Consider the following 112,701-nt stretch of genomic DNA (forward strand, 5'->3'; position numbering starts at 1 on the left):
GCTTATATTAAGGAATTTCCTCTGACTATATCTCTCTAAAGTCTGTCACGCCCTTCTTAAAGAAGCAGTTTCCCAATTGAGCGCGTGATCGCTACGGAAGGGATCGCGGAAGAAATTAGCCCTAAGGCAGCCGCACTACGAGAGTTGCGGCCGCTCGCATTCGTCGACGACTACTTGCCTTATTTACGCGGCTTGCCGGCCGACATCCATGCGGCCCTGGTGCTCCGAGAACTCAACGGGAGTCCTAATACAGGAGATGAGGTGGCATTATCCCACTCCCAACACCTGAATCTGGCAGAGTTCGCATCCTGGTGGTTGAGCAAAGACCGCTAAAAAGAGAGTCAAATTCGAGGGCATACACGCCCACATCTGATCGGATTGGGGATGGTCGCGGATTCGAGAGAGGAATTTTATGTTGAAATTCCGTGTCTAGATAGCGAATGCAGCGATTTTGTGCGAGGGGCGGTTGGCTTTGCGGCATTGCGGGCTAACATTGCGGCCAACGCAATTGTGGAAAAAAAACGGTGAATGCTTAACCTTCGATGCCGCCGCTCAGCGGCGTTTCCGGCTATACAAGCGATAGTGACTATTCAACCAGGACCGTCCATGGACCGACTTAGTGTGATGAGATTGTTTGTCGATGCTTCGACGCTAGGTAGTTTTTCCGCCGCCGGGCGCAAGCACGGCTTGTCGCCGGCCGCCTCCAGCGCCGCCATCCAGCGCCTTGAAACGACATTGCGGGTCAAGCTGTTCGAACGCACCACGCGCCGCCTGCGGCTGACCGAGGAAGGCCAGCTTTATAAGGAATACAGCCAGCAGGCGCTGGAGCTGATGGACCAGGCCGAGCAGATGCTGCAGGCGGGCAAGAGCCTGGTGCAGGGCACAGTCAGGATTTCAGCGCCATCGGACCTGGGGCGCAATCTCCTGCTCAGCTATCTCGACGAATTCCAGCGCCGGTATCCGCAGGTGCAGTTCGCCTTGTCGCTGACCGACTCCACCGCTAACCTGGTGCAAGACGATATCGACCTGGCGATCCGCTACGGCATGCCGCCCGACAGCGCCATGGTGGCGCGGCCGCTGTTGCCGAACCGGCGCGTGGTCTGCGTCGCGCCGGAATGCGCGGCGCGCGTCGGCGTGCCGCAGACGCCGGAGCAGCTGGCCAGCCTGCCGACGCTGGTGCTGTTCAACGCCGCCGGGCCGATGAACGAATGGCGCTACCGCGCCGGCGGCAAGCCGAAAGCGGTGCGGGTCAGCCACTATCAGCAGAGCAACGACGGCGAAATCATCCGCAAATGGGCTTTGCTCGGCTACGGTTATGCCTACAAGTCCCTGCTCGATATCAGCGCCGATTTGCGGGCTGGCCGGCTAATCACGGTGCTGGACGAATTTTTCACTGAAAGCGCGCCGCTCAACGTGCTGTATCACCGCAGCAGCTTCCAGCCGCCGCGAGTCAAGCTGCTGATCGAGTTTTTGCAGGAGCGCTTCGCCGCCGGCTCGGCTCAGGCAGAAGCCGGCGGATAGTCGGTATACCCGGCGCGCTCGCCGCCGAACAAGGTGGCGCCATCGTGGCCAGCCAGCGGCAGCTTCTTTGCCAGCCGCCGCGGCAGGTCGGGATTGGCGACAAACGGCCGGCCGAACGCCACCAGGTCCGCCAAGCCCTGTTCCAAGATCTGGGCGGCACGGTCGCTGTCATAACGGCCGGCGACGATCAGGCTGCCGCTGAACACTGCGCTCAGGTCGTGGCGGAACTGGTCGGGAATGGTGGGCGCATCGTCCCAGTCGGCTTCCGAAAGATGGATATAGGCGATGCCGAGGCGGTCCAGGCCGGCGGCGGCGTGCAGGATGGCCGGCACGATTTCCGGATCGGCCATGTCCTTGAAGGTGATGTAGGGCGCAAGCCTGATGCCGAGCCGATCCGCACCGATTTCGTCGGCCACGGCAGCCGCCAGTTCCAGCAGGAAGCGGGTGCGGTTTTCGATGGCTCCGCCGTACTGGTCGTCGCGCTGGTTCGATACTGTGCGCAAGAACTGGTCGACCAGGTAACCGTTGCCGCCATGGATTTCAACGCCGTCGAAACCGGCGGCGACGGCGTTTGCCGCACCTTGCCGGAAATCGGCGATCACATCCTGGATTTCAGCCACCGACAGCGCGCGCGGCACCGGGCAATCGACCATGCGGCCGATGCCGTCGTCGCCGACGATCCAGACCTGGGTGCCGCGCGGCTGTATCGCCGAAGGCGCCACCGGCGCGCCGCCGTCCTGGAATATGCCATGCGAGACACGGCCGACATGCCACAGCTGCAGGAATATCTTGCCGCCGACGGCATGCACGGCATCGGTGACCAGCCGCCAGCCGGCCACCTGCGCTACATCATAAATGCCTGGCGTGAAGGAATAACCCTGGCCCTGGCGCGAAATCTGGGTCGCTTCGCTGACAATCAGGCCGGCGCTGGCGCGCTGCGCATAATATTCCGCCATCATGGCATTCGGGATATCGCCCGGTTGCGAACTGCGGGCGCGTGTCATGGGCGCCATCACGATGCGGTTGGAGAGTTGCAGGTTACCCAGTCGCACCGGGTCGAACAGAGTGTTTGCTGATGACATGATTAAGTTTCCTAAAAGAAGGAAGATCAAGGCTGCGGAATCAAGGCCGTATTGCGCCGAATTGCTGCATCAGGCTCAGGTTGTCTTCCAGATGCCAGTTTTCGGCGATGCGGCCGTCGGCGATCCGGTACAGGTCGAAAGCTTGGAAGTCGATTGCCTGGCCCTTGCCCTTGAGCTTCCCGAACTGGCCGCTGAAGTGACCGCGGAAGTGGAGATGGAGCGAGACGCGGTCGTCGGCGACCACCATGTCGTTGATCTCTACGGTCAGGTCCGGCACCGCGCCGCGAAAACCTTGTGATGCCTGCAGCGGACCGGCTACGCCTTGAAGGCGTCCGGCCGGCAAAGTGCGGTCAATGAAATCCGGCGACAGCGCTTGCCGCGCGTATTGTTCGTCGCCGGTGTTCCAGAATGCGGCATAGCGGCGAGCTGCCAGGACCATCGGGGCCGCATCGGCAGGGTTGCCGGCAATTGCTGCGTGATGTGGTTCAGGCAGTTTGCTGTCATCGGCTTGCGCCGCCTTGCTGCATAGGGCCAGGCCCAGGACTGATGCAGCCGCAGCCGCCGATAGCTGGCGCCGAGTGGAAAAAAGTGCTGATGTCATGAAAAAAATCCTCGCTGTTGATTGAATGGTGTACCAATGGAGGCATTTTCCGTTCAAGCGAGGATTTTGATAATTAGGCCCGATATTGAATCATTTGCTTGTTCTTGTTGAATATAACCAGTCGGGCGTCGAAGTTTCCAACTGAGCTAAGTGATCAATGATTGGTTGATCAATCCGCAGACTTGCATCCTCAAAGTCCCGCTATTATTTTCCGCGTTGCAAAGCCCACGCCAACATTCCGTTGAGCGCCAGGCATAGTGCCAGTCCCCATTCAGTTATCCCGTTTTCCACCTTCGGCGGCAGCGCCTAGCGGTGTTGCGGGAGATACGGTGTCCAATCAATTTTTGATGGTTCGAAGTCCAACCCACGTTCTGGCTTACCGGTCGTTGCCAACCTTACGCGATTAGGCTGACGGGATTTCAATCGTTCCTTCTAGATACTGAACCGCAGCCCCTGAAACATAAACACGATTATCTTCAACACGGCATCTCAGTAATCCCGTACGGCGTGATACTTGCAGTGCTACAAGATTATTTTTCCCTAGCCTACTAGCCCAAAACGGAGCAAGACCGGCGTGTATTGAGCCTGTCACCGGATCTTCTTCCCCGCCATTGGCCGGCCAAAAATAACGTGAGACAAAATCATGATATTTCCCTGGAGCTGTAACTACCACATCCAATGGGCCAAGTTCAATGAGCTTTCGCAGATCAGGCACAACATTCTTTACTTCCTGTTCATTTTCATAAATTGCGAAGTAAGCCTGTTGGCTTTTCAAAACCTCTTTCGGTCTGATGGATAGTCCCTCGATCAAGCTTGAAGGTATCCGACCGAAGACACGAAAGCCTTTCTGGACGGCCATCTTGCCGCCTTCGCGTTTCTCGGTGGCGTGCCGCAATCGATTCTGTACGACAACACCAGGATTGTGGTCGCCAAGATATTGGGCGATGGCCAGTGTCGACGGACCCAGGCCTTTGCCGAGTTGCAGAGCTATTACCTGTTTGAAGACAAATTCGGACACCCCGCCAAGGGCAACGACAAGGGCAAGGTGGAAGGGCTGGTGAGCATTTTCGCATTACGTTTCTGTCGTGATTTCTGAACGTAGAAAAATGTGATATCCAATAAATCTATAAGAAATACGGCCGCATGCGCGCCGTCCTTGCCGCTATCGTAACTCCCTATTGGCCGCGCAGCGTGCCGCAGGACGACCTCGTAGAGAGATGGCTGACGCAGTTTGTTCGCGGCGAGTGACGCCAATACATTGGACAGCAAGGTAGATCGGCAGATGAAACTGCATTGGCGATACTTGAGTAGCTCGAAGGTTGCTGAAATCTACTCGAAGCGTTCAACCAGAAAGTCGATTAAGGCTCGCACCTTCGTCGGCAGGAATCTTCTGCTTGAGTAGACAGCGTATATGGCATGCGCTCCCGCGTCCCAAGCCGGGAGCACTGGAACAAGCAATTTTCGATCTATCGCGTCACTAACGAGATAGTCCGGCTGGCGTATGATGCCGAGCCCTGCAATCGCTGCATTCGCCAATACGGTGCCGTTGTTCGCCCGAAACGTGCCAGAAACCCGTACCTTCTCTTCTGTACCATCACGCATGAATGGCCAGTCTGCTTCCTGAGATGAATACGAGTAGGTAAGACAATTGTGGCTGGCTAGATCTTGCGGTATTTGCGGAACGCCTTGTTTTTTGAGATAAGACTTCGACGCGCACACGACGATGCGGACATCAGCGATCTTACGCGCCACCAGCCCTAGATCAACGCGAGGTCCCATTCGAATCGCGATATCGAACCCCTCTTCGACCAGGTCCACGACTCGGTCGTTGAGAACGAGGTCCACCTTGAGCCCAGGGTGCTTGCCCAAAAACTCAGTTATCAGCTGCCCCATGTCAAGCACACCCAGGCCGACCGATGTAGTCACTCGCAAGGTTCCTCTGGGAACCGAGGCTCGCTGAGCCGCGGAGGATTCAGCCTCTTCGATCATTGCAAGAATCTGTGATGACTGCTCAAGGTAATCGGCGCCGGCCTCTGTCAAGGATAGTTTTCGCGTCGTACGATTGAGCAGGCGCAAACCGAGGTGAGCCTCGAGCTGCGCGACATAGCGGGTCGCCATGCCATTCGATAGGCCCAGTTTCTCCGCAGCGCTCACGAAGCTACCTGCATTCACAACAGCGCTGAAGACACGCATACCAGTTAGAACGTCCATGCGCACAATTATTGCATATTGGTAAGCAATATATTTAATATTTGCAAGTTTATCTACTTGCTATCACATGATGTAATGTCCCCTCACGTTAAATGGAATGCGCGCCCGACAAGTCGGGACGCGCAATGTCTAGGAACAATCGGCTGCTCCGCAGCCTAGTGGATTCAATACTAAGGAATCGATATGACTAATCTTATTGGTAAGGTCGCCGTTGTTACAGGCGCTTCAAAGGGCATTGGCGCAGGAATTGCAAAAGGACTTGCAGCAGCCGGTGCCACAATTGTGGTCAATTACTTGTCCGACCAGGAGGCGGCAGGCCGCGTCGTCGATGAAATCACTAGAAGTGGCGCCAAAGCCATCGCGGTTCAGGGTGACGTCTCGAAGACGGCTGACGTGAAGCGGCTCTTCGACAAGACTTTGGAGTCATTTGGCCGGCTCGACGTCCTGGTCAACAATGCCGGCATTTACAGGTTCGGGGCCATTGATGCATTCTGCGAGGAAGACTTCCACGACCAGTTCAATGGAAACGTGTTGTCGGTCTTCCTGGCAACCCAAGAGGCGGTAAAGCACTTTGGCCCCGAGGGCGGCAGCATCATCAACATCGTGACCGCCGGAGTTTCGCTCAACGGGCCCTATTCGTCAGTCTACGCCGCTACGAAGAGTGCGGTGGTAACGATTACGCGCGTCCTGGCAAAGGAGCTTGGTAGTCGGAAGATTCGCGTCAACGCCATTGCCCCAGGCAGCACCGAGACCGAAGGTGCGCAACAAGCGGGCTTCCTCGGTTCTGAGATGGAAACGCAAATGATTGCGGCAACACCGCTGGGTCGCCTTGGCAAGCCGAGTGACATTGCTCCCGTCGCTGTATTTCTGGCTTCCGACGAGTCAGGCTGGATCAGCGGCGACACGATCTTCGTGTCCGGAGGCTTGAAGTAGATATTGTGAGGTCCGGTCCCTTGGCTGGTCATTTTTAAGCGAAGCATTCAGCCTTAAAGGGCGGCGCATTTTCTTGCGCCGTCCCGCCCTAGGGGAGAGTTAGAGATCACACTTCGATTTGATATGTAACAAGTATCCGACACCCAGTTTATAGATCATCATTCCCTTTCTTTTTTTCCTGAACGCTATGCATAGGTATTGCGCCTCATCTACGCTGGAATGCATCTTCGCCCGCCAGCGTTGCGATAGATTCGTAGTAATCCCATTCGCTACTCGACTGCGCCGGCGCTTTAACGCGAAGGAGATGCATGTCGTGCAGCAAGACTCCATCTTCGCGTAGTCGGCCTTTCTTAATATACATATCGTCAAATGACACGCGCCGCAGATGTGTAAGCACGTTACCAAGATCGGTCGTACCAGTCGCAGCGACCGCTTTCAGGTATTGGAGCGCTGCCGAGTAGTCGGCAGCATGGAGCGAAGAAGGCATCCGTTGCCGACGAGCGAAGAATCGCTCGGCCCAGCGACGTGTATCTGCATCGCGAGTCCAGAACCAGCTGTCCGCAAGGTACAGTCCTTGTGCCTTCGCCAATCCCATGTGGTGGATGTCGTCGATGAAGGTGAGGAGACCAACGAGTTTCATCCTCTGCGCCAGCCCCAGCGTATCGACCGCCGCCATCGCTTTTAGCAACTCTGCATGGCCATTCGCGAGTCCTATTACTTGGGCATCGCTATCGAGCGCTAATTTCAGGTAGGGAACGAAGTCATCCGCATCGTGCGGGTTGATGGCCGTGCCAACGACTATGCCACCAGCAGCCCTGACCGCAGCGCTTCCGTGCTCCTGGAGTTCCCTCCCGAACGGATAGTCGGCGGTGACATAGAACCACCGCCGTAGTCCTTGGTGCGTCAACAGCACGCCAGGCACAGTGGCAAGCGCGCCGGTATCATAGGCGTATTGAATGATCGCGGGGTTGGCACGCTCACGCGTCTGCACAGAGGTGCCCGCCCCCACGACAAAAACCAGTTTGCCATGCTCCGCAGCAATCGCAGTCATCGCCAGACTCGTATCTGAGTTGACGCCGCTGATCAACATGTCCACGCCGTCGTGCGCGCACCACTGACGCGCGATCGCGGCAGCGCGCTGTGGGTCGTTCTGGTGATCGCCAAGAACAAGTTCTACGCGTCGGCCGGCAACAGTTTCGCCCATGTCTTCGATCGCCATGCGGATAGCTTCAGCGCCAGCGGGACCGTCCACCTCCTGATACGGACCAGAAAGATCGGTGCAAAAACCGATACGGATCGGATTGCCAGCCGCGGGCGAAGCCCGTTGCGCCCACGAGAGCTGTGGCAGTATTCCGGCAACCATTGCAGCAGAGCCTATCTTGATGGCTTGGCGTCGGCCCATCATTGTTTTCTTGTTACGGTTTTTCATGTTATTACTCCCAATGTCATTGATAGAATACGCATTTGATACATTCGATATTGCGTAGTCTAAAGCCCGAGGGAAAATAGATAAATCCACGTACAATGAATTCATTAAACGTAATAATCGAATAATCAATGGATCGCTTCCTTACCATGCAGTTGTTCGTCCAGGTGGCCGAGCTGGAAAGCTTCAGGAAGGCTGCGGACCGCCTCGGTATGCCTCCATCAAGCGCCAGTACGGCTATCCAGGCTCTCGAGCGGCAGGTCGGCGTACGATTATTTCAGCGGACGACCCGACGAGTGAAGCTGACGGCGGAAGGCTCGCAGTACCTCGAAGCCTGTACCCGGGTGCTTGCCGATCTGAATGACACGGACGCCCTGTTCACAGGTCCAAAAAATAATCCTCGTGGAGTTGTCCGGGTTGACCTGCCGGAGCGACTTGCGCGTTTGGTCATCATTCCTGCCCTGCCTGCGTTCGTCAGGCGTTATCCGGATATTCAGATCCGGCTGGCCACGCGTGGCCAGCTGGTCAACCTAGTGGGTGAAGGCGTCGATTGCGCAGTACGTGTCGGCTATTTGGCGGATTCGGCGTTGGTAGCAAGGGGCATTGGCATGCTCGAGCAGATCAACTGTGCGGCGCCCTCCTATCTGGAGCGTCAAGGCACACCGCACACGCTGGCCGACTTGCAGCATCACCTTACAGTGAACTATTTTTCCGATCGTACTGGCAGCAACCTGCCGTGGGAATATGTCGAACACGGCCAGACAAAAACGGTAAGGACGCGCGCCGCCATTTCAGTCAGCAGCAGCGAAGCTTACGTTGCGTGTTGCCTCGCTGGCCTTGGTCTCGCCCAGTTACCTCGCCGTACGATAGAAGACCATCTCGCAAATGGCCAACTCGCTGAAGTGATGCCGGATTATCGAGCCGCACCTTTACCGGTGTCGGTTGTTTATCCGCACCAGCGTCAGCTGGCTCCGCGTGTGCGCGCGTTCGTCGACTGGGTTGCCGAGGTCATGGCGTCATCCTGAACCTATGGATGTTCGCCAGTTTGTTTGCGCGCGCCTCCGGAATCAATTCTGGTAATTGGGCGCGATTGATCAACAAGGTAGTTTCAGACCGCCACAATCCCAATCACGACTGCGCGGATTTAATGGCAATAATTGGGAACCGGGAAGCTCTTTTTATTTCTGAAAAGTCTGATCGTCGAGCCCAATCCGCAAATGAAGTTAACAGGTAATTCTCGTTGCGTAATCTGCAAATGATTGAATGTTTTTTATGCAACGAGAGCGGCTCGTGAATTGGCCTCCGTAGAAACCACGGATTTGTGAAGCCACCTGTATCCGTCAGCCTAGTGAGTACGTTCGAGATTACCGCCGGCGCTGATGCCTGCTTACTTCTCACGGTAAAAAATCATTCCGCCATGATGGAGTTCGTCGTTGCTGACAAAGGCGCCGTCTGCCGTGAATCCTGTGTCGTCCCAGTAGTCAACATGGTTGCCTTTTACTTCATATCGGCCTTGATACATACTCTTTTTGGCGCCCCGCGCCTCGTCATAGCGTCCGTTTGATAGCAGTTCCTGGCGTATTTTGCCGTCTTTGGTGACCCACATGCCGACGTAAGAATGTTTCTTCATAGTAGTTTCGTAATCTGTTTTGTTTGTGGTCTATCTGTTAGTGACCGACGCCGCCGTACGCACGTATGTGCTGCAGGCTGCGCCGATCAGGGGGGCTGATTAGTCAGGCAGATGCGCTGCGAACCACGCTTCAGTTCCTGCCGGCCAGCCTGGCGCTACCGAAGATCAGCTGCTGCGCCATCGGGCGTCCGACAAAGCACTCGGGGAAGATTGGTGCCGGCGCACTAGCTTCATTCAGGCGAGCCAATTGATCCTCATTCAGAGCCACTTCCAATGCGCCCAGATTGTCTTCCGCCTGTCTTAACGTACGCGCTCCGATGATGGGAGAGACGACGCCCGGATTGGTTAGCGTCCAGGCGATTGCGACTTGCGAACGAGATACGCCCAGTTCCTCTGCGATTACACCGACCACATCGGCAATATCCAGGGAGCGCTGGTTGAGATGTCCCGACGATGCGATTACACCTTTGCGGCTGGTGGCAATATCCGCCCCGTTTTCATCGGAGAGATCGGCACGGCTATACTTGCCGGTCAGAATGCCGCCGCCAAGCGGTGACCAAGGTAGCACGCCAAGTCCAAGGGCTTTTGCCATGGGCAGAAGCTCATGTTCCACGGTTCTTTCCACCAGGCTGTACTCGATCTGCAGCGCAACCAGTGGCGACCAGCCCCGAAGATCGGCCAAAGTTTGCAGTTCCGCCACGCGCCAGGCCGGTGTATTGCAGATACCCAAATAGAGGATCTTTCCCATACGTACCAGATCGTCCAGCGCACGCATTACTTCATCGGGCCTGGTCGTGAAGTCCCAAGCATGAACGTACATCAGATCAATACGATCCGTGTCCAGTTGGCGCAGACTGGTTTCGACCGATCGCACGAGATTGAAACGGTGGTTGCCGCCAGAGTTGATATTGGCCATATCACGGGCCATCGTGAACTTAGTGCCAAGTACGATCTGGTCGCGCTTGCCTTTCATAAAGCTGCCTAGAATTCGCTCGGAGGCCCCGTTCGTATAGTTGACGGAAGTATCGATGAAGTTGCCGCCGCGATCCACGTAGGTATCAAAGATGCGCCTTGCCTCTGCGTCATCGGCGCCCCAGCCCCAATCGGAGCCGAAGGTCATCGTGCCAAGCGACAGCGGCGAAACACGAAGGCCGGAGCGCCCGAGAAGGCGGTAATGGTTAAGCGAGGTCGGTGTGGTCATGATCGTTCTCTCTGTATGGATGTGATTGATTTGAGGAGCTTTCTGCGTGGCACTGCTGTTCAGCCAGGCCCTTGGCAAGGACCACGGGGCCGGGTTGAAAAGCATTCTTCGCTTGGGTCTATTCTCTTGATTTCAGGGGGAACACCGGTAGACGGAATTTCCGGTAAACTTGCACGATCGTCCGAAGCCGATCAAAAAACAGACCTTCGGATACTAGAAATTTGTGGAATAAAGCCCTATGTCTCAAATTGATCTGTTCAGGAATGTAATCGCCCGGCATGCGCTAGCGGACGGCACTTTTGAATGCGCCCTGCCCGGAGTGAAGCTAATCCGCTATTCGGCGCCGACGATGCCGATGCCGGTTATTTACGAGCCGACGGTATGTTTCGTTGCACAGGGATGCAAGCGTGCCTCGCTGGGCACCAGTGTCTTTCACTATGATCCGGCCAGCTATCTGGTGGCATCGGTCGGGCTTCCTGTTGTGGGCACCGTTGTCGAGGCGACTTCGGAGCATCCCTACCTGTGCCTGCAACTTGACCTCAACTCCCCGGAGCTCGCGGAGCTGGCGTTGAAGCACCCTCGTCAGGGAGGGGGCGCCGTCCCGGCGGGGCTTACCCTCAATGAAATGACTTCAGGCCTTCTCGATGCCGTCATACGCCTCGTCACGCTACTGGACACGCCTGATGATCTTGAGGCGCTGGGGCCGCTGGCGGTGCGCGAGGTCTTCTATCGGCTGCTTTCCGGGCCGAGCGGCGACGTCATTTACGCGATCACGCAATCCGATAGCCGGCATGGGCAGATCGCGCGGACGATCCTCTGGATCAGGGCGCATTTCAAGGAGGTTTTTCGTATTGACGACATCGCCAAGATTGCCGGGATGAGTCGTTCGACGTTTCATGACCACTTCAAGGCCATTACGGCAATGAGTCCACTGGAATTCAGAAATCAGTTGAGAATGCAGGAGGCGCGCCGCCTGATGGTTAGTGACGGCCTCGATGCGGCGAGCGCGGGCTATCAGGTGGGCTACGATAGTCCCTCCCAGTTTAGCCGCGACTATTCACGCATCTTTGGTGCGGCACCCGCAAAGGACGCCAGCCGGTTTCGACTAGCAACCAAATGAGTTTCTCGTCAGCCTTTGAACTCACCAGCCGCGACTGTTAGGTAGGGGCAATTTCGCAAGCAAAGGCACAGCCATACGTGATAGACAGCTTGCGACCCTACCTTATCGTTCGAATCTGGCTCAGGAGGATTGCTCTCAACGGCAAGCGATTACTTTAGATTTTGCCGCATGCTGCTTGATAAAGGAATGTCTGGTGAGAAATGATCCTAAAAACATCGTCGGTTGAAGCGATGACTTGCGATCAGCTCACAACTGCTCAGAAGCTGGGAGCAGATTTATTTTTTGCAGGTCACAGCAGTTGGGGCTTCGGAATGGCTGTAAACACTCACCATGACAAACCGTGGAACGTGCCCGGGGCGTTTTGGTTGGGACGCTGGTTTCGGTACTTCTGCTTACTCAGATCCGAAAAACGATTTTATCGGAATCCTATTAACTCAAAAACTAGTAGATTCGCCCGAATCTACGGCGGTCTCAACCGATTTCTGGAGTCACGCGTACGAGTCAATTCGGCATGCAAACCAACAGTAAGACGTTGTAGTTTTGACAGCATCAGCATGCATCCAACTGGTGTTATTCATTGCCTTCATGCTGCCGATGGATATGAATGTTGATGTTCCGCTGCAGTTAGCATCTTTGTTCTACGAATCGGCGCGCAGTTGGCAACTTTATTGGCCAGTTAGCATCTTTGTTCTGAAGGACCAGTTACGACGCACACAACGAAACGAATGACGACAGAAACTAAGCATAAAGCCAGTGTTGCCTTGAGTCTGGTGGCATCGAATTGCCAGCCGATGGCATCACACCGCTGATAAGCGGCGTGTTTTTTCATGCCGGGGAAAGCTGCGCGACACGGTTTCAGGGCAGGAAGTCGTCGACTCGATTGGCGGGATGATCAGTAATGTTGGCGAGCACATGACGCAGAGAAGCCTCGGGGGCGACCCGTTTTGGTGGGCTAAGCGAATTTCTGGAAAACTGAATTATTCACGGCCGACTAATAATTTTCAATTAAAGCCGTCGCCCTAGTTAGCATCTTTGTTCTGAAGGACCACCAGCTTTTTCACCATGGGCAATAGTTTCGGATACAGCGCGTCAATATTGGTTTTTCAGCTTATTTAGGCCATGTGTACCCGAAACTATTTGGCCATGTGTATCCGAAACTAATTGATGTTCCCACGCTCGCATTCGTCGACGGCTACCCTACTCGACAGTCACGGACTTAGCCAAATTCCGAGGCTTATCCACATCCGTCCCTCGCGCCAGCGCCGTGTGATACGCCAGCAGCTGCAGCGGCACCACATGCAGGATGGGCGACAGCAAGCCATAGTTTTCCGGCAAGCGGATCACATGTACGCCATCGCTAGACTTGATGTGCGAATCGGCGTCGGCAAAAACATAAAGCTGGCCGCCGCGCGCGCGCACTTCCTGCATGTTCGATTTCAGCTTCTCGATCAGCGTATCGTTGGGCGCTACGGTCACCACCGGCATTTCTTCAGTCACCAGCGCCAGCGGGCCGTGCTTGAGTTCGCCGGCAGCGTAGGCTTCGGCGTGGATGTAGGTGATTTCCTTGAGCTTCAATGCGCCTTCCAGCGCGATCGGGTAGTGGATGCCGCGGCCCAGGAACAGGGCGTTTTCCTTGCGTGCGAAGGCTTCGGCCCAGGCTACGATGTGCGGCTCCAGCGCCAGCACGCTTTGCAGCGCGGCAGGCAGGTGGCGCATGGCTTTCAGGTGAGCGGTTTCTTCTTCTTCGCTGAGGCGGCCTTTGCTTTGCGCCAGCGCCAGGGTCAGCAGGAACAGCGCCGCCAGCTGGGTGGTGAAGGCCTTGGTCGAAGCGACGCCGACTTCGACGCCGGCGCGGGTGATATAAGCCAGCGCGCATTCGCGCACCATGGCGCTGGTGGCGACGTTGCAGATGGTCAGCGTGTGCAGCATGCCGAGTGAACGCGCGTGTTTGAGTGCGGCCAGAGTGTCGGCGGTTTCACCGCTTTGGGTGATGGTGACCACCAGCGAATTTGGATTCGGTACGCTGTCGCGGTAGCGGTATTCGCTGGCGATTTCGACGTTGACCGGGATCTTGGCGACCGATTCGATCCAGTATTTTGCAGTCAGGCCGGCATAGTAGCTGGTGCCGCACGCCAGGATCAGGACTGAATCGATCTGCTTGAACACATTGAAGGCGCCGTCGCCGAACAGTTCCGGCATGATGCCGGTGACGCCTTCGAGGGTGTCGGCAATTGCCCGCGGCTGTTCGAAAATTTCTTTCTGCATGTAGTGCTGGTAAGGTCCCAGCTCAACCGCGCTGCTGTAGGCAAGCACGGTCTTGACTTCGCGTTCGACCGCTTTGCCGGCGGCGTCGACGATCCAGACGCGCTGCAGTTGCAGGTCGACCACGTCGCCCTCTTCCAGGTAAATGATCTGGTCGGTGGTGCCGGCCAGCGCCATGGCGTCGGAGGCGACGAAGTTCTGGCCTTTGCCGACGCCGACGATCAGTGGCGAACCCTGGCGCGCGGCGACCACGCGATGCGGCTCGTCGACGCAGAACACGGCGATGGCGTAGGCGCCGGTCAGGCGCTTCACGGCCTGCTGCACGGTGGCGAACAGGTCGCCGCTATACATGTGGTCGACCAGGTGGGCGATGACCTCGGTGTCGGTCTGGCTTTCGAAGTGATAACCGGCGGCTTGCAGTTCGGCGCGCAGTTCGTCATGGTTTTCGATGATGCCATTGTGGACCAGGGCGATGCGGTCGCGCGAGAAATGCGGATGGGCGTTGTGGGTTGCCGGTGCGCCGTGGGTGGCCCAGCGCGTGTGGGCGATTCCGGTGAAACCTGAGAGGCTGGCTTTCTCGACCTGGATTTCCAGGTCGGCCACGCGCGAAGTGCTGCGCGAGCGCTGCAATTTGCCGTCTATATGCAGGGCGACGCCGCAAGAGTCGTAACCGCGGTATTCGAGCCGCTTCAATCCTTCCAGCAGGATGGGCGTGACATTAATCTGGGCAACTGCTGCGACGATACCGCACATGGCTTTCCTCATTGATCAAGTGAATGAGGCGTATCTTAGGCCAGCGCTTATGAAATAAGATTACTAAATTTGCATATATTTGATTGAATATTTCATGATATAAATCGTATGAAATATTATTCCATTTATATTTGATTTTATCTCATAAATTACACATTCCATCATGGATATCGTTCTGGACGAACTGGATAAGCGGATTTTGAATGCCTTGCAGGCCGATGCCGCCCAAACCAACCATCAGCTGGCGCAGCTGGTGCATGCCTCGCCGCCGACCTGTTTGCGGCGCGTCAAGCGCCTGACCGACGCCGGCATCATCCTGCGCCAGGTGGCGATTGTGGCGCCGGACAAGGTCGGCGCCGGCCTGACCGCGATTGTCGAAGTCACGCTCGACAACCAGGCGGCGGAGCGTTTGCAGGAGTTTGAGGTTGTGGTGGCGGATGAGCCTGCGTTATTGCAATGCTACCGGGTGTCGCCCGGGCCGGACTTCGTGCTGGTGCTGCAAGTGGCGGACATGGCGGCTTACCATGCGCTGGCGCACCAGCTGTTTGCCGCGCAAAAGAATGTGCGCAATGTGCGCACTTATTTTTCGATCCATCGCAGCAAGTTCGAGACCCGGCTAGCAGTATAAAAATTGTAGGGTGGGCAGATTTTCTGCCCACCCTGCAGGCGATTCTGGCATAAGCGACGGTCTGCGTGGGCACAAGCGCCCACCCTGCCAGTTCATTTACTTCTTGATCTTGACCGGCCGCTGCCAGCCGTCGATGGTGACCTGGCGCGCGCGCGAGACGGTCAGCTTGCCTTCCGGCGCATCCTTGGTCAGCGTGGTGCCGGCTCCCAGAGTCGCCCCTTTGCCGACCCGCACCGGCGCCACCAGCTGGCTATCGCTGCCGATGAAGGCGTCGTCTTCGATAATGGTGCGGAATTTGTTGGCGCCGTCGTAGTTGCAGGTAATGGTGCCGGCGCCGATGTTGACGCGCGATCCCACCGTGGCGTCGCCGACGTAGGCCAGGTGGTTGGCTTTGCTGTGTGCGGCAATCTGGCTGTTCTTGACCTCGACGAAATTGCCGATATGGACGTCTTCGCCAAGCTCGGTGCCGGGACGCAGGCGCGCATACGGTCCGATCTGGGAAGCGGCGCCGACCACGGCATCTTCGATATGACAGAACGGTTTGATGTTGGCGCCGCGGCCGATGCGGGCATTCTTGATGACGCAGTTGGCGCCGATGATGACGCCGTCTTCGATGCTGACTTCGCCCTCGAAGATGCAGCCGATATCGATGCTGACATCGCGGCCGCAGCTCAGCGCGCCGCGCACGTCCAGGCGCGCCGGGTCGAGCAGGGTCACGCCCTGTTCCAGCAAACGTTCGGCGATGCTGCGCTGGTAGATGCGTTCCAGCTCGGCCAGCTGCACCTTGCTATTGACGCCCAGGGTTTCCCATACGGCGCCGGGTTGCGCCGACACTACCGGCGTGCCGTCGGCGACGGCGCTGGCGACGATATCGGTCAGATAATATTCGCCCTGGGCATTGTTGTTGGACAAGCCGGCCAGCCATTTCTTGAGCTGCGCGGTGGGCGCTACCATGATGCCGGTATTGCATTCGCGGATCGTGCGCTGTTCCGGCGTCGCGTCTTTTTGCTCGACGATGCTGACGATCCTGCCTTCACCATTGTGCTCGCGGACGATGCGGCCGTAACCGGTCGGGTCCGGCAGGTCCACCGTCAGGACCGCCAGCTTGTCTGTGCCGGCGCTATCGATCAGCCGTTGCAGCGTGCTGCTGGCGATCAGCGGCACGTCGCCGTACAGCACCAGGGTCGGCACCGTGTCGTCCAGCTGCGGCGCGGCCTGGGCCACCGCATGGCCGGTGCCGAGTTGCGGTTCCTGCCTGGCAAACGTCAGGTCGGCGGCATGGAACTGTTTCAATACGGCGTCGCCGCCATGGCCATAAATGATGCAAATGCTGCTTGGCGACAAGCTGCGCGCCGTATCGACAACATGTCCCAGCAAAGATTTTCCAGCCAGCGGATGTAGCACTTTCGGCAGCGCCGATTGCATGCGTTTGCCCATGCCAGCGGCGAGGATGACGACGTTCATAGAGACACTTTGCTAATAAGAAATAGGGAAGGCTTAGGCAAACCGCCAGGCCGGCGCATGAAGCGGATTTGGGCAAAACCTTAGGGAGGAAATTCTAGCATGGCCCCGTATGCCGATGAATTATTGTTATTTATTTGATATCATACCCATTGATTTTTTGATAAAAATAATTCAATTGCCGACAATAGGAGACTGGTATGGCTATCGCTTTTCCCATTTGTTTTTCTCGCAGACGATTATTTCGAGCGGCGGTATCGGCCAGCGTCGTCGTCGTGTTGGCGGCGGCAGTGCAATGCCGTCCTGCCAGTGCGCAGTATGATCCGGCCAAGGCGCTGGTCGAAATCGATGCTATTGCCAGTCAGTATCCCGACCCGGAAGTCACGATAGATTCGCCGGCGTTTGCCGCCGGAAAAACTGGTTTCACATCGCAGCAGGAGATGCTGGTTTATATCCGGGGGCTGGCTGCGCAATCGCCGTCGATGCGCGTACGGCAACTGGGGCCGTCGCAACAGGGGCGGGCGATTCCGCTGCTGGTGTTTGCCGAGCCGGCCGTATCCAGCGGCGCCGAGCTGTCGAAAAACGGCAAGCCGACGGTGCTGCTGATCGGCGCCCAGCACGGCAATGAGCCGGCGGGCGGCGAAGCGGCGCTGGCGTTCGCCGGCATGTTGGCCAACGGCAAGCTTGACGACATCCTCGAACGCGTAAATATCCTGATCGTGCCGCGCGCCAATCCAGACGGCAGCGCTGCATTCCTGCGCGGCCTGGCGGATGGACAAGACGTCAATCGCGATCACTTGACGCTGGCGACGCCGGAAGGGCAGGCGCTGGCTCACGTGTTCAATGACTATCAGCCGGAAGTGGTGCTGGACAGTCATGAATTCAGCGTTGGCGGCCGCTGGGTGGAAAAATTCGGCGCGCTGCAAAAATACGATGGCCTGGTCCAGCTAGCGACCGTGGCGAATCTGCCGCAGGCGCAGGCGGCCGCCGCCGAAACTCTGTTCCGTCAGCCGCTGCTGCAGGCGTTCGACCGCCGTGCGCTGAGCCATTCCTGGTATTACACAACCAGCTGGAACAAGGACGACAGGACGGTGGCGATGGGCGGCGTCGGTCCGGATACGGGCCGCAACATCGCCGGCCTGCGCAATGCGATCTCGTTTTTGCTGGAAACACGTGGCGTCGGTATCGGCAAGGCGCATTTCAAACGACGCGTGTACACCCATTTGACGGCGATCGAATCGGTGGTCAATGCCACTGCCGGCAATGCGTCGCAGGTACTGGCCCTGAACCGGCAGTTTCGGCGAGAGGTAGCTGCCAAGGCGGGACGGGGCGTACTGAACGTAATTGGCGCGGCGACGCCGGGCCGTCACACGCTGGCCATGCTGGATGCCCGCAGCGGGCAGGCAAGGGCGATTGAGGTCGACTGGATGTCGGCGCTCGAGATCCAGCCAAAGCTGCAACGCCCGCGCCCTTTTGCCTATCTCCTGCCTGCCTCGGAAACGCGCGCAGCCGAGCGGCTGCAGGCACTCGGCGTAAATGTTTATCAAGTCACGGCAAAGCTGCAACTGGGGCTGGAGCAAGGCGCGCAAAGTTATCGCCTGACTTCCCGGACACAAGGGCGCAAGCAAGACGTGACCGGTTCGGCGGGCGCCGCCAGCGATGTCGTGCGCGTTACTACCGAACTGGAGGCGCTGCCATTGGCGATCGCTGCGGGCTGGTATTACGTGCCGCTGGACCAGCCTCTGGCCAACCTTGCCGCTGCCGCGCTGGAGCCGGAATCGCAGAGCAGCTATGTATCGAACGGTCTGCTGCCGGCGCCCACGGCGGACGGCGACGGGCCGGCCTACCTGCCTTTGTACCGTTTGGCGAAACGGCCGCAGCTTGCGGTTGAAGCGCTGGTTGCCGCACGGGGTTTGTAAATGACGGCGCAGTGGTTTCGGCATTGAGCTGCGTCGATAAAATATGGAGACAAGACAATGAATAAGATGTTGTTGACAGGAGTGCTGGCGAGCGTTGCTGGCGGCGCGATGGCGCCCGTTTTTGCCGAACCGGCGGAGCGCGTCGAGATATACGGCCGCGTGGATCTGAGCATGGACGAGGTCCGTGGAAATGGCGGCAGGATGTTGAAGCAAACGGATAACGCCTCGCGTTTCGGCGTGCGCGGCAGCGAAGATCTGGGCGCCGGCTGGCGTGTCTTGTTTGGCATTGAAGCCGGCTTCAATGCCGATACCGGCCTAGCAACCGATCCGATGTTGCGCAACGCCTACGCCGGCGTGCGCGGCGGCTTCGGCACAGTGGCTGTGGGGCGCCTTGATTCGTCGCAGGCAACCGGTTCGCCCCTGTATTCGCAAGTCACCAGGAATATCACCTTTGTGGGGCATGACGCCGGGGCGACGGCGATTGGTACGCGCTGGCTGAATGCGCGCAACCGCACCAGCAATGCGGTCGGCTACATGAGCCCGGTATTCCACGGTTTCAGTGTGCGAGCGCGCTATCACCAGCCCGATCCTGGCGATGCTGCAGCCAAGGTGAGGCAGGAAGGCGACGTGAAGGCTACCGATATCGGCCTCAATTACGAATCCGGCGCGCTGTCTGCGGGCATCGGTTATGGCCAGAATAAACGCCGCGGAACGCCGGTCGACAATGACTTTCGTCGCAAATGGCAACTGCTCGGTTCTTACAGTTTTGGCGCAACCAAGATTTCAGCCCTGTATGGCAGGGATCATTACAACGGTACGGTGGGCGCGCGGTCCAGGGTTAACTACTGGCTGCTTGGTTTTTCGCTGCCGTTTGGCGCCGGCCTGCATCAAATCGCGGCGAACTATATGAAACGTGATGCCCAAGGCGATATACAGGGCAAAGGCTCAAATTTCCAGGCCGGATATATTTTTCATATGAGCAAACGTACCAAGCTGTACGCGTCATATGATCGTGAAAACCTGAACGCGAACAAGGGCGGCAACTTGCTCAATACAATAAGCAGCGGTATTCAACACCGGTTTTAATGCTGCAATGAATGCCGTTCTCGCCAGGAAGTTACGTGGCGAGAACGGCAGGTTCAATGCGTGTCGGGGTGCTATCAGTAGCGTTGCCAGAAACCGCCCGAGAAGGCCCAGCCGTTGCCGTTGCGGACCCAATGTCCCGGGGCCCAGAAATAACCGTCGCGGCGCGCTTCCCAATGACCGTTGACCCAGTCGTGGCGGCCGTTGTTCCAGCGCCAGTAACCCCCGATCCAGACATGGTTGGGGCTGGGCGCCGGCGTCATGACTTCGATCTGCGGCGGCGGCGGGGCGACGTTGATCACCACCGGCGGCGCGCTGTAGGTATTGTTGATCGGCACCCAGCGGCCGCCATGGAATACCCACTGGCCGCCTTCGTTGGCCCAGTAGGCATGCTGGTAAACCATATTCTGGCGCGATTGTTCCCAATGGCCGTTACTCCAGACGTAGCGGTTGTTTTCCCACTTCCAGTGGCCGGCGATCCAGTAGGAGTCGGGATAGGGCGCCGGCGGCGCCACTTCCACCAGCGGCGCCGGCGGTGCTTGCACGACCCGGACTTCACGGTATTCGACGCGGGTGCGCGGCGGTTCGACCACGCAGCCCGCCAGCGACAGGGAAGCCGCTGCTACGGCCGACAAGGCAAGGTAACGCTGAAAACGACGACGGTTCATTCATATCTCCAGAAAAAAGGTCCTGGGTATTAAACGATTTGCCGTACGGAATGAATACAGGGCTTACAAATACTTGCAATTCACCTGTGTCGCCGTGTTTCCCGATGCTTTGGCCGAACGCTCAGGCTTCATCCTTGACATCGGTGCTGGGGCCGTTTTTCTTGACGGCGTCGATGCCGGCGTCGCGTGCGCTGGTGGTGCTGTACATCTGGCTGCTGCCGATGACCTGGTGATTGGCAGCCTTCAGGTTGAAATAGAACTTGCCGTTGGAAGCCTGGTTGCGGCTATAGCGATCGTCTTGTGCGCTGTTGCTCTGGACCGAGGCGATGCCGTTTTCGGCGGAAGCCTTGGCGACATACATTTCGCTGTTCAGCACCACTTCGCCGTTGCCAGAGTAGAGCAGGAAATAGAACTGTCCATCCACCGACTTCTTGAGTACATAGGACCCTGCCATTGCGCGTCTCCTGATAGGTTGCCGGCCAGGCGGCGCAGTGTCGCTGTATCTGTTCAGCTGGTTGCACTGGTTGCCGCTGGTCCGCTTCGATTATATAGCCGGGCGGGGAAATCGATGGATTAGTCTGCCGGCCGCAGCGGAATGATGCTGGCAACGCTTGCCGGCGTCGAGCATGGATCATCGTCAAACGCAATATCGCCGTTGGGATCGGCAATGCCGCTGGCCTTCAGGTCGGCGAAACCAAACAGGTTGCGGTCCATCAGGTGCGACGGCGCTACCGTCGACAGCGACGAGAAAATGTTTTCCACCCGGCCCGGGAATTTCTTTTCCCATTCGCGCAGCATGCCCTTGATCTGCTTGCGCTGCAGGTTTTCCTGGCTGCCGCACAGGTCGCAAGGGATGATGGGGAACTGCTTGACCTCGGCATAGCGGCTGAGGTCGGCTTCCTTGACGTAGGCCAGCGGCCGGATCACGATCTGCTTGCCGTCGTCCGATTGCAGCTTGGCCGGCATGCTCTTGAGCTTGCCACCGAAAAACATGTTGAGGAAGAAGGTTTCCATGATGTCGTCGCGATGGTGGCCGAGGGCGACCTTGGTCGCGCCCAGCTCGGTGGCGACCCGGTACAGGATGCCGCGCCGCAGGCGCGAGCATAGCGAGCAGGTGGTCTTGCCTTCCGGGATCAGGCGCTTGACGATGCTGTAGGTATCCTGGTTTTCGATGTGGTAGGCGACGCCCAATTTCTCCAGGTAGGCCGGCAGGATGTGGTCCGGGAAATTCGGCTGCTTCTGGTCCAGGTTGACCGCGACGATCTCGAAATTGATCGGCGCCCGTTCGCGCAGGGTCATCAGGATATCCAGCAGGGCGTAGCTGTCCTTGCCGCCCGACAGGCAGACCATCACCTTGTCGCCGTCTTCGATCATGTTGAAATCGCCGATCGCCTGGCCGACCTGGCGGCACAGGCGCTTGTGCAGCTTGTTGTTTTCGTGGGCGATCTTTTCCACGCTTTTCTGGCTTGGGGAGTTGGCGGCGTCGCCGCCGGCTGCTTGCACTAGTAATTGGTCTTGCATCGGGGTTTCCTGCTTCAATTGTTCATTCATGGCGATTCGGCCTCAGGCTTTCGGTTTGATCCGAAACACTTCGACGCCGACCGAGCGGCAATCGGGATAGGCGTCGGGTTTTTCGGTGGACACCCTTACCGCGCGTACCCGCGGATGCAGCAGCAGGGCATTGGCGAGGTCGTCGCACAGGGTTTCCTGCAAATGGATATGCCCTTGCGCCATGCGCTTTGCGACGGTATTGCGCATGAAATTGTAATCCAGCACGTCATCCACATGATCTTTGGTAGGCGTTGACAAAGCCAGCGGCACAAACAGGTCGACATTGATCAGCGCACGTTGCGTGCCTTGTTTTTCAGATTCGTAGACGCCGATATTGATCTGCACTTCGTAGTCGCGCAGGAAAAGGCGGCGGCAATCGCTAAGGTCGGGATGGATGAGTGCGGAGAGCATGGTGTTTTCAGTGAGGATGGGACGGCTGGGCGGGAACGGCAGCCGGGTCCCGTGGGTGAGGATACAAGTGTTGGCCGCCATCGACCAGCAGCGTGCTGCCGGTAATGGCGGAGGAGGAGGCGACAAAACAGACGGTCGCCGCGATATCTTCCAAAGTCGCCGGCTGCTTCGACTGGGCGCCGCCGGTTGCATTCAATGACGACGCAAGCGAGGGCGCAATCGCGACCACCCGCAACTGCGGCGCATAAGCCTGCGCCAGCAAGGCGGTGGCGCTGTGCAATGCAGCCTTTGACAGCGTATAGGACAGGAAATCGGGATGCGGGTTGAACAGTTTCTGGTCCAGCAGGTTGACGACCACCGCATGCGCGCCTTCCGTCTTGAGCGTCGCCGCATGCAGCGCCTGCGCCAGCAGCAGGGGAGCCGCCAGGTTGTTTTGCATGTGACGTCCCAGGCTGGCCGCGGACAGGGTGGCAGCGTTGTCGTATTCGACGTGGCTGGCGTTGTTGACGATGCAGCCGACGGCGCCGAGCTCTTGCGCCACGCGCGGCAGCAGCGCCTGGATCTCGGCTTCCTGGGTCAAATCGCACGGGATCGCGACAGCCCGGACTCCCAGCGCCTGGCATTCCTGCAACAGCGCCGCCGGCGCCGGGCCTTGCTGGTAATGCAGCGCCAGGTCCCAGCCCTGCCGCGCCAGCGCCAGCGCAACGGCGCGGCCGACCGTACTGGCGGCATCGGTGACAAGGGCAACGGTGGGGACTGGCGTGGTCATCATGGTTTATTCATCATAAGCGCTGTGCAGGATTCCCGGGGGTGACGCGGCAGGCGGCATTTACACTGTTTCATCGGCGACGCGCATTGACGACTCTTGCTTGTGCGCCGGCGTTATCTTCTACAATAGCGCCATGCAACTGCAATTACCCGAAGCTTCGGTCGAAGCACAGCGCGCATCGCGCCTGTTACACAATCTGATCGCCACTGAAATCCGCCGGCAGCATGGCTGGATTTCATTCGCGCGTTATATGGAACTGCTGTTGTACGCGCCGGACCTCGGTTATTACAGCGGCGGCGCGGCAAAATTGGGCAAAGACGGTGATTTTACAACCGCGCCCGAGATTACGCCGCTTTTTGGCGCGACTTTGGCCCATTTGACAACAGAATTGCTGGTTTCTTCGCCTGCGCTGCAGCCGCGGATACTGGAATTCGGCGCCGGCAGCGGCCAGCTGGCCCATGACATCCTGACTGAATTGGCCACCAGCGTGGCTGCCGGCGACAACGGCGCCGGCTTGCCGCAAGCGTATTACATCGTTGAACTGTCAGCCGAACTGCGGGCGCGCCAGCAGCTGAAACTGCAGGCATTTCCGCAGGTGCAGTGGCTGGATCGCTTGCCCGAGGCGTTTTCCGGGGTAGTGATCGGCAACGAGGTGCTCGATGCGATGCCGGTCGAACTGGTGTTGCGTGGCGAGCAAGGCTGGCTGCAGCGCGGGGTCGGCCTGGCCGAAACCGGCGTCGAGGGCGAAGATGGACAATTTGTCTACATTGATCGCCCGGCCGAGCCGACGCTTATCGCACAGATACCTGATGCCGAGTCGCTGACGGTCGGCCACCTGACTGAAGTGCATCCGGTGGCGATCGGTTTCATGCATTCGCTGGGCGGCATGTTGAAAGCCGGGCAGGGCGCAGTCGCGCTGTTCTTCGATTATGGTTTCCCGGCTGCGGAATATTATTTGCAGCAGCGCGACCAGGGTACCTTGATGTGCCATTACCGGCATCATGCCCATCCCGATCCGTTTTACCTGCCGGGTTTGCAGGATGTCACCGCCCACGTCGATTTCACTGCAATGGCCGCCGCCGCCCTCGATAGCGGGCTGGACCTGCTGGGCTACAGCAGCCAGGCGGCTTTCCTGCTGGAAGCCGGGATCGGCAAGCTGTTGCTGCGCACGCCGCCGGAGAACGCCCTGGCTTACCTGCCGCAAGCCAATGCCTTGCAAAAGCTAGTGTCGCCGGCTGAGATGGGGGAGTTGTTCAAGGTGCTGGCGGTTGGCGTCCATGCCGAGCTGCCGGCGCGCTTCGCCAACCACGACCGCAGTCATCGTCTATGACCATCATCCTGTCCGAAAGCGCCGCATGATCCGCTGGATGCTGGTGATTTTTGTCGCCGTCATCGTGTTTTCCAGCGCCTTGCCCTGGCTGGAGAAGCTCGGGCTCGGCCGCTTGCCGGGCGACCTGCGGTTTACCCTGTTCGGCAGGAAATTCTCCCTGCCGTTTGCCTCCACCATCCTGTTGTCGACGGTGCTGTTCCTGCTGGTGCGGTTGCTCTAGGTGTCCATCAAGTCGTTGAACAGCTGCGGCGGCCGCGCGATCACCGAGCGCTCCTGGTAAGTCACGACCGGCCGTTGCAGCAGTTTCGGATGGGCGGCGAGCGCTTGCAGCAATGTGGCGTCGTCGGCCTGGGCCAGGTTGAGCTCGGCGTATTCCGCTTCGTTGTCGCGCACCATGGCGCTGACCGGGCCGCCCAGCTGCTTGTGCAGGGTTTTCAACTGCGCCAGGGTCAGCGGCGTTTTTTGATAATCGACGACTTCCAGCTTGAGCTGGTGCTCGCTGCTGTATTGCTCGGCGAGCGCCAGCGCCTCGCGCGATTTCGAACAGCGCGGGTTGTGATAGATGGTGATCATGTCGGCTCCTGTGTAGTTTCATCCAGCGGCAATACTTCGTCATCCCAGCCGCTGGCGGGCATGTCTTCGCGCAAGATGCGGTCGTGCGCAAACATCTCCTCCAGTTCCTCGCGCGCTTTCTTGGCGATCGAGACGATTTCCTGCTGGTTTTTCTGGTGCGGATACATATCGTGCAGGGTTTGCAGGTTGTGGGCGCGGAATTTCATCGCTGCCTGGCGCGCCCGGTAGGCGCCGAAACCCATCGTGCGCAGCGCCTGGCGTCCGAGCTGCAGGGCAGATTCGAACGTTTCGCGTTCGATCACGGTCACGCCCAGGTCCATCAAGTCGAAATAGTGGGTAACGTTGCGCGCCCGGGCGATGATCGGCAGGTCGGGAAACACGTGGCGCACTGCCGCCACCAGTTTCAGGCTGCCTTCGATGTCGTCCAGCGCCACCACCAGCAAGCGCGCCTTGGCGATGCCGGCGGCGTGCATCAGGTCCATGCGGGTGGCGTCGCCGTAGAACACCTTGAAGCCGAATTTGCGCAGCAGCTCGATCTGGTCGGGATCGTGGTCGAGCACGGTCAGGCCGATCTTGTTGGCGTGCAGCAGGCGGCCGATGATCTGGCCGAAGCGGCCGAAGCCGGCGATGATGACCGGGTTTTCATTGTCGTCGATTTCATCGTCGGGACGTTTCTGCGTGTTCAGGAAATATGGCGCGATGACTTTGTCGTACACCACCAGCAGCAGCGGCGTGGTCACCATCGACAGCGCCACCACCACTACCAGGATAGACGAGGTTTCCTGGGAAAACACGCGGGCGGTGGCGGCGGCGCCGAACACCACGAAGGCGAATTCGCCGCCCTGCGACAGCAAGGCCGCAAACAGGAATTGCTGGGCGCGGGCGATCTGGAATACTTTGCTGAGCAGGTACAGTACGGTCAGCTTGATCGCCAGGAAACCGGCCACCAGGCCGAGAATCAGCCACGGCTGGCTGAGCAGCAGGCCAAAGTCGACCGACATGCCGACGGCGATGAAGAACAGTCCGAGCAGCAAGCCCTTGAACGGCTCCAGGTCGGTTTCCAGCGCATGCCGGTATTCCGAATCGGCCAGCAGCACGCCGGCCAGGAAGCTGCCCAATGCCATCGACATGCCTACCGATTCCATCAGCAGGCCGATGGCGATCACCAGCAGCAGCGCAAAGGCAGTGAAGATTTCACGCAGTCCGGTGCGGGCGATCATGCGCATCAACGGCCGCACCAGGTAACGGCCGCCGACGATCAGGGTGGCGATCACCGCCACCACCTTCAGGCCGCCGATCCAGCCTTCGCCGCTGCCGTGGGCGGCGGCGACGCCGAGCAAGGGCACGATCGCGATCATGGGAATGGCGGCGATGTCCTGGAACAGCAGGATGGCAAAACCGGCGCGACCGGCAGGCGTGCTGTTGATCTTGCGTTCGTTGATGGTGGCCAGGGCGATCGCGGTGGACGACAGCGACATGCCGAGCGCGGCGATCAGCGCGGTTTTCCAGTCGACCCCGGCAGCCACGGCGGCGCCGAACAGCGCCAGCGAAACCGTCGCCACCTGCGCCGTGCCCCAGCCGAAAATCGAGCGCCGCAGCGACCACAGGCGCTTCGGTTCGAGTTCGAGGCCGATCATGAACAGCAGCAGCACCACCCCGAACTCGGAGAAATGCAGGATGTCTTCGACATTGTCGATCAGGCGCAAGCCCCAGGGACCGATCGCCATGCCGGCCAGCAGGTAGCCCAGCACCGCGCCCAGGCCCAGGCGCTTGGCGATCGGCACTGCGGCTACTGCCGCCGCCAGGTAAATCAAACCGTTGAATAAGAGATTCTGTTCCATGATGTTTAGCTGCCTGTGAGCGGTATCGGGGTGTCGGTTGCCAGCAATTCCGGCCAGTTCGGATAGTTCGCCAGGCGCTTGCGGTAGGCCTCGATGTGCCCGGCCAGGGTTTGCTGGTTGACCTGGTGCGCGCCGAACAGCAGGTGCGGCTGCAGCCAGCGCATGCCGCACAGCTGCGCGGTTTGCTGGTAGGGCGGCAAGAAGGCCGAGAACGGGAACAGGTTGTGGCCTTCCGCCTGGTAAGAGCGGACCGAGCCGCCGGTGGTGGCGACCAGCCAGAAATCCTTGCCGCGCAAGGCTTCGCCGCCGGGGCCATAGGCCCAGCCGGGGGTAAGGACGGAATCGACCCATTGTTTCAGCAGCGCCGGCATGCTGTACCACTGGACCGGGTGCTGGAATACGATCAGGTCGGCCTGTTCTACCAGCGCCTGTTCGCGCCGCACCGAGATATGGAAATCCGGATACAGCTCATACAGGTCGTGTACCTGCACATTGGGCACTTTGGCGGCAACCTGCGCCAGGCGGCGGTTGACGCGCGAATGGTGCGGCGTCGGATGCGCATACAGGATCAGGATTTGCGGTGGTTTGTTCATGGTGAGCGGGATACGTTTAGGCAAAATGGTAAAAATGGGTAACTCAAGATGAACTGATATGGAAAACCATGCTCACATAGGAATCAAGTCTATACTTTGGCGAGCCGGTTTGATCAAGATCCGGCCCTAGGGCACTATTTTTGCCTGCAGCGAACATGCTAGCAGCACTTTCCCAAAAATTTCTATTTCTGACAATTTCCAACAAATATGTCCGACTCCCAATCAAACGATCCCGTCCCTCCGCTTCCCGCTACGGCAGCAGAGGCCAAACCTGCCGTACCTCCTGAGCCCGCCGCAACTCCTGAATCCACTGCCGCCGAGCCACCGAAGGCTGAGCCTCAAGCCGAAGCCAAGCCTGCGGCGGCCAGCGTTCCACCCAGGGCAGCCGATCCGGTCAACGACGACAGCGCGCCCTGGCCGCAAACCTGGAAGCTGATCGCCGCCCGTTTCCGCGCGCTGTCGGACAAGGCCGGCCGGCGCATGATGCAGCGGACCCTGAAGATCGGCATCTCAGCGCGGATTTTCCATCCGGAAGAAGGCGCCAAAGGCTTGCGCGGGCGCACCCTGCAATATCTGGAAGAGTCGATCGCGCAGTGGGTCATGTCGCGCAATGTGCTGGTGTTCATGATTCCTACTGTCAACACCAACGGCCTGGTCCATCCCAGCTCGATCCGGCTGCGCGACTATGCCAAGCACCTGGACGGCCTGGTGCTGCAAGGGGGCGCCGACGTCTCGCCGCAGAGCTACGCGCAAGCGGCGACCCGGCCGGAATGGGGCGGCGACCGCGTGCGCGACATGTACGAGCTGGAGCTGCTGCATGAATTCATCGAAGCGGGCAAGCCGGTGCTGGGCATCTGCCGCGGTTGCCAGCTGATCAATGTTGCCTTTGGCGGCACCTTGTACCAGGACATCGCAACCGATGTCCCGACCTCGATCAAGCACGTGAACGACGAATACGACCGCCTGCACCATGCGATCCAGTTTCCGCAAGGTTCCTCATTGGCAACATTGTTCAATAGCCATGGCGGCGAGCAAAACGAGTGGGTGGTCAACTCCATCCATCACCAGGCGGTGCGCGACCTGGGGCGGGACCTGACGGTAGAGGCGATTTCCGGCAGCGATAATATCGTTGAGGCAATACGTTACCGCAAGGCAGCTTTTGTCATGGGCTTGCAGTGGCATCCGGAGTTCCACCGCGCCGGCGGCCCGCAATTGCTCGATTGCACGCCAATTCTCGACGGCTTTCTAAGAGCTGCACGCGAGACGCGTTTCTGATATTATCTCGCCCCTTGGCCGGTGAAGCGTTTTTACGCTTTTTCCCGATTCCGGCCAGGCCCGGCGGCGATCCGACCGGGAAACTGAAAAAACTAAGAAATATTTAGAAGAAATCAGTTTCCATGGTTGACACTCCAAGGGTGCTTTACTATAATCTGGGGTTCCCTGCGGAGAGGTGGCCGAGTGGTTAATGGCAGCAGACTGTAAATCTGCCCTCTTACGAGTACGCTGGTTCGAATCCAGCCCTCTCCACCATTTTGGGAAGCAGTAAAAAGTATAAAAATTGTAGCGGTGAAGTGAAAATTCGGTAATTTGCGGGTGTAGCTCAATGGTAGAGCTGAAGCCTTCCAAGCTTATGACGAGGGTTCGATTCCCTTCACCCGCTCCAGCAGTTTTGCAAGTATTGCAGGTAATAAGTTGGGCGTGTTGTAGTCAGAAGCACGCGTACGGCATAGCCCTTGTAGCTCAGTGGTAGAGCACTCCCTTGGTAAGGGAGAGGCCACGTGTTCGATCCACGTCAAGGGCACCAGAATTAGTTTGTTGCTGGTGTCCGCATAGGGCGCCGCAAGCGCAGTAAAGCTGAATATCAAGTTTCTGATTCACAAGTTTCTGATTCGATGCTTGTCGAATTCAATCTGTAAGACGGTCGGGCGCGGGCCTGGACATTCTCATCAAATCTTTAGGAGTCTAAGATGGCAAAAGGCAAGTTTGAGCGGACCAAGCCGCACGTCAACGTTGGCACTATCGGCCACGTCGACCACGGCAAGACCACGCTGACAGCAGCGATCGCGACAGTATTGTCGAAGAAATTTGGCGGCGAAGCCAAAGCGTACGATCAGATTGACGCAGCGCCAGAAGAAAAAGCGCGCGGCATCACGATCAACACTGCACACGTTGAATACGAAACTGCAAACCGCCACTACGCCCACGTTGACTGCCCAGGCCATGCTGACTATGTGAAAAACATGATCACCGGCGCGGCCCAGATGGACGGTGCGATCCTGGTGTGTTCGGCAGCTGACGGCCCAATGCCACAGACCCGTGAACACATCCTGTTGTCGCGTCAAGTTGGCGTGCCATACATCATCGTGTTCCTGAACAAAGCGGACATGGTCGACGACGAAGAGTTGCTCGAGCTGGTTGAAATGGAAGTGCGCGAGCTGTTGACCAAGTATGATTTCCCAGGCGACGACCTGCCAATCATCAAGGGTTCGGCCAAGCTGGCCTTGGAAGGCGACACTGGCCCATTGGGCGAGCAAGCGATCATGGCTCTGGCTGAAGCGCTGGACACTTACATCCCGACACCGGAACGTGCTGTTGACGGCGCCTTCCTGCTGCCAGTGGAAGACGTGTTCTCGATCTCCGGCCGCGGTACTGTGGTGACCGGCCGTATCGAGCGCGGTATCGTCAAGGTTGGCGAAGCCCTGCAAATCATCGGTATCCGCGACACCCAAGATACAACCTGTACTGGCGTTGAAATGTTCCGCAAGCTGCTGGACCAAGGTCAAGCCGGCGACAACGTTGGTGTGTTGCTGCGCGGGACCAAGCGTGAAGACGTAGAGCGGGGCCAAGTGTTGGCCAAGCCGAACTCGATCAAGCCGCACAAGCATTTCACTGGCGAGATCTATGTTCTGTCGAAAGACGAAGGCGGCCGCCATACACCGTTCTTCAACAACTATCGTCCACAGTTCTACTTCCGTACTACGGACGTGACTGGTTCGATCGAGTTGCCAAAGGACAAAGAAATGGTCATGCCAGGCGATAACGTGTCGATCACAGTGATGCTGATCAACCCGATCGCGATGGAAGAAGGTCTGCGTTTCGCGATCCGCGAAGGTGGCCGTACTGTTGGTGCGGGTGTCGTTGCCAAGATCCTGCCTGACGCGTAATAGCAAAAAGTTGTAATCGCCGCGACCCGGGAAATTCCCGTCTCGCGGCGTTGATGTCTGAATGGTATGCATGCTTGTGAGAAATGAGCTGCTGGCCAAGCCGTCCAGATAAAGTGTTTTAAGCGTAGGGGTGTAGCTCAATTGGCAGAGCGCCGGTCTCCAAAACCGGAGGTTGGGGGTTCGATGCCCTCCGCCCCTGCCACCGATTCAGGTGTAGGGTACTGAAAGTAAACCGCGTATGTCTAACCACCCTGTGCAAACTGTCGGCGAATCCGGCAGCAAGCTCAAAGTAATATTGGCAGTTTTGGCTGTCGTCGCCGGCGTTGTCGGCTTTTATTTTTTGTCGGGCCAGTCTGGTCTGGTGCGCGCTGGCGCCCTGGTTGCCGGTTTGGTGGTGGCAATCGCCTTCGCCTGGACATCGACGCAAGGCCGTGAATTCCTCGGTTTCGCCAAAGAAGCCGTGCGTGAGACAAAAAAAGTTGTCTGGCCGACCCGCAAGGAAGCGATGCAGATCACTGCCATCGTTTTTGCATTTGTGCTGGTAATGGCGATTTTCCTGTGGGGCATCGATAAGCTCCTCGAGGTTTTGTTATACGACGTGATTTTGGGCTGGAAACAATAATGAGCGATAGCACACAAGACGACGCGCAAGGGACGCCGGCAGCAGCAACGCCTTCGGCGGCTGCGGGCAAGAAGCGCTGGTATGTGGTGCATGCTTATTCCGGTATGGAAAAGAGCGTGCAGCGCGCGCTGACCGAGCGGATCGACCGCGCTGGAATGCAGGAACAGTTCGGCCAGATCCTGGTGCCGACTGAAGAAGTGATTGAAGTCAAGAATGGCCAGAAAGCCGTTACCGAACGTCGTTTCTTCCCGGGCTATGTCCTGGTCGAGATGGAAATGACCGACGAAACCTGGCATCTGGTAAAGAACACGAACAAGGTAACCGGTTTCATCGGCGGCAAGTCGAACAAGCCTACCCCGATTCCGCAGCATGAAGTCGACAAGATCATGCAGCAGATGCAGGACGGCATCGAGAAGCCGCGGCCTAAGGTCTTGTATGAAGTCGGCGAGCTGGTGCGTATCAAGGAAGGTGCTTTCACCGACTTCAACGGCAACGTGGAAGAAGTGAACTACGAAAAATCGCGCGTGCGCGTGACGGTCACCATCTTCGGCCGCGCCACGCCGGTTGAGCTGGAATTCGACAAGGTCGAAAAAGTATAAGCAGGGTCTGAGCGGAATTCAGCCAGGCAGGAAAGTATTTTTAAGCGCTGTTCGGAGCGTCATGAGAAACCTCATGGAATCCGGAGCAGTAAGAGGAGCCCTATTAGATTGCAAGATCGAACAGGCGCTAATACTCACAACACTTAGGAGCCATCATGGCAAAGAAAATCATTGGTTTTATCAAGCTGCAAGTGCCAGCTGGTAAAGCAAACCCATCCCCACCAATTGGTCCAGCATTGGGTCAGCGCGGTCTGAACATCATGGAATTCTGTAAGGCATTCAATGCCCAGACCCAAGGTGTTGAGCCAGGTCTGCCGATTCCGGTCGTGATCACAGCGTTCGCCGACAAGTCCTTCACTTTCGTGATGAAGACTCCTCCGGCAACGATCCTGATCAAGAAGGCTGCCGGCATCACCAAGGGTTCGGCTACGCCGCATACCACTAAGGTCGGTTCGATCACCCGTAAGCAAGCAGAAGAAATCGCTACCTTGAAAAAGCCCGATTTGACTGGTGCTGATCTGGAAGCTGGCGTACGTACTATCGCCGGTTCTGCTCGTTCGATGGGCATCACGGTGGAGGGTCTGTAATGGCTAAGTTAACTAAACGCGCAAAAGCGATCAAGGCTAAAGTTGATCGCACCAAGGCATATCCATTCGACAACGCTGTTGCGTTGATCAAGGAATGCGCTACTGCAAAATTCAATGAATCGATCGATGTATCCGTCCAGTTGGGCGTTGATGCAAAGAAATCGGACCAAGTGGTCCGCGGTTCCGTCGTGCTGCCAGCCGGCACCGGCAAGACCGTTCGCGTTGCAGTATTTGCTTCCGGCGAAAAAGCCGAACAAGCTAAAGCTGCCGGCGCCGACATCGTTGGCATGGAAGACCTGGCTGAGCAGATCAAAGCCGGCAACATGCCTTTCGACATCGTGATCGCATCGCCAGATACCATGCGTATCGTTGGTACCCTGGGCCAGATCCTGGGACCACGCGGCCTGATGCCGAATCCGAAGGTTGGCACCGTGACTGCTGACGTTGCAACTGCCGTCAAGAACGCAAAAGCCGGTCAAGTGCAGTACCGTACCGACAAAGCCGGTATCGTTCACGCAACCATCGGTCGTAAATCGTTTAGCGATGCAGAATTGAAGTCCAACTTGTTGGCACTGATCGATGCATTGAGCAAAGCAAAGCCAGCCACCAGCAAGGGTGTATACCTGCGCAAGATCTCCTTGTCTTCGACAATGGGTGCCGGCGTTCGTGTCGATCAAACGACACTGGCAGCTTAAATTAGAAGAATAAAGTCCTGGCTGCGCATGCGCAACCAGGCGAATCTTTGGGCTGGACCTGTATTGGCAGTAACGATGCAGGTCCAGGCAATCAAAGACCGTTGGGCGGCGTGCATGCAGGTGGTGCACAAAGTTAAACACCAGGTGAGCGATCAGCTGGCACCCAACGCAGATGGTGTACCCGAACAAGTTTTGTAGTCTCATCGCTGCGTGTTGGTTCACTCTGAGTCATGCGCAAGTTCTGAACTCCTAACTTCGGACGCCGTGTTCGAACCGATGTGAGGTAAGCAGCCATTTGCGGTTGTGTAATATCCGAGCATCATTTTTGGAGGTTGATCTTGAGTCTCAATCTGAATGACAAAAAGGCCGTAGTCGCCGAAGTCTCTGCAAAAGTTGCAAATGCACAGACTATCGTCGTGGCCGAATATCGTGGCATCCAGGTTGGTCACTTGACCCAACTGCGCGCTAATGCGCGTACCCAGGGTGTGTACTTGCGTGTATTGAAAAATACACTGGCACGTCGCGCCGTTGAAGGTACCGCGTTTGCCGACCTCGCCAAAGACATGACCGGCCCGTTGATCTATTCGATCTCCGAGGACGCCGTTGCTGCTGCAAAAGTCATCAACGACTTTGCAAAAAGCAACGACAAACTGGTCGTCAAGGCAGGTAACTTCGCTGGTAAGTCGCTGGATAAGGCGGGTGTACAAGCGTTGGCAAACATTCCAAGTCGCGAAGTTCTGCTGGCCCAAGTTGTGGGCATGATGCAGATGCCGATCGCTGGATTTGTGCGTGGTTTGGCTGCTCTGGCAGCGAAAAAAGAAGCCGAAGCCGCTTAATTAGCAAGCTTCAGGCGCTTTTTTTAGCGTTAGTACCAATCAGATGTATTTACTGTAAAAAATTAGGAGTTTCACATGGCTTTTGATAAAGATGCATTCCTGACCCAGATCGATGGTCTGACTGTTATGGAATTGAATGACCTGGTTAAGGCATTCGAAGAGAAGTTCGGCGTTTCCGCAGCTGCTGTTGCAGTTGCCGGCGGCGCAGGCGGCGGCGCAGCTGCTGCAGTTGAAGAGCAAACCGAGTTCACCGTTATTCTGAAGTCTTTCGGCGCGAACAAGGTTGGCGTAATTAAGGCAGTTCGCGAAATCACCGGCCTGGGCTTGAAAGAAGCTAAAGACCTGGTTGACGGCGCACCGAAGCCACTTAAAGAAGGCGTTTCGAAAGCCGACGCTGAAGCAGCAGCCAAGAAATTGGTTGAAGCCGGCGCAGAAGCTGAAATCAAGTAATTTCAGCTTTTTAGAGCGCATTTATTGCGCTGGAGTCAAAGTGCAGAACTCTCGAAAAAGAGGGTTCGGCTTTGGCTCCTTTGTCGTTTTTGATTTTGTTTAGCGCTTGTTGTTTTATTAAGCGTCCGTTGCCATCAAGCTCGAAGGGCTGAGACTTGAGGAATTGTTGGTTCAGACAGTGTAGCCAGACTATTAGTTTTGTCTAGTTTCATTGAAAGATCCAGCGAATCCTGAATTCTCTATCCTTCCTGTCACTCACGGAGTGTTCAATGCACTACTCATTTACTGAGAAGAAGCGTATTCGTAAATCTTTTGCGAAACGCGCTAACGTTCACCACGTTCCGTTCCTGCTGGCGACCCAGCTCGAGTCGTATCTTGGCTTTTTGCAAGCAGACAAAGTACCGTCTCAACGTAAGAACGAGGGCCTGCAATCGGCTTTCACTTCTATTTTCCCTATCGTTTCGCACAATGGTTTTGCGCGTCTCGAGTTCTTGTCCTACGTGCTCGGCGATCCGCCGTTCGACGTCAAGGAATGCCAACAGCGCGGATTGACGTTCGCGTCGCCGTTGCGCGCCAAGGTGCGCCTGGTGATCCTGGACAAGGAATCGCCGACCAAGCCTGTGGTCAAGGAAATGAAGGAACAGGAAGTCTACATGGGCGAATTGCCGCTCATGACGACTACCGGTTCGTTCGTGATCAACGGCACCGAGCGCGTTATCGTGTCGCAGCTGCATCGTTCGCCAGGCGTGTTCTTTGAACATGACCGCGGCAAGACGCACTCGTCCGGCAAACTGCTGTTCTCGGCACGTATCATTCCTTACCGCGGTTCCTGGCTCGACTTCGAGTTCGACCCGAAAGACATCCTGTTCTTCCGCGTCGACCGTCGCCGCAAGATGCCTGTCACGATCCTGCTGAAAGCGATCGGCATGTCGGTCGAGCAGATCCTGGCCAACTTCTTCGTGTTCGACAACTTTGCGTTGCGCAACGAAGGCGCCGAGATGGAATTCGTCGCAGAACGCCTGCGCGGCGAAGTCGCACGTTTCGACATCACCGACAAATCGGGCAAGGTCCTGGTCGCTAAAGACAAGCGCATCAACTCCAAGCACGTGCGCGACGTTGAAGCTGCCGGCATCAAACAGATCTCGGTACCGGAAGACTACCTGCTGGGCCGCGTCTTGGCGCGCAACATCGTTGACGGCGACACCGGCGAAGTAGTGGCCAACGCCAACGACGAGCTGACTGAAGAATTGCTGGCCAAGCTGCGTGAAGCTGACATCAGCGACATCCAGACCCTGTACACCAACGACCTGGACCAAGGTAGCTACATTTCGCAGACCCTGCGCAGCGATGACACCAACGACCAGATGGCCGCTCGTGTCGCGATCTACCGCATGATGCGTCCTGGCGAACCGCCAACCGAAGATTCGGTCGAAGCGCTGTTCAACGGCCTGTTCTACAACGCTGATCGTTACGATCTGTCGGCTGTCGGCCGCATGAAGTTCAACCGCCGCATCGGCCGCGATGAACTGACTGGCGCCATGACGCTGTCGAACGAAGACGTGCTGGCTGTGATCAAGATCCTGGTTGAATTGCGTAACGGCCGCGGCGAAGTGGACGATATCGATCACTTGGGCAACCGCCGCGTGCGTTGCGTCGGCGAACTGGCCGAGAACCAGTTCCGCGCCGGCCTGGTGCGGGTTGAGCGCGCAGTCAAGGAACGCCTCGGCCAAGCCGAAGCGGACAACCTGATGCCGCATGACCTGATCAATTCCAAGCCGATCTCGGCTGCCATCCGTGAGTTCTTCGGTTCGTCGCAGTTGTCGCAGTTTATGGACCAGACCAACCCGCTGTCGGAAATCACCCACAAGCGCCGTGTATCGGCACTTGGACCTGGCGGTCTGACCCGCGAGCGCGCTGGCTTTGAAGTGCGCGACGTGCATCCGACCCACTATGGCCGCGTGTGCCCGATCGAAACACCGGAAGGCCCGAACATCGGCCTGATCAACTCGCTGGCCTTGTATGCTCGCCTGAACGAATACGGTTTCCTCGAGACCCCGTACCGCAAGGTTGAAGACAGCAAGGTTACCGACCAGATCGATTATCTGTCGGCGATTGAAGAAGGCCGCTACATCATCGCCCAGGCGAATGCGACCATCGACAAGTCCCTGAAGCTGTCCGATGAACTGGTATCCGCACGTGAAGCCGGCGAAACCATCCTGGTATCGCCAGAGCGCGTGCAGTACATGGACGTGGCTCCAGGCCAGGTGGTGTCTGTTGCGGCATCGCTGATCCCGTTCCTCGAACACGATGATGCGAACCGCGCATTGATGGGCGCCAACATGCAACGTCAGGCTGTTCCTTGCCTGCGCCCAGAGAAGGCCTTGGTCGGTACCGGTATCGAACGCACCGTGGCAGTTGACTCGGGTACTACCGTGCAGGCACTGCGTGGCGGTATCGTTGACTACGTCGATGCGGGTCGTGTGGTTATTCGCGTGAACGACGAAGAAGCGACAGCGGGCGAAGTCGGTGTCGATATCTACAACCTGATCAAGTACACACGTTCCAACCAGAACACCAACATCAACCAACGGCCAATCGTGCAAGTTGGCGACCGCGTCGCCAAGCACGACGTGATCGCCGATGGCGCATCGACCGATCTGGGCGAACTGGCCCTGGGCCAGAACATGCTGGTGGCGTTCATGCCGTGGAACGGCTACAACTTCGAAGATTCGATCCTGATCTCCGAAAAAGTGGTGGCTGACGATCGCTACACGTCGATTCATATCGAAGAGTTGTCGGTGGTTGCACGCGACACCAAGCTGGGCGCTGAAGAAATCACCCGTGACATCTCCAACCTGGCCGAAAACCAGCTGGCGCGTCTGGATGAATCCGGCATCGTCTACATCGGCGCTGAAGTCGAAGCCGGCGATACGCTGGTCGGTAAGGTGACGCCTAAGGGTGAAACCCAGCTGACGCCAGAAGAAAAGCTGCTGCGCGCGATCTTCGGTGAAAAAGCTTCGGACGTTAAAGATACATCGCTGCGCGTGCCTTCGGGCATGGTCGGCACTGTCATCGACGTTCAGGTGTTTACACGCGAAGGCATCCAGCGCGACAAGCGCGCACAGCAGATCATCGACGATGAACTGCAGCGCTATCGCCTGGACCTGAACGACCAGTTGCGTATCGTTGAAGGCGATGCCTTCGAACGTCTGGAACGCATGTTGATCGGCAAGGTTGTCAACGGCGGTCCTAAGAAGCTGGCCAAGGGCAGCAAGCTGACCAAGGAATACCTGGCAGACCTGGACAAATACCACTGGTTCGATATCCGCCCTGCGGACGACGATGCAGCGGTAGCGCTGGAAGCGATCAAGGAATCGATCGCCGAGAAGCGTCACCAGTTCGACCTGGCGTTCGAAGAAAAGCGCAAGAAGCTGACCCAAGGCGACGAGCTGCAGCCTGGCGTGCAAAAGATGGTCAAGGTTTACCTGGCTGTCAAACGCCGCCTGCAACCTGGCGACAAGATGGCCGGCCGTCACGGTAACAAGGGTGTGGTTTCGCGCATCCTGCCGATCGAAGACATGCCGCACATGGCCGACGGTACACCGGCAGACATCGTGCTGAACCCGCTGGGCGTTCCTTCGCGGATGAACATCGGTCAGGTTCTGGAAGTCCATCTGGGCTGGGCAGCCAAGGGTCTGGGCCTGCGCATCGGCGAAATGCTGAAGGCGCAAACCAAGATCGCGGAACTGCGCAAGTTCCTGACGACTATCTACAACGAATCCGGTAAATCGGAAGACCTGGATAGCCTGACGGACGACGAGATCCTGCATCTGGCCAGCAACCTGAAAGCCGGCGTGCCGTTCGCGACGCCAGTGTTCGACGGTGCGCATGAAGATGAAATCCGCCGCATGCTGGATCTGGCCTATCCGGACGCCATCGCCAAGCAGCTGGGCATGACGCCTTCGAAGAACCAGGTCACGATGTATGACGGCCGTACCGGCGAAGCTTTCGAGCGCAGCGTTACTGTCGGCTACATGCATTACCTGAAACTGCACCATCTGGTCGATGACAAGATGCATGCACGTTCTACCGGTCCTTACTCGCTGGTTACACAGCAGCCTCTGGGCGGTAAAGCACAGTTCGGCGGCCAGCGTTTCGGTGAGATGGAAGTTTGGGCATTGGAAGCCTACGGCGCATCGTACGTGCTGCAGGAAATGCTGACAGTGAAGTCGGATGACGTGAACGGCCGTACCAAGGTGTATGAAAACCTGGTCAAGGGTGACCATGTGATCGATGCAGGCATGCCGGAATCCTTCAACGTGCTGTTGAAGGAAATCCGCTCATTGGGCATCGATATGGACCTCGACCGCGAGTAATCCGTCGGACTGGTGCAGTACAGAGCAGTAGGGTGGGCAGCGTTGCCCGCCCTACGCAGCAATAGTAAAGAATCTTAGTTTCTTCACGCCAACTGGAGTGATACATGAAAGCACTGCTCGATTTATTCAAGCAAGTTCAGCAAAACGAAACGTTCGACTCGATCAAGATCGGTCTGGCGTCGCCTGAAAAAATTCGTTCGTGGTCTTATGGCGAAGTAAAAAAGCCTGAAACCATCAACTACCGTACCTTCAAGCCAGAGCGCGACGGTCTGTTCTGCGCCAAGATTTTTGGCCCGATCAAAGACTACGAATGCCTCTGCGGCAAGTACAAGCGTCTGAAGCACCGCGGTGTCATCTGCGAAAAGTGCGGCGTTGAAGTCACGCTGGCCAAGGTGCGCCGTGAGCGCATGGGCCATATCGAACTGGCTTCGCCGACTGCGCATATCTGGTTCCTGAAATCGCTGCCGTCGCGTCTGGGCATGGTCCTCGACATGACCCTGCGGGATATCGAACGCGTCTTGTATTTTGAAGCCTACGTCATCACCGATCCAGGCATGACGCCGCTGAAGCGTTGCCAGATCATGTCGGAAGACGACTACGCCGCCAAGTACGAAGAGTACGGCGACGATTTCACCGCATTCATGGGCGCCGAAGGCATCCGTGAGTTGCTGCGCGCGATCGATATCGACCGTGATGCGGAAACCCTGCGTCAGGAATTGAAAGAGTCGAAGTCCGAAGCCAAGATCAAGAAATACGCCAAGCGCCTGAAGGTGTTGGAAGCGTTCCAGCGTTCGGGCATCAAGCCTGACTGGATGATCATGGAAGTGTTGCCGGTGCTGCCGCCTGAGTTGCGTCCGCTGGTGCCGCTGGACGGCGGCCGTTTCGCCACCTCCGACCTGAACGACCTGTATCGCCGCGTCATCAACCGTAACAACCGCCTGAAGCGCCTGATGGAATTGCGCGCGCCGGAAATCATCACCCGCAACGAAAAGCGGATGCTGCAGGAAGCGGTTGACTCGCTGCTGGACAACGGCCGTCGCGGCAAGGCAATGACTGGCGCCAACAAGCGTCCGCTGAAATCCCTGGCAGAAATGATCAAGGGCAAGGGCGGCCGTTTCCGTCAGAACTTGCTGGGCAAGCGCGTCGACTATTCCGGCCGTTCGGTGATCGTGGTGGGTCCACAGCTGAAACTGCATCAGTGCGGCTTGCCGAAACTGATGGCGCTGGAACTGTTCAAGCCATTCATTTTCCACAAACTGGAAGTGATGGGCATCGCCAGCACCATCAAGGCAGCCAAGAAGGAAGTTGAAAACCAGACTTCCGTGGTGTGGGACATCCTGGAAGACGTGATCCGTGAACATCCGGTCATGCTGAACCGTGCGCCTACATTGCATCGCCTGGGTATCCAGGCGTTTGAGCCGGTCCTGATCGAAGGCAAGGCAATCCAATTGCACCCGCTGGTCTGCGCCGCATTCAACGCCGACTTTGACGGCGACCAAATGGCGGTCCACGTACCACTGTCGATCGAAGCACAGATGGAAGCACGCACCTTGATGCTGGCTTCCAACAACATCCTGTTCCCATCGAACGGCGAACCGTCGATCGTACCGTCGCAGGATATCGTGCTGGGTCTGTACTACGCCACCCGTGAGCAAATCAACGGTAAGGGCGAAGGCATGATGTTCCCTGACGTGTCGGAAGCGATCCGTGCCTACGACAACAAGGAAGTCGAGCTGACTACCCGCGTTACCGTGCGTATTACCGAGTATCCGAAGGATCCGGTAACTGGTGAGTTCGTCAAGACCATCAAGCGTTACGAAACCACTGTCGGCCGTGCGATCCTGTCGGAAATCCTGCCTAAGGGCCTGCCATTCACCGTGCTTAACCGCGCGTTGAAGAAGAAGGAAATCTCGAAGCTGATCAACACGGCATTCCGTAAGTGCGGCCTGCGCGCTACGGTGGTGTTTGCTGACCAACTGATGCAGTCCGGTTTCCGCCTGGCGACTCGTGCCGGCATCTCGATCTGCGTGGACGACATGCTGGTACCGCCGCAAAAGGCAACCATCATCGCTACCGCAGAACAAGAAGTGAAACAGATCGAACAGCAATATTCGTCCGGTCTGGTGACTGCCGGCGAACGCTACAACAAGGTTGTGGACATCTGGGGCAAGGCCGGCGACGACGTCGGCAAGGCCATGATGGAACAGCTGAAGGTAGAAGACGTGGTGCGCCGCGACGGCACCAAGGGTACGCAAGAATCGTTCAACGCCATTTACATGATGGCCGACTCCGGTGCGCGCGGTTCCGCAGCACAGATTCGTCAGCTGGCCGGTATGCGTGGCCTGATGGCGAAACCGGATGGTTCGATTATCGAAACGCCGATCACCGCGAACTTCCGCGAAGGTCTGAACGTTTTGCAGTACTTCATTTCGACCCACGGTGCACGTAAAGGTCTGGCCGACACCGCGCTGAAGACAGCGAACTCGGGTTACCTGACACGTCGTCTGGTTGACGTGACCCAGGATCTGGTCGTGATCGAAGATGATTGCGGCACTTCCAACGGCGCCTCGATGAAGGCGATGGTTGAAGGCGGTGAAGTGATCGAAGCGCTGCGCGACCGTATCCTCGGCCGTGTTGCTGCCAACGATATCGTCAACCCGGAAACCCAGGGCACGCTGTACGAAGCCGGTACTCTGCTGGACGAAGATGCGGTGGAAGAAATCGAACGCCTGGGCATCGATGAAGTCAAGGTCCGCACACCGCTGACTTGCGACACACGCTACGGCCTGTGCGCGCAATGTTACGGTCGCGACCTGGGCCGCGGCTCGCTGGTCAACAACGGTGAAGCAGTCGGTGTGGTTGCTGCGCAGTCGATCGGTGAACCTGGTACCCAGCTGACCATGCGTACCTTCCACATCGGTGGTGCGGCGTCGCGTTCGGCGGTGGCATCGAGTGTTGAAGCCAAGTCCAACGGTACGGTCCGCTTCACGGCGACCATGCGTTACGTGACTAACGGCAAGGGCGAACTGATCGTGATTTCCCGTTCCGGTGAAGTCCTGATCACTGACGACCATGGCCGTGAGCGTGAGCGTCATAAAGTGCCTTACGGTGCAACGCTGATCGTCAAGGATGGCTTGACCATCAAGGCCGGTACCGCACTGGCGACATGGGATCCGCTGACTCGTCCGATCATTACCGAGTACACCGGTACCGTGCGCTTCGAGAACGTCGAAGAAGGTTCTACCGTGGCCCGTCAGATCGACGAAGTTACCGGTCTGTCGACATTGGTGGTTATCGACGCGAAGCGTCGTGGTTCGGTCACCAAGACTGTCCGTCCGCAGGTCAAACTGTTGAACGAGCAAGGCGAAGAAGTCAAGATCGCCGGTACTGAACACGCTGTGACGATCGGCTTCCAGGTGGGCGCGCTGATTACCGTGAAAGACGGTCAGCAAGTGCACGTGGGTGAAGTGCTGGCGCGTATCCCGACTGAATCGCAAAAGACACGCGATATTACCGGTGGTCTGCCGCGCGTTGCCGAACTGTTCGAAGCACGTTCGCCGAAAGATGCCGGCATGCTGGCTGAGGTCACAGGTACTGTGGCCTTCGGTAAGGAAACCAAGGGTAAGCAACGTCTGGAAATCACAGACATGGACGGCAACAAGCACGAGTTCCTGATTACCAAGGACAAGCAAGTGCTGGTACATGACGGCCAAGTCGTGAACAAGGGTGAAATGATTGTCGACGGCCCAGCCGATCCGCAAGACATCCTGCGCCTGTTGGGTATCGAAGCGCTGGCGCGTTACATCGTCGATGAAGTCCAGGACGTGTACCGCTTGCAAGGCGTGAAGATCAACGACAAGCACATCGAAGTGATCGTGCGCCAGATGCTGCGCCGCGTTCAGATCGTTGATGCGGGCGATGCGTCTTACATCACTGGCGAGCAGGTCGAGCGTTCGGAACTGCTGGACGAAAACGATCGCGTGATTGCAGCGGGCAAGATTCCTGCAACCTACGAAAACGTGTTGCTGGGTATTACCAAGGCATCGCTGTCGACCGATTCGTTCATCTCGGCCGCATCGTTCCAGGAAACCACCCGGGTGTTGACCGAAGCCGCCATCATGGGCAAGAAAGACACCCTGCGCGGCCTGAAGGAAAACGTGATCGTCGGCCGCCTGATTCCAGCCGGCACCGGTCTCGCGTTCCACCGTGCACGCAAGGAAAAAGACAGCTGGGAAGCGGAAGAGCGCACAGCACTGTTGCAATCCGAGCAGGCTGCACGCCTGGCGGCTGCCGAAGCACGGGCAGCTGAAGAGCTGGGTGCGCAGGGCGGCGAAGCTTAATCCTTTCATTGGATTAGCAAGCAAAACGGCAGTGGATGAGAAATCATCCACTGCCGTTTTTATTTATAGATCGAGAAAGTCTTCTTGCCTGGGGTAATTCAAAGACTGTTCTTAAATTGATTTCTTATTTCCCAAAAAGCTAGCCAGGTGCATTAAATATCTAGTTGCTTGAACAGGTCAGATGCGCTGGACGCCTGGAATACGTCTTCATCATGGCGTCCTTTGCGTATTGTCTCTGCTGTAAGCACGTTGGGCGTCTCGTTGCTGGCTTTGTGAAGACGCATCAGATCGCGAATGATCTGCGCAGGTGGGTAATGACGGCAGGCTGCTACGGCCATTAATGGACGGCGTAGTTCCTGCCCCGTTTTGATCGACATTTGCACGTCCTTGCCTATATAAAGCTCTTAAGGAGTACTCAAAAGATGCTTTTTGAATGGCTTGTTTATTCCACGCATACTAGAACCATTCTGCTGAAGCCCTATCCAAATGGCGTAAATTTAGCTCAAAACTTATGTAATTAAAGAGCGATCGATTGAGCTGCTCAGTCGAGTAAATACTTGCCTAATCGCGCTGCTGCCGCAGCGGCTTGCCGTTGTCGATCACTTCCCTGCAGTCGCCCTTGAAGGTGGCGTTGTCGTAATCGCTCCAGCCGTAACTGTCGACATAGCGCTTGTGGGGGCGCAGCTTGCTGCTCAGGAAACTCCACTCCAGATGCTCATCCGGATAGCGTATGTCGGCCAGGTCGAGCAGCGAATGGAATACGTTTTCAGTGGTCATCCGGGTGCGCTTATGGCGCAGCAGCTGCTCCACCTTGTCCGGGTAGGTTTGCTGGTACAGATCGGAATACCACATCATGGCCGGTATATGGAATTCGAACTGGGTATTGTGGCCGTGGAAGGCGATCTTGCAACTGCCGTCGTACAGCGTCTGGCCGTGGTCGGAGAAATACATCATGGCGCTCAGCTGTTTCGAATCCTTGAGGTTATCGATCACCTGCGACAGGAACCAGTCCACATACAGCACCGAATTGTCGTAGCTGTTGCTCAGAGCCGGCTTGTTCGCCAGGTTGGTGTAGGCCGGATGTTCGACCCCGAACAGCGAGGGCTGCCATTTGTCGAACGGCTGGGGGTAGCGGTGGCTGTAGTTCCAGTGGTTGCCCAAGGTGTGCAGCACGATCAGCTTCTTGGGCGCCGGGTCGCGCATGGCCTTTTGCAGCTGCGGCAGCAGGATGGCGTCCAGGTTCGAGGTATCGGTGAAACCGCCGAGGTTGAGGAATTGGACTACGTCCGCCTCGTTGGCGAATACGGATATCGGCGTATCGAATTTGCCGTACGACATCTGGTTCGAAATCCAGTAAGTCTTGAAGCCGGCTTCCTTGTAGCCGGTAATGAAGGATTTTTCGGCAAAACCGGCTTTCAGGCTTTCCGTCGCCGGCTTGCGCGACACCATGACCGGCACCGACAGCCGGGTTGCCGAGACTGACGTGATGACATCGGTAAAGCTGACCAGGTTGCTCTCCTTGCTGAGCAAAGGATTGGTGTCTCGTTGATAGCCATTCAGGCTCCAGCGGTCATAGCGCGACGATTCACCGATCACCATCACCACGATTTGCGGCGTGTTTTGGTGGCTGGCCTGGTGTGCGCCGAAGTGGAACTGGCTGTTCTTGTGTTCCAGGTCGTCCAGGTATTCCCGTTCTTTCCAGAAGTCGTAGCCGCGGACCGCCAGCCCGAAGGGCCAGGTGCGGCTGACCGGTTCGGCTTCCAGCGGCGTGGCCGCCCATTTGGGCAGCTTGCCGAGGTGCATGCCTTGGCTCTCCGGCGCCGCCAGGGAAGCGGCCTTGCTGCTGGCGGCAACTACTGGCGCAGCCTGGATACCGATTTCTCGGCCATACAGCCAAACACACAGGCCGGTAGCGAGCACTAACCAACCAAACCAGCGGGAAGGGCCTTCCAGGTCCAGGTCGCGGGTGCGGCTGGCCGCCAGCCAACTGAGCGCCCACCACAGCACCACCAGGGCCAGGATCAGCGCCAGCCACCAGATCTTGTTGCCCAGGAACTCCATTGCCTCGCCGGGGCTGGTTTCGGCGATGATGCCGAGGTGGTGGGTGGAAATGCCTTGGCCGTAAAATTTGCGCAGGTAGATCTCGGTCGGCAGGGCAAGGAAGGCGGGGATCAGCAGCCAGTGAAACCAGGCGGGGCGCTTGAAAATCGACCAGATCACCAGCCACAGCCCCGTTTCGGTGAGGATGATGCGCAGCGAATGATCTATCGTCTGGCCGAACAGCAGGGGCACGAAGGGGACCAGGGACAGCGCCAGGTAGGTAACCAGTACGAACAGATTGTTGCGGCGAAGCAAGGCGAGCATCATGGTGGAGGAAAATAGTCGAATCCCATTATCCCGCAAAGCCGCTGCGGGTAACCGCGCCGCATGAGATAAACACGGCTTTGCCGCCAGCGCCGCTTTGCAAAAAAGACAACGATACCGGCGCCGTTGCGGAAACGCGGCGATCTGTTGTGTTTACGGGGCAGACATCCGAGACTGCGGTTGACTGCAAGGCATCATGGGGCTATACTCGCGGGTTCTCGATTGTAGGCTCTATGGGCCGAACGTTCTTTGGTCTGCTTCCGCTTCCTATAGCGCGTTTCTCCTCTACTGCCGAATCGAATTGTGCGCAGGGTTTTGTATGATTCTTATGATTCCTGGCGCAAGTATCTGTCCAATCCCGGACAACCGATTTCGGGATTGTTGTTATTAACGTCGTAATTTTGTTGGATATATAACGATGCCAACCATCAATCAATTGATTCGCCAGCCGCGCGTTTCTGCGGTCGTAAAGAGCAAATCACCAGCGCTGGAAAACAGCCCGCAAAAACGCGGCGTTTGCACCCGCGTTTATACGACAACTCCAAAGAAGCCTAACTCGGCTCTGCGTAAAGTTGCCAAAGTTCGCCTGACCAACGGTTTCGAAGTCATTTCGTACATCGGCGGTGAAGGCCATAACCTGCAAGAACATAGTGTCGTGCTGTTGCGCGGCGGCCGTGTAAAAGACTTGCCGGGTGTGCGTTACCACATGGTTCGCGGTGCACTGGATACCCAGGGCGTCAAGGATCGTAAGCAAGCTCGCTCGAAGTACGGTGCAAAGCGTGCTAAGGCTGCAAAGAAATAATAGTTTTCGTTAGGCGCAAGCCAAGCGAATAAGTGTCGGTCCCCAATGGGCCGAGTAAGTGGGTGGCTATGATGGCTGTCCGCGAGTGTGCAGGAACAAAAGATCTGCGCGCTCAACTGAAGATTGAAAGGAATCGAAATGCCACGTCGTCGTGAAGTTCCCAAGCGGGAGATTCTGCCGGATCCGAAATTCGGTAATGTTGATGTTGCGAAGTTCGTCAACGTCCTGATGTTGTCCGGTAAAAAATCGGTCGCAGAAAACATCATTTACGGTGCCTTCGAGCACATCCAGGCCAAATCCGGCAAAGATCCGCTGGAAGTGTTTGCCCTTGCTATCAGCAACGCCAAACCATTGGTCGAAGTGAAGTCGCGTCGCGTTGGTGGTGCAAACTACCAGGTGCCGGTTGAAGTCCGTCCTGTCCGTCGTATGGCGTTGTCGATGCGCTGGTTGCGTGAAGCAGCCAACAAGCGCAGCGAAAAATCGATGCCGCAACGCCTGGGCGGCGAATTGCTGGAAGCCGCAGAAGGCCGCGGCGGCGCAATGAAAAAGCGTGACGAAGTTCACCGTATGGCAGAAGCGAACAAGGCGTTCTCGCACTTCCGCTTCTAATAGACTGGACAGCCGCCTCCCTGAATCGAGACGTCTGTCCGCATCTGAAATTTGTTCGAGCCGAGCGCATATTTTTATCAAAAATGGCGCTCGGTTTCGTGCATTAAAAGACTTAGGAATAAATCATGGCTCGCAAGACCCCCATTGAGCGCTATCGCAATATCGGTATCTCCGCTCACATCGATGCAGGTAAAACCACGACTACAGAACGCGTTCTGTTTTATACCGGTGTGAATCACAAAATCGGTGAAGTGCATGATGGCGCCGCCACCATGGACTGGATGGAACAAGAGCAAGAGCGCGGCATCACCATTACTTCCGCTGCTACGACCTGCTTCTGGAAGGGTATGGCGGGTAATTTCGCTGAGCACCACATCAACATCATCGACACGCCGGGCCACGTTGACTTCACGATTGAAGTCGAGCGCTCGATGCGTGTTCTGGATGGCGCCTGCATGGTTTACTGTGCAGTCGGCGGCGTGCAGCCACAGTCGGAAACGGTTTGGCGTCAAGCTAACAAGTACAAGGTTCCACGTCTGGCGTTCGTCAACAAGATGGACCGCACCGGCGCGAACTTCTTCAAGGTTTTCGAGCAGATGCGTGCTCGCCTGAAGGCCAACCCTGTGCCAATGCAAGTGCCTATCGGCGCTGAAGACAAGTTTGAAGGCGTGATCGACCTGGTCAAGATGAAGGCTATCTACTGGGACGACGCTACCCAAGGCATGAAGTTCGACTACCGTGACATTCCTACCGATCTGGCTGCTGAAGCTGCCAAATGGCGTGAAAACATGGTCGAAGCCGCTGCTGAAGCATCGGAAGAACTGATGAACAAGTACCTGGAAGAAGGCGACCTGACCGAAGCCGAAATCAAGGCTGCGATCCGTCAACGTACTCTGGCCAGCGAAATCGTGCCGATGATGTGCGGTACCGCGTTCAAGAACAAGGGCGTGCAAGCCATGCTGGACGGCGTGGTCGAGTACCTGCCGTCGCCGCTGGATATTCCGCCGGTACCGGGCCTGGACGAAGATGATGCGCCGATCTCGCGTAAGCCGGAAGACGGCGAAAAGTTCTCCGGCCTGGCGTTCAAGATCGCGACCGATCCGTTCGTCGGTCAGATCTGCTTCATGCGCTGCTACTCGGGCACCCTGAATTCGGGCGACACCGTGTTGAACTCGATCAAGGGCAAGAAAGAGCGTATCGGCCGTATCGTGCAGATGCACGCTAACCAGCGCGAAGAAATCAAGGAAATTCTGGCAGGCGACATCGCTGCGCTGATCGGGATGAAGGATACGACTACCGGCGACACACTGTGCGACTCCAATGCATTCATCATCCTGGAACGCATGATTTTCCCTGAGCCGGTGATTTCGCAGGCAGTCGAGCCTAAGACCAAGCAAGACCAGGAAAAAATGGGTCTGGCCTTGAATCGCCTGGCTGCTGAAGATCCATCGTTCCGCGTGCGTACCGACGAAGAATCGGGTCAAACCATCATCGCCGGTATGGGCGAGCTGCATCTGGACATTATCGTCGACCGCATGAAGCGCGAATTCGGCGTTGAAGCGACCGTCGGTAAGCCGCAGGTTGCTTACCGCGAAACCATCCGCAAGACTTGCGAAGAAATCGAAGGCAAATTCGTCAAGCAATCGGGTGGTCGTGGTCAGTACGGTCACGTGGTTCTGAAGATCGAACCGCAAGAACCAGGCAAGGGCTTTGAGTTCGTTGACGCGATCAAGGGCGGCACCGTTCCACGCGAATACATCCCTGCAGTTGAAAAGGGTGTGCGCGAAACACTGAACACCGGCGTGTTGGCCGGCTATCCAGTGGTTGACGTCAAGGTAACCCTGTTCTTCGGTTCTTACCATGATGTCGACTCGAACGAAAATGCGTTCCGCATGGCCGCTTCGATGGCGTTCAAGGACGGCTGCCGCAAGGCCAGCCCGGTTATTCTGGAGCCAATGATGGCAGTTGAAGTCGAAACTCCAGAAGACTACGCCGGTACCGTGATGGGCGATCTGTCGTCGCGTCGCGGCATGGTGCAAGGCATGGATGAAATCGCCGGCGGTGGCGGCAAGATCATCAAGGCCGAAGTGCCTCTGTCGGAAATGTTCGGTTACTCGACTTCGCTGCGTTCGGCTACTCAAGGCCGCGCAACTTACTCGATGGAATTCAAGCATTACTCCGAAGCGCCTAAGAACGTTATCGATGCAATCGTAACTTCCAAAGCCAAGTAATCAGGCAAGTTACCCTTGCCCGCCACGAGCGGGCAAGGGTTGAAATGTTTCACTCATTGTTTAACGACATCGTTCTTTTTGAAGGAAGAATAAAATGGCAAAAGGTAAATTCGAGCGGACCAAGCCGCACGTCAACGTTGGCACTATCGGCCACGTCGACCACGGCAAGACCACGCTGACAGCAGCGATCGCGACAGTATTGTCGAAGAAATTTGGCGGCGAAGCCAAAGCGTACGATCAGATTGACGCAGCGCCAGAAGAAAAAGCGCGCGGCATCACGATCAACACTGCACACGTTGAATACGAAACTGCAAACCGCCACTACGCCCACGTTGACTGCCCAGGCCATGCTGACTATGTGAAAAACATGATCACCGGCGCGGCCCAGATGGACGGTGCGATCCTGGTGTGTTCGGCAGCTGACGGCCCAATGCCACAGACCCGTGAACACATCCTGTTGTCGCGTCAAGTTGGCGTGCCATACATCATCGTGTTCCTGAACAAAGCGGACATGGTCGACGACGAAGAGTTGCTCGAGCTGGTTGAAATGGAAGTGCGCGAGCTGTTGACCAAGTATGATTTCCCAGGCGACGACCTGCCAATCATCAAGGGTTCGGCCAAGCTGGCCCTGGAAGGCGACACTGGCCCATTGGGCGAGCAAGCGATCATGGCTCTGGCTGAAGCGCTGGATACTTACATCCCGACACCGGAACGTGCTGTTGACGGCGCCTTCCTGCTGCCAGTGGAAGACGTGTTCTCGATCTCCGGCCGCGGTACTGTGGTGACCGGCCGTATCGAGCGCGGTATCGTCAAGGTTGGCGAGGCCCTGCAAATCATCGGTATCCGTGACACGCAAGATACAACCTGTACTGGCGTTGAAATGTTCCGCAAGCTGCTGGACCAAGGCCAAGCCGGCGACAACGTTGGTGTGTTGCTGCGCGGTACCAAGCGTGAAGACGTAGAGCGGGGCCAAGTGTTGGCCAAGCCGAACTCGATCAAGCCGCACAAGCATTTCACTGGCGAGATCTATGTTCTGTCGAAAGACGAAGGCGGCCGCCATACACCGTTCTTCAACAACTATCGTCCACAGTTCTACTTCCGTACTACGGACGTGACTGGTTCGATCGAGTTGCCAAAGGACAAAGAAATGGTCATGCCAGGCGATAACGTGTCGATCACAGTGATGCTGATCAACCCGATCGCGATGGAAGAAGGTCTGCGTTTCGCGATCCGCGAAGGTGGCCGTACTGTTGGTGCAGGTGTTGTTGCCAAGATCCTGCCTGACGCGTAATAGGTAGTGCAATAGGCAGGCCGCTTCGGCGGTTTGCTGTCAATGTAACAATATGCCGTGGGTGATAGTCATCCACGGTTCGTTCTTTAAAGGAAAATCATGTCCGCTGCTAACCAAAAAATCCGCATCCGCCTGAAGGCGTTCGATTACAAGCTGATCGACCAGTCCGCACAGGAAATCGTTGATACAGCCAAGCGTACCGGCGCGGTTGTCAAGGGCCCGGTGCCTCTGCCGACACGTATCCAGCGTTTTGACGTATTGCGTTCGCCGCACGTCAACAAGACATCGCGCGATCAGTTCGAAATCCGTACGCACCAACGCCTGATGGACATCGTTGACCCAACCGACAAGACTGTCGATGCGTTGATGAAGCTGGACCTGCCAGCTGGCGTAGACGTAGAAATCAAGCTGCAATAATTCGTCATTCCCCAGGGTGGGCACGCAGTGCCCGCCTCCGGGACCCGGATTATTCGGTTGTGTTGTAAATAAGGTGTAGCCGGCGAATGTTTGACATACCACGACAAAGATGGTCTTGCAAATAAAAATTTACCCGGTTATACTGATCGGCTTCGGTGCAATTGCGGCGGTTTTCGTCTAGCAATTGCACTCATTTTAGTTGTACAAACATCAGCCCCGCCCAATCGTAGGCGGGAATGGAGAAAAACAATGAGCTTAGGCCTTGTTGGTCGCAAGGTTGGTATGATGCGCATCTTCACGGAAGATGGGGATTCAATCCCAGTAACCGTGTTGGACGTGTCGAACAACCGCGTGACCCAAATCAAAACGCCTGAAACAGACGGTTATACCGCTGTTCAAGTTGCATTCGGTTCGCGTCGCGCTTCACGCGTGACTAAAGCCGCCGCTGGTCACTACGCCAAAGCTGGCGTCGAGGCTGGTACCATCCTCAGAGAATTCCGCATTGATTCAACCAAGGCTTCCGAGCTGAAGGCCGGCGAAGTTATCGCTGCCAGCCTGTTCGAAGTCGGTCAAAAGGTTGACGTTCAAGGTGTCTCGATCGGTAAGGGTTACGCTGGTACCATCAAGCGTCACAACTTTGCATCCGGTCGTGCCAGCCACGGTAACTCCCGTTCGCATAATGTTCCAGGTTCCATCGGTATGGCGCAGGATCCAGGTCGCGTTTTCCCTGGTAAGCGCATGACCGGTCACATGGGTGACGTTACTGTAACCACGCAAAACCTCGAAATCGCACGTGTTGACGCTGAGCGCCAACTGCTGCTGGTCAAGGGCGCGGTTCCAGGTGCGAAGAACGGCCAAGTCGTGGTCAGCCCTGCGATCAAAATCAAAGCTAAGAAGGGAGCCTAATTCATGGAACTCAAGCTCCTGAATGACCAAGGTCAAGCTGCTTCGAACGTTGCTGCTCCGGATACCATTTTCGGCCGCGACTACAACGAAGCCCTGATTCACCAGGTCGTAGTTGCTTACCAGGCTAACGCTCGCAGCGGTAACCGTAAGCAAAAAGACCGTGAAGAAGTTCATCACACGACTAAAAAGCCATGGCGCCAAAAGGGTACTGGCCGCGCTCGTGCCGGTATGTCGTCTTCGCCACTGTGGCGCGGCGGTGGTCGGATTTTCCCGAACTCGCCTGATGAAAACTTCACGCACAAAGTAAACAAGAAGATGTATCGCGCAGGTCTCTGCTCGATTCTGTCGCAGTTGGCACGCGAAGGTCGTCTGTCGGTCGTCGAGAATTTCTCGGTCGAAGCGCCAAAGACCAAATTGCTGTCACAAAAGCTGAAGACCATGGGTCTGGATTCCGTGTTGGTGATTACCGACAACCTGGAAGAAAACCTGTTGTTGGCGTCGCGCAACCTGCCAGGTTTCCTGGTATGCGAGCCGCGTCACGCTGATCCAGTATCGCTTGTGTTCTACAAGAAGATCCTGATCACCAAGCTGGCTTTGGCGAAGATTGAGGAGATGCTGGCATGAACGCAATTAAACATAGCGAAGAACGCTTGATGAAAGTGTTGCTGGCGCCGGTGATTTCCGAAAAGGCAACGATGGTTGCGGAGAAAAACGAGCAAGTCGTTTTCCGTATCGCACCAGACGCTACCAAGCTGGAAGTCAAGGCTGCTGTCGAACTGCTCTTCAAAGTTCAAGTTGAGTCGGTACAAGTTGCCAATCGTCTGGGTAAGCAAAAGCGTAGCGGCAAGTCCATGGGCCGCCGCAACCATACCCGTCGCGCATTCGTATGCTTGAAGCCGGGTCAAGAGATCAACTTCACCGAGGAGGCTAAATAATGGCACTCGTTAAAGTTAAACCAACCTCGCCGGGCCGCCGTGGCATGGTCAAGGTCGTTAATCCCGACCTGTACAAAGGCCGTCCATTTGCTGCCCTGATCGAGAAGAAGTCGAAAACAGCTGGTCGTAACAACAACGGTCATATCACTACTCGCCACATCGGCGGTGGTCATAAGCAACATTACCGCTTGATCGACTTCAAGCGCACCAAGGATGGCATTCCTGCGAAAGTGGAACGTATCGAATACGATCCAAACCGCACTGCGAATATCGCCCTGTTGTGCTACGCCGACGGCGAACGTCACTACATCATCGCCACTAAGGGCATGGCTGTAGGCGACCAGGTAATGAGCGGCTCGGAAGCGCCGATCAAATCCGGCAACTGCCTGCCAATCCGCAACATTCCGGTTGGCACGATTCTGCATTGCGTCGAAATGCTGCCAGGTAAGGGTGCCCAGATGGCCCGTACCGCCGGCGCCGGCGTTGTGCTGATGGCTCGTGAAGGTACTTACGCTCAGATTCGTTTGCGTTCCGGTGAAGTTCGCCGCGTGCACATCGAATGCCGCGCTACCGTAGGTGAAGTCGGCAATGCCGAACACAGCCTGCGCAAGATCGGTAAAGCGGGTGCGATGCGTTGGCGTGGTGTTCGTCCTACCGTTCGCGGTGTGGTCATGAACCCGGTCGACCATCCTCACGGTGGTGGTGAAGGCAAGACCGCAGCTGGTCGTCATCCAGTTTCGCCATGGGGTCAACAGACTAAGGGTAAGAAGACACGCAGCAACAAGCGTACTACTTCCATGATCGTCTCGCGCCGTGGCAAGAAATAAGGGGTAACACATGACACGTTCATTGAAAAAAGGGCCGTTCTGCGACGCCCACCTGGTGAAAAAAGTTGAAACTGCGCAAGCGGTCAAAGACAAAAAGCCAATCAAGACTTGGTCCCGTCGCTCGACCATCATGCCGGATTTTATCGGTCTGACGATTGCTGTGCATAACGGCAAACAACACGTCCCGGTATATGTGTCCGAGAACATGGTTGGTCACAAGCTCGGCGAATTCGCGCTGACCCGTACGTTCAAGGGTCATGCTGCTGATAAGAAGGCTAAGAAATAAGGTCCGATGATGGAAACTAAAGCTACCCTCCGCGGCGTGCGCCTGTCGGCCCAAAAGGGCCGTCTGGTCGCCGACCTGATTCGCGGCAAAAAAATTGATCAAGCACTTAACATCCTGGCCTTCAGCCCGAAAAAAGGTGCAGCTATCATCAAGCGTGTTCTGGAATCCGCAATTGCGAATGCCGAACACAATGACGGTGCTGATATCGACGAGCTGAAAGTCACGACGATATATGTGGAAAAAGGTTCGGTCCTCAAGCGCTTCACAGCGCGTGCTAAAGGCCGTGGCGATCGTATCTCGAAGCAATCCTGTCACATTTACGTGACTGTCGGAAACTAAGGAGTCACGATGGGACAGAAGATTCATCCAACCGGTTTTCGCCTTGCGGTTACACGTAACTGGGGATCCCGCTGGTATGCAGGCAATAGCAATTTTGCCCAAATGCTTGGCGAAGATCTGAAAGTACGTGCTTTCCTCAAGAAAAAACTGAAGAACGCATCGGTCGGCCGCGTTGTTATCGAGCGTCCTGCAAAGAACGCACGCATCACGATTTACAGCTCGCGCCCTGGTGTTGTTATCGGTAAAAAAGGCGAGGACATCGAAGTACTGAAGTCCGCGCTGACCAAGCTGATGGGTGTGCCGGTTCACGTTAATATCGAAGAAATTCGTAAACCTGAAATCGACGCACAACTGATCGCTGATTCGATCGCGCAACAGCTCGAAAAACGCATCATGTTCCGCCGCGCGATGAAACGTGCGATGCAGAACGCAATGCGTCTGGGCGCGCAAGGGATCAAGATCATGTCGTCCGGTCGTTTGAACGGTATCGAAATCGCACGTACCGAATGGTACCGCGAAGGTCGCGTACCGCTTCACACACTGCGCGCTGACATCGACTACGGTTTCGGCGAAGCTGAAACCACATACGGCATTATCGGCATCAAAGTCTGGGTTTACAAGGGCGATCGTCTGGCTAACGGCGATGCGCCGGTAATCGACGTACCTAACGACGATGACAAGAAACGCCGTGGTCCACGTCGTGATGATGGCAAACCAGCTGGTCGTCCACGTGCTAAAACTACAACGGCAGGTCCAGGAGCGCCAGCTGCGCGTCCAGCCCGTGCCAAGAAGCCGGATGGCGCTGCTGAAGGTGTTGCTGTTGCTGCGCCGGCTGAGAAAGCAGGAGAATAATCATGCTGCAACCAGCACGCAGAAAATATCGTAAAGAGCAAAAGGGCCGCAACAAAGGCATTTCGCATTCGCGCGGCACTGCCGTGTCGTTCGGCGAATTTGGCTTGAAGGCGATTGGCCGCGGTCGTATCACCGCGCGCCAGATTGAAGCAGCTCGTCGCGCAATGACCCGTCATATCAAACGGGGTGGTCGTATCTGGATTCGCATTTTCCCGGATAAGCCAATTTCGCAAAAGCCTGCCGAAGTCCGTATGGGTAACGGTAAAGGTAATCCCGAGTACTACGTGGCTGAAATTCAGCCAGGTAAAATGCTGTACGAGATGGATGGCGTCGATGAAACTCTGGCGCGTGAGGCATTCCGTTTGGCTGCAGCTAAATTGCCATTGTTGACCACGTTCGTCGTGCGTCAAATTGGCCAATAATTGGAGTTAAACATGAAAGCATCTGAACTCCGCGACAAAGATCAAGCGGCCTTGACGAAAGAGCTGAACGAATTGCTGAAGGCGCAGTTTAGCCTTCGCATGCAAATCGCAACTCAGCAATTGAGCAATACGTCGCAATTGAAGAAAGTTCGTCGCGATATAGCACGGGTCAAGACCGTCATCAATTCGAAGGGCGCCCTGTAATGAACGATCAAGTGAAACAAGCGCTCAAGCGCACGCTGGTTGGTAAAGTTGTGTCCGATAAAATGGACAAGACTGTTACCGTCCTGATCGAACGCCACGTCAAGCATCCTCTGTATGGCAAAATCATTGTGCGTACCAACAAGTACCATGCACATGACGAAACCAACCAGGCCAAGGAAGGCGACGTAGTCGAGATCCAAGAAGGACGTCCAATCTCCAAGACTAAAGCTTGGAGCGTGACACGTGTGGTACAAGTGGCACAAGTCCTGTAAGTAATTGTTGCGAGCCAAGCATTTTGATGTAATAATGCTTGGCTTCGCTCCTGTTGGCTTCCGACAAGAGCGAAAAGGGTAGCAAACAGCGCCCTGCAGCATCTAGCAAGAAGTTTTGGAAGTCGTCCACCTAAGCAGTGCGCTCAGCAGAGTTGCCCTGACAGGACCAAGACTGACCGTAAATCCGCATCGTGCGGCAGCGAGTTAAGTTGGGAAAGAAAATATTATGATTCAAACGGAAAGCCGGCTCGAAGTAGCCGACAACACTGGTGCACGCGAAGTTATGTGCATCAAAGTTCTGGGTGGTTCCAAGCGTCGCTATGCCAGCATTGGTGATGTGATCAAGGTTACCGTCAAAGTGGCAGCGCCACGTGGTCGCGTCAAAAAAGGCGAGATCTATAACGCCGTTGTCGTGCGGACCGCTAAAGGCGTTCGCCGTCAAGATGGTTCGCTGGTCAAGTTCGATGGCAATGCAGCAGTGCTGCTGAACGCGAAGCTTGAGCCAATTGGTACGCGTATTTTTGGACCAGTCACTCGTGAACTGCGCACTGAGCGCTTCATGAAGATTGTGTCGCTCGCGCCTGAAGTGCTGTAAGGAGTCGAGATGGATAAGATTCGGAAAAGCGACGAAGTAATCGTCCTGACTGGTAAAGACAAGGGCAAGCGCGGTGTTGTAAAGCAACGCGTTGATGCTAACCATGTTGTCGTAGAAGGCGTCAACGTTGCTAAAAAAGCAACCAAGCCAAACCCGATGACTGGTGTAACTGGTGGCATCATTGACAAGTTGATGCCAATTCACGTGTCAAATGTTGCGTTGTTCAACGCTGCAACTGGCAAGGCAGATCGCGTTGGTTTTAAAGATGTGGACGGCAAGAAAGTCCGCGTTTTCAAGTCCAGCGGCGAAGTTGTTAAGGTTTAAGAGATCATGGCCCGTCTCCAAGAATTCTATAAAGATAAAGTCGTTACCGACCTGACAGCGAAATACGCTTACAAGTCCGTAATGGAAGTGCCGCGCATCCTGAAGATCACCCTGAACATGGGTCTGTCGGAAGCGATCGCGGATAAGAAGATCATTGAACACGCTGTTGGCGATTTGACCAAGATTGCAGGTCAGAAGCCAGTCGTGACCAAGGCACGGAAGGCTATCGCGGGTTTCAAGATCCGTGAAGGCTATCCAATCGGTTGCATGGTTACACTGCGTGGCGCTCAGATGTACGAGTTCCTGGATCGCCTGATCACTGTCGCGCTGCCGCGCGTTCGTGATTTCCGTGGCGTTTCCGGTCGCGCATTTGACGGTCGTGGTAACTACAATATCGGTGTGAAAGAGCAGATCATTTTCCCCGAAATTGAGTACGACAAGATTGATGTGTTGCGTGGTATGAATATCAGTATCACGACGACTGCAAAGACCGACGACGAAGCAAAATCGCTTCTCGCCGCATTTAAATTTCCGTTCAGAAACTGAGGTTGCCATGGCAAAACTGGCACTGATTAACCGTGAACAAAAGCGCGCTGACCTGGTAAAGAAATACGCCGGCAAGCGTGCCGAGTTAAAGGCAATCATTGATGACCAATCGAAGTCGGAAGAAGAGCGCTACGAAGCTCGCTTGAAATTGCAAGCGCTGCCACGTAACTCGGCTCCGACCCGTCAACGTAATCGTTGCTCCCTGACTGGTCGTCCACGTGGCACTTTCCGCAAGTTCGGTCTGGGCCGTATTAAGCTCCGTGAAATCGCCATGCGTGGCGAAATTCCGGGTATGACTAAAGCAAGCTGGTAATAGGAGAATATGCAATGAGTATGAGCGATCCTATCGCCGATATGCTGACCCGTATCCGCAATGCGCAAGTAGTTCACAAGACAACCGTGGCAATGCCATCGTCGAAGGTCAAGATTGCGATTGCCAACGTCCTCAAGGACGAGGGTTACATTGAAGATTTCGCTGTCGCTGAAGAAGGCGGCAAAGCGGAACTCAAAATCGGTTTGAAGTATTACGCCGGCCGTCCTGTTATCGAACGTCTTGATCGCGTATCCCGTCCAGGGCTGCGGATCTACAAGGGCAAAGATGACATCCCTAACGTGATGAACGGCTTAGGTGTGGCAATTATTTCGACACCTGCGGGTGTCATGACGGACCGCAAAGCGCGCGCAACCGGTGTCGGTGGCGAAGTTATTTGCTACGTCGCCTAAGGAGTGCAACATGTCTCGTGTAGGTAAAATGCCGATTGCACTGCCAACTGGCGCGGAAGCGACCATTACAGCAGCGCAGATCACAGTTAAGGGCCCATTGGGCTCGCTTTCCCAGGCTTTGAATGGCCTGGTAAAAATCGAAAACAACAACGGCACGCTGAATTTCGCTGCCGCTGACGACAGCCGCGAAGCCAATGCGATGTCAGGCACCTTGCGTGCTCTGGTCAACAACATGGTCAATGGCGTAACCAAGGGTTTCGAAAAGAAGCTGAACCTGGTTGGCGTGGGTTTTCGTGCGCAAGCACAAGGTGACAAGTTGAATCTGTCGCTCGGTTTCTCGCATCCGGTGGTTCACCAAATGCCGCAAGGCGTGACAGTGGCAACCCCGACGCAAACCGAGATCCTGATCAAGGGTATCGACAAGCAACGTGTTGGTCAGGTTGCTGCAGAAGTTCGTGCTTACCGCGAACCTGAGCCGTATAAGGGCAAGGGCGTTCGTTACTCGGACGAAGTGGTAATCCTTAAAGAAACCAAGAAGAAGTAATAGGGGTTGACGATGGATAAGAAACAATCACGTCTGCGCCGCTCACGCCAAACGCGTGCCAAGATCGCAGAGTTAAAGGTGAACCGCCTGGCAGTGCATCGTACCAATTTGCACATTTACGCCAGCATCATCGGCCCTGACGCTAAAGTGCTGGCTTCGGCCTCCACACTGGAAGCTGAAGTACGTGCAGAACTGGCCGGCAAGTCCGGTGCAGGCGGCAATACAGCAGCTGCATCGCTGGTTGGCAAGCGCGTTGCTGAGAAGGCACTGAAAGCAGGAGTTACCGAAGTTGCGTTTGATCGCTCCGGTTTCCGTTACCACGGCCGCGTCAAGGTGCTGGCAGATGCCGCCCGTGAAGCCGGTCTGAAGTTCTAAGGAAGAATCGTCATGGCAAAAATGCAATCGAAAATGCAAAGCGATAAGCCGGATGATGGCATGCGCGAAAAAATGATCGCGGTCAACCGTGTGACCAAAGTGGTCAAGGGTGGTCGTATCATGGGTTTCGCAGCATTGGCTGTTGTTGGTGATGGCGATGGCCGTATCGGCATGGGCAAGGGCAAATCGAAAGAAGTGCCAGTTGCAGTGCAGAAGGCTATGGAAGAAGCCCGTCGCAAGATGATCAAGGTAACGCTGAAGAACGGTACATTGCAACACGCAATCTCCGGCAAGCATGGCGCCTCATCGGTGCTGATGTTGCCAGCAAAAGACGGTACTGGCGTCATCGCCGGCGGTCCAATGCGCGCGATCTTTGAAGTACTGGGCGTGACGAACGTTGTGGCCAAGTCCACAGGTTCCACCAATCCGTACAACATGGTTCGTGCTACTTTGAACGGCTTGTCAAAGATGAACACGCCATCGGAAATTGCTGCCAAGCGCGGCAAGTCCGTTGAAGAAATTCTGGGCTAAGGTGATCAAAATGACAAAGACTGTAAAAGTACAATTGATCAAGGGTTTGATCGGCACGCGCGAAACTCATCGCGCGACAGTACGCGGCCTGGGCCTGCGTCGTGTGAATTCGGTTTCCGAATTGCAAGACACCCCATCTGTGCGCGGCATGATCAATAAAGTGTCCTATCTTGTGAAAGTGGTGTCGTAAGCTTAGGCTTGCGAACGGAGCAAATTATGGAATTGAATACTATTCAACCTGCAGATGGCGCCAAGCATTACAAGCGTCGCGTTGGTCGTGGTATCGGCTCAGGTATCGGTAAGACAGCCGGCCGCGGTCACAAGGGTCAAAAATCGCGTTCGGGCGGTTTCCACAAAGTCGGCTTTGAAGGCGGTCAGATGCCTTTGCAACGTCGTTTGCCAAAACGCGGCTTCAAGTCGATGGCAACCCCGTTCAAGGCTGAAGTTCGCTTGTCGGACCTGGAAAACCTGCCGGTAACTGAAATTGATATCCTGGTGTTGAAGCAAGCTGGCGTGATCGGCGAGCTGGCACGCGTGGTACGCGTCATCCTGTCGGGCGAAGTCACCAAAAAGGTAACGCTCAAGGGTCTGATCGCTACCAAAGGTGCAAAAGCTGCGATTGAAGCAGCCGGCGGATCCGTAGCTTAATTTGTCGTTCTAACTCGTAGCAATGGAGCAATAATTGGCGACATCTCCCCAACTTGCAAAGAGTGCTGCGAGCGGCTTCCCTTGGGGCCGTCTGTGGTTCTTGCTTGCTGCATTGGTTGTATATCGTATTGGTGCTCACATTCCCGTACCGGGAATTGATCCATCGCAGTTGGCGCAATTGTTTAAGCAGCACCAGGGCGGCATTTTGGGCATGTTCAACATGTTCTCTGGTGGTGCGTTGTCGCGGTTCACCGTATTTGCGCTGGGAATCATGCCGTATATTTCGGCATCGATCGTGATGCAATTGATGTCGATTGTGTCGCCTCAGCTGGAAGCGTTGAAGAAAGAAGGCGAGTCCGGTCGTCGCAAGATTACCCAGTACACCCGTTACGGTACGCTGTTGCTGGCGACGTTCCAGGCCCTGGGGATTGCTGTAGCACTGGAATCGCAACCTGGCCTGGTGCTGGATGCAGGCTTGGCTTTCCGCTTCACGACAGTTGTGACGCTGGTAACAGGAACAATGTTTTTGATGTGGTTGGGTGAACAGATTACCGAGCGTGGTCTTGGTAATGGTATCTCGATCATCATTTTTGCAGGTATCGCAGCTGGTTTGCCAAATGCGATCGGTGGTTTGTTCGGACAGGTAAGTACCGGTTCCATGAGTGCCCTGTCGGCGATCCTGATTTGTCTGATCGCGGCTGGCGTGACATACCTGGTGGTATTTATTGAACGTGGTCAACGCAAGATTCTGGTGAATTATGCCAAGCGTCAAGTGGGCAACAAGATTTATGGCGGTCAAAGCAGTCATTTGCCGCTGAAGCTGAACATGGCTGGTGTAATTCCTCCAATCTTCGCTTCCTCGATCATCTTGTTTCCTGCGACAATCACGAGTTGGTTTACTTCCGGTGATTCAACCAATCCGGTAGTCAACTTCCTCAAGGATATGGCGGCTTCACTGGCGCCAGGCGAACCGATTCATGCCTTGCTGTATGCGATTGCGATTGTGTTCTTCTGCTTCTTCTATACTGCGCTGGTATTCAACAGCAAGGAAACGGCAGACAACCTGAAGAAAAGCGGCGCGTTTGTGCCGGGGATTCGTCCAGGTGAGCAGACTGCGCGTTATATCGACAAGATCTTGATGCGCCTGACCCTGGTTGGCGCGGTCTATATCACGGTAGTGTGCCTGGTTCCGGAATTCTTGATCGCTCGCTGGAAGGTACCGTTCTATTTTGGTGGTACATCGCTGTTGATTATCGTAGTGGTCACCATGGACTTCATGGCACAGGTACAGAATTACGTGATGTCGCAGCAATATGATTCGCTGCTGCGTAAGGCAAATTTCAAGGGCGGCGTTTCGACGCGGTAAGTTGAGATGAACGACCAGAGGAACCAGTAGACCGAATGGCAAAAGACGACGTTATCCAGATGCAAGGCGAGATTCTTGAGAATCTCCCCAATGCAACATTTAGAGTCAAGTTGGAAAACGGACATATCGTCCTCGGTCATATTTCTGGCAAGATGCGCATGAACTATATTCGCATCCTGCCAGGAGATAAGGTGACAGTGGAATTGACACCTTATGATTTAAGCCGGGCACGGATTGTGTTCCGTACCAAGTAACAGCAATTAGAACCTAGAACGAAAGAGGGCAAAAATGAAAGTGCTCGCATCAGTCAAGCGGATCTGCCGCAACTGTAAGATCATTAAGCGCAAAGGCGTAGTTCGCGTCATTTGTACGGAACCGCGCCATAAACAGCGCCAAGGTTAATTAACGTTATTGATCGAGGAATAACGAATGGCACGTATTGCAGGGGTCAACATCCCCAATCATCAGCACACCGTCATCGGCTTGACAGCCATCTACGGTGTTGGCCGCCCACGCGCACAAGAAATTTGCGACAGCACGGGTATTTTGACTACGAAGAAGATCAAAGATCTCGACGATAACGAGCTGGAAAAGCTGCGCGACGAAATTGCAAAATTCGTCGTCGAAGGTGACCTGCGTCGTGAACTGTCGATGAACATCAAGCGTTTGATGGATCTGGGTTGCTATCGTGGTATGCGTCATCGCAAAGGCTTGCCTTGCCGTGGCCAACGTACTCGTACCAATGCACGTACCCGCAAGGGCCCGCGCAAAGCCGCTCAATCGCTGAAGAAATAATCGGGCTGCCACCTCACCGTGGCAACTGATCGTTTCATTTAGGTAGTCGGATTCAAGGAAATTATTATGGCAAAGTCCCCAAATAACGCCGCAGCAGCACGTGTGCGTAAAAAAGTTAAAAAGAACGTTGCTGAAGGCATCGCGCACATCCACGCGTCTTTCAACAACACCATCATCACGATTACCGATCGTCAAGGTAACGCGTTGTCGTGGGCGACATCTGGTGGCGCTGGCTTTAAAGGCTCCCGCAAGTCGACTCCATTTGCAGCGCAGGTTGCAGCCGAAGCCGCTGGTAAAGTGGCTGTGGAATGTGGCGTGAAGAACCTGGAAGTGCGTATCAAGGGCCCAGGTCCTGGTCGTGAGTCCGCAGTTCGTGCGTTGAACAACCTGGGTATCAAGATCACCCAGATTCAAGACGTCACTCCAGTGCCGCATAACGGTTGCCGCCCTCCAAAGCGTCGTCGTATCTAAATCTGTACAGATTTCGTTATTGCCCAGCAATAGCGTATGCAAGTAACCCGCCAATGACCTTGGCGGGTTTTGTTCTTAAGCCCACTGTCTGGTTGAAGGTAAATCAGACTAGCGCCAGGCCGGAGATTCCGGCCGCAAAAGACAGTAATGTCTCGGCGTCATATTTTTAAAAGGAAGCATCGTGGCACGTTATATCGGACCTAAAGCAAAACTTTCCCGCCGTGAAGGCACGGACCTGTTCCTGAAGAGCGCACGCCGCTCGCTGGATTCCAAGTGCAAACTGGATTCCAAGCCAGGTCAGCATGGCCGTACCTCCGGTGCACGTACCTCCGACTACGGCAACCAATTGCGCGAAAAGCAAAAGGTCAAGCGTATGTACGGCATCCTGGAACGCCAGTTCCGCCGTTATTTCGCTGAAGCGGACCGTCGCAAGGGCAACACCGGCGAAACACTGCTGCGTTTGCTGGAAGCGCGTCTGGACAACGTCGTATACCGTATGGGCTTCGGTTCGACCCGTGCTGAAGGCCGTCAATTGGTCTCGCACAAGGCGTTCACCGTCAACGGCAACGTCGTCAACATTGCTTCTTACCAAGTCAAGACCGGCGACGTGATCGCTGTTCGCGAAAAGGCCAAGAAGCAAGTGCGTATCGTTGAAGCGCTGTCGCTGGCTGAACAAGGCGGCATGCCATCGTGGGTTTCGGTTGATGCGAAGAAAATGGAAGGTACTTTCAAGTCCTTGCCAGACCGCAACGAAATCGCTAACGATGTCAATGAATCGCTGATCGTCGAACTGTACTCGCGTTAATTTTAGTTTTTCGGTCGCGCCTGGTTCCAGGTACGGCCGTTTCATCAGGGTGCCTCCGACTCTCCTAGCGATTGTCGGCGGCGCCCTTAATGCCATCAGCCTTATCGGTGTAACGAGCCGAGGGTATTGAAAAGGACATTTCATGCAAAACAGCTTGTTGAAGCCACGTATTATCGAAGTAGAAGCACTGGGTGCCGGCCACGCTAAAGTCGTGATGGAACCGTTTGAACGTGGTTACGGCCACACGCTGGGCAATGCGCTGCGTCGCGTGCTGCTGTCGTCGATGGTTGGCTATGCGCCGACTGAAGTGACGATCGCCGGTGTGGTTCACGAATACTCGTCGCTCGACGGCGTGCAGGAAGACGTAGTCGACATCCTGCTGAACCTGAAGGGTGTCGTATTCAAGTTGCATAACCGTGACGAAGTCACGCTGACCCTGAAAAAAGATGGCGAAGGCGCAGTGCTGGCTTCCGACATCGATCTGCCGCATGACGTTGAACTGGTCAATCCGGATCACGTGATTGCCCACCTGACTGCCGGTGGCGCACTCGACATGCAGATCAAGGTTGAAAAAGGCCGCGGCTATGTGCCAGGCAACGTCCGTCGCCTGACGGAAGATGCCAACAAGACCATCGGCCGCATCATCCTGGACGCATCGTTCTCGCCGGTCCGCCGTGTTTCCTACGCTGTTGAATCGGCGCGCGTGGAACAGCGTACCGACCTGGACAAGCTGGTCATCAACATTGAAACCAATGGCGTGATCACTCCGGAAGAAGCGATTCGCCAATCGGCACGCGTGCTGGTTGACCAGTTGAACGTGTTCGCTGCGCTGGAAGGCACCGAAGCTGCTGCCGAAGCTCCATCGCGCGCACCGCAAGTCGATCCTATCCTGTTGCGTCCGGTCGACGACCTGGAACTGACAGTACGTTCGGCCAATTGCCTGAAAGCAGAAAACATTTACTACATTGGCGATCTGATCCAGCGTAGCGAAAATGAACTGCTGAAGACGCCAAACCTGGGCCGCAAGTCCTTGAACGAAATCAAGGAAGTCCTGGCATCCCGTGGTTTGACACTGGGCATGAAGCTGGAAAACTGGCCGCCTGCAGGCCTGGAAAAGTAATATTTGTTGTTCGCCCGGGGGTGAGATAGAATCACGCCCCTGGGCTTGTTTTAAGCCCGTAGCATCTATCGTTGTATTAATTTCAACCGGCCCGCGACCTGGCAATGCCAAAGTCGATCGAAGAGCTGGATGTAAACTCAAAAACTGAAAGGAATTACCATGCGTCACCGTCACGGCCTTCGTAAATTAAATCGTACTTCTTCCCACCGCCTCGCCATGTTGCGCAACATGACTGTTTCGCTGCTGCGTCACGAAGCAATCAAGACCACATTGCCTAAGGCAAAAGAGCTGCGTCGCGTGATCGAACCGATCCTGACACTGGGCAAGACCGACACCCTGGCAAACAAGCGCCTGGCATTCGCCCGCCTGCGCGACCGCGAAATGGTCCTGAAGCTGTTTGCTGAACTGGGCCCACGTTACGCAAACCGTAACGGCGGCTACCTGCGCATCCTGAAAATGGGTTTCCGCGTTGGCGATAACGCGCCTATGGCTTACATCGAACTGATGGACCGTCCGGAAATCAGCGACGGCGCTGAAGTACCGACAGCTGACTAAGCTTAAGTATCCAAGCTGCGTTAAAATCAAAAGCCAGGCTTAGCCTGGCTTTTTTGCGTTCTGCGCGCCTGATGTGCTGTAAGGATAGATCAAAGAGTTCGACTATGTCAGATGCCTTGCTTATACTCACCAGCTTGCCCGATCTCGCCGGCGCGCAGGCATTGGCGCAGCAACTGGTGGAACGCAAGCTGGCGGCCTGTGTCAATCTCCTGCCGGCGGTGCAATCCGTCTATCGCTGGCAAGGCCAGGTGGAGCAAGCGCTTGAAACGACTTTGCTGATCAAGACCGCGGCACATCGTTATGCGGAGCTGGAAAGCGCGATCAAGGCCGCTCATCCGTATGCCGTACCGGAAATAATTGCCCTACCGATTGTGGCTGGCTTGCCGGCCTACTTGAACTGGATTACTGCAGAAACCCAAAAGGACGTGAATGTTTAAGTCTCTCAAGCAATTGTCTGTGCTGTTCGCCATGCTGTTCGCGTTTACCGTGGCGCATGCCGAGGAAGACGATTACCTGGCGCCGGAAGTGGCGTTCAAGTTTTCGGCACGCATGGCCGATGCCAAGACAGCCGAAGTGACCTACGCGATTGCCGACGGTTATTACATGTATCGCGAACGTTTCCACTTCAAGGCCGAAGGCGCAACGCTGGGCGAACCGCAGATCCCGGCCGGCACCGTCAAGTTCGACCAGACCTTCAACAAGAATGTCGAGACTTACCACCACAGCGTCACCATCCGCTTGCCGGTCGAAGCCAACGGCAGCTTCACGCTGATTTCCACCGGCCAGGGCTGCGCCGACAAGGGCTTGTGCTATCCGCCCATGGATTCCAGCGTCAGCCTGTCTACAACCGCCGCCAGCGTCAGCGGTGGGCTGCTGAGCGCGATGGGCATCGCCAAAGGCAGCGGCGGCGCCATCGATACGCCGCAGGCAACGTCCGCAACCGGCAATGGCCCTGCGGCGGCGGCACAGGCCGCAGGAGGCGCGATCTCGTCGGCTCCTGCCGATACCGAGAGCGGGCGCATCGAATCTTCGCTGAATGGCGGCAAGCTGCTGGTGATCATGCCCTTGTTCCTGCTGCTCGGCCTGGGCCTGGCGTTTACTCCGTGTGTGCTGCCGATGGTGCCTATCCTGTCGTCGATCATTGTCGGCGAGGGCACCAAGGTCAGCCGCCGCCGCGGGTTCCTGCTGTCGCTGACCTATGCGCTGGGGATGGCCCTGGTCTATACCGCGCTGGGCGTTGCCGCCGGCCTGGCTGGCGAAGGCCTGGCCGCCACCCTGCAGAATCCCTGGGTGCTGTCGGCGTTCGCCTTGCTGATGGTGCTGATGTCGCTATCCATGTTCGGTTTCTATGAGCTGCAGCTGCCGGCGGCATTCCAGACCAGGCTGACCCAAGCTTCCGGCCAGCAATCGGCCGGCAAGCTGATCGGCGTGTTTGTGATGGGCGCGATTTCGGCATTGATTGTCGGACCATGCGTGGCGGCGCCGCTGGCTGGCGCCCTGGTGTATATCAGCCAGACCCGCGATGTGGTGATCGGCGGCAGCGCCTTGTTTGCGATGGCGGTCGGCATGAGCGTGCCCTTGATCCTGGTCGGCATTTCTGCCGGCTCCCTGTTGCCGCGCGCCGGCGCCTGGATGGAGTCGGTGAAGCGGTTCTTCGGCGTGCTGATGCTGGCGGTGGCCTTGTGGATGGTGGCGCCGGTGATTCCGGTGCTGGCGCAGATGCTGGGCTGGGCGGCGCTAGGCATAGGCTACGGCGCATTCCTGTTGTGGGGCAGGTCGTCTGCCTGGTTCGCCAAGGCCTTCGGCGTGGTGTTCATGGTGTGCGGCGTGGTGCAGCTGGTCGGCGGCATCAGCGGCGGGCGCGATGTGCTGGCGCCGCTGGCGCACCTGGGCGGAGCGCAGCAAAGCGCGCATGCGCAATTTGTCCGAGTCAAATCGGTAGCCGAGCTGGACGCAGCCCTGGCCCAGACCAATGGCAAACCGGCATTGCTGGATTTCTATGCCGACTGGTGCGTATCGTGCAAGGAAATGGAAAAATTCACTTTCACCGACCCGCGGGTGCAAGCGCGCTTCGGCGAAATGATATTGCTGCAAATCGACGTCACCGCCAACAACGCGGACGACAAGGCCATGCTCAAGCGTTTCAATCTGTTTGGCCCGCCCGGCATCATATTCTTTGACGGGCAAGGGCGGGAAGTGCCTCAGGGGCGGGTTATCGGCTACCAGGACGCTGATAAGTTCTTGCGATCGTTGTCAGTTCTGAATAGCTGATTGCTATATTGCACAACTTTAAGCGGCAACTTATAAATTATTGCGGCCGTTTTGTATCTAACCTGCGGTTATGTAGATAGTCGATAAAATTCTTTAGGCTGTAGCCGCCGTAGGGCTATAGTTTTAGTTCGATGCGTTTTTGCAATCCTCGCGCAATCCCCCATGCAATCCAAAGGAGACTGAAATGACTTTACGCCTCGGCGACGTTGCCCCCGATTTTGAGCAGGATTCTTCGCTCGGCAAGATCAATTTCTATGACTGGGCCGGCGATTCGTGGGTGGTGTTGTTTTCACATCCAGCCGACTTCACGCCGGTCTGCACCACCGAACTCGGCCTGACTTCCAAGCTGAAATCGCAGTTTGAACAGCGCGGCGTCAAAGTGATCGCACTGTCCGTGGACCCTGCCGACAAGCATCAGGAATGGATCAAGGATATCAACGAAACACAGAACACCGTGGTTGGTTTCCCCATCATCGCCGATGCCGACCGCAAGGTGTCGGAATTGTATGACCTGATCCATCCGAACGCCAGCGCAACGGCCACCGTGCGTTCGCTGTTCGTGATCGACCCGGCCAAGAAAGTGCGCCTGATCATCACCTATCCGGCCAGCACCGGGCGCAATTTCGACGAGATCCTGCGTGTCATCGATTCCTTGCAGCTGACCGATAATTATTCGGTCGCCACGCCAGGAAACTGGAAAGACGGGGAAGACGTTGTGATCGTTCCATCGCTGCAGGATCCCGAAGTCCTGAAACAGAAATTCCCTAAAGGCTACAAGGCGATCCGTCCTTATCTGCGCCTGACTCCGCAGCCTAACCGCGACTGATGTAACCGCCGGTTTGCCAGACCTGAAAATGAAAAAGCCCCGTCGAGAACGGGGCTTTTTATTGTCCGAGGAGACTGCTCAGCGCCGTTCCAGCGCCTGGCTCTCCAGGTAACGGCGGCGCTGGAAGAACACCAGCATGCCAATCACGATCACCACCATGCTGCCCATCGTGATCCAGAATCCGGCATTGTTTTTCAGCAGCGGCATTTCGTTGAAGTTCATGCCGAAAATCCCGGTGATCAAGGTCAGCGGCATGAACAGCGCGGTGATGACGGTAAGCGTGCGCATGATCTCGTTGGTGCGGTGGGCCACCGCGGAAAAATGGATCTGCACTGCCGATTCGATCGACGATTCCAGTCGCCGCGCGTGATTCAGCACGCGCGTTATGTGTTCCATCACGTCGTTGATGCGCACCAGCAGGAGGTCCTTGGCGCGGCTGATTTCAACGCCGTCGTCGATATCGACGAAGTAGTCGCGCAGCTCCTGCATGGCGTCGTGCTGCTCTTCGCACAGGTTTTCCAGCTTGCGCAATTCAATCCGCGCATCCAGCAGCGCCATCCAGTCCTTGAACGGCCGGCGCGGATCGAGCAGCGCGCGCTGCCAGCGGTCCAGCTGCGTCGTCAGCGGCTGGCGCAGGTCCAGGTACTGGTCGACCATGGCATTGATCAGGCGCAGCAGCAGATCTTCCGGTGAGGTCGGCGGACGTGTCGAGTGCGGCGTCTTTTCAGTCTTGTTGCAAAGGTCCAGCAGACGCGCGCGCGCCGCATCGATGGTGCGGCTGGCGCGTTCATGGACGGTGACCAGCGCATGGTCCATGATCAGGAAAGTCACCGGCTGCGTCGCCAGCTTGCTCAAGGCTGCGGGAATCCGGCGTTTGCTGGCTTCGCTTTCGGCCGCCGTGGCGGGTGGCGCAGCAATCTTGTCGGCGGCAATCGGCACGCCGTTTTCAGTCGTGCGAGGATGGCCGTTCAGCACGAGCTTGCGAAACACCACCATGCCGTAATCCTGGGTCGAATCGAAATACGAAGGATGGTTGGGGTTGAGCGTATCCGTCATGTGCGGATCGTAGATCTGCACGCCGGTGGCGAGCGTGATGGCGTTGCGCCAGGCTTCCGGATCGGCGCCTACTTCTTCGTGGGTGGCGTCGATCCAGAGGAAACCTTTGACCGGGACGGTATCTGGTATTTCCTTGCTTTGGCTGACCTGGTTGTCACTGATGAGAAAGATGTCCATGCGTTGTCGAGAAGCGTTTAAATATGAGCCAGAGAGCGATCATCGACACCAGCGATACGGTAATGACGGCGCCCTGCAGCAACGGTGACAAGGATACCCCACCAAACCAGACCTTGCCGATTACCACCCCGGCGCCGGTCGCGGCCAGGCGCAATGCTTCCAGGGCAGCGTAACGCGGGCGCATCTCCATCAGGCCGCCGACTATCCATAGTCCTGCCGCCAGCCAGGCCGCGTAAGCCAGCCCAAGCGGCCATGACATGGCGACCTGCGCCGCCAGGAAATGCGTGGTGACCAGCAGCACGATGCTGAATTGCACCAGGCAGTAGACCTGGGCGGCCAGGCTTAGCTGCGGATGATACAGCGGCCGGGCGATATCGAAAGATGTGCCCGGCCATTTTGCCGCGACGTCGGCCGGACGCCAGCCCGGCGCCTTCAGCCAGACCCGCAGCTTGTCGCCCGGGCGCTGCGCGCGCCAGGCATCCAGCCACAGGACTTTATAGACTTCAAAGTTGGCCCAGACCGGGTTCCAGCTGCGCAGGGGGCTGCGGGTGCCGTACACCACCGGGTCCTGGTCGCGCTCTTCGATGAAGGTGCCGAACAGGCGGTCCCACAGGATCAGGATGCCGCCGTAATTCTTGTCCAGGTAAATATCGTTGACGCCGTGGTGCACGCGATGGTTCGACGGCGTCACCAGCACCCGGTCCAGCCATCCCAGTTTGCCTATCTGCTGGGTGTGCACCCAGAACTGGTACAGCAGGTCGATCAGCGCGACGGCGGCAAACACTTCCACCGGGTAGCCGAGCACTGCCATCGGCACATAAAAGATCCAGCTCAGGAACGGACCGCTGCTGGTCTGGCGCAGGGCGGTGGAAAGATTGTAGTCTTCGCTTTGGTGGTGCACCACGTGGGCTGCCCACAAGACGTTGACTTCATGGCCGCAGCGGTGCAGCCAGTAGTAGCACAGGTCGTAGAGCAGCAGGCCGGACAGCCATACCCAGAGACTGTCCGCCGGCAGCTTGAACAGCCCGATGTGGCTCGCCAGCCAGGCGTAGATGCCGATCCGCAACACTTGCATGAACACGCCGCTGACCTGGCTCAGGACGCCCAGGCTGATGCTGTTGATCGCATCGTTGAGGCGGTAGGTATTGCGCCGCCGCAGCAGGCCGACGGCCAGCTCGATGAATATCAATAAAAAGAATACCGGCGTCGCCAGGGTAATCACTTTCTCTTGCATCTTTGTCTCCTGTCGCTTGCCGCGATCGATGTTGTTGTTTTGCATGGTAACCGAAAGCCCAGGCAATGCAGGAGGAGGGTTTCCTCGACAAAAAAAATGGAAGCCGGGCCGGGCTTCCATTTTTGCGCTGCGTGCGGCAAGCGCCGCTATATCACGGTCCGTTTAAAACGCATAGCGGCCTTGCACGTACACCATGCGCGGTGCGCCGACCATGCGTCCGGCGTTGCTGTCGACGTTGCGCGTGTAATAACGCTTGTCGGTCAGGTTGTTGACGCCTGCCAGGATGTCGAAGCCCTTGGCGCCCGGGACTTTCCAGTCGAGCTGGGTATTCCAGGTGCGGAAGCCGGGAATCTCGCCATTGCTGCCGTCCGCGCTTTCGGCGATGGTGTTGGCGTTGTCGGCGAACTGTTTGCTTTGATGCGTGCTCGACAGGTTGAAGCCCCACGGGCCGCTCTGGTAGCGCAAGCCGACGGTATCGGTATTGCGCGAATAGAACGGCACATCCAGGCCGCGCGTCGCTCCGGATTCCTGCAGCGCGCGGGTGTAGCTGTAGTTGGCGTACAGGTTCAGGCCGGCCAGTTTGCCGGCTTTGTCGAAGGAATAGTCGACTGCGGTTTCAATGCCCTGGTGCTTGGTTTTGCCAATGTTCATGAAGGTTGCCGGCACTGTCCCAGCAACCTGCTGGATCTGGTTATCGAAGCGCATGTCGAATACCGTCACCTCGGCCGACAGTTGGCGGTTCTTCCAGCGGGCGCCGGCTTCCACCGTTTTCGCCAGTTCCGGGATCAGCGGATTGGTCGCCGACTGCGAGTTCAGCTGAAGGTTCTGCACCGGTCCGAACGAGGTGGTGTAGTTGGTGAACAAGGTCAGGTCCGGCGTCAGCAGGTAAGCGATATTGAGCGACGGCAGGGCCTTGTTGTTGGTGGTTTGGTAGGTGCTGCGCGCCTTCAGGTCGTCGCGGGTAGAGTTGATGTGTTCGAAACGCACGCCCGGCGTGATGCGCCATGCGCCGAACGAAATCTTGTCGTCGATATAGGCGGCATGGGCATCGGTGGCGTTGTTGAACCTGGTCTGCGGCATCAGCGATCCGCTGGCGATAGCCTCATTGAAGCTATTGTCGTTGCCGCGTTCGCGGACATAACGGTAACCGACCGAGACATCGTTGGTGGTCTGGCCCAGGTTGAAGCGCTGCGTGTAGCGCGGCTCGATGCCCAGCACCTGGTAATTGCGCGGCTGGTGCACCAGGTTGGCGCCGGAGATCAATACGCTTTGGCGGAAACTTTCGTTGTAGTAGGTGCGGACTTCGAATTCCTGAGTGGCCGACAGCGTGTTGAGATAACCGGCGTCGATGCCTTTGCGCGTACCGCTCCAGTAATCGGTAGGGCGCGTGTTCTGGAAAGGATCGGCATTGTATTGCGCCACGGTCAGGCCGCCGGGCGTGCGCGAGTTGACGTCGTAGTAGGACACTTTGCCGTAGAACTCAGAGGCCGGTGTCAGCTGGTAGCGCAATTTCAGCGCAAAATCGTTGACCGTTTCGCGGCTGCCGGTACGCCAGCTGGAGCCGTCGGAACCGGAATACAGCAGCGCCAGGCCAAGACCGTTGTCCAGCTGGCTACCGACGAATGCGCTGTATTGCTTGTTCGACTCTTGCGATTCGCCGCCGCTATAGCTGTTGTAGCGTACGCTGGCATCGCCGTTGAAACCGGGTTCGGTTGGAATCGAACGTGTCTTGAAATTGATGATGCCGCCGACGTTTTGCGGACCATAGCGCACCGCGCCGCCGCCGCGCACGACGTCGATCGCTTCGATGTTGTTCAGGCTGACCGGCGCAAACGACAGTTGCGGCTGGCCATAGGGCGCGACCGCCATCGGGATGCCGTCCAGCAGCACGGTAGAGCGCGGCGAATAGCGCCCGGTCAGTCCGCGTACGCCGATATTGAGCGAGATCGCGCTGCCGGCGGTGCCGGAGTTATCGGTCGACTGCACGCCGGGGATGCGGCGCATCACGTCGCCGATATTGGAAGCGCCGCTGTTTTCGATTTCTTCTTTCCTGACCACGGTGCGTGCGCCCGGAAAGCGTTTCACGCTGTTTTGCAGGCCGCTGCCGAGCCAGTCGGCGCTGACCTGGATCGATTCCAGCGTCGAAGTGCTGGCATCGTCGGCGGCGACCGGAGCGGCTGCGGTTTGGGCCAATCCAGGCAGGCTCAGGAAAGCGAGCGCGACCGCTGCCGAACAGCGGCTGACAATAAGGTGGTGAGGACGCTTGAACGAGGTCATTGTTATATTTCTTTGCGGGTAGGGGAAATGCTGGCGCTGGCTGGTCTTGCTCGCAGCGCGACGTAATCGGGTTTGAGAAGATGGCTGACCGGGGATAAAGACGTGAATGATAATTATTATCGTCTATGCAGTCAAACCTAAATGCATGAACTTGTAATTATTGTGGCCTGGATGCAAAAAGGAGGGATTTGGAGCAGGTAAGGAGATTTTGCAGGCATATTCGACGACGTTGCTGAGTAGTAATGTCGTCGATGCACTCGATGGAAAACAGGGCCGTGCTTTTGCAATCCGGCACGGCCCTTTTCAAATAGCCGGCGTTCAGCCTTTTTTCAGGTGGCGGGCAATATCCAGCGCAAAATACGTCAGCACGCCATCGGCGCCGGCGCGCTTGAACGCCAGCATGGCTTCCATCATGGTCTTGTCATGGTCAAGCCAGCCGTTCTGGGCGGCAGCCTTGATCATCGCGTATTCGCCGCTGACCTGGTAGGCGAAGGTCGGCACCTTGAATTCGTCTTTCACGCGGCGCACGATATCCAGGTAGGGCATGCCGGGCTTGACCATCACCATGTCGGCGCCTTCGGCCAGGTCCAGCGCGACTTCATGCAAGGCTTCGTTGCTGTTGGCCGGGTCCATCTGGTAAGTGTTCTTGTTGCTCTTGCCAAGCGTGGCGGACGAGCCCACCGCATCGCGGAACGGGCCGTAAAACGCCGAAGCGTACTTGGCCGAATACGCCATGATGCGGGTATAGATGTGGTGGTGGGTTTCCAGGGCATGGCGGATGGCGCCGATGCGGCCGTCCATCATGTCGGAAGGCGCAACGATATCAACGCCAGCATCGGCCTGGGTCAGCGCCTGCTTGACCAGGATGGCGCAGGTTTCGTCATTGAGCACATAACCGTCGGCATTCAGCACGCCGTCCTGGCCATGGCTGGTGTAGGGGTCGAGGGCGACGTCGGTCAGGATACCGAGTTCAGGGAAGCGCTGTTTCAGTTCGCGCACCGCGCGCGGGATCAAGCCTTGCGGGTTGGTGGCTTCGATGCCGTCCGGGGTTTTCAGCGATGGATTGATGACAGGGAATAAAGCGATGACTGGAATTCCCAATGCCACGCATTCTTCTGCCACATTTAACAGCAGATCAATTGACAGACGTTCAACTCCCGGCATCGAATTGATTTTTTCGCGCTGATTCTTGCCATCCAGTATGAAGACTGGGTAAATCAGGTCGGCGGTGGTGATGGTGTTCTCCCGCATCATCGCGCGCGAAAAAGCATCTTTGCGCATGCGGCGCATGCGGATGGCTGGAAACTGGGCGGTTTTCTGAGAATGTGGCATGTCGGTTTCTGAGACGTCAGGTGGGTGAAAAGCGAGCTTGCAGCTTGCTTCGCTAATATTTTCGCCGAAAAATAAAAAAGTCGTGAACTTTTTCGGGTCAGTCCTTCTCCTAGCAATAGGTGCATCATTCGCCTCCCGCTTCCCTCCCTGAGCGGGGCCGTATCGCTTTTGGTGATAAGGCATTGCGCCCTGGAGATATTCCCCTTTCTCCAGGGCTTTTTTATGTTTAGCGCAGTTACTAAACTTCCTCTTCGCCGGCGCCCGCAGCAGTTGCGTCAGGCATATCGCCGGCGGCGTCTGTCAGGCCAGCCAATTCCAGGATACGGTCATTCGCTTCTTCCAGCCCGCTGCGGTTCAGCGCTGAGAACAGCTGCGCGGTAAACGGCAGCTGCTGATTGTTTTCATCGACATAGCTTGCCAGGAAAGTACGGGCCTGGCGCAGCGCGTTGGTGGCGTCGTTGCGGTTGAGCTTGTCGGATTTGCTCAAGATGCAATGAATCGGCTTGCCGGTAGGCGCAAACCATTCCACCATTTGCACATCGAGTTCAGTGAACGGACGGCGCGAGTCGACGATCAGCACCAGCGCTGCCAGCTGCTGGCGGCGGCGTACATAGTCGCCGAGCAATTGCTGCCAGTGCAGCTTGGCCGAGCCGGACACTTCCGCATAGCCATAACCGGGCAGGTCGACCAGCAAGGCGCGGATCTCGTCGATCTTGGTTTCATCCTTGCGATGCTGGGCGACATGGGCGCCGCCTATCGAAAAATAATTGATGTGCTGGGTACGGCCAGGTGTTTTAGATGCAAAAGCCAGCTTCTTCTGATTGCACAAAAGATTGATGGCGGTCGATTTGCCGGCGTTGGAACGGCCGGCGAAAGCGATCTCGGGGACTTGCAAAGTTGGCAAGTCTCGAAGATGATTGACCGTAGTAAAGAAGCGGGCTTGCCAAAGTAGGGACATGGATTGAGCAGAAAATGCGGTAAGGGGAGGCAAAAATGCCGGAAAGCTATTGTACAATAAGGGGTTATGTACTGCTGTTCCGCTTAGCATTACCTTTACGTAGCTGATGGCCTTTGGGAGCCAGGCGATCAGCTGATGTAGCTTAGCCGGCCAGCTTCGTCGCCACCGAATTCTAAAATCAAGTCTCAGGGTGTTTGAATGAACCGTGCGTTTTTTCCAGTAGTGACATCTTTCTTCGTTGCAGTGCTTGCGTTTTCCTCGGTTGCCCATGCGGCGGATGCGCCGAAGACTCAACCCGCCGGGCCTGCCAAAGCGGATCCAGCCAAGGGCGAAGCACTGTATACCAATGGCGACGCAGCGCGCAACATCACCGCTTGCGTCTCCTGCCACGGAGCGGCAGGCGCCTCGACCATCAGCGCCAACCCGAAATTGGGCGGCCAGCATGCGGCATACATCCACAAGCAATTGACCAATTTCCAGGGCGCCGACCGCAGCAACCCGATCATGTCGCCGCTGGCCAAACTGCTGACCGACGATGAAATGAAAAACATCGCCGCCTACCTGGATGCGCAGCCGGCCAAGCCGGGCGCCGCCAAGGACAAGGATAGTCTGGCGCTGGGCAAGAAAATCTATCGCGGCGGGATTGCCGAAAAGAGCGTTCCGGCCTGCGCCGGCTGCCACAGCCCGAACGGCGCCGGCATTCCGGCCCAGTTCCCGCGCATCGGCGGCCAGCATCAGGACTACACGGTGACCGAGCTGACCAACTTCCGCAGCGGCGCCCGCAAGAACGGCCCGATGATGGCGACGATCGCCAAGCGCATGTCGGATGATGAAATCAAGGCAGTTGCCGATTACATCGCCGGACTGAGATAAGAAAATAATAATAGTTCGCGAATTCAGGGGTGGCCTAGGCCGCCCCTTTTTCTTTTCAAAAAGACAAATTGGCTATGAGCACTAGTAACAACGAAATCAAGGTCGACGAGATAACTACCGCGGGAATCCAGTTGAAAACCAGCCGGCGCTGGCTGGCCGACGCGGTGGAATTATTGTCGTCGATGCGGTTCGCCATCAGCCTGCTGACGATCATCGCGATCGCCTCGGTGATCGGCACGGTTCTCAAGCAGAATGAACCGATGCCGAACTACGTCAACCAGTTCGGTCCGTTCTGGTTCGAGGTGTTCGGCAAGCTGGGTTTGTATGCGGTGTATTCATCCTGGTGGTTCCTGCTGATCATGACCTTCCTGGTGATTTCGACTTCCCTCTGCATCGCGCGCAATGCGCCGAAGATGATCAAAGACGTGCGCAGCTGGCGTGAAAACGTGCGCGAACAGTCGCTGCGCAACTTCCACCACAAGGCGGAATGGACTTCGGCCACGGCGCCGGCCGAACTGGCGCGGCAGCTGGCGGAACGGATTGCCGCCAAAGGCTACAAGACCAAGCTGATGGCGAAAGACAACGCCACCCTGATCAGCGCCAAGCAGGGCGCCGCCAATAAATGGGGCTACATCTTTGCCCACAGCGCGATCGTGATCATCTGCATCGGCGGCCTGCTGGATTCGGACCTGCCGATACGCGCCCAGCAATGGCTGTATGGCAAAACGCCGTTCAACGGCAACGGCATCATCGCCCAGATCCCGGAAGAGCACAGGCTCGGGCTGGGCAATCCCACCTTCCGCGGCAATACCCTGATCCCGGAAGGCTCGGCCAGCAGCACCGCCATCATCCCGCAAAAAGACGGCGTGATGATCCAGGATTTGCCGTTCACCATCCAGCTCAAGAAATTCATCATCGATTTCTACAGCACCGGCATGCCCAAGCTGTTCGCCAGCGAAGTCGTGATCCGGGACAACGCCGACGGCCATACTTTCGCGGCCACCATCAAGGTCAACCAGCCCTTGATCTACAAGGGCATCGCGGTCTACCAGTCGAGCTTCGAAGACGGCGGCAGCAAACTCAAGCTGACCGCCTATCCGATGGCCGGCGCCGGCACAGCCAGCTTCCCGGTGAGCGGCGAAGTCAACGGCACCACGCCGTTAGTCAATAACGGCAATACCGACTATACGATTGAATGGTCTGGTTTCCGTCCGTTTAACGTGGAAAATATGGCGCAGTCGGGTGACGATCTGCGCGCCGTGACCAAGGCCAAGAGCCTCAACCAGCGCCTGGGCGAGGATCTGAGCAGCCACCTTGGCAATGCGGCGAAAAGCGCCAACAAGAAGGATTTGAGGAATGTCGGCCCTAGCGTGCAGTACAAACTGCGCGACAAGACCGGCCAGGCGCGCGAATTCAGCAATTACATGCAGTCGATCAAGGTCGACGATGCCTATGTGTTTCTGGCCGGGGTGCGCGACACGCCGGACGAGCCGTTCCGCTATCTGCGCATCCCCGCCGATGACGAGGACACCGTGCAAGAGTGGATGCGCATGCGGGCAGCGCTGCTGAATCCGGAGCTGCGCCAGGCGGCGGCGCATCGTTATGCCCAGCGCGCGATTCCCGAAAGCCGCGAGGGCATCGCCACCCTGCGCGTCCAGCTGGAGCAATCGGCCACGCGCGGCTTGTCCCTGTTTGCGGGCAACGACAAACAGGCGGGCGGACAGGCAGGATATTTGGCGATTTCCAAGTTCCTGGAGCAGGTGCCGCCGCAGGAGCAAGAGAAAGCCGCGGACATCTTCATGAAGATCCTCAACGGCAGCATGTGGGATTTGTGGCAGGTTGCGCGGGAGAAAGATGGCCTGAAAGAACTACCGGCCGATGAAAAGCACGCCCGCTTCCTGCAGCTGGCTACCAATGCACTGTCGGATGCAAGCTTCTATAATGCGCCTGTATATCTGCAAATGACCGGTTTTGACGAGATCAAGGCCTCGGTGTTCCAGATCACCCGTTCGCCGGGCAAGAAGGTGGTGTACCTGGGCTGCCTGCTGCTGGTGCTGGGCGTGTTCTCGATGCTGTATGTGCGGGAGCGCAGGCTGTGGGTGTGGATCCGTCCGGATAAGGATGCGACGGGGCAGTCGCATGCATTGATGGCGATGAGTTCGCAGCGCAAGACGCTGGATTTCGAAAAAGAATTTGAAGTGTTAAGAACACAATTAAAGCAGTCTGAAGCATAGATGGCTGGTTCAGCAGGATTGCAGGGCAAGGCAGGCAGAGACAAGAGTTCCGTTGCGCCTCCGGCGCAGTAGCGGAACGATATGGAGAAAATGATGGAACTGACGCAAACGTATTCCCCACCCAGCAGCTTTATCAAGCGCCTGTCGGTGCTCGACTGGCTGTTCGCCGTGGCGCTGGTGGCGGCATCGCTGTTCGCCCTGAACCGCTACGGCAGCCATATGGACTACTACGAAAAAGGCGTGCTGCTGCTGGCCGCGCCGACGTTCTCCTGGCTCGGCTGGCACTGGAAGTCGGTGCGCTGGCTGATGGCTTTGCTGGCGCTGCTGTCGTTGTCGGCGATCGCCATGTATGGCGGCGTGCTGGACATGGCCAACCAGAAATTCTTCCTGAAATACATGCTCTCCAGCCAGTCGGCGATCCTGTGGATGAGCACGCTGTTTTTTCTGTCGACCCTGTTCTTCTGGGGCGGCTTGGTCACGCGCTCTGACTTTGGCGCATCGATCGGCTCCAAGCTGTGCTGGGCGGCGGTGGTGATGGGCTTCACCGGCATGCTGGTGCGCTGGTACGAGTCTTACCTGATCGGCGCCGATATCGGCCATATCCCTATCTCCAACCTGTATGAAGTATTCGTGCTGTTCAGTCTGATCACCGCGCTGTTTTACCTGTACTACGAACAGCATTACCGCACCCGGCAGCTGGGCGCGTTCGTGCTGCTGGTGATTTCGGCCGCGGTCGGCTTCCTGCTGTGGTACATGGTGTCGCGCGACGCCGCCGAAATCCAGCCGCTGGTGCCGGCGCTGCAGAGCTGGTGGATGAAGATCCACGTACCGGCCAATTTCATCGGCTACGGCACGTTTGCGCTGTCGGCGATGGTGGCGGTGGCTTACCTGCTGAAATCGCATGGCTACCTGGTTGACCGCCTGCCGGCGCTGGAAGTGCTGGACGACGTCATGTACAAGGCGATCGCGGTCGGCTTCACCTTCTTTACCATCGCCACCATTCTCGGTGCGCTGTGGGCGGCCGAAGCCTGGGGCGGCTACTGGTCTTGGGATCCGAAGGAAACCTGGGCGCTGATCGTCTGGCTCAACTACGCGGCCTGGCTGCACATGCGGCTGATGAAGGGCCTGCGCGGCCAGGTTGCAGCCTGGTGGGCGCTGATCGGCCTGCTGGTGACGACCTTTGCTTTCCTCGGCGTGAACATGTTCCTGTCCGGCCTGCATTCGTACGGAGAACTTTGATCAGATGGCAAAGCAGGAAACCGCAGCTGTAGATTTAGTGATTTTCGATTGCGACGGTACGCTGGTTGACAGCGAGACGGTGGCAACCGAGGTGATGGTGGACTACCTGGCCGAGCTGGACATGCCGCTGTCGGCCGAGGTGGCGCTGGCGCGCTTCAAGGGCGGCCGCATGGCCGATTGCGTGGCCGAGCTGGAGCAGATGTTCGGCCGCTCGCTGCCGGCCGATTTCGCCAAGATCCTGCGCGACCGTATCGCACCGGCGCTGCACCAGCGCCTGCAGCCGATCGAAGGCGCGCTGGAACTGGTGCAATCGCTGAAAGTGCCGTTTTGCATGGCCTCCAACGGGCCGTTGCACCAGATCAAGGTGTCGCTCAGCGTCACCGGCCTCTGGCCTTATTTCGAAGGCCGCATTTTCAGCGCCTACGACGTAGGTTCCTGGAAGCCGGCGCCGGACCTGTTCCTGCATGCCGCCAGGACCATGGGCGTCGAACCTTCGCGCTGCGCCGTAGTGGAAGATAGCCTGCCCGGCGTGCAGGCCGGCGTGGCGGCCGGCATGCAGGTATTCGCCTTGCAGCCGGAGGAGGTCGAAGCGAAGCTGCCGAAACAGGCTAAAGTGATTTGCCGGCTGGCGGAATTGCACGAGCATATCAATATCGCAGGGTAAACCGGGCCGGCAGGTTTCTGGCTTGTCCTTGTAAGGAATCGTCGGCTGGCCCGACTAAGCATTATCAGCCTCAACAATTTTGCCGGAGATGCACATGCCGCTCTATCGTCGCCCCAACGGAATCGATCTTCCGTTTTCTTCTGAAATCACGCCGCGTGAAGTATTTGAATCGCGCCGCAGCTTCATGCGGCAACTTGCCGTGGGCGCGGCGGGCGCGGGCGGATTGCTGGAACTGGCGGCGGGCGAGGCCTGGGCCCAGGCCAGCGGCGCCCAGAAACTGGCGGCGAAGGCCAATCCTGCATATGTGGTGATGGACAAGGCGACGCCTTTCAAGGACGCCACTACCTACAACAATTTCTACGAATTCGGCACCGAAAAAACCGATCCTGCCGAAAATGCCGGGACATTAAAAACACGGCCATGGACCATTGCCATCGAAGGCGAAGTCAAGAAACCGCTGACCCTGGATATCGACAGCTTGCTGAAACTGGCGCCGCTGGAAGAGCGTATCTACCGGCTGCGCTGCGTCGAGGGCTGGTCGATGGTGATTCCCTGGATCGGCTATTCCCTGTCTGCATTGATCAAGAAAGTGGAGCCGACCGGCAACGCCAAGTACGTTGAATTCACAACCCTCGCCGATAACCGCCAGATGCCGGGTTTGCGTGCGCCGGTGCTGGAATGGCCGTATATCGAAGGCTTGCGCATGGATGAAGCCATGCATCCGCTGGCCCTGCTGACCTTCGGCATGTACGGACAGGTATTGCCGAACCAGAACGGCGCGCCGGTGCGCATGGTGCTGCCCTGGAAGTATGGCTTCAAATCGGCCAAGTCGATCGTCAAGATCCGCTTCCTCAAGGAACAGCCGCGCACGGCCTGGAATATCGCCGCCGCGCGCGAGTACGGTTTTTATTCCAACGTCAATCCGGATGTCGATCATCCGCGCTGGTCGCAAGCCACCGAGCGCCGCATCGGCGAAGACGGTTTCTTTACCAAGAAGCGCAAGACCCTGATGTTCAACGGCTACAATGAAGTTGCTCCGCTGTATGCCGGCATGGACTTGAAGAAGTTCTTCTAGAGCGGCACAGAGAGCGAGAGCGCGCAGCATGTTCAATCCGACGCCCAGGCAATTCAAGTTCCTGAAAGCCTTCCTGTTCGCACTGGCCTTGCTGCCGGCGGCGCGGCTGCTGCTGTTCGGCTTTACCGACCGCCTGGGCGCCAATCCTATCGAATTCATCACGCGCAGCAGCGGCGACTGGACGCTCTATTTCCTGTGCCTCACCTTGGCGGTGACGCCGCTGCGGCGTTTCACCAACTGGAACTGGCTCATCAAATTACGGCGTATGCTGGGTCTGTTCTCCTTCTTTTATGCCTGCCTGCATTTCACGACATTCCTCTGGTTCGATCATTTCTTCGACGTCGGCGAGATGCTCAAGGACGTCGTCAAGCGCCCGTTCATTACCGTCGGCTTCATTGCTTTCGTGCTGCTCATACCACTGGCGCTGACCAGCACCAACGGCATGATCCGCCGCCTCGGAGGCAAACGCTGGCAGTGGCTGCACCGCAGCCTGTATGCGATTTCCATGCTGGGCATCTTGCATTTCTGGTGGATGCGCGCCGGCAAGCATAATTTCGAAAAGCCGATTGTGTTCGGCACTATCGTCGCCTTGCTGCTGCTGGTGCGGGTGTACTTCGCATTACGTAGCCGCAGCAGCCAGCAGACCTCGGCTCAGAAGCGCCAGGTAACGCCTACCCCGACCTGACGCTGGATCTGCGCCGCGCAGGCGCCGCAGCCAAGGCCGAACTTGATGCCGGCATCGAGGTCAAGATTGGGATTCGGAGAATAGATCGCACCGGTCAGGACATAACCGGGATTGCTGCTGGCGTGGCGGTCGCCGCTGCTGTCGCTGGCGCGCTCGGTATTGCTGACGATGCCGCCGTCGAACACCAGGCTCCACTTCGGATCCAGCGCATACAGCGCAGAGGCGGAAGCGCGCCACACCATGGTGCGGTTGGCCTGCTGATCGCTCAAGAGACGATAGCGATTGTAAAAGGCTTCCAGGTTGCCGCTGAAAGCCCAGGAATCGATCTGGTAGCTGGCGATCAGCGTCAAGGACATGCTGCTGCGGCCATGGCCCAGCCCCCGCTCCGGATCGCCGCTGGGCAGCGTCAGCTCCGGTTTGAGGCCAAGGCTGAAATCCCCGTTTTCCAGGAAGCGCCATTTAACGCCCAGCGCAACGTCGTTGATACCCGACGGACTGGACAAGGTCGCCGGCGGATTGGCATACAGGTCGAGATTTTTCAGCAAGCCGTAGGTGTAGGTGAAATTCACTACGTGGCTATGGATGGCATCCTGGCGCAGCCAGTCGGTGTTCAGTTCGATCTGGTGGTTGCCGCTGTCCTGGGTGCTGGTATCGTCGGTCACCAGCGGATGGGCGGCGTGTGCGGCCTGGATCAGGAAACAGGAAGATATGGCGCTGAGCAAGAACTGTCGCATGGTCTTCCTGTCTCCCTTCGGCTTAGGGCGATATGAGCGATTCCAGGGTAAACAGGTCGGCTGGATTCTCGCGCTGCCGGATCAGGTGCACCTGCGTGCCGTCCACCATCACTTCAGCCGCGCGGCCGCGTGTGTTGTAGTTGGAAGACATGGTCATGCCGTAAGCACCGGCCGACATCAGCGCCAGCAGGTCGCCGGCTTCGATCGCCAGCGAACGGCAGCGCGCCAGCCAGTCGCCCGATTCGCACACCGGCCCGACCACGTCGTACACCTGGGGCGCCGTGCTGCGCTGGCTGACAGTCTGCACGCCATGCCAGGCTTCGTACAATGCCGGCCGCATCAAGTCGTTCATGGCAGCATCCACTACCGCAAAATTCTTGGCTTCCGAATGTTTCAGGTACTGCACTTCAGTCAGCAGGATGCCGGCATTGCCGACGATCGAGCGGCCCGGTTCAAACATCACCTTGATCGGCGCGCCCTGGTATTTTTCCTCGCGCCAGGCGTTGATGCGGGCAAACAGGCGGCCCAGGTAGTCGCCGATCACCACCGGCTGTTCATCGTCATAGGTAATGCCGATGCCGCCGCCGATATCCAGGTGGTGCAAATGGATGCCCTCACTGGCGAGCTGGTCGACCAGCTCGATCAGCTTGTCCAGCGCTTCCAGCATGGGTGCGTCATCCAGCAGCTGCGAACCGATGTGGCAATCGATGCCGGCGACGTCGATGTACGGCAGCGCCGCGGCGGTGCGGTAGCAGGACAGCGCTTCGTCGTAGGCCACGCCGAATTTGTTTTCCTTGAGGCCGGTCGAGATGTAGGGATGGGTCTTGGCGTCGACATCGGGATTGACGCGCAGCGAGATGGCCGCGCGTTTACCCATGGCGCCGGCGACTTCGTTCAGGCGGTGCAGCTCCGGCACCGACTCCACGTTGAAACAGAGAATGTCATGCGACAAAGCCAGGCGCATTTCCTCGCGCGATTTGCCGACGCCGGAAAAAATTACCTTGGACGGATCGCCGCCGGCGGCGATTACGCGCAATAATTCGCCTCCCGAGACGATATCGAAACCGGAGCCGAGCTGGTTCAGCAACTGCAGCACCGCCAGGTTGGAGTTGGATTTGACCGAATAGCAGATCAGCGCGCCATCCGCTTGGCGGCTGTGTTGCTTGCAGGCGTTCGCGTAGGCCAAGAAATTGGCGGTCAGCGCAGCTTTGGAGTAAACGTAGGTAGGGCTGCCAAATTGCTGCGAAATAGCGGTCAGCGCGACGTTTTCAGCGTGCAGGACGCCATTCTTGTATGAAAAATACGACATAGGGGCGGCTTATCTGGTAACGGGTATTGTTGGTATGTCTACGGCTTCCGGCTGCGCCGGGGTAATGGTGTCGTCAGATGTCGCCGGAGCAACATTTGGCTTGGCTGGCGCCGGCGTGGTCCTGACGATAGGCGGCGGCAGCTTGGCCGGCATGAACAGCGGGCCTTTCTGGCCGCAGGCGGCCAGGCCGAGCGTAGCGGCGACCGCGGCAACGATCATAGGAATACGCGGCAAATCAAAAATGGGCTTCACGGATTAGAATCACAGTTTAACGAAATGGATTGGAGTGTAGCATGACAGAATCAGAATTCCTGGCTGCGGCAGAGGCTGCCCTGGGCAAGATCGAGACGGCGCTGGAGCAGGCTGCCGACCATACCGACCTGGATGTGGAATGCAGCCGCAGCGGCAATGTGCTGGAGATCGAATTTGTCGACAACGGCAGCAAGATCATCGTCAACAGCCAGGCGCCGATGCAGGAATTGTGGATTGCCGCCAAATCCGGCGGTTTCCACTATCGGCAAAAGGACGGCAGCTGGCTCAATACCCGCGACGGTTCAGAGTTTTTTACCGCATTGTCGGGCATGATCAGCGCTCAGGGCGGCGTGCCGATAGTGCTGTAAATTTTTCTTGGCGGCGCAGCTGGACAAGCGATTTCTCCGGCCGCATTTGTCGTAAGATACGAACAATACAATGTTGTTTTGATACGCTCGCCGGCCGGCAGGGTTTCGGGCCTGGGGAAAAACGGTAGCAAGGAGTTGTTCAACGCTGTTCAACTATCGATAGCCACCAATGAACACGACAATCAGCACGATGATAAGCAGGGATTCGGAAGAACCGGGTGATTGGAGTTCGGCCTGCGGCGCGGCAGGTTATCGATCTCGTCCGTTGGCGAGGAAGGGGATGCAAGCCATGCTGCTGGCTTGCGCATTGCTGGCTGCATCGGTGGTTGCGCCAGCCGCGGCAGGAGCCGCCAACGCTCCCGCCGCGGCCGGTGCGACCACCCTGCAGGCGAACAGCGGTGCGGCCGAAACGCCCCGGCACTGGGCCGCGGATACCAGCAACGGCTGTAAAGTCTGGAGCCCCGGGGCGCTCAACCGCGACGTCACGGTGCGCTGGAGCGGGCGTTGCGAGAACGATCTGGCGCAAGGTCCCGGCACCGTGCGCTGGCTCAACAGCAACAAGCAAGTATCGGAGCTGACCGGCAACATGGAGCAGGGAAAAATGCGCGGCCACACCACGGGCGTGGAAGAACCCGGCAATCGTTTTGACGGCATGTTCATCGACTCGCTGCCGGAAGGCGAAGGCAGGGTGACTTTCGCCGACGGTTCGGTGTATAGCGGACAATGGCATCGCGGCCACCAGCTGGGCTACGGGATCATGACATTTCCGCCGGCGCACCCGCAATACCAGGAGATGCTGAGCGATGGCAAGGGCAGGCGGGCCGAGAACGGCATCTATGTGCTGCGTGGCTGGTGGGAGGGAAAAGATTTCGTCCTGCCATGCGACAGCGAGGATGAGTGTGAAAAGGCCGTGGTAGCCATGATGAAGCGCGAACAGGCTGCGGCGGCTGCCAAGGCCGGCTTGGCCGCTCCGGCGCCGGCGGCTGTCCCGGCTGTAGAACCTGCCGTACCTGCAACGCCGGCGCCGGCAGTTCCTACGGTGGAGCCTGCGGCAACACCATCGACCCTGCCTGCCATGGAGCCAGCCGCACCGCCGGCAACGCCCGCCACGGAACCTGCGCCAGCAACACCGCCACCCGGCGCGCCTGATATCCAGCCGTTGCCGGCGGCAACCGCGCCGATACCGGAACCCGCCATGGAGCCGGCGCCGGTCGAGGTACCTGTCCCTGTGCCGGAAACAACAACCCCCGCTACCTCGGATGCCGGATCCGGCGTCCCGCTCACCATAAACGGATTCAGCTGATAATGCATGCACCGCCTATTTCTGACACAAGCAAATCCACAGGTTTACCAAGCGCACGCCGGCAGCCATGGCTGACGCTGATCTGCACCGTTCTTTTAACATCGTCGATGCCAGCCGCACACGGACAAATGAAGTCCGACCTGCCCGGCGCCAAGGCGGCTGCCGCGGGACCGAAAAACCTGCTGGCGGAAGCGGCGCGCAGCGTCGGCGTCAAGCAGTGCCAGCCAGCCATCACGCGCCTGTCGGCGCTGGCCATCAATGGCACCAGCGCCCACGATGTGCTGGTGGACTGGGACCGCGCCCATCCGGACCGCGGACCATTCTTTTCCTTGACCGGGATCGAATACGCCGGCGCATCGGCAGCGGTATCCATCACTGCGGTGCCGCAGGAGGGCGGCGCCTGTTCGGTGTCGGCCGAGCGCATTTCGATCGCGCCGTATTCATGCAAGAGCATTGCCGATACCGAATTGAAAGGCTATAGCGCCACGCCTTTGCTGCCGACTTTCACGGTGTATGTGTCGCCGGCCGAGCCGGGCGGTTCGGTCTCCCTGGTGGATTCGCCGCCGGGCTGCCTGATCATCCGGCGTTATGTGCAGTACGGCTGGACCGAGCAGACCAAAATGGCGGCGCCGGCGCGCAAATGACAGACACGAGACAGACACGATACATCCTTACTTTGAATCCAAGACATGAGCACAGGCACTTTGCGTATCGGCATCACCATCGGTTTGCACCAGGAAAACGAATCGCTGTGGAACAACGGCATCAAGCAAAATGCCGTCTACCTGGCTGAAACGCTGAAACAATGCCCGAGCATAGCTTCGGTGCACCTGGTCAATACTACCGTGGTCGCCATCACCGCGGCGCTGCCATGGGACCAGGCGCGCTGGCCGACCGTGACTTTCGAGCAGGCCAAGGACAACCTGGATGTGCTGATCGAACTGGGCGGCCAGATCAGTGCGGACCAGACTGCTTACCTGAAGACGCAAGGATGCCGCCTGATATCCTATTGTTGCGGATTCGAGTACGTGCACGTGATGCAATCGGTATTGTTCAACCGGCCGATGTGGGGCTACGACCTGTTCGTCAACCAGCGCTATGATGCGATCTGGATGGTGCCCCAGGTTGCGACCAACAGCCAGTCCTACTTCGAGACCCTGCGCCGGCGGCCGGCGCAAGTGGTGCCGTTTGTATGGGATCCGATCTTCGTCAACCAGCGCAGCCAAGGTTTTGAACATCACGGCGAATATCGCCCGCGCTCCGGTCCCAAGCGGCTCACCGTGATGGAGCCGAATAACGATATCGTGAAATTCTGCATGTATCCTGCGTTCATTGCCGAAGAAGCCTATCGGCAGCAGCCGCAAGACGTCGAAATCCTGCATGTCACCAATGCCGAGCGCCTAGCGCGCGAGAGCAAGGAATTCATTGCCGTGATGAACCAGCTGGATATCGTGCGCGAACACAAGGCGGTGTTCCTGGGGCGCTTCGACACGCCGCAGTTCCTGAGCCAGATGACCGATGTAGTGATTTCCCACCAGATCGAGAATGCGCTGAATTATTTTTATTTCGACGTCTGCTGGCAAGGTTATCCGCTGGTGCATAACGCTTACATGTGCAGCGACCTCGGTTACTACTACGAGGGCAACAATGTGAAAGAAGGCAGCCGCAAGCTGCTTGAAGTACTGAATTCGCACGACGCCGGCTGGCAGGATTATCTGGCGCGCCAGCGGCAGGTGTTGAGTCATTATCTGCCTGGTTGTCCGCAAGTCACAGCGGAATATGAGCGCTTATTGGCCACATTATTGCAACAGCCGATTGCATGAACTAATGATTTTTAATCTCTCCTAATTCATGAAAAAAATCAATGTAGGCATCTCTATTTTTCCGGTTCAAGGCGCGCAGCTTTGGTCCAACGGTCTCAATCAGAATCTGGCCTTTCTGGTGTTGCTGCTGCAGCAAAGCCCGCAAGTCGGCCGCGTGTTTTTGTTGAACGGCGGGGCGCTTGACCATATGCCTGACGCGATGGGCCTGAACGGGTTAGATGTGCCTTTGGTAAAACCCCAGGATGTCACCTTCGAACTTGATGTTGTGATCGAAATGGGCGCGCAGTTGCCTCTGGAGTGGTTGCGTCATGTACGCGCGCTGGGTGTCAAGATCATCACTTTTTTTGTCGGTCATACCTTTGCTGACAATGCCGAAGCACCGATGTTCGATCGCCCCAGCGGCCAAATTTTCAATGGGACACCGTGGCATGAGATATGGACGCTGCCGCAATTCATGAAAAGCAGCGGACCATTGTTGCGCACCGTATCGCGGGTGCCGGTGTTTGCCATACCGCACATCTGGTCGCCATTGTTTATCCAAGAACATGTTGAGGTAGTTGAAAGAGGCGGCCATCAATTCGGTTATCAGGCCAGGACTGGCATCGACCGGCCTGGTTGGCGCACGGCGATTTTCGAACCGAACATATCTGTCGGCAAAAACTGCTTTATCCCGATGCTGGTATGCGAGCAGGCTTATCGCCTGGATCAGCGGTCGGTGAGCATGATGATGGTTATGAACACGGTGCATATGAAAGAGCATCCAACCTTTAACCGTTTCGCTATCAATCTCGATCTGACCAAACACCATAAGGCCAGCTATGAGCCGCGCGTGGCGTTTGTCGAATGCATGGCGCAGCAGAAGATGGATGCCGTGGTCTCGCATCATTGGGAATGGGGCTTGAATTATCTGTATTACGACACGCTCTACGGGGGCTATCCGCTGATACATAATTCGGAATATCTGAAAGCTGGTGGTGTAGGCATTTATTATCCGGATTTCGAAGCCAGCGCAGGCGGACACGCCTTGCTAGACGCCTGGAACCAGGAACCGGAATTCTGGGACGACTATAAAAAAGCGGGGACCGCTTACCTGAGCAAGCTCGATCCGGTACGCCCCGAAAATGTGGAAGCATTTGTGAAAAGACTTCAGCACACCGTGGAAGGTCAGGTATGAGCCATCCTCTGCCCCAACGCAAGCTGCGCGTCGGCGTCACCCTGTATGTGCGTCCCGGACCGCAATCGATATGGGAAAACGGCATCTTCCAGAACTGCGCATTCCTGGTGCAGTTGTTCAACCAGTCGCCTGCAGTCGAACGCGCGGTGCTGGTGCTGGACGGCCAGACCGACCAGGTGAACGACGCCATGATGATGGGCGACCTGGGGATAGACATGATCGGCCTGGAGCAGGCCATGGAAACTCTGGACGTGGTGATTGAAATGAGCGCCCAGCTGAATGAAGACTGGGTCAGGAGATTCCGCGAGCGCGGCGGGCGTTATGCCTGGATGCGGGTGGGCAACGACTATGTGATCGATGTTGAACGGGCGATATTCGACAAACCACATGGCGGGCTATGCAGCGACAAGCCTTACGATGCGGTGTGGACCTTGCCGGAGTACCTGCGCAGCTGCAAGGATTATTTCGGGCTGACGGCGCGGGCGCCGGTGCACATCGTGCCGCACCTGTGGACGCCGCTGTTCTTTGCCAAGGGCATCGCCACCTTGCCCAGCCATCTCAGCTACGGCTACCAGCCGGGCAAGCCGCGCTGGCGGGTGTGCAGCTTCGAACCCAACGTCTGCATGGTGAAAACCTCGCTGTTGCCGATGCTGGCATGCGAAGAGGCTTATCGGGCGCAGCCGGAGTTCCTGGAGCACCTCAGCGTCTGCAATACCTTGCACCTGAAAGAGCACCTGAAGTTTTCGCAGTTTGCGCGCTCGCTGGATGTGGTGAACCATGGCCTGGCGTCTTTTGAAGGACGCTTCGCGGTGTATGAGTTCATGGCCAATTACGGCGACTGCATCATTTCGCATCACTGGGAAAACGGCCAGAATTACCTGTACTACGAAGCTTTGTACGGCGCTTATCCGCTGATCCACAACTCGGAATTCATCAAGGACTACGGCTACTACTATCCGGAGTTCGATTCTTTCGCCGGCGGCCAGGCGGTATTGCAGGCGTTTGCCACGCATGATGCGCAACTGGAGGATTACCGGCGCCATGCCCAGACCTTGCTGCGCACGCTGGATGTGAGCCTGCCGGAGAATATCGAGATTTATACCCGGCGCCTGCTGGATCTGTATTCGAATTAAAAAAGGCTTCCCTGATCGGTTCAGGGAAGCCTTTTTGCTGGACTGGCAACCTGCCAGGATCAGAACAATTCGTTCTTGACTTCTTCCCTGGCTTTTTCTTCCTCCGTCGGCGCCGTGGCGCCGCCGCCCAGGCTTTGGGTGGCGACACCCGGCGGGTATTCCGCATAATAATATTCACCGCCGGAATGGACCAGGCCTTCCGGCACCACGCGGTCTTCCATCGGTACGCCTTTCAACGCCTGCTGCATGAAGCTGATCCAGATCGGCAGCGCCAGGCCGCCGCCGGTCTCCTTGTCGCCCAGGCTGCGCGGCTGGTCGTAGCCCATCCAGCCGACCGCCACCAGCGACGGCTGGTAACCCGCAAACCAGGCGTCCAGAGAATCATTGGTGGTGCCGGTCTTGCCGGCCAGGTCGGTGCGGTTGAGCGACAGCGCCTTGACCGCGGTACCGTAGCGCACCACGTCGCGCATCATGCTATCCATCATGAAGGCGTTGCGCGGATCGATGATGCGGTTGGCTTCATCGCCGGCGGTTTCCGGATGCACTTGCGACAACACGGTGCCGTTGGCGTCGGTAATCTTGCTGATGATGTAGGGACTGATTTTATAGCCGCCGTTGGCAAACACTGCGTAACCGCCCACCATTTGCAGCGGCGTCACTGCACCCGCACCCAGGGCCAGCGTCAGGTATGGCGGATTTTTGTCAGCATCGAAACCAAAACGCGTCACATATTCCTGCCCGTATTTGGCGCCGATCTTGTCCAGGATGCGCACCGAGACCACGTTCTTAGACTTGGTCAGGGCCTTGCGCATGCTCATCGGACCTTCATATTTATTGCCGTAGTTCTTCGGTTGCCAGATCTGGCCGCCGGTCTGACCGCCGCCGTAACTGAGCGGCGCGTCATTGATGATGGTGGCCGGCGACAAGCCTTTTTCCAGTGAAGCGGAGTAAATGAAGGGCTTGAACGATGAGCCCGGCTGGCGCCAGGCCTGGGTGACGTGGTTGAATTTGTTGCGGTTGAAATCAAAACCGCCGATCAGGGCGCGCACGGCGCCGTCCTTGGTGTCCGCCGCGACAAACGCTGATTCCACCGCCGGCATCTGCGTGATGGTCCAGTTTTTCCCCTCCAGCATGACGCGGATGATGGCGCCGCGCTTGACCTTGCGTTGCGGCGGCGCTTTGTCGCTCAGCAGGTTGGTGGCGATGCCCAGCCCGGTTCCGCTGATGCTGATCTCCTGGCCCGAAGACAGCACCGCACGCACCAGTTTCGGATTTGCCTCCAGCACCACCGCGGCGACGATTTCATCGCTGTCGGGATGGTCGGCCAGTTCCACTTCGATCGCGTCTTCGGCTTCTTCCTTGGTGCCCTCGGGGATCTCCATGTAACCCTCGGGGCCGCGATAGCCGCGCCGCTTTTCGTAATCCATGACGCCGCGGCGCAGCGCTATATACGCTGCGTCCTGGTCCGCCTTGGTGATGGTGGTGAAGACGTTGAGGCCAAGCGTATAAGTATTTTCCTTAAATTGTTCGTACACCAGCTGCCGCGCCATTTCGGAGACGAATTCGGCATGGATGCCGAACTCGCTGGCGCCGGTCTTGATGTGCAAGGCTTCATTCTTGGCCTGTTCGTACTGCGCCGCGTTGATGTAACCCAGTTGCAGCATGCGCAACAGGATGTATTGCTGGCGCACCGTCGCCCGTTTTGGATTGACGACCGGGTTGTTGGCCGATGGCGCCTTCGGTAGACCGGCCAGCATCGCGGCTTCCGCCGTGGTGATGTCCTGCAGCCGCTTGCCGAAATAGATCTGCGCCGCAGAGGCAAAACCATAGGCGCGCTGGCCCAGGTAAATCTGGTTCATGTAGACCTCGAGGATCTGATCCTTGCTCAGGTTGCGTTCGATTTTCCATGCCAGCGGGATTTCATACAGGAACTTGCGCGATGCTTTCTGGAAGAATGTCGGCTCGTTGCTGGTCAGGAAAAAATTGCGGGCGACCTGCTGCGTGATCGTGCTGGCGCCGCCGCCGCCGCCGGTCAGGTTGGAAAAGCTGGCGCGCAAGATGCCTTGGTAGTCGACGCCGCCATGCTGGTAAAAACGATCGTCTTCAATCGCCAGCACGGCTTTTTTCATCACATCGGGAATCTCGTTGATATGCACCAGGCTGCGCCGCTCTTCGCCGAACTCGCCGATCAGTACGCCGTCAGCCGAAAAAATGCGCAGCGGGATCTTGGGTTTGTAGTCGGTGAGCGAATCGAGTTCCGGCAGATTCGGGTAAGCCATCGCCAGCATCAGGAAAAAAGTCAGGCAGCCGATAACTGCCAGGCCGACAACAATGCCAAAAAAGCCAAGCACTAGCCGTAGCAGCAGCGGCAGGCGACGGCGCGAAGGAGAGGGGTATTGCTGGGTGTCGCTGGCTGTGTCTGGAGGCGTCATTCGATGCGTTTTATGAAAGTTGGATGCCACGCATTATAACGGCACAGCCCTTGGCTCAAAACTTGCTCTGCATCATGCGTTCTTGATGAACCGCAAACTACGTTGCGAAATTCAGACAGAAATTGTCGATAAAAAACAAATTTGGATGGGCAGAGGCGCTATGGAGCCGTTTTTTGTACTACTTAAACAATTTCCGCGTGGAAAATTTCTTTACAGTAGCCCCCTCTTATTGCTACGATTTCACGTTACAAAATTTAACATTGCTGTAAGCCCTGTTTTACAGGTTTTTCCTAACTTCGAGACGGTATACCGCTAATGCGACCGCCTTGCAGGCAGAATGTTCCCCAAATAATACATACTCGGGAGAAATGCTCTTGGCATTAGATCTTGGATCGCTGATCGGTAAAAAGAACCCGCCTCTGGTGGGGATTGATATTAGTACGTCTGGCGTCAGGCTGGTTGAGCTGTCCGAGACGGGCAAGGATCAATTGCGTCTGGAGCGCTATGCCTCGGAACCGTTGCCGCGCGGCGCGGTGGTGGATGGCAATATTGAAAATATCGAGCAAGTCACGGAGGTAGTCCGGCGGCTGTGGAAAAAAAGCGGCTCCGGCACCAGGCTGGTGGCGCTCGGCATGCCGCCGGCGTCGGTGATTACCAAAAAGATCATCCTGGCCAGCGGCATGCTGGAAGAAGAGCTTGAGATGCAGGTCGAATCCGAGGCCAGCCAATATATTCCGTTTGCGCTGGATGAGGTCAGCCTTGATTTTGACGTGATCGGCCCGGCGCAGCATTCGCCGGAGGACGTTGAAGTGCTGCTGGCCGCCACCCGCAAGGAAAAGGTGGAAGACCGGGTAGCGGTGGCGGAGGCTGCCGGCCTCAAGCCGACCGTGATGGACATCGAGTCCTACGCGGCGCGGGCGGCGATCAACCGCATCATCGGGCAGTTGCCGAAAGCAGGACAGGGGCAGATTGTCGGCCTGTTCCAGATCGGCACCCAGACCACGCATGTGTCGGCGTTGCTGGACGGCCAGCTGATTTACGAGCGCGAGCAGCCGTTTGGCGGCAACCAGCTGACCCAGGACATCGTGCGCGCCTATGGCCTCTCGTATGAGGAGGCGGAGACGAAAAAGCGCAACAATGACTTGCCAGAAGGTTATGAGCAGGAAATCCTGAACCCTTTCCTGGAAAGCGCTGCGCTGGAAGTCACGCGGGCGATCCAGTTCTTCTTTACCTCGACCCCGTACACGCGCCTCGACCAGCTGTTCCTGGCCGGCGGCTGCGCCACTATCCCGGGCCTGGTTGAAGTAGTGGCCGGGCGCGCCAAGATTTCCACTTCAGTGGTCAGTCCGTTCACCGGCATGCAGCTAGGGCCGAATGTGCGGGAAAAACAATTGCGCATGGATGCGCCGTCCTACCTGGTTGCCTGCGGCCTGGCCATGCGGAGGTTTGGCTGATGATCAAGATTAATTTATTGCCGCACCGCGAAGCCAAGCGCAAGCAGCGCAAGAACGCCTATTTCGCCATGCTGCTGCTGTCGGCCATCATTGGCCTGATCGTGGTGCTGCTGGTCGGCGCGTTCTTCGCCAACGGTATTTCCAACCAGAATGAGCGTAACCGCTTCATTACGGCGGAAAACACGCGCCTGGATGGCGAAATCAAGGAAGTCGCCACTCTCAAGCAGGAAATCGAAGCGTTGAAAGCGCGCCAGCAAGCCGTCGAGGATCTGCAAAGCGATCGCAACCAGCCGGTGTACCTGATGGATGAGTTGGTCAAGCAGGTGCCGGAAGGCGTCTACCTGAACTCCCTCAAGCAGGAAGGGCAGCGGGTAGCGTTGAATGGTTATGCCCAGTCGAATGAGCGGGTGTCTGAGCTGCTGCGCAACCTGGGTAACAATTCGGCCTGGCTGGAACGCCCTGACCTGATTGAAATCCGTTCCGCCAATATCGGCGGCACTGGCCGCGATAGCAAGCGCGTCTTCGCTTTCACTGTCAATGTCGGCATCAAACGGCCGTCCGACAAGGATGCCAAAGATGCGGCAGGCGTCCCTGCGACAGGCGCTCCTGCCGCTGGAGCGCCAAAAACGGCTGCGGCTGCAGCGACAGCAACCGGCGTCGCGGCCCCGGCGACGGCCGCGCCCAAAGCAACCTTGAAAGACGCCAAGTGATGGATATGAATAATTTGAGCGCCTCGCTGAGCGCGCAATTTCGCGGACTGAATGGCCGCCATCCAGGCCAATGGCCGATAGTTCCTCGCGTGCTGTCGGGCGTGGGGGTGTTCCTGCTGGTGTTGCTGGTAGGCTGGTTCTTGTACTGGAGCGATCAGCAGGATGAGCTGAACGCCGGCGAGCAGAAGGAAGTGCAGCTGAAAGAACAGTACAAGTCGAAGATCCAGCAAGCCATCAACCTGGATGCGTTGCAGAAGCAAAAACTGCAGGTGGCGGATTACGTCGCCACTCTGGAGAAACAATTGCCTAGCAAGGCGGAAATGGATGCCTTGCTGTCCGATATCAACCAGGCCGGCCTGGGGCGCGGCCTGCAATTTGAATTGTTCAAGCCAGGCCAGGTAGTCGTGAAGGATTACTACGCCGAGCTGCCGATCAATATCAAGGTAACCGGCAATTATCACGACGTCGGCTCGTTTGCCAGCGACATCGCCAACCTGCCGCGCATCGTGACCTTGAACAATATGAATCTAACTACAGGCAAGGATGGCGCGCTGAGCCTGGACGCGATTGCCAAGACCTTCCGCTACCTGGACAAGGACGAAGTGGCGGCGCAGCGCAAAGTCACTGATTCAGCTAAGCAGAAAGGTCAAAAATGACGTTTTTTCGCATTGGGCGTCTGACCCAGGTGACATTTTTTGTCGTATTCATCTCAACTTTGTCAGGTTGCGGCGACAGCGGCGTGCAGGAAGTGAAAGAGTGGATGGCTGACGTCAAGAGCCATACCAAGATAGGAATCCCGAAGCTGACCGAACCGAAGAAGTTCATTCCCTTTACCTATGCCGGCGCGACCAGCATCGATCCATACAACCCCAGCAAGCTGCTGGTGGCGCTGGCCAAGCTGCAGGGCAAGTCGAACGGCCTGAAGCCGAACATGGACCGGCGTCGTGAAACGCTGGAAAACTATCCGCTGGATACCATCAAGATGGTGGGAACCTTGCAAAAAGTGGGGTTGAGCTATGTCCTGCTGCAAGTCGACAAGACCGTGTTCCAGGCCAAGGTGGGGAATTACATAGGACAGAATTTCGGCATGGTTACAGGCATCACGGAGTCCGAAGTAATGTTGAAAGAAATCGTACAAGATGCGTCCGGCGAATGGGTCGAGCGCGAAGCCAAGTTAGCGTTGCAGGAGAGCACAAAATGATTGCAGCAGGAAAAAAATTCGTTAACCTGAGCGTGAGTCGGCTGAGCGCGGTGCGGCAGAAAGCCTTGATGTTGGGGGCGTTGCTGTGTTTGCTGGTGTCGGGAGCGCCGGCAATGGCGGCCGAAGATAATGCGATTACTTCGATCAACGCCAATCAGCAAGGCGCCAATGTGATCGTCAAGATCAGCTTCAAGCGCCCGCTGAGTTCACAACCGACGGCATTTGCCGTGATCAGTCCGGCGCGCATCGCTTTCGATTTTATCGGCGTCGGCAACGCCACCGGCAAGACATCCCAGGATATCAGCCTGGGCGATGTGCGCAACGTGGTCGTGGCGCAAGCTGACGACCGGTCACGCCTGGTGTTCAACCTGAAACGTACCTTGTCCTATGCCACTGCGATGGACGGCAACGCCTTGATCGTCACCATCGACGGTTCCGGCGGCCTGGCAACGCCGGTCAATGCAGCCGGCTTGCCGGCGCGTCCTGCCGCTGCTCCGGTGGCGCAGGCGGCAGCGCCTGCTCCTGCCTTGTTGAATGGCAAACCAGCTCTGCGCGATATCGATTTCCGTCGCGGCACTGCGGGCGAAGGCCGGGTAGTGATTGACTTGCCGAATACCCAGGTCGGTGTAGATGTGCGCCAGCAGGGCCAGACCATCGTGGTGGATTTCCTCAAAACCAGCTTGCCGGATGTCTTGCGCCGCAAGCTCGATGTAGGCGATTTCGGCACGCCGGTGAAGACCATCACCACCGTCACCCAGGGCGAGAATGTACGCATGATCATCGAGCCTAAGGGTCTTTGGGAGCAAAGCGCTTACCAAAGCGACAGCCAGCTGGTGATTGAGGTCAAGCCGATCAAGGAAGACCCGAACAAGCTGGCGCAAGGTGCACAAGGGTATCGCGGCGACAAGCTGTCCCTGAATTTCCAGAACGTGGAAGTGCGCTCGGTGCTGCAGGTGATTGCCGACTTTACCGGCTTGAACATCATTACCAGCGATACCGTCGGCGGCAACCTGACCCTGCGTCTGAAAGACGTTCCTTGGGATCAGGCTCTGGATATCGTAATGCAGGCCAAGGGCCTGGACATGCGCAAGAACGGTTCAGTCATCTGGATCGCGCCTAAAGACGAATTGCTGACCAAAGAAAAGCTGGAACTTGAACAGCGTTCACAAATTGCCGAACTGGAGCCGTTGCGCACCGAATCCTTCCAGCTGAACTATCAGAAAGCCGAAGCCTTCAAGAAGGTGTTCGGGATTGACGACTCAGGTGGCGGCGGTAGCGGCAAGAAAAACACTATCCTGTCAAATCGCGGCAGCGCCGTGATCGATCCGCGCACCAACCAATTGTTCGTTACCGACACGCCGACCATCTTGCAAAATATCCGCAACCTGGTGCAGAAAATCGATATCGCTTCCAGGCAAGTCCTGATCGAAGCGCGGATGGTCGAAGCGAATGACGGCTTCAGCCGTAATCTTGGCGCCAAGCTTGGGTTCGGTTTCAACAGCAATAATGTCACCGCCGGCGGTAATCAAACTGCGTCGGCAACGACTGGTGCGCTGCCTATAATTGGTGGAAATTCGGTCAATCTGCCAGCCAATCCTAGTACCGGCACGGCAGGTTCGGTGGCTTTGACCCTGTTCAATTCCGCTGCGTCGAAATTCATCAGCCTGGAGTTGTCGGCGTTGGAAGCGGACGGCCAAGGCAAGATCATCTCCAGCCCGCGTGTGGTGACAGCCGACCAGCAAAAAGCCCTGATTGAACAAGGTACTGAAATTCCGTACCAGAACGCAACCAGCAGCGGCGCTACATCGGTAGAGTTCAAGAAAGCCAATCTGAAGCTGGAAGTGACTCCGCAAATCACCCCGGACGGCAATGTCATTTTGACAGTAGATGTCACCAATGACAGCGTCGGCGCCACGGTTCCAGGCGGTGTTGCGATCAATACCAAGCATGTCCAGACCCAGGTCCAGGTTGAAAATGGTGGGACGGTGGTGATTGGCGGTATTTACACTCAGACAATTTCAAATGATGTTAGCAAAGTGCCATTGCTTGGAGATATTCCGGTTCTGGGTTATCTTTTCAAACAAACGGCAGTTGTTAACAAACGAACTGAATTATTGATTTTCCTGACACCGAAGATCGTCCTTGACCGGATCGCTGGGCACTAATTGCACAGAAGACACCGGTTTTGACGCCGGTGTCTGCATTTTGAGCAAAAGGTTGAGTGGTGAAATGGTGCGGTACACAGGCAATATCTTTCTGGTAGGCCTGATGGGCGCGGGCAAGACTACGGTTGGCCGCGCTCTGGCAAAAAAACTCAACAAGCTATTCATTGATTCGGATCACGAAATCGAGGCGCGTACCGGCGTCTCGATTCCCCTGATTTTTGAAATAGAAGGCGAAGAGAGCTTTCGCCAGCGCGAGACGGAAGTCATACGCGACCTCAGCGGCAGGCGCGGCATCGTGCTGGCCACCGGCGGCGGCGCCGTCATGCGGCCGGAAAACCGAGAATATCTGAAAACCCGCGGCACCGTGATTTACCTGCGTGCCAGCATCCACAATATCCTGCAGCGCACCAGCCGCGACAAGAACCGGCCGTTATTGCAAACCGCCGATCCGCGCCGACGCCTGGAAGAACTGTCGCGGCAGCGCGAGCCGTATTATCGCGATGTAGCCGACATTGTCATCGACACCGGCCGACCTAACGTACAATTCCTGGTACACAGCATTTTGAGCCAGCTGGAATTGCTGCCCGACGAACCCGGACAAGGATCGGGTTTGGTCAGCCAGGCTGGCGCGATCGTTCCTACTTCACCGAATTCGTCCATGGATCAACAGTTAACCCAGCAGTCCACTCCTCCGGCCCCGGCGCCGACCATCACGCTCCAGGTAGAGCTGGGCGAGCGCAGCTACCCGATCGAAATCGGGCCGTCGCTGCTGAACGACCGCGAACGGATCGCCCGCCTGATCACCGGCAAGCAAGTCGCCGTGGTGACCAACACCACCGTCGCCCCGCTTTACCTGCAAGGGTTTAGCCAGGCCTTGAAAGACGCCGGCAAGAGTGTGCTGGAAATCGTGCTGCCGGACGGCGAAGAAGAAAAGAACTGGGCCAGCCTGATGCAGATTTTCGACCGCCTGCTGAGCGCAAAGTGTGACCGCAAGACGACATTGATCGCCCTCGGCGGCGGCGTGATCGGCGACCTTACCGGTTTCGCGGCTTCAGCCTACATGCGCGGCGTGCCGTTCGTGCAGATTCCGACCACCTTGCTGGCGCAGGTCGATTCCTCGGTGGGCGGCAAAACCGGCATCAACCACCCGCTCGGCAAAAACATGATCGGCGCGTTCTACCAGCCGCAAGCCGTGATCGCCGATACCATGACCTTGCACAGCTTGCCGGAGCGCGAGCTGTCGGCCGGGCTGGCGGAAGTGATCAAATACGGCGCCGTGATCGATGCCGAATTCTTCAAATGGATAGAAGCCAATATCGGCAAGCTGATGGCGCGCGACAACGCCGCCCTGGCATACGCCATCCGCCGCTCCTGCGAACTGAAAGCCGACGTGGTGAGGCAAGACGAGCGCGAAGGCGGCTTGCGCGCGATCCTGAATTTCGGCCACACCTTCGGCCACGCGATCGAATCCGGCCTGGGCTACGGCAAATGGCTGCACGGTGAAGCAGTCGGCTGCGGCATGGTGATGGCGGCGGATCTGTCGCACCGGCTGGGGCACATCAGCGCGGTCGACAAGGAGCGCGTCAGCGCGCTGGTGCGCGCCGCCGGCTTGCCGACCGAGGCGCCCAACCTTGGCGCCGGGCGCTGGCTGGAGCTGATGCAGATCGACAAGAAAAATGAAGACGGCCAGATCAAGTTCATCCTGATGAAACCATTGGGCGGCCATCTGATCACCGGCGCGCCGCAGGACGCGTTGCTGGCGACGCTGCAGCAACTGGCTTCGGGAGACCTGCCGCGATGAATCCGGAAGCATCCCTAGCCCCATACGCCGCACATTCTGCGCTGTCGCGAGGACGCTTGTTCGAGGAAGCGCCGCCCAGCGCGCGCAGCGACTTCCAGCGCGACCGCGACCGCATCATTCATTGCACCGCATTCCGCCGCCTGGAATACAAGACCCAGGTATTCGTCAACCACGAAGGCGACCTGTTCCGCACGCGCCTGACGCACAGCATCGAAGTGGCGCAGATCGCCCGCTCGATTGCACGCAACCTGCAGTTGAACGAAGACCTGGTGGAAGCGATTTCGCTGGCCCACGACCTGGGACATACGCCATTCGGCCATGCCGGCCAGGATGCCCTGAATGACTGCATGGAGGGGCATGGCGGCTTCGAACACAATCTGCAGAGCCTGCGTGTGGTCGACCAGCTGGAACAGCGCTACGGCGCGTTTGACGGCTTGAACCTGATGTTCGAGACCCGCGAAGGCATCCTGAAACACTGTTCGCTGGCCAACGCCAAGAAACTGGGCGATATCGGCGAGCGCTTCATCCAGCGCAGGCAGCCGAGCCTGGAGGCGCAAGTGGCCAACCTGGCCGACGAGATCGCCTATAACAACCACGATGTCGACGACGGCCTGCGTTCAGGTTTGCTGACGCTGGAGCAGATGAACCAGATTGATTTTTACGCCAGACATAGCCGCGAGGTCGAGCGACTGTTTCCAGGCCTGAGCGGGCGCCGTGCGATCAACGAAACGGTGCGGCGCATGATCAACGCCCTGATCACCGACCTGATCCAGACCTCGCAGCAGCGGATCCTGGATGCCGGCCTGCAGAGCGTCGACGACGTGCGCAATGCGCCGCCCCTGATCGCTTTCTCCGATGGCATGGCGCAACAGGCCGCCTTGCTGAAACGCTTCCTGCGCGAAAACCTGTACCGGCATTACCTGGTCAACCGCATGACCGCCAAGGCAGGCCGCATCGTCGCCGAACTGTATGCCTGTTTCAGCGCCGAACCGACCCTGCTGCCGCCGGACTACCAGCTCGGCCAGGCCGGCGCCGCCGACGCCAACTCGCAGGCGCGCGCGATTGCCGACTACATCGCCGGCATGACCGACCGTTATGCGATCCGCGAGCACAGGCGCCTGTTCCTGGTGGACGAAGGCCATCTTTAACCGATATTCGCGCAGCAAGGCGATTTTCAGCTTCTTGATCTAATCGCAACAAACTGGGTTAGACTTTGTCGTTATCCATATAACTTCATGAGGATCGCTATGCGACGCATATACCAAACGGCAGTGACTTTGACCCTGGCGGCAGCGGCTTCTGCAGCGCTGGCTTTATCGCTCAGCGACCTGAGCAACCAGGACGCCAGCAGCGGCCTGAAAGCCGCCTTGCAAAAAGGCGCGGATGTTGCCGTGTCCAAGCTGGGCGTCGAGAACGGTTTCCTGAATAACGACAAGGTCAAGATCGGCTTGCCCAGCGTGCTCGATAAAGCCATGCCGCTGTTGCGGATGACCGGCCAGGGACAGAAGCTGGACGACCTGGTGGTGTCGATGAACCATGCCGCGGAACAGGCGGTGCCGCTGGCCAAGCCCTTGCTGTTGAATGCGGTCAAATCGATGTCGGTCACGGACGCAAAAAACATCCTGACCGGCGGCGATACCTCGGTGACCGATTTCTTCAAGCAAAAGACTTCGGCGCAGCTGGGCCAGAAATTCCTGCCTATCGTCAAAGGCGTGACCGACCGCAACGGCTTGTCGGCGCAATACAATTCGGTCATGGGACAAGTCGGCAAGACCGGCATGGTGCCGGCCCAGCAGAGTACGGTGGAAGGTTATGTCACGCAACGCGCACTGGACGGCCTGTACACCGTCATCGGCGATGAAGAAAAAGCCATACGCCAGGATCCGGTCGGCGCCGGCAGCGCGATTATCGGCAAGGTGTTCGGCGCATTGAAGTAAAAGCGCCTTGCAACGATAAACAATAATTTTGTTTGAACTAAGTTTGACAATAACAAAGGGCGCATTGACTGCGCCCTTGTTCATTTATTGGCGCGAGCCACACAGCTCGCGCAGGCCGGATCAGGTCGCGGCGGCAGGGAGTTCTTCCGGCAGGTGCTTGATGGCATCGTGCTGGTGGTCTTGCATCTTGTCCTTGTACTTGATCACCTGGCGATCGAGCTTGTCGATCAAGGCGTCGATGGCGGCATAAAGATCGTGGGCAATGCTTTCGGCATGCAAATCTTTTCCTTTTACGCGCAGATTGATTTCTGCTTTTTGGCGCTTTTCTTTTTCAGTAATCTTGTCGACCGTCAGGATCACGCTGATATCGATGACCTGGTCGAAATGGCGTTTGATACGCTCTAGTTTGCTTTGTACGTATTCGCGAATGGCAGGGGTTAACTCGAGGTGATGCCCACTGATGGTGAAGTTCATACAGCGCTCCTATCAAGAATATTGCTGGCGGTCCGGAACGGGATACGCAGGATCTTTAAGCGGACGGTTCACTACAAACTGTCCTGGCAAGAACCAATGAAACCCGCTTGGTCAGCACACAGCAAGGGTAAGCTTTACAATCAAACCAGAAAAAAAACTACAAGGCTTTGCGTAAATTAACTGACGGAATTTTCAGTGCTTCGCGATATTTTGCGACGGTGCGGCGGGCGACCACCATACCTTGTTCCGCAAGCATGTCGGCAATCTTGCTGTCAGAGAAAGGATTTTTTGTATCTTCCGCTCCTATCAATTGCTTAATGAGTGCCCTGATTGCCGTTGAGGAAGCCTCTCCACCTGCCTCAGTAGCAACATGGCTGCCGAAGAAATACTTCAGTTCAAACATCCCGTGGGGAGTGAGCATGTATTTCTGAGTGGTTACACGAGAAATAGTACTCTCGTGTAGTCCCAGTGTATCAGCTATTTCACGCAACACAAGCGGCCGCATGGCGACCGCCCCGTGCGAAAAGAAATTCCTCTGGCGCTCGACGATCGCCTGCGCCACGCGCAGGATGGTGTCGAATCGCTGCCGCATATTCTTGATCAGCCACTTGGCTTCCTGCAGCTGCGAAGTGAGGGCGCCGTCGCCCTTGCTTTGCTTGAGAATGTTGGCATACAGGACATTTACCCTGAGCCTTGGCATGACGTCGTTGTTCAGCATTACCTGCCAACCCTGCTTGCTGCGCCTGACGATCACGTCCGGCACCACATAATCGGAAGCGTTGGCGGCGAACGGCGCGCCCGGATGCGGATTGCACTGCTTGATGACGGCCTGCGCCTCACGCAGGTCCTCGTCGTCGCAGTCGAGCGCCTTCTTGATCTTGTTGAAATCGCGTTGCGCAAAAAGCATCAGGTGGTCTTGTACGATCGCCAACGCCAGGCGGCGCGTGACAAACGGCACTTTGATAAAACGCTTGATCTGCAAGCCCAGGCATTCCGCCGCATTGCGGGCGCCGACGCCGGCCGGGTCGAAACTCTGCACCATTTTCAGCGCGGTTGACAGCTCTTCGATGGCGATTTCCAGTTCCGGCGGCAGGCGCTCGAGGATCTCTTCCAGCGATTCTTCCAGGTAGCCGTTGTCGTCCAGCGCATCGATGGTCAGCTCGACCAGCGCCCGGTCGCGTATGTCGTTCAGCGTCTCGCGCATCTGCTGCAGCAGGTGTTCGCGCAGCGTGCATTCGTGGGCTTCCAGCTGCGGCCGCGCATCTTCGTCGTCCGGCGTCTTCGAGCTGCGCGCGACATCGTCGAAACTCCATTCGCTGTCGCCGTTTTCCGGGCCGTTTTCGGCGGCCGGAGGCGTGTCCAGCCCGGCTTCGCTTTCGCTCGGCGAGCTGCTCACTTCGCTGTCGCCCACCGGCGCGTCCATGGTTGAGGTGGCGCCGCTGATGGCGCCGTCCGCCAGCAGGCGCACGGAGTTATCGAGCGGATCGTCGACCCGTTCCAGCAGCGGATTGTCGGACAGGATCTGTTCCAGCTCCTGGTGCAGTTCGAGCGTAGACAATTGCAGCAGCCGGATCGACTGCTGCAACTGGGGCGTCAGCGCAAGATGCTGCGAGGTGCGTAGCTGGAGTGATTGTTTCATGGCTTCCGTGCAGACAATTCACTTGGATGTTTCACTTGCATTTCTTTGTTCGGGGCAGGCTGCCGCCGCAGCGCGGCGAGTTGCTTGTCCCCGACCGTTCAATTGCAACCCGGCGAGCTACATGCGGAAATGCTCGCCCAGGTATACGCGCCGCACCGACTCGTCGGCGATGATGTCGTCCGGACTGCCGCTGGCCAGCACGCTGCCTTGGTTGATGATGTAGGCGCGGTCGCAGATGCCGAGTGTCTCGCGCACATTATGGTCGGTGATCAGCACGCCGATGCCGCGTTCCTTGAGGAAGCGGACGATGCGCTGGATCTCGATCACGGCGATCGGATCGATCCCGGCAAACGGTTCGTCCAGCAGCACGAAGCGGGGATTGGTGGCTAGCGCGCGGGCGATTTCGACGCGCCGGCGCTCACCGCCCGACAGCGAAAGCGCCTGGTTCTCACGCAGTTTTTCGATTTGCAGTTCATGCAGCAGTTTCTGCAGCTGCTCGTCGATCTGGGCCTTGGTGAGCGGCTTGTCGTTAGGCCGCTGCAGTTCCAGCACGGCGCGGATATTGTCTTCCACCGTCAGCTTGCGGAATACCGATGCTTCTTGCGGCAGGTACGACAGGCCGAGCACCGCGCGCCTGTGGATCGGCAAACGCGAAATGTCGACGCCGTCGAGGTCGATCTCGCCGCCGTCCGACGGCACCAGGCCGACGATCATGTAGAACGAGGTAGTCTTGCCGGCGCCGTTAGGGCCAAGCAGTCCAACCACTTCGCCGCAACGGACTTCCAGCGAAACATCGTGCACCACCTGGCGCGCGCCGTAGCTTTTCTGCAGGCCTTTGACGATCAGGGTGCTGGGCGCGCCGCTCACTGATGTGCTCACTGCGGCGCTCATTGCGGCGCCTTCGGGCGCGGCTGGATGACGGCGCGTATGCGTCCGGCGCCCGGCTGGCTGTTGCCGTTGACGGTGTTGTTGACCGAATAGAATTCAGTGCGGCTGTCATACGAAATGAACTCGCCGTTGACTTCGTCGGTCGGCTTGTCGCCTTGCAGGCGGCGCATCTGCGCCTTGGAGAACAGCTTGGTGATTTCAGTCTTGCCGTCGTATTCGATCCGTTCCGCATGGCCGTCGATCCACAGGTCCGGGCCGCCGTCGCGTTTCTGCTTGAATGTGGCGAGTTTTCCCGGGTCCGCGTACAGGGTGGCGAACTGGTAGCCGGACGGATCGGTGGTCACCACTACGCGGTCGGCTTTCATCAGCAGCGTGCCGCGCGTCAGGACCACGTTGCCGGTGGCGACATTGACCTGCTTGACGTCGTCATAGGTGAGCTGGTCGGAATCGATCAGCGTCGGTTTTTCGGAGTCTGCTTTTTCTGCGTGCGCCAGGTTCATGGCGCTTAGCAACAGCAGGGATATGAAAAATAGTCGTTTCATGAAAAATCCTGGATAAAGGATAGAGCTATGTGCATAAGCGGAGTGCATAAAATAAATTGCCGGATCAGCGAGGTTTTGGCGGGAACACGCCATGCACCTTGCTGAACATTTTCAGTACTCGCGTGGAATTATTGAAATCCATGCCGGTGCCGTGCAATACCGATTGTCCCAGCGTCATTTCCACCGGCTGGTCGGATTGCATGACGTCGTCGTCGGGCAGCAGCAGCAGGTATTCGGATTTCAGATGGAAATTGTCGGCCTGCGGCGTCTTCGGCCGGTCTGCATTGACGTTGCCGTACAAATGCACCTTGCTGTTGTTGTCTTCAATCTTGCCGCGGTCGGCGCGCAGGTTCATCGGCGGCTTTTCCTTGTCCAGGCTATGGATCAGCGGCTTTTGCACGTCAAACGAATCGTCCCCGGGATTATGGGTCAGCAGATCGCCCGCGATGTTGTAGCGCGGCTGCCCGGTGGGCGACATCTGCACGTAGTTGAAATGCTCGACGAAATAATCCGGCGCGGTGCGCGTCACCTTCGGCAGCAGGTCTTCGGTATTCTTGTGCATCACTTGCACCAGCCAGAAACTGCCGAGCGCCAGCAGGATGAACAATATCAGCAGCAGCAGGAAGCGGAAGCGGTAAGTGGAGCGCAGGTTTTTCATGCGACGCCCGACGGTGTTGTGCGTAGGTACGACGCCAGCGTGGCGGCGTAGGTATTTTGCGCTTGCATGATCAGGTCGCAGATTTCACGCGCGGCGCCGTGGCCGCCGCCGGCCTGGGTGACGTAGTGCACGCGGCTGCGGACATCGGCATGGCCGTTGGGCACGCTGACGGCGAAACCGACTTGCGACAGGATCGGCAGGTCGATCACATCGTCGCCGATAAAACCGCAGGCATCCGGGGCCAGCTGCAGCTGCTCCAGCAATTTGACGAAAGCAGCATGCTTGTCGTGCACGCCCTGCTGCACATGGGCGATGCCGAGGTCGCTGGCGCGCCGGCTGACAATCGCCGACTGCCGCGCGCTGATGATGGCGGTGGCGACGCCGCTTTGCTGCAGCTGCTTGATGCCATGGCCGTCGAGCGCGTTAAAACGCTTCAGCTGTTCACCGTCGGCGCCGTACAGCAGGCCGCCGTCGGTCAGGATGCCGTCGACGTCAAAAATCATCAGGCGCACCCGCGCCGCGCGCGCCGTCAGGTCGGCAGGGTCGGCAATTCTGCCGTGCTTGGCCGGGGTCGTCATCAGATCACCTTGGCGCGCGTCAGGTCATGGATATGCAGCGCGCCGACCAGCGTGCCGGCGGCGTCGGTCACCAGCAGCTGGTTGATGCGGAACTGCTCCATCATGTGCACCGCGTCGACCGCCAGCTGGTCCGGCCCTATGCTGTGCGGATTGGCGTGCATGACGTCGGCGATCTTCAGCTTGGTGAAATCCTGCACCTGTTCGATCAGGCGCCGCAGGTCGCCGTCGGTAAATACGCCGATGGCGTGGAATTTTTCATCCACCACGGCGGTCATGGCGATGCCCTTGCGGGTGATTTCCAGCAGCGCGGTTGACAGCGATACATCCGCGGTCACCGCCGGGATCGCTTCGCCGCCGCGCATGACGTCGCGCACGTGGGTCAGCAGGCGCCGTCCGAGGGCGCCGCCGGGATGGGAGCGGGCGAAATCTTCTTCACGGAAGCCGCGCGCGTCGAGCAGCGCCACGGCAAGGGCGTCGCCCATCGCCAGCGTGGCGGTGGTGCTGGCGGTCGGCGCCAGGTTCAGCGGGCAGGCTTCCTGGTCGACCTTGACGTCCAGGTGCACATTGGCCAGCTGCGCCAGCGCCGAGTCCTGGTTGCCGGTCATCGCAATCAGGCTGGCGCCCATGCGCTTGATGATAGGCACGATCGCCATCAGTTCCGCGGTTTCGCCGGAATTTGAAATGGCGATGAAAGCATCGTCCTCGGTCACCATGCCGAGATCGCCGTGGGCCGCTTCGGCGGGGTGGATGAACAGGGCAGGGGTACCGGTAGAGGCCAGCGTGGCGGCGATCTTGCGCGCGATATGGCCGGACTTTCCTATCCCGGACACCACCACCCGGCCGCGGCAATTGAGCAGCAAGGCAATCGCCTGGGCAAAAGGATCATCGAGGGCGTCGGAAATCCTGTTCTTTAATGCGATGATGGCGTCGGCTTCGATTTGCAGGGTGCTGCGAGCAAGCTTCAGCGCACGGCCGGCGTCGAATGACTGGGGCAGGTTTCGGGGCAAAATTTTGGTATCGGTTAGACTCATCCCGAAAGTATAAACGAAATCGCAAAGCAAAAAACTTGCCAGTCCTGATCGGCTTCAATTAATCTGTCTTCAGTCCCCAGTATGATGTTTCGCAAACAATGAAACACTGCGCGGTTGGCATTGCTGCAACATAATGTTGATATTGAAATAATTATTTACCAATGATGCTTACCGGACTAGAACTGACCATTTTGCTGCTTGGCTCCGCCGTACTGGGGGTGGTGGCTTTTCGCAGCTTCCATTTGCCGCCCATGCTGGGCTACCTGGTGGTGGGGATCCTGATCGGCCCGCACGCGCTCGGCTTTGCCGAAGACAACGCCACCACCCACGCGCTGGCGGAATTCGGCGTGGTGTTCCTGATGTTTTCGATCGGCCTCGAGTTTTCGCTGCCGAAACTGACGGCGATGCGGCATATCGTGTTCGGCCTGGGCATGGCGCAGGTGGTATTGACCATTGGCGCCACCATGCTGTTCAGCTGGCTGATGGCGCTGATCCTGCCGCAGCTCACCAACATCAGCTGGCAGGCCGCATTCGCCCTGGGCGGGGCGCTCACCATGTCTTCCACGGCCATCGTGTCGAAGCTGCTGACGGAACGCATGGAACTGGAAAGCGAGCACGGCCGCCGCATCATCGGCATCCTGCTGTTCCAGGACCTGGCGCTGGTGCCTCTGCTGATCGTGGTGCCGGCGCTTGCCGAACATAACGGCAACCTGCTGGCGACGCTGACCTGGGCCAGCGGCAAGGCGGTGCTGGTGCTGGCGCTGCTGCTGTTCTTCGGCCAGAAGGTGATGCGGCGCTGGTTCCAGATCGTGGTGCGGCGCCGCTCGCAGGAGCTGTTCATGCTGAACCTGCTGCTGGTCACGCTGGCCTCGGCCTGGATTACCGAGCGCGCCGGCCTGTCGCTGGCGCTGGGCGCGTTCATCGCCGGCATGCTGATTTCGGAAACCGAATACAAGCACCAGGTGGAAGAAGACATCAAATCGTTCCGGGACGTATTGCTGGGCCTGTTCTTCATCACCATCGGCATGCTGCTCAACCTGCGCCTGGTGATCGAACACTGGTGGCTGGTATTGCTGCTGCTGGCCGGGCCGGTGTTCCTCAAGTTCGTGCTGATTACGGCGCTGGCAAAACTCTTCCGCGCTTCCACCGGCGTGGCGCTGCGCACTGGATTGGCGCTGGCGCAGGCGGGGGAGTTCGGTTTTGTGCTGCTGAACCAGGCCGGCGGCCTGCAACTGGTCGATCCTTTGCTGGTGCAGCTGATCCTGGCGTCCATGGTGCTGTCGATGCTGGCGGCGCCGTTCATCCTGGCCAAGTCCGATGCCATCGTGATGAAGCTGTCTTCCAGCGAATGGATGATGCAATCGCTGGCCCTGACCCAGATCGCCACCCGCACCATGGCCACCAAGAAGCACGTGATCATCGCCGGCTTCGGCCGCAGCGGCCAGAGCCTGGCCAAGCTGCTGGAAGAAGAAGGCATCGATTACCACGCGCTGGATCTCGATCCGGACCGGGTGCGCGACGCGCGCGCTGCCGGCGCCCATGTTTCGTACGGCGACGCCTCGCGCCGCGAAAGCCTGGTAGCCGCCGGCGTGCATCGCGCCGCCGCCCTGGTGATCACCTATGCCAGCACGCCCTCCGCCTTGAAAGTGCTGCACCATGTGAGCGAGCTGGCGCCGGCATTACCGGTGATCGTGCGCAGCTACGACGATACCGATCTCGACCAGCTGCGCGCCGCCGGCGCCACCGAAGTGGTGCCGGAAGCCCTGGAAGGCAGCCTGATGCTGGCCTCGCATGCGCTGGTCATGCTGGGAGTGCCCTTGCGCCGCGTGGTGCACCGGGTGCAGGCGACGCGCGACGAGCGTTATGCTGCCTTGCGCGGATTCTTCCATGGCATCGACGATGCGCAGGACGCTGCCGATCATCTGCAGGTGCGGCTGCATTCGGTAGCCTTGCCGGAAGGCGCACGCGCCATCGGCCGTTCGCTGGCCTGGCTAGGCTTGCCGGAAATGGGCGCCGAGATCACCGCCCTGCGGCGCGGACGCAGCGGCATCCCCCTCACGCCCGAGGCAGTGTTGCAGGCAGGAGACATCGTCGTCTTGCGCGGCGCGGCGGATGCCATCTCTCGCGCAGAAGGGCGTTTGTTGCAGGCCTGGACCAGCACCAGCCAGCACAGCGCCGAAGATCTTTGAAATAATACCCATTCTCATTCAATCGACATTTACAATACAGGCTTTGTTAAGCCAAGTAAGCGGGTTTGTAATTGTGAAAAAAGCAATACGTCATTGGTTGGTCAAGCTGCACCGCTACAGCGGCTTGCTGCTGTCCTTGTTTATTGTCATGGCGGGCCTGACCGGGGCGGCGCTGGCGTTTAATGACGACATCGATGCCTGGCTCAATCCGCAGTTCTACCATCTCAGCCCCAATTCCAGCGGCAGCCGGCAGACTATCGATGCCCTGGTGGCCAAGGTGGAGCACGATTACCCGCATGCAAAGCTGGGATTTTTCGCCATGGAGCAGGATCCCAACGCACCGCTCCAGGCAAAACTGCGGCCGCGCAAGCCGAACGATGAGCTGGCGATGGATACGGTGTTTATCGATCCGGTCACGGCGGCCGTGGTCGGCGAACGCAATACCAAGGCGGTCAGCCTAGCGCCGCAGAACCTGATGCCTTTCCTGTTCCGCCTGCATCGCTACCTGTTGCTGGACAAGCCCGGCGCCATCATTTCCGGCAGCCTCGGCCTGATGTGGCTGGCGACGCTGCTGATCGGCTTCGCCCTGGCCTGGCCCCGGCATCGCAAGGGTTGGGGCAAGGCGCTCTCGATCAAGCGCGGCGCCGGCGGTTTCCGCCTGATGTATGACTTGCATCGCACGGTCGGCCTGGTGGCCGGCGTGCTGCTGGTGATCACCGCTTTTACCGGCGCCGTGATGAATTTGCCGGACGTGGCCCGTCCGCTGGTGTCCAGCCTGTCGCCATTGACGCCGCCGCCGAAGGAAGTCGCCAAGTCGCTGGCCACCGACAGCAAGCAGCAGATCAGCTGGCAGCAGGCGCTGGCTTCGGCGCAGGCCAGCATGCCGAGCGCCACGCCGGCGCGCATCGCGCGCGACGACAAACACGGCATCTACCAGATCCGCATGCGCAAGCCGGATGACATCCAGGACAGCGGCAGCGTGCGCGTATTTGTCGACGCTGGCGACGGCCATGTGCTGCGCGCGCTCGATCCATTGACGGGCTCGGGCGGCGATGCTTTCATCGGCGTGCAATACGGTTTGCATACCGGTCAGATACTGGGTCTGCCGGGCAAGATACTGGTCGCCTTCATGGGTTTCCTGCCGCTGCTGTTCATGATTACCGGCATCGCCATCTGGCTGAAAAAACGCAAATCGGAAACGATTGTGCGGGCCCGCCATCTGCACCAGGCCTGACCGTTTTCCTGTTATTTCGACTGCCGCAAGCGGCCATAGAGCCAGCCGGTCTTGCTGCCGCTGAGCGTCAGCGCCATCTGCTGGCGCGCCACCGGCAGGCGGCAGATCGGACCCAGGGCGATATCGCGCAAGGTGCTGGCGATGCGTGAATCGGACTGGAAGAACGGCGTCAGCAGCTTGCTGGCGCCCTGGTAATAACGCAGGTGGGGCCGCCGCCGTTGCGAATACAGCGCCAGCGCCGGTTCTACCGCAGAGCTCTCGGCAAAACATTGCGCCAGCGTCATGGCGTCGACCAGCGCCAGGTTGGCGCCTTGTCCCAGTTGCGGACTGGTGGCATGGGCGCAATCGCCGATGCAGACTATCCGGCCGTGGTGCCAGTGGCGCATCTGCACATCGGCATAGCGCGCGAAGGTGAGCTGTTCCGGTCTTTGTATGTGTTCCAGCGCCGGTGCTATCGGCGGCGCCAGCGCCAGTACGGTTTGTTTCCACGCCGCCAGGCCCTGTTCCTGCCAGTGCGGCAGGCGGTCCGCGCGCAGGCTCCAGAACAGGCTGAGAATCGGCTGCGTCATTTCCTGATAGGCGAATCCGGTGGGCATCAATCCCAGCATCTGCTGCGCGTGGTGGAACCACTGGCGCAAACCGCCCTGGGTCAAGCCGTCGTCCGGCACCAGCGCCCACAATGCGCCCCAGGGATAGGGCGTCACTTTTTGCGGAATCGCCAGCGCCGCGCGCAAGTCGGAGCGGGTGCCATCGGCAATCACGGCGCAGTCGAATTCACCGGCCTCGGCCTCGCTGCCGCCAGGCGCCGGATCGCGGGAAAACAACAGAGCCTGGCCGCCGCGCTGCTCTATGCGGGAGATATTGACGCCGCTGCAAACCTTGATGGCGGCCGTCTTCAGCGCTTCCCACAACACGGAAAACAAGGCGCCGCGATGCAGGCCTAGGCCGAACGACTGCGCGTCATGATGGCGGTAACGCACATCCAGCACCGTACGGCCGCCGGCCGTGGTGCCGAACAGGCGGTCATTGCGGGCGCCGTGCGCCAGGATAGGCTCCAGCAGTCCGAGCGCATCCAGCACGTGCATGCCTGTAGGCTGCAGCAAAATGCCGGCGCCGACCGCGGTCGGTTGCGCCACGCGCTCGAACAGCGTGACCTGATGGCCGGCGCGCGCCAGGAACAGCGCGCTGGCGGCGCCCGCGGTGCCGCCGCCGATGATGGCTATACGCTGCATGCTGGGAATGTCCCGAAGTGAGATTAGCTGCTTAGCAGGATATCTTCCGAGGCGGCGGAGCGGCTGCCGGGAACGGGGGGATTGCTTTTTCCATGATAGGCAAACACCACCGACTCCTTGACGGTGTCGGTATTGTTGCGGCCGGCGG

The 112,701-nt window shown here is 57.6% G+C and carries 115 protein-coding genes, 4 tRNA genes and 1 pseudogene (1 of these 120 only partly in view); 83 read left to right on the plus strand and 37 right to left on the minus strand.

All coding sequences use genetic code 11. The features are described from left to right. The first annotated feature begins 606 nt into the window (after positions 1-606). On the plus strand, positions 607-1,521 hold the full coding sequence (locus tag CFU_RS01885) for a LysR family transcriptional regulator (protein WP_041741088.1): 915 nt from the start codon (positions 607-609) through the stop codon (positions 1,519-1,521). Here the strand turns inward: CFU_RS01885 and CFU_RS01890 are convergent. The 3 genes from CFU_RS01890 to CFU_RS23595 all read right to left on the minus strand — a co-directional run bounded on the left by CFU_RS01890 (position 1,500) and on the right by CFU_RS23595 (position 4,063). Further along, entirely contained in the window at positions 1,500-2,603 is a 1,104-nt protein-coding gene (locus CFU_RS01890) for an alkene reductase (RefSeq protein WP_041741089.1), read from the minus strand. The genes CFU_RS01885 and CFU_RS01890 overlap by 22 nt on opposite strands. A 40-nt stretch (positions 2,604-2,643) precedes the next feature. Next, complete coding sequence (locus CFU_RS01895; RefSeq protein ID WP_041741090.1) at positions 2,644-3,204, minus strand: ester cyclase; 561 nt, start codon at positions 3,202-3,204, stop codon at positions 2,644-2,646. A gap of 403 nt (positions 3,205-3,607) precedes the next feature. Then, a complete protein-coding gene (locus tag CFU_RS23595; RefSeq protein ID WP_081466389.1) occupies positions 3,608-4,063 on the minus strand; it encodes a PhzF family phenazine biosynthesis protein in 456 nt (151 codons plus the stop codon). Between CFU_RS23595 and CFU_RS01900 the strand changes: the two are divergent. Next, positions 4,025-4,285, plus strand: a pseudogene (locus tag CFU_RS01900) (IS21 family transposase); the annotation flags it as partial. The gene CFU_RS23595 and the pseudogene CFU_RS01900 sit on opposite strands and share 39 nt — an antisense overlap. A 248-nt stretch (positions 4,286-4,533) precedes the next feature. On the opposite strand, the gene CFU_RS01905 reads toward CFU_RS01900, so the two are convergent. Further along, positions 4,534-5,415 carry a LysR family transcriptional regulator gene (locus tag CFU_RS01905; protein WP_041741091.1) on the minus strand — a complete coding sequence of 294 codons (882 nt, stop codon included), beginning with the start codon at positions 5,413-5,415 and terminating at the stop codon, positions 4,534-4,536. Between the two features lie 183 nt (positions 5,416-5,598). Here CFU_RS01905 and CFU_RS01910 point away from each other — a divergent pair, with 183 nt between their 5' ends. After that, entirely contained in the window at positions 5,599-6,348 is a 750-nt protein-coding gene (locus CFU_RS01910; protein ID WP_014004357.1) for an SDR family NAD(P)-dependent oxidoreductase, read from the plus strand. 205 nt (positions 6,349-6,553) lie between these two features. On the opposite strand, the gene CFU_RS01915 is transcribed toward CFU_RS01910, so the two are convergent. Further along, positions 6,554-7,777 (minus strand): ABC transporter substrate-binding protein, encoded by a 1,224-nt coding sequence (locus CFU_RS01915; RefSeq protein ID WP_190275216.1) that lies wholly within the window; start codon positions 7,775-7,777, stop codon positions 6,554-6,556. 128 nt (positions 7,778-7,905) lie between these two features. On the opposite strand from CFU_RS01915, the gene CFU_RS01920 reads away from it, so the two are divergent. Then, positions 7,906-8,799 carry a LysR family transcriptional regulator gene (locus tag CFU_RS01920; RefSeq protein ID WP_014004359.1) on the plus strand — a complete coding sequence of 298 codons (894 nt, stop codon included), beginning with the start codon at positions 7,906-7,908 and terminating at the stop codon, positions 8,797-8,799. A gap of 362 nt (positions 8,800-9,161) precedes the next feature. Here CFU_RS01920 and CFU_RS01925 read toward each other — a convergent pair whose 3' ends face one another. Then, on the minus strand, positions 9,162-9,404 hold the full coding sequence (locus CFU_RS01925) for an Atu4866 domain-containing protein (protein ID WP_014004360.1): 243 nt from the start codon (positions 9,402-9,404) through the stop codon (positions 9,162-9,164). A gap of 130 nt (positions 9,405-9,534) precedes the next feature. Continuing rightward, positions 9,535-10,605, minus strand: coding sequence for an aldo/keto reductase (locus tag CFU_RS01930; RefSeq protein ID WP_041742926.1), 1,071 nt, complete (start codon positions 10,603-10,605; stop codon positions 9,535-9,537). Between the two features lie 238 nt (positions 10,606-10,843). On the opposite strand from CFU_RS01930, the gene CFU_RS01935 reads away from it, so the two are divergent. Continuing rightward, entirely contained in the window at positions 10,844-11,725 is an 882-nt protein-coding gene (locus CFU_RS01935) for an AraC family transcriptional regulator (RefSeq protein WP_014004362.1), read from the plus strand. Between the two features lie 1,197 nt (positions 11,726-12,922). Here CFU_RS01935 and glmS read toward each other — a convergent pair. Beyond that, on the minus strand, positions 12,923-14,740 hold the full coding sequence (gene glmS / locus CFU_RS01940) for a glutamine--fructose-6-phosphate transaminase (isomerizing) (protein WP_014004363.1): 1,818 nt from the start codon (positions 14,738-14,740) through the stop codon (positions 12,923-12,925). A 163-nt stretch (positions 14,741-14,903) separates the two neighbouring features. Here glmS and CFU_RS01945 point away from each other — a divergent pair, with 163 nt between their 5' ends. Then, positions 14,904-15,368: an Lrp/AsnC family transcriptional regulator gene (locus tag CFU_RS01945; protein ID WP_014004364.1), complete on the plus strand. Its 465-nt coding sequence runs from the start codon at positions 14,904-14,906 to the stop codon at positions 15,366-15,368. 96 nt (positions 15,369-15,464) lie between these two features. Here the strand turns inward: CFU_RS01945 and glmU are convergent, their stop codons facing one another. Then, on the minus strand, positions 15,465-16,832 hold the full coding sequence (gene glmU / locus CFU_RS01950; protein ID WP_014004365.1) for a bifunctional UDP-N-acetylglucosamine diphosphorylase/glucosamine-1-phosphate N-acetyltransferase GlmU: 1,368 nt from the start codon (positions 16,830-16,832) through the stop codon (positions 15,465-15,467). Between the two features lie 109 nt (positions 16,833-16,941). Here glmU and CFU_RS24775 point away from each other — a divergent pair, with 109 nt between their 5' ends. The 3 genes from CFU_RS24775 to CFU_RS01960 all read left to right on the plus strand — a co-directional run bounded on the left by CFU_RS24775 (position 16,942) and on the right by CFU_RS01960 (position 19,834). After that, positions 16,942-17,151 (plus strand): hypothetical protein, encoded by a 210-nt coding sequence (locus CFU_RS24775; RefSeq protein WP_190275217.1) that lies wholly within the window; start codon positions 16,942-16,944, stop codon positions 17,149-17,151. Further along, positions 17,120-18,748, plus strand: a complete 1,629-nt coding sequence (locus tag CFU_RS01955) for a M14 family metallopeptidase (protein WP_050808451.1) — start codon at positions 17,120-17,122, stop codon at positions 18,746-18,748. The genes CFU_RS24775 and CFU_RS01955 overlap by 32 nt, the downstream gene beginning before the upstream one ends. 66 nt (positions 18,749-18,814) lie before the next feature. Continuing rightward, the gene (locus CFU_RS01960; RefSeq protein ID WP_425304709.1) at positions 18,815-19,834 is read left to right on the plus strand and encodes a porin; all 1,020 of its coding nucleotides are present in this window, start codon (positions 18,815-18,817) and stop codon (positions 19,832-19,834) included. Positions 19,835-19,908: 74 nt separating this feature from the next. Here CFU_RS01960 and CFU_RS01965 read toward each other — a convergent pair whose 3' ends face one another. The 5 genes from CFU_RS01965 to CFU_RS01985 all read right to left on the minus strand — a co-directional run bounded on the left by CFU_RS01965 (position 19,909) and on the right by CFU_RS01985 (position 23,233). Then, positions 19,909-20,499 carry a YXWGXW repeat-containing protein gene (locus CFU_RS01965; RefSeq protein ID WP_014004368.1) on the minus strand — a complete coding sequence of 197 codons (591 nt, stop codon included), beginning with the start codon at positions 20,497-20,499 and terminating at the stop codon, positions 19,909-19,911. Positions 20,500-20,620: 121 nt separating this feature from the next. Next, positions 20,621-20,953, minus strand: a complete 333-nt coding sequence (locus CFU_RS01970; RefSeq protein ID WP_014004369.1) for a YegP family protein — start codon at positions 20,951-20,953, stop codon at positions 20,621-20,623. Between the two features lie 119 nt (positions 20,954-21,072). Further along, positions 21,073-22,020 carry a tRNA 2-thiocytidine(32) synthetase TtcA gene (ttcA, locus tag CFU_RS01975; protein WP_050808707.1) on the minus strand — a complete coding sequence of 316 codons (948 nt, stop codon included), beginning with the start codon at positions 22,018-22,020 and terminating at the stop codon, positions 21,073-21,075. A gap of 42 nt (positions 22,021-22,062) precedes the next feature. After that, a complete protein-coding gene (locus tag CFU_RS01980; protein WP_014004371.1) occupies positions 22,063-22,461 on the minus strand; it encodes a dihydroneopterin aldolase in 399 nt (132 codons plus the stop codon). A gap of 7 nt (positions 22,462-22,468) precedes the next feature. Next, the gene (locus tag CFU_RS01985; protein ID WP_014004372.1) at positions 22,469-23,233 is read right to left on the minus strand and encodes an SDR family oxidoreductase; all 765 of its coding nucleotides are present in this window, start codon (positions 23,231-23,233) and stop codon (positions 22,469-22,471) included. 130 nt (positions 23,234-23,363) lie between these two features. Here CFU_RS01985 and CFU_RS01990 point away from each other — a divergent pair, with 130 nt between their 5' ends. Together CFU_RS01990 and CFU_RS01995 are read left to right on the plus strand one after the other, a co-directional pair. Next, a complete protein-coding gene (locus tag CFU_RS01990) occupies positions 23,364-24,560 on the plus strand; it encodes a class I SAM-dependent methyltransferase (protein ID WP_041741092.1) in 1,197 nt (398 codons plus the stop codon). Positions 24,561-24,585: 25 nt separating this feature from the next. Further along, complete coding sequence (locus tag CFU_RS01995) at positions 24,586-24,780, plus strand: DUF2905 domain-containing protein (protein ID WP_014004374.1); 195 nt, start codon at positions 24,586-24,588, stop codon at positions 24,778-24,780. Here CFU_RS01995 and arsC read toward each other — a convergent pair. Genes arsC through CFU_RS02010 form a run of 3 tightly spaced genes read right to left on the minus strand, consistent with a single transcriptional unit; the run spans position 24,777 to position 27,567 of the window. Further along, entirely contained in the window at positions 24,777-25,133 is a 357-nt protein-coding gene (gene arsC / locus CFU_RS02000) for an arsenate reductase (glutaredoxin) (RefSeq protein WP_014004375.1), read from the minus strand. The genes CFU_RS01995 and arsC overlap by 4 nt on opposite strands. Beyond that, a complete protein-coding gene (kefC, locus tag CFU_RS02005) occupies positions 25,130-26,974 on the minus strand; it encodes a glutathione-regulated potassium-efflux system protein KefC (protein ID WP_014004376.1) in 1,845 nt (614 codons plus the stop codon). Before kefC ends, arsC begins: the two co-directional genes overlap by 4 nt. A gap of 5 nt (positions 26,975-26,979) precedes the next feature. Beyond that, positions 26,980-27,567, minus strand: coding sequence for an NAD(P)H-dependent oxidoreductase (locus tag CFU_RS02010; RefSeq protein WP_041741093.1), 588 nt, complete (start codon positions 27,565-27,567; stop codon positions 26,980-26,982). Between the two features lie 207 nt (positions 27,568-27,774). Between CFU_RS02010 and CFU_RS02015 the strand changes: the two genes are divergently transcribed. From CFU_RS02015 to rpoC, 14 genes are all read left to right on the plus strand, one after another. Continuing rightward, entirely contained in the window at positions 27,775-28,842 is a 1,068-nt protein-coding gene (locus tag CFU_RS02015; RefSeq protein ID WP_014004378.1) for a gamma-glutamyl-gamma-aminobutyrate hydrolase, read from the plus strand. A gap of 169 nt (positions 28,843-29,011) precedes the next feature. Further along, positions 29,012-29,097 (plus strand) — tRNA-Tyr (locus tag CFU_RS02020). A 59-nt stretch (positions 29,098-29,156) separates the two neighbouring features. After that, positions 29,157-29,230: transfer RNA gene (locus tag CFU_RS02025), tRNA-Gly, on the plus strand. Positions 29,231-29,296: 66 nt separating this feature from the next. Next, a tRNA-Thr gene (locus CFU_RS02030) sits at positions 29,297-29,371 on the plus strand. A gap of 163 nt (positions 29,372-29,534) precedes the next feature. After that, a complete protein-coding gene (gene tuf, locus CFU_RS02035) occupies positions 29,535-30,731 on the plus strand; it encodes an elongation factor Tu (protein WP_014004379.1) in 1,197 nt (398 codons plus the stop codon). A gap of 126 nt (positions 30,732-30,857) precedes the next feature. Then, positions 30,858-30,933, plus strand: a tRNA-Trp gene (locus CFU_RS02040). A gap of 36 nt (positions 30,934-30,969) precedes the next feature. After that, positions 30,970-31,353, plus strand: coding sequence for a preprotein translocase subunit SecE (gene secE / locus CFU_RS02045; protein ID WP_014004380.1), 384 nt, complete (start codon positions 30,970-30,972; stop codon positions 31,351-31,353). Then, positions 31,353-31,952: a transcription termination/antitermination protein NusG gene (gene nusG / locus CFU_RS02050; protein ID WP_014004381.1), complete on the plus strand. Its 600-nt coding sequence runs from the start codon at positions 31,353-31,355 to the stop codon at positions 31,950-31,952. Before secE ends, nusG begins: the two co-directional genes overlap by 1 nt. Before the next feature lie 155 nt (positions 31,953-32,107). Next, positions 32,108-32,539 carry a 50S ribosomal protein L11 gene (rplK, locus tag CFU_RS02055; protein ID WP_014004382.1) on the plus strand — a complete coding sequence of 144 codons (432 nt, stop codon included), beginning with the start codon at positions 32,108-32,110 and terminating at the stop codon, positions 32,537-32,539. After that, on the plus strand, positions 32,539-33,234 hold the full coding sequence (rplA, locus tag CFU_RS02060; RefSeq protein ID WP_014004383.1) for a 50S ribosomal protein L1: 696 nt from the start codon (positions 32,539-32,541) through the stop codon (positions 33,232-33,234). The genes rplK and rplA overlap by 1 nt, the downstream gene beginning before the upstream one ends. A 338-nt stretch (positions 33,235-33,572) precedes the next feature. Beyond that, positions 33,573-34,070 (plus strand): 50S ribosomal protein L10, encoded by a 498-nt coding sequence (rplJ, locus tag CFU_RS02065; RefSeq protein ID WP_041741094.1) that lies wholly within the window; start codon positions 33,573-33,575, stop codon positions 34,068-34,070. 75 nt (positions 34,071-34,145) lie between these two features. Further along, positions 34,146-34,520, plus strand: coding sequence for a 50S ribosomal protein L7/L12 (gene rplL, locus CFU_RS02070; protein ID WP_014004385.1), 375 nt, complete (start codon positions 34,146-34,148; stop codon positions 34,518-34,520). A 269-nt stretch (positions 34,521-34,789) separates the two neighbouring features. Continuing rightward, on the plus strand, positions 34,790-38,896 hold the full coding sequence (gene rpoB / locus CFU_RS02075; RefSeq protein ID WP_014004386.1) for a DNA-directed RNA polymerase subunit beta: 4,107 nt from the start codon (positions 34,790-34,792) through the stop codon (positions 38,894-38,896). A gap of 104 nt (positions 38,897-39,000) precedes the next feature. Then, on the plus strand, positions 39,001-43,236 hold the full coding sequence (rpoC, locus tag CFU_RS02080; protein ID WP_014004387.1) for a DNA-directed RNA polymerase subunit beta': 4,236 nt from the start codon (positions 39,001-39,003) through the stop codon (positions 43,234-43,236). A 152-nt stretch (positions 43,237-43,388) separates the two neighbouring features. Here rpoC and CFU_RS02085 read toward each other — a convergent pair whose 3' ends face one another. Continuing rightward, a complete protein-coding gene (locus tag CFU_RS02085) occupies positions 43,389-43,613 on the minus strand; it encodes a hypothetical protein (RefSeq protein WP_041741095.1) in 225 nt (74 codons plus the stop codon). Positions 43,614-43,797: 184 nt separating this feature from the next. Beyond that, entirely contained in the window at positions 43,798-45,600 is a 1,803-nt protein-coding gene (locus tag CFU_RS02090; RefSeq protein WP_041742929.1) for a phosphoethanolamine transferase, read from the minus strand. A gap of 418 nt (positions 45,601-46,018) precedes the next feature. Between CFU_RS02090 and rpsL the strand changes: the two genes are divergently transcribed. From rpsL to CFU_RS02265, 36 genes are all read left to right on the plus strand, one after another. Beyond that, the gene (rpsL, locus tag CFU_RS02095; RefSeq protein ID WP_014004389.1) at positions 46,019-46,402 is read left to right on the plus strand and encodes a 30S ribosomal protein S12; all 384 of its coding nucleotides are present in this window, start codon (positions 46,019-46,021) and stop codon (positions 46,400-46,402) included. 138 nt (positions 46,403-46,540) lie between these two features. Continuing rightward, positions 46,541-47,011 (plus strand): 30S ribosomal protein S7, encoded by a 471-nt coding sequence (rpsG, locus tag CFU_RS02100; protein ID WP_014004390.1) that lies wholly within the window; start codon positions 46,541-46,543, stop codon positions 47,009-47,011. A 125-nt stretch (positions 47,012-47,136) separates the two neighbouring features. Then, positions 47,137-49,242 carry an elongation factor G gene (gene fusA, locus CFU_RS02105; protein WP_014004391.1) on the plus strand — a complete coding sequence of 702 codons (2,106 nt, stop codon included), beginning with the start codon at positions 47,137-47,139 and terminating at the stop codon, positions 49,240-49,242. A 94-nt stretch (positions 49,243-49,336) separates the two neighbouring features. Next, on the plus strand, positions 49,337-50,533 hold the full coding sequence (tuf, locus tag CFU_RS02110; RefSeq protein WP_014004379.1) for an elongation factor Tu: 1,197 nt from the start codon (positions 49,337-49,339) through the stop codon (positions 50,531-50,533). Positions 50,534-50,632: 99 nt separating this feature from the next. Then, positions 50,633-50,950, plus strand: coding sequence for a 30S ribosomal protein S10 (gene rpsJ / locus CFU_RS02115; protein ID WP_014004392.1), 318 nt, complete (start codon positions 50,633-50,635; stop codon positions 50,948-50,950). Positions 50,951-51,199: 249 nt separating this feature from the next. Next, positions 51,200-51,856, plus strand: coding sequence for a 50S ribosomal protein L3 (rplC, locus tag CFU_RS02120; RefSeq protein ID WP_041741096.1), 657 nt, complete (start codon positions 51,200-51,202; stop codon positions 51,854-51,856). Positions 51,857-51,859: 3 nt separating this feature from the next. Next, entirely contained in the window at positions 51,860-52,480 is a 621-nt protein-coding gene (rplD, locus tag CFU_RS02125; protein ID WP_014004394.1) for a 50S ribosomal protein L4, read from the plus strand. Next, positions 52,477-52,791: a 50S ribosomal protein L23 gene (gene rplW / locus CFU_RS02130; RefSeq protein ID WP_014004395.1), complete on the plus strand. Its 315-nt coding sequence runs from the start codon at positions 52,477-52,479 to the stop codon at positions 52,789-52,791. Before rplD ends, rplW begins: the two co-directional genes overlap by 4 nt. Then, complete coding sequence (gene rplB / locus CFU_RS02135; protein WP_014004396.1) at positions 52,791-53,618, plus strand: 50S ribosomal protein L2; 828 nt, start codon at positions 52,791-52,793, stop codon at positions 53,616-53,618. The genes rplW and rplB overlap by 1 nt, the downstream gene beginning before the upstream one ends. 10 nt (positions 53,619-53,628) lie before the next feature. Next, the gene (rpsS, locus tag CFU_RS02140; protein ID WP_014004397.1) at positions 53,629-53,904 is read left to right on the plus strand and encodes a 30S ribosomal protein S19; all 276 of its coding nucleotides are present in this window, start codon (positions 53,629-53,631) and stop codon (positions 53,902-53,904) included. A gap of 6 nt (positions 53,905-53,910) precedes the next feature. Then, complete coding sequence (gene rplV / locus CFU_RS02145) at positions 53,911-54,243, plus strand: 50S ribosomal protein L22 (protein WP_014004398.1); 333 nt, start codon at positions 53,911-53,913, stop codon at positions 54,241-54,243. 9 nt (positions 54,244-54,252) lie between these two features. Beyond that, positions 54,253-55,095: a 30S ribosomal protein S3 gene (gene rpsC, locus CFU_RS02150; protein ID WP_014004399.1), complete on the plus strand. Its 843-nt coding sequence runs from the start codon at positions 54,253-54,255 to the stop codon at positions 55,093-55,095. Between the two features lie 2 nt (positions 55,096-55,097). Further along, complete coding sequence (gene rplP / locus CFU_RS02155; protein WP_014004400.1) at positions 55,098-55,517, plus strand: 50S ribosomal protein L16; 420 nt, start codon at positions 55,098-55,100, stop codon at positions 55,515-55,517. 12 nt (positions 55,518-55,529) lie between these two features. Then, positions 55,530-55,721 carry a 50S ribosomal protein L29 gene (gene rpmC, locus CFU_RS02160; RefSeq protein WP_014004401.1) on the plus strand — a complete coding sequence of 64 codons (192 nt, stop codon included), beginning with the start codon at positions 55,530-55,532 and terminating at the stop codon, positions 55,719-55,721. Next, positions 55,721-55,993 carry a 30S ribosomal protein S17 gene (gene rpsQ / locus CFU_RS02165; protein WP_014004402.1) on the plus strand — a complete coding sequence of 91 codons (273 nt, stop codon included), beginning with the start codon at positions 55,721-55,723 and terminating at the stop codon, positions 55,991-55,993. The genes rpmC and rpsQ overlap by 1 nt, the downstream gene beginning before the upstream one ends. Positions 55,994-56,219: 226 nt before the next feature. Beyond that, the gene (rplN, locus tag CFU_RS02170) at positions 56,220-56,588 is read left to right on the plus strand and encodes a 50S ribosomal protein L14 (protein ID WP_014004403.1); all 369 of its coding nucleotides are present in this window, start codon (positions 56,220-56,222) and stop codon (positions 56,586-56,588) included. A gap of 9 nt (positions 56,589-56,597) precedes the next feature. Further along, positions 56,598-56,912 (plus strand): 50S ribosomal protein L24, encoded by a 315-nt coding sequence (rplX, locus tag CFU_RS02175; RefSeq protein ID WP_014004404.1) that lies wholly within the window; start codon positions 56,598-56,600, stop codon positions 56,910-56,912. 6 nt (positions 56,913-56,918) lie between these two features. Continuing rightward, positions 56,919-57,458, plus strand: a complete 540-nt coding sequence (gene rplE / locus CFU_RS02180) for a 50S ribosomal protein L5 (protein WP_014004405.1) — start codon at positions 56,919-56,921, stop codon at positions 57,456-57,458. Between the two features lie 7 nt (positions 57,459-57,465). Then, on the plus strand, positions 57,466-57,771 hold the full coding sequence (gene rpsN / locus CFU_RS02185) for a 30S ribosomal protein S14 (RefSeq protein WP_014004406.1): 306 nt from the start codon (positions 57,466-57,468) through the stop codon (positions 57,769-57,771). Between the two features lie 14 nt (positions 57,772-57,785). Next, the gene (gene rpsH, locus CFU_RS02190; protein ID WP_014004407.1) at positions 57,786-58,181 is read left to right on the plus strand and encodes a 30S ribosomal protein S8; all 396 of its coding nucleotides are present in this window, start codon (positions 57,786-57,788) and stop codon (positions 58,179-58,181) included. Positions 58,182-58,191: 10 nt separating this feature from the next. Continuing rightward, complete coding sequence (gene rplF, locus CFU_RS02195; RefSeq protein ID WP_041741097.1) at positions 58,192-58,725, plus strand: 50S ribosomal protein L6; 534 nt, start codon at positions 58,192-58,194, stop codon at positions 58,723-58,725. Positions 58,726-58,737: 12 nt separating this feature from the next. After that, positions 58,738-59,100, plus strand: a complete 363-nt coding sequence (gene rplR / locus CFU_RS02200) for a 50S ribosomal protein L18 (RefSeq protein ID WP_041741098.1) — start codon at positions 58,738-58,740, stop codon at positions 59,098-59,100. Positions 59,101-59,112: 12 nt separating this feature from the next. Then, positions 59,113-59,631 carry a 30S ribosomal protein S5 gene (gene rpsE, locus CFU_RS02205; RefSeq protein WP_014004410.1) on the plus strand — a complete coding sequence of 173 codons (519 nt, stop codon included), beginning with the start codon at positions 59,113-59,115 and terminating at the stop codon, positions 59,629-59,631. Between the two features lie 10 nt (positions 59,632-59,641). Continuing rightward, on the plus strand, positions 59,642-59,821 hold the full coding sequence (gene rpmD / locus CFU_RS02210) for a 50S ribosomal protein L30 (protein ID WP_041742931.1): 180 nt from the start codon (positions 59,642-59,644) through the stop codon (positions 59,819-59,821). A gap of 26 nt (positions 59,822-59,847) precedes the next feature. Further along, entirely contained in the window at positions 59,848-60,279 is a 432-nt protein-coding gene (gene rplO / locus CFU_RS02215; RefSeq protein ID WP_041741099.1) for a 50S ribosomal protein L15, read from the plus strand. Positions 60,280-60,313: 34 nt separating this feature from the next. Then, positions 60,314-61,645: a preprotein translocase subunit SecY gene (secY, locus tag CFU_RS02220; RefSeq protein WP_014004413.1), complete on the plus strand. Its 1,332-nt coding sequence runs from the start codon at positions 60,314-60,316 to the stop codon at positions 61,643-61,645. 35 nt (positions 61,646-61,680) lie between these two features. After that, on the plus strand, positions 61,681-61,899 hold the full coding sequence (infA, locus tag CFU_RS02225) for a translation initiation factor IF-1 (protein WP_014004414.1): 219 nt from the start codon (positions 61,681-61,683) through the stop codon (positions 61,897-61,899). A gap of 34 nt (positions 61,900-61,933) precedes the next feature. Then, positions 61,934-62,047, plus strand: coding sequence for a 50S ribosomal protein L36 (rpmJ, locus tag CFU_RS23600; RefSeq protein ID WP_014004415.1), 114 nt, complete (start codon positions 61,934-61,936; stop codon positions 62,045-62,047). Positions 62,048-62,074: 27 nt separating this feature from the next. After that, positions 62,075-62,440, plus strand: coding sequence for a 30S ribosomal protein S13 (rpsM, locus tag CFU_RS02230; RefSeq protein ID WP_014004416.1), 366 nt, complete (start codon positions 62,075-62,077; stop codon positions 62,438-62,440). A 66-nt stretch (positions 62,441-62,506) separates the two neighbouring features. Then, positions 62,507-62,911 carry a 30S ribosomal protein S11 gene (rpsK, locus tag CFU_RS02235; protein WP_014004417.1) on the plus strand — a complete coding sequence of 135 codons (405 nt, stop codon included), beginning with the start codon at positions 62,507-62,509 and terminating at the stop codon, positions 62,909-62,911. Positions 62,912-63,092: 181 nt separating this feature from the next. Continuing rightward, positions 63,093-63,716, plus strand: a complete 624-nt coding sequence (gene rpsD, locus CFU_RS02240; RefSeq protein ID WP_014004418.1) for a 30S ribosomal protein S4 — start codon at positions 63,093-63,095, stop codon at positions 63,714-63,716. Positions 63,717-63,858: 142 nt separating this feature from the next. Continuing rightward, positions 63,859-64,836, plus strand: a complete 978-nt coding sequence (locus CFU_RS02245; RefSeq protein ID WP_014004419.1) for a DNA-directed RNA polymerase subunit alpha — start codon at positions 63,859-63,861, stop codon at positions 64,834-64,836. Positions 64,837-64,995: 159 nt separating this feature from the next. Next, positions 64,996-65,391: a 50S ribosomal protein L17 gene (rplQ, locus tag CFU_RS02250; protein WP_014004420.1), complete on the plus strand. Its 396-nt coding sequence runs from the start codon at positions 64,996-64,998 to the stop codon at positions 65,389-65,391. Positions 65,392-65,495: 104 nt separating this feature from the next. Next, on the plus strand, positions 65,496-65,828 hold the full coding sequence (gene cutA, locus CFU_RS02255) for a divalent-cation tolerance protein CutA (protein ID WP_041741100.1): 333 nt from the start codon (positions 65,496-65,498) through the stop codon (positions 65,826-65,828). Then, a complete protein-coding gene (gene dsbD, locus CFU_RS02260) occupies positions 65,821-67,662 on the plus strand; it encodes a protein-disulfide reductase DsbD (RefSeq protein ID WP_014004422.1) in 1,842 nt (613 codons plus the stop codon). The genes cutA and dsbD overlap by 8 nt, the downstream gene beginning before the upstream one ends. Before the next feature lie 184 nt (positions 67,663-67,846). Beyond that, positions 67,847-68,488, plus strand: coding sequence for a peroxiredoxin (locus CFU_RS02265; RefSeq protein ID WP_014004423.1), 642 nt, complete (start codon positions 67,847-67,849; stop codon positions 68,486-68,488). Between the two features lie 78 nt (positions 68,489-68,566). Here the strand turns inward: CFU_RS02265 and CFU_RS02270 are convergent, their stop codons facing one another. The 5 genes from CFU_RS02270 to yihA all read right to left on the minus strand — a co-directional run bounded on the left by CFU_RS02270 (position 68,567) and on the right by yihA (position 75,522). Continuing rightward, positions 68,567-69,721 carry a magnesium transporter CorA family protein gene (locus tag CFU_RS02270; RefSeq protein WP_014004424.1) on the minus strand — a complete coding sequence of 385 codons (1,155 nt, stop codon included), beginning with the start codon at positions 69,719-69,721 and terminating at the stop codon, positions 68,567-68,569. Next, positions 69,699-70,955, minus strand: coding sequence for a sterol desaturase family protein (locus CFU_RS02275; protein ID WP_041742932.1), 1,257 nt, complete (start codon positions 70,953-70,955; stop codon positions 69,699-69,701). The genes CFU_RS02270 and CFU_RS02275 overlap by 23 nt, the downstream gene beginning before the upstream one ends. 162 nt (positions 70,956-71,117) lie before the next feature. Further along, positions 71,118-73,232, minus strand: coding sequence for a TonB-dependent receptor family protein (locus CFU_RS02280; protein ID WP_014004426.1), 2,115 nt, complete (start codon positions 73,230-73,232; stop codon positions 71,118-71,120). 318 nt (positions 73,233-73,550) lie between these two features. Continuing rightward, positions 73,551-74,564: a porphobilinogen synthase gene (gene hemB, locus CFU_RS02285; protein ID WP_041741101.1), complete on the minus strand. Its 1,014-nt coding sequence runs from the start codon at positions 74,562-74,564 to the stop codon at positions 73,551-73,553. 238 nt (positions 74,565-74,802) lie between these two features. Beyond that, entirely contained in the window at positions 74,803-75,522 is a 720-nt protein-coding gene (yihA, locus tag CFU_RS02290) for a ribosome biogenesis GTP-binding protein YihA/YsxC (RefSeq protein WP_041741102.1), read from the minus strand. 198 nt (positions 75,523-75,720) lie between these two features. Here yihA and CFU_RS02295 point away from each other — a divergent pair, with 198 nt between their 5' ends. The 6 genes from CFU_RS02295 (at position 75,721) to CFU_RS02320 (ending at position 82,292) form a co-directional block, all read left to right on the plus strand. Next, a complete protein-coding gene (locus CFU_RS02295) occupies positions 75,721-76,395 on the plus strand; it encodes a c-type cytochrome (RefSeq protein WP_041741103.1) in 675 nt (224 codons plus the stop codon). 74 nt (positions 76,396-76,469) lie between these two features. After that, entirely contained in the window at positions 76,470-78,629 is a 2,160-nt protein-coding gene (locus CFU_RS02300; RefSeq protein WP_050808453.1) for a cytochrome c biogenesis protein ResB, read from the plus strand. Positions 78,630-78,722: 93 nt separating this feature from the next. Then, on the plus strand, positions 78,723-79,868 hold the full coding sequence (ccsB, locus tag CFU_RS02305; protein WP_041741104.1) for a c-type cytochrome biogenesis protein CcsB: 1,146 nt from the start codon (positions 78,723-78,725) through the stop codon (positions 79,866-79,868). 4 nt (positions 79,869-79,872) lie between these two features. Then, positions 79,873-80,532, plus strand: coding sequence for an HAD family hydrolase (locus tag CFU_RS02310; RefSeq protein WP_014004432.1), 660 nt, complete (start codon positions 79,873-79,875; stop codon positions 80,530-80,532). 94 nt (positions 80,533-80,626) lie between these two features. After that, complete coding sequence (gene msrP / locus CFU_RS02315; protein ID WP_041741105.1) at positions 80,627-81,607, plus strand: protein-methionine-sulfoxide reductase catalytic subunit MsrP; 981 nt, start codon at positions 80,627-80,629, stop codon at positions 81,605-81,607. A 28-nt stretch (positions 81,608-81,635) separates the two neighbouring features. Next, positions 81,636-82,292: a sulfite oxidase heme-binding subunit YedZ gene (locus tag CFU_RS02320; protein WP_014004434.1), complete on the plus strand. Its 657-nt coding sequence runs from the start codon at positions 81,636-81,638 to the stop codon at positions 82,290-82,292. Here the strand turns inward: CFU_RS02320 and CFU_RS02325 are convergent. Genes CFU_RS02325 through lptM form a run of 3 tightly spaced genes read right to left on the minus strand, consistent with a single transcriptional unit; the run spans position 82,259 to position 84,554 of the window. Next, positions 82,259-83,026, minus strand: coding sequence for a transporter (locus tag CFU_RS02325; RefSeq protein ID WP_014004435.1), 768 nt, complete (start codon positions 83,024-83,026; stop codon positions 82,259-82,261). The genes CFU_RS02320 and CFU_RS02325 overlap by 34 nt on opposite strands. A 22-nt stretch (positions 83,027-83,048) precedes the next feature. Then, positions 83,049-84,335, minus strand: coding sequence for a diaminopimelate decarboxylase (gene lysA / locus CFU_RS02330; protein ID WP_014004436.1), 1,287 nt, complete (start codon positions 84,333-84,335; stop codon positions 83,049-83,051). 9 nt (positions 84,336-84,344) lie between these two features. Beyond that, positions 84,345-84,554, minus strand: a complete 210-nt coding sequence (lptM, locus tag CFU_RS23605) for an LPS translocon maturation chaperone LptM (RefSeq protein ID WP_081466390.1) — start codon at positions 84,552-84,554, stop codon at positions 84,345-84,347. A 74-nt stretch (positions 84,555-84,628) separates the two neighbouring features. On the opposite strand from lptM, the gene cyaY reads away from it, so the two are divergent. The 6 genes from cyaY (at position 84,629) to CFU_RS02360 (ending at position 90,388) form a co-directional block, all read left to right on the plus strand. Then, entirely contained in the window at positions 84,629-84,955 is a 327-nt protein-coding gene (gene cyaY / locus CFU_RS02335; RefSeq protein WP_041741106.1) for an iron donor protein CyaY, read from the plus strand. 280 nt (positions 84,956-85,235) lie between these two features. Then, positions 85,236-86,258 carry a hypothetical protein gene (locus CFU_RS25345; RefSeq protein WP_041741107.1) on the plus strand — a complete coding sequence of 341 codons (1,023 nt, stop codon included), beginning with the start codon at positions 85,236-85,238 and terminating at the stop codon, positions 86,256-86,258. A 128-nt stretch (positions 86,259-86,386) separates the two neighbouring features. Beyond that, positions 86,387-86,902, plus strand: a complete 516-nt coding sequence (locus tag CFU_RS02345) for a hypothetical protein (protein WP_148264739.1) — start codon at positions 86,387-86,389, stop codon at positions 86,900-86,902. Positions 86,903-86,947: 45 nt separating this feature from the next. Then, complete coding sequence (locus CFU_RS02350) at positions 86,948-88,081, plus strand: DUF2827 domain-containing protein (protein WP_014004441.1); 1,134 nt, start codon at positions 86,948-86,950, stop codon at positions 88,079-88,081. A 28-nt stretch (positions 88,082-88,109) separates the two neighbouring features. Next, complete coding sequence (locus CFU_RS02355; protein WP_014004442.1) at positions 88,110-89,255, plus strand: DUF2827 domain-containing protein; 1,146 nt, start codon at positions 88,110-88,112, stop codon at positions 89,253-89,255. Then, positions 89,252-90,388, plus strand: a complete 1,137-nt coding sequence (locus CFU_RS02360; protein ID WP_014004443.1) for a DUF2827 domain-containing protein — start codon at positions 89,252-89,254, stop codon at positions 90,386-90,388. Before CFU_RS02355 ends, CFU_RS02360 begins: the two co-directional genes overlap by 4 nt. A 59-nt stretch (positions 90,389-90,447) precedes the next feature. On the opposite strand, the gene CFU_RS02365 is transcribed toward CFU_RS02360, so the two are convergent. Beyond that, a complete protein-coding gene (locus CFU_RS02365) occupies positions 90,448-92,820 on the minus strand; it encodes a penicillin-binding protein 1A (RefSeq protein ID WP_081466391.1) in 2,373 nt (790 codons plus the stop codon). A gap of 374 nt (positions 92,821-93,194) precedes the next feature. Between CFU_RS02365 and CFU_RS02370 the strand changes: the two genes are divergently transcribed. The 8 genes from CFU_RS02370 (at position 93,195) to CFU_RS02405 (ending at position 102,088) form a co-directional block, all read left to right on the plus strand. Then, positions 93,195-94,274, plus strand: coding sequence for a pilus assembly protein PilM (locus CFU_RS02370; RefSeq protein ID WP_236904504.1), 1,080 nt, complete (start codon positions 93,195-93,197; stop codon positions 94,272-94,274). Continuing rightward, the gene (locus tag CFU_RS02375) at positions 94,274-94,984 is read left to right on the plus strand and encodes a PilN domain-containing protein (protein WP_014004446.1); all 711 of its coding nucleotides are present in this window, start codon (positions 94,274-94,276) and stop codon (positions 94,982-94,984) included. The genes CFU_RS02370 and CFU_RS02375 overlap by 1 nt, the downstream gene beginning before the upstream one ends. Next, positions 94,984-95,640, plus strand: a complete 657-nt coding sequence (locus tag CFU_RS02380) for a type 4a pilus biogenesis protein PilO (RefSeq protein ID WP_041741109.1) — start codon at positions 94,984-94,986, stop codon at positions 95,638-95,640. Before CFU_RS02375 ends, CFU_RS02380 begins: the two co-directional genes overlap by 1 nt. After that, positions 95,637-96,185, plus strand: coding sequence for a pilus assembly protein PilP (locus CFU_RS02385; protein ID WP_014004448.1), 549 nt, complete (start codon positions 95,637-95,639; stop codon positions 96,183-96,185). The genes CFU_RS02380 and CFU_RS02385 overlap by 4 nt, the downstream gene beginning before the upstream one ends. Positions 96,186-96,253: 68 nt before the next feature. Continuing rightward, positions 96,254-98,350, plus strand: a complete 2,097-nt coding sequence (pilQ, locus tag CFU_RS02390; RefSeq protein WP_041742938.1) for a type IV pilus secretin PilQ family protein — start codon at positions 96,254-96,256, stop codon at positions 98,348-98,350. 64 nt (positions 98,351-98,414) lie between these two features. Next, positions 98,415-100,151, plus strand: coding sequence for a bifunctional shikimate kinase/3-dehydroquinate synthase AroKB (gene aroKB, locus CFU_RS02395; protein WP_041741110.1), 1,737 nt, complete (start codon positions 98,415-98,417; stop codon positions 100,149-100,151). Further along, positions 100,148-101,299 (plus strand): deoxyguanosinetriphosphate triphosphohydrolase, encoded by a 1,152-nt coding sequence (locus CFU_RS02400; protein WP_014004451.1) that lies wholly within the window; start codon positions 100,148-100,150, stop codon positions 101,297-101,299. The genes aroKB and CFU_RS02400 overlap by 4 nt, the downstream gene beginning before the upstream one ends. Before the next feature lie 99 nt (positions 101,300-101,398). Then, on the plus strand, positions 101,399-102,088 hold the full coding sequence (locus tag CFU_RS02405; RefSeq protein ID WP_050808454.1) for a DUF4197 domain-containing protein: 690 nt from the start codon (positions 101,399-101,401) through the stop codon (positions 102,086-102,088). A gap of 120 nt (positions 102,089-102,208) precedes the next feature. Here the strand turns inward: CFU_RS02405 and hpf are convergent, their stop codons facing one another. From hpf to CFU_RS02440, 7 genes are all read right to left on the minus strand, one after another. Then, the gene (gene hpf / locus CFU_RS02410) at positions 102,209-102,562 is read right to left on the minus strand and encodes a ribosome hibernation-promoting factor, HPF/YfiA family (RefSeq protein WP_014004453.1); all 354 of its coding nucleotides are present in this window, start codon (positions 102,560-102,562) and stop codon (positions 102,209-102,211) included. Positions 102,563-102,719: 157 nt separating this feature from the next. Further along, a complete protein-coding gene (locus CFU_RS02415) occupies positions 102,720-104,201 on the minus strand; it encodes an RNA polymerase factor sigma-54 (RefSeq protein WP_014004454.1) in 1,482 nt (493 codons plus the stop codon). A 117-nt stretch (positions 104,202-104,318) separates the two neighbouring features. Further along, a complete protein-coding gene (gene lptB / locus CFU_RS02420; protein WP_014004455.1) occupies positions 104,319-105,092 on the minus strand; it encodes an LPS export ABC transporter ATP-binding protein in 774 nt (257 codons plus the stop codon). Beyond that, positions 105,089-105,631, minus strand: a complete 543-nt coding sequence (gene lptA, locus CFU_RS02425; RefSeq protein WP_041741111.1) for a lipopolysaccharide transport periplasmic protein LptA — start codon at positions 105,629-105,631, stop codon at positions 105,089-105,091. The genes lptB and lptA overlap by 4 nt, the downstream gene beginning before the upstream one ends. 64 nt (positions 105,632-105,695) lie before the next feature. Beyond that, on the minus strand, positions 105,696-106,289 hold the full coding sequence (lptC, locus tag CFU_RS02430) for an LPS export ABC transporter periplasmic protein LptC (RefSeq protein WP_014004457.1): 594 nt from the start codon (positions 106,287-106,289) through the stop codon (positions 105,696-105,698). Then, positions 106,286-106,867, minus strand: a complete 582-nt coding sequence (locus CFU_RS02435) for a KdsC family phosphatase (RefSeq protein ID WP_014004458.1) — start codon at positions 106,865-106,867, stop codon at positions 106,286-106,288. Before CFU_RS02435 ends, lptC begins: the two co-directional genes overlap by 4 nt. After that, the gene (locus CFU_RS02440; RefSeq protein WP_014004459.1) at positions 106,867-107,898 is read right to left on the minus strand and encodes a KpsF/GutQ family sugar-phosphate isomerase; all 1,032 of its coding nucleotides are present in this window, start codon (positions 107,896-107,898) and stop codon (positions 106,867-106,869) included. Before CFU_RS02440 ends, CFU_RS02435 begins: the two co-directional genes overlap by 1 nt. A gap of 164 nt (positions 107,899-108,062) precedes the next feature. Between CFU_RS02440 and CFU_RS02445 the strand changes: the two genes are divergently transcribed. Together CFU_RS02445 and CFU_RS02450 are read left to right on the plus strand one after the other, a co-directional pair. Next, positions 108,063-110,087, plus strand: a complete 2,025-nt coding sequence (locus CFU_RS02445) for a cation:proton antiporter (protein ID WP_050808709.1) — start codon at positions 108,063-108,065, stop codon at positions 110,085-110,087. Between the two features lie 73 nt (positions 110,088-110,160). Then, entirely contained in the window at positions 110,161-111,321 is a 1,161-nt protein-coding gene (locus CFU_RS02450) for a PepSY-associated TM helix domain-containing protein (protein ID WP_190275218.1), read from the plus strand. Between the two features lie 11 nt (positions 111,322-111,332). Here the strand turns inward: CFU_RS02450 and CFU_RS02455 are convergent, their stop codons facing one another. After that, positions 111,333-112,553, minus strand: a complete 1,221-nt coding sequence (locus CFU_RS02455) for an FAD-dependent oxidoreductase (RefSeq protein ID WP_014004462.1) — start codon at positions 112,551-112,553, stop codon at positions 111,333-111,335. Positions 112,554-112,576: 23 nt separating this feature from the next. Then, positions 112,577-112,701, minus strand: partial view of a phytanoyl-CoA dioxygenase family protein gene (locus CFU_RS02460; protein ID WP_041741113.1) — the final stretch only. The gene runs 655 nt beyond the window's last position; 125 of the gene's 780 nt are visible here — the last part of the coding sequence; the start codon falls outside the window, past its right edge; its stop codon occupies positions 112,577-112,579.

This window comes from Collimonas fungivorans Ter331 (assembly GCF_000221045.1).
GTDB lineage: Bacteria > Pseudomonadota > Gammaproteobacteria > Burkholderiales > Burkholderiaceae_D > Collimonas > Collimonas fungivorans_A.

Coding starts and splice junctions, on each gene's coding strand:
- CFU_RS01885 (WP_041741088.1), top strand. CDS start 607: ATGGACCGACTTAGTGTGATGAGATTGTTTGTCGATGCTTCGACGCTA.
- CFU_RS01890 (WP_041741089.1), bottom strand. CDS start 2,603: ATGTCATCAGCAAACACTCTGTTCGACCCGGTGCGACTGGGTAACCTG.
- CFU_RS01895 (WP_041741090.1), bottom strand. CDS start 3,204: ATGACATCAGCACTTTTTTCCACTCGGCGCCAGCTATCGGCGGCTGCG.
- CFU_RS23595 (WP_081466389.1), bottom strand. CDS start 4,063: ATGGCCGTCCAGAAAGGCTTTCGTGTCTTCGGTCGGATACCTTCAAGC.
- CFU_RS01905 (WP_041741091.1), bottom strand. CDS start 5,415: ATGGACGTTCTAACTGGTATGCGTGTCTTCAGCGCTGTTGTGAATGCA.
- CFU_RS01910 (WP_014004357.1), top strand. CDS start 5,599: ATGACTAATCTTATTGGTAAGGTCGCCGTTGTTACAGGCGCTTCAAAG.
- CFU_RS01915 (WP_190275216.1), bottom strand. CDS start 7,777: ATGAAAAACCGTAACAAGAAAACAATGATGGGCCGACGCCAAGCCATC.
- CFU_RS01920 (WP_014004359.1), top strand. CDS start 7,906: ATGGATCGCTTCCTTACCATGCAGTTGTTCGTCCAGGTGGCCGAGCTG.
- CFU_RS01925 (WP_014004360.1), bottom strand. CDS start 9,404: ATGAAGAAACATTCTTACGTCGGCATGTGGGTCACCAAAGACGGCAAA.
- CFU_RS01930 (WP_041742926.1), bottom strand. CDS start 10,605: ATGACCACACCGACCTCGCTTAACCATTACCGCCTTCTCGGGCGCTCC.
- CFU_RS01935 (WP_014004362.1), top strand. CDS start 10,844: ATGTCTCAAATTGATCTGTTCAGGAATGTAATCGCCCGGCATGCGCTA.
- glmS (WP_014004363.1), bottom strand. CDS start 14,740: ATGTGCGGTATCGTCGCAGCAGTTGCCCAGATTAATGTCACGCCCATC.
- CFU_RS01945 (WP_014004364.1), top strand. CDS start 14,904: ATGGATATCGTTCTGGACGAACTGGATAAGCGGATTTTGAATGCCTTG.
- glmU (WP_014004365.1), bottom strand. CDS start 16,832: ATGAACGTCGTCATCCTCGCCGCTGGCATGGGCAAACGCATGCAATCG.
- CFU_RS24775 (WP_190275217.1), top strand. CDS start 16,942: ATGCCGATGAATTATTGTTATTTATTTGATATCATACCCATTGATTTT.
- CFU_RS01960 (WP_425304709.1), top strand. CDS start 18,815: ATGTTGTTGACAGGAGTGCTGGCGAGCGTTGCTGGCGGCGCGATGGCG.
- CFU_RS01965 (WP_014004368.1), bottom strand. CDS start 20,499: ATGAACCGTCGTCGTTTTCAGCGTTACCTTGCCTTGTCGGCCGTAGCA.
- CFU_RS01970 (WP_014004369.1), bottom strand. CDS start 20,953: ATGGCAGGGTCCTATGTACTCAAGAAGTCGGTGGATGGACAGTTCTAT.
- ttcA (WP_050808707.1), bottom strand. CDS start 22,020: ATGCAAGACCAATTACTAGTGCAAGCAGCCGGCGGCGACGCCGCCAAC.
- CFU_RS01980 (WP_014004371.1), bottom strand. CDS start 22,461: ATGCTCTCCGCACTCATCCATCCCGACCTTAGCGATTGCCGCCGCCTT.
- CFU_RS01985 (WP_014004372.1), bottom strand. CDS start 23,233: ATGATGACCACGCCAGTCCCCACCGTTGCCCTTGTCACCGATGCCGCC.
- CFU_RS01990 (WP_041741092.1), top strand. CDS start 23,364: ATGCAACTGCAATTACCCGAAGCTTCGGTCGAAGCACAGCGCGCATCG.
- CFU_RS01995 (WP_014004374.1), top strand. CDS start 24,586: ATGATCCGCTGGATGCTGGTGATTTTTGTCGCCGTCATCGTGTTTTCC.
- arsC (WP_014004375.1), bottom strand. CDS start 25,133: ATGATCACCATCTATCACAACCCGCGCTGTTCGAAATCGCGCGAGGCG.
- kefC (WP_014004376.1), bottom strand. CDS start 26,974: ATGGAACAGAATCTCTTATTCAACGGTTTGATTTACCTGGCGGCGGCA.
- CFU_RS02010 (WP_041741093.1), bottom strand. CDS start 27,567: ATGAACAAACCACCGCAAATCCTGATCCTGTATGCGCATCCGACGCCG.
- CFU_RS02015 (WP_014004378.1), top strand. CDS start 27,775: ATGTCCGACTCCCAATCAAACGATCCCGTCCCTCCGCTTCCCGCTACG.
- tuf (WP_014004379.1), top strand. CDS start 29,535: ATGGCAAAAGGCAAGTTTGAGCGGACCAAGCCGCACGTCAACGTTGGC.
- secE (WP_014004380.1), top strand. CDS start 30,970: ATGTCTAACCACCCTGTGCAAACTGTCGGCGAATCCGGCAGCAAGCTC.
- nusG (WP_014004381.1), top strand. CDS start 31,353: ATGAGCGATAGCACACAAGACGACGCGCAAGGGACGCCGGCAGCAGCA.
- rplK (WP_014004382.1), top strand. CDS start 32,108: ATGGCAAAGAAAATCATTGGTTTTATCAAGCTGCAAGTGCCAGCTGGT.
- rplA (WP_014004383.1), top strand. CDS start 32,539: ATGGCTAAGTTAACTAAACGCGCAAAAGCGATCAAGGCTAAAGTTGAT.
- rplL (WP_014004385.1), top strand. CDS start 34,146: ATGGCTTTTGATAAAGATGCATTCCTGACCCAGATCGATGGTCTGACT.
- rpoB (WP_014004386.1), top strand. CDS start 34,790: ATGCACTACTCATTTACTGAGAAGAAGCGTATTCGTAAATCTTTTGCG.
- rpoC (WP_014004387.1), top strand. CDS start 39,001: ATGAAAGCACTGCTCGATTTATTCAAGCAAGTTCAGCAAAACGAAACG.
- CFU_RS02085 (WP_041741095.1), bottom strand. CDS start 43,613: ATGTCGATCAAAACGGGGCAGGAACTACGCCGTCCATTAATGGCCGTA.
- CFU_RS02090 (WP_041742929.1), bottom strand. CDS start 45,600: ATGCTCGCCTTGCTTCGCCGCAACAATCTGTTCGTACTGGTTACCTAC.
- rpsL (WP_014004389.1), top strand. CDS start 46,019: ATGCCAACCATCAATCAATTGATTCGCCAGCCGCGCGTTTCTGCGGTC.
- rpsG (WP_014004390.1), top strand. CDS start 46,541: ATGCCACGTCGTCGTGAAGTTCCCAAGCGGGAGATTCTGCCGGATCCG.
- fusA (WP_014004391.1), top strand. CDS start 47,137: ATGGCTCGCAAGACCCCCATTGAGCGCTATCGCAATATCGGTATCTCC.
- tuf (WP_014004379.1), top strand. CDS start 49,337: ATGGCAAAAGGTAAATTCGAGCGGACCAAGCCGCACGTCAACGTTGGC.
- rpsJ (WP_014004392.1), top strand. CDS start 50,633: ATGTCCGCTGCTAACCAAAAAATCCGCATCCGCCTGAAGGCGTTCGAT.
- rplC (WP_041741096.1), top strand. CDS start 51,200: ATGAGCTTAGGCCTTGTTGGTCGCAAGGTTGGTATGATGCGCATCTTC.
- rplD (WP_014004394.1), top strand. CDS start 51,860: ATGGAACTCAAGCTCCTGAATGACCAAGGTCAAGCTGCTTCGAACGTT.
- rplW (WP_014004395.1), top strand. CDS start 52,477: ATGAACGCAATTAAACATAGCGAAGAACGCTTGATGAAAGTGTTGCTG.
- rplB (WP_014004396.1), top strand. CDS start 52,791: ATGGCACTCGTTAAAGTTAAACCAACCTCGCCGGGCCGCCGTGGCATG.
- rpsS (WP_014004397.1), top strand. CDS start 53,629: ATGACACGTTCATTGAAAAAAGGGCCGTTCTGCGACGCCCACCTGGTG.
- rplV (WP_014004398.1), top strand. CDS start 53,911: ATGATGGAAACTAAAGCTACCCTCCGCGGCGTGCGCCTGTCGGCCCAA.
- rpsC (WP_014004399.1), top strand. CDS start 54,253: ATGGGACAGAAGATTCATCCAACCGGTTTTCGCCTTGCGGTTACACGT.
- rplP (WP_014004400.1), top strand. CDS start 55,098: ATGCTGCAACCAGCACGCAGAAAATATCGTAAAGAGCAAAAGGGCCGC.
- rpmC (WP_014004401.1), top strand. CDS start 55,530: ATGAAAGCATCTGAACTCCGCGACAAAGATCAAGCGGCCTTGACGAAA.
- rpsQ (WP_014004402.1), top strand. CDS start 55,721: ATGAACGATCAAGTGAAACAAGCGCTCAAGCGCACGCTGGTTGGTAAA.
- rplN (WP_014004403.1), top strand. CDS start 56,220: ATGATTCAAACGGAAAGCCGGCTCGAAGTAGCCGACAACACTGGTGCA.
- rplX (WP_014004404.1), top strand. CDS start 56,598: ATGGATAAGATTCGGAAAAGCGACGAAGTAATCGTCCTGACTGGTAAA.
- rplE (WP_014004405.1), top strand. CDS start 56,919: ATGGCCCGTCTCCAAGAATTCTATAAAGATAAAGTCGTTACCGACCTG.
- rpsN (WP_014004406.1), top strand. CDS start 57,466: ATGGCAAAACTGGCACTGATTAACCGTGAACAAAAGCGCGCTGACCTG.
- rpsH (WP_014004407.1), top strand. CDS start 57,786: ATGAGTATGAGCGATCCTATCGCCGATATGCTGACCCGTATCCGCAAT.
- rplF (WP_041741097.1), top strand. CDS start 58,192: ATGTCTCGTGTAGGTAAAATGCCGATTGCACTGCCAACTGGCGCGGAA.
- rplR (WP_041741098.1), top strand. CDS start 58,738: ATGGATAAGAAACAATCACGTCTGCGCCGCTCACGCCAAACGCGTGCC.
- rpsE (WP_014004410.1), top strand. CDS start 59,113: ATGGCAAAAATGCAATCGAAAATGCAAAGCGATAAGCCGGATGATGGC.
- rpmD (WP_041742931.1), top strand. CDS start 59,642: ATGACAAAGACTGTAAAAGTACAATTGATCAAGGGTTTGATCGGCACG.
- rplO (WP_041741099.1), top strand. CDS start 59,848: ATGGAATTGAATACTATTCAACCTGCAGATGGCGCCAAGCATTACAAG.
- infA (WP_014004414.1), top strand. CDS start 61,681: ATGGCAAAAGACGACGTTATCCAGATGCAAGGCGAGATTCTTGAGAAT.
- rpmJ (WP_014004415.1), top strand. CDS start 61,934: ATGAAAGTGCTCGCATCAGTCAAGCGGATCTGCCGCAACTGTAAGATC.
- rpsM (WP_014004416.1), top strand. CDS start 62,075: ATGGCACGTATTGCAGGGGTCAACATCCCCAATCATCAGCACACCGTC.
- rpsK (WP_014004417.1), top strand. CDS start 62,507: ATGGCAAAGTCCCCAAATAACGCCGCAGCAGCACGTGTGCGTAAAAAA.
- CFU_RS02245 (WP_014004419.1), top strand. CDS start 63,859: ATGCAAAACAGCTTGTTGAAGCCACGTATTATCGAAGTAGAAGCACTG.
- rplQ (WP_014004420.1), top strand. CDS start 64,996: ATGCGTCACCGTCACGGCCTTCGTAAATTAAATCGTACTTCTTCCCAC.
- cutA (WP_041741100.1), top strand. CDS start 65,496: ATGTCAGATGCCTTGCTTATACTCACCAGCTTGCCCGATCTCGCCGGC.
- dsbD (WP_014004422.1), top strand. CDS start 65,821: ATGTTTAAGTCTCTCAAGCAATTGTCTGTGCTGTTCGCCATGCTGTTC.
- CFU_RS02265 (WP_014004423.1), top strand. CDS start 67,847: ATGACTTTACGCCTCGGCGACGTTGCCCCCGATTTTGAGCAGGATTCT.
- CFU_RS02270 (WP_014004424.1), bottom strand. CDS start 69,721: ATGGACATCTTTCTCATCAGTGACAACCAGGTCAGCCAAAGCAAGGAA.
- CFU_RS02275 (WP_041742932.1), bottom strand. CDS start 70,955: ATGCAAGAGAAAGTGATTACCCTGGCGACGCCGGTATTCTTTTTATTG.
- CFU_RS02280 (WP_014004426.1), bottom strand. CDS start 73,232: ATGACCTCGTTCAAGCGTCCTCACCACCTTATTGTCAGCCGCTGTTCG.
- hemB (WP_041741101.1), bottom strand. CDS start 74,564: ATGCCACATTCTCAGAAAACCGCCCAGTTTCCAGCCATCCGCATGCGC.
- yihA (WP_041741102.1), bottom strand. CDS start 75,522: ATGTCCCTACTTTGGCAAGCCCGCTTCTTTACTACGGTCAATCATCTT.
- CFU_RS02295 (WP_041741103.1), top strand. CDS start 75,721: ATGAACCGTGCGTTTTTTCCAGTAGTGACATCTTTCTTCGTTGCAGTG.
- CFU_RS02300 (WP_050808453.1), top strand. CDS start 76,470: ATGAGCACTAGTAACAACGAAATCAAGGTCGACGAGATAACTACCGCG.
- ccsB (WP_041741104.1), top strand. CDS start 78,723: ATGGAACTGACGCAAACGTATTCCCCACCCAGCAGCTTTATCAAGCGC.
- CFU_RS02310 (WP_014004432.1), top strand. CDS start 79,873: ATGGCAAAGCAGGAAACCGCAGCTGTAGATTTAGTGATTTTCGATTGC.
- msrP (WP_041741105.1), top strand. CDS start 80,627: ATGCCGCTCTATCGTCGCCCCAACGGAATCGATCTTCCGTTTTCTTCT.
- CFU_RS02320 (WP_014004434.1), top strand. CDS start 81,636: ATGTTCAATCCGACGCCCAGGCAATTCAAGTTCCTGAAAGCCTTCCTG.
- CFU_RS02325 (WP_014004435.1), bottom strand. CDS start 83,026: ATGCGACAGTTCTTGCTCAGCGCCATATCTTCCTGTTTCCTGATCCAG.
- lysA (WP_014004436.1), bottom strand. CDS start 84,335: ATGTCGTATTTTTCATACAAGAATGGCGTCCTGCACGCTGAAAACGTC.
- lptM (WP_081466390.1), bottom strand. CDS start 84,554: ATGATCGTTGCCGCGGTCGCCGCTACGCTCGGCCTGGCCGCCTGCGGC.
- cyaY (WP_041741106.1), top strand. CDS start 84,629: ATGACAGAATCAGAATTCCTGGCTGCGGCAGAGGCTGCCCTGGGCAAG.
- CFU_RS25345 (WP_041741107.1), top strand. CDS start 85,236: ATGCAAGCCATGCTGCTGGCTTGCGCATTGCTGGCTGCATCGGTGGTT.
- CFU_RS02345 (WP_148264739.1), top strand. CDS start 86,387: ATGAAGTCCGACCTGCCCGGCGCCAAGGCGGCTGCCGCGGGACCGAAA.
- CFU_RS02350 (WP_014004441.1), top strand. CDS start 86,948: ATGAGCACAGGCACTTTGCGTATCGGCATCACCATCGGTTTGCACCAG.
- CFU_RS02355 (WP_014004442.1), top strand. CDS start 88,110: ATGAAAAAAATCAATGTAGGCATCTCTATTTTTCCGGTTCAAGGCGCG.
- CFU_RS02360 (WP_014004443.1), top strand. CDS start 89,252: ATGAGCCATCCTCTGCCCCAACGCAAGCTGCGCGTCGGCGTCACCCTG.
- CFU_RS02365 (WP_081466391.1), bottom strand. CDS start 92,820: ATGACGCCTCCAGACACAGCCAGCGACACCCAGCAATACCCCTCTCCT.
- CFU_RS02375 (WP_014004446.1), top strand. CDS start 94,274: ATGATCAAGATTAATTTATTGCCGCACCGCGAAGCCAAGCGCAAGCAG.
- CFU_RS02380 (WP_041741109.1), top strand. CDS start 94,984: ATGGATATGAATAATTTGAGCGCCTCGCTGAGCGCGCAATTTCGCGGA.
- CFU_RS02385 (WP_014004448.1), top strand. CDS start 95,637: ATGACGTTTTTTCGCATTGGGCGTCTGACCCAGGTGACATTTTTTGTC.
- pilQ (WP_041742938.1), top strand. CDS start 96,254: ATGTTGGGGGCGTTGCTGTGTTTGCTGGTGTCGGGAGCGCCGGCAATG.
- aroKB (WP_041741110.1), top strand. CDS start 98,415: ATGGTGCGGTACACAGGCAATATCTTTCTGGTAGGCCTGATGGGCGCG.
- CFU_RS02400 (WP_014004451.1), top strand. CDS start 100,148: ATGAATCCGGAAGCATCCCTAGCCCCATACGCCGCACATTCTGCGCTG.
- CFU_RS02405 (WP_050808454.1), top strand. CDS start 101,399: ATGCGACGCATATACCAAACGGCAGTGACTTTGACCCTGGCGGCAGCG.
- hpf (WP_014004453.1), bottom strand. CDS start 102,562: ATGAACTTCACCATCAGTGGGCATCACCTCGAGTTAACCCCTGCCATT.
- CFU_RS02415 (WP_014004454.1), bottom strand. CDS start 104,201: ATGAAACAATCACTCCAGCTACGCACCTCGCAGCATCTTGCGCTGACG.
- lptB (WP_014004455.1), bottom strand. CDS start 105,092: ATGAGCGCCGCAGTGAGCACATCAGTGAGCGGCGCGCCCAGCACCCTG.
- lptA (WP_041741111.1), bottom strand. CDS start 105,631: ATGAAACGACTATTTTTCATATCCCTGCTGTTGCTAAGCGCCATGAAC.
- lptC (WP_014004457.1), bottom strand. CDS start 106,289: ATGAAAAACCTGCGCTCCACTTACCGCTTCCGCTTCCTGCTGCTGCTG.
- CFU_RS02435 (WP_014004458.1), bottom strand. CDS start 106,867: ATGACGACCCCGGCCAAGCACGGCAGAATTGCCGACCCTGCCGACCTG.
- CFU_RS02440 (WP_014004459.1), bottom strand. CDS start 107,898: ATGAGTCTAACCGATACCAAAATTTTGCCCCGAAACCTGCCCCAGTCA.
- CFU_RS02445 (WP_050808709.1), top strand. CDS start 108,063: ATGCTTACCGGACTAGAACTGACCATTTTGCTGCTTGGCTCCGCCGTA.
- CFU_RS02455 (WP_014004462.1), bottom strand. CDS start 112,553: ATGCAGCGTATAGCCATCATCGGCGGCGGCACCGCGGGCGCCGCCAGC.